General features: G+C 44.1%; 95 protein-coding genes (2 of these 95 cut by a window edge). 64 read left to right on the top strand and 31 right to left on the bottom strand.

Translation table 11 applies throughout. The annotated features are described in order from the left end of the window. From ACQY73_RS00990 to ACQY73_RS00925, 14 genes are all read left to right on the top strand, one after another. A protein-coding gene (locus tag ACQY73_RS00990; protein WP_428660209.1) for an RNA polymerase sigma factor crosses the window boundary here: on the top strand, nt 1-582 show its 3' portion. The gene continues 27 nt to the left of window position 1, outside the view; the window shows 582 of its 609 coding nt (coding positions 28-609); its start codon lies beyond the left edge, outside the window; it ends in the stop codon at nt 580-582. 199 nt (nt 583-781) lie between these two features. Then, nucleotides 782-1,882: a FecR family protein gene (locus ACQY73_RS00985; RefSeq protein WP_428660206.1), complete on the top strand. Its 1,101-nt coding sequence runs from the start codon at nt 782-784 to the stop codon at nt 1,880-1,882. Between the two features lie 244 nt (nt 1,883-2,126). Then, a complete protein-coding gene (locus tag ACQY73_RS00980; RefSeq protein ID WP_428660203.1) occupies nt 2,127-5,681 on the top strand; it encodes a TonB-dependent receptor in 3,555 nt (1,184 codons plus the stop codon). Nucleotides 5,682-5,702: 21 nt separating this feature from the next. After that, nucleotides 5,703-7,424 (top strand): RagB/SusD family nutrient uptake outer membrane protein, encoded by a 1,722-nt coding sequence (locus ACQY73_RS00975; RefSeq protein ID WP_428660201.1) that lies wholly within the window; start codon nt 5,703-5,705, stop codon nt 7,422-7,424. Between the two features lie 75 nt (nt 7,425-7,499). Then, on the top strand, nt 7,500-8,525 hold the full coding sequence (locus ACQY73_RS00970) for a LacI family DNA-binding transcriptional regulator (protein WP_428660198.1): 1,026 nt from the start codon (nt 7,500-7,502) through the stop codon (nt 8,523-8,525). Between the two features lie 40 nt (nt 8,526-8,565). Then, a complete protein-coding gene (locus ACQY73_RS00965) occupies nt 8,566-10,542 on the top strand; it encodes a glycoside hydrolase family 97 catalytic domain-containing protein (RefSeq protein ID WP_428660196.1) in 1,977 nt (658 codons plus the stop codon). A gap of 224 nt (nt 10,543-10,766) precedes the next feature. Beyond that, a complete protein-coding gene (locus tag ACQY73_RS00960; protein WP_428660193.1) occupies nt 10,767-11,654 on the top strand; it encodes an ROK family protein in 888 nt (295 codons plus the stop codon). Beyond that, nucleotides 11,651-14,023, top strand: a complete 2,373-nt coding sequence (locus tag ACQY73_RS00955) for a heparinase II/III domain-containing protein (protein ID WP_428660190.1) — start codon at nt 11,651-11,653, stop codon at nt 14,021-14,023. The genes ACQY73_RS00960 and ACQY73_RS00955 overlap by 4 nt, the downstream gene beginning before the upstream one ends. Before the next feature lie 353 nt (nt 14,024-14,376). After that, nucleotides 14,377-14,841 (top strand): IS200/IS605 family transposase, encoded by a 465-nt coding sequence (gene tnpA / locus ACQY73_RS00950; RefSeq protein WP_428660187.1) that lies wholly within the window; start codon nt 14,377-14,379, stop codon nt 14,839-14,841. 208 nt (nt 14,842-15,049) lie between these two features. Then, nucleotides 15,050-15,286 carry a glycoside hydrolase family 95-like protein gene (locus ACQY73_RS00945; protein ID WP_428660184.1) on the top strand — a complete coding sequence of 79 codons (237 nt, stop codon included), beginning with the start codon at nt 15,050-15,052 and terminating at the stop codon, nt 15,284-15,286. A gap of 183 nt (nt 15,287-15,469) precedes the next feature. Further along, nucleotides 15,470-16,345, top strand: coding sequence for a 5-dehydro-4-deoxy-D-glucuronate isomerase (gene kduI, locus ACQY73_RS00940; RefSeq protein ID WP_428660181.1), 876 nt, complete (start codon nt 15,470-15,472; stop codon nt 16,343-16,345). Between the two features lies 1 nt (nt 16,346). Beyond that, nucleotides 16,347-17,483: a DUF4861 family protein gene (locus ACQY73_RS00935; RefSeq protein ID WP_428660178.1), complete on the top strand. Its 1,137-nt coding sequence runs from the start codon at nt 16,347-16,349 to the stop codon at nt 17,481-17,483. 45 nt (nt 17,484-17,528) lie between these two features. Next, a complete protein-coding gene (locus ACQY73_RS00930) occupies nt 17,529-19,127 on the top strand; it encodes a hypothetical protein (protein ID WP_428660175.1) in 1,599 nt (532 codons plus the stop codon). 70 nt (nt 19,128-19,197) lie between these two features. After that, entirely contained in the window at nt 19,198-20,385 is a 1,188-nt protein-coding gene (locus ACQY73_RS00925; protein WP_428660172.1) for a hypothetical protein, read from the top strand. A gap of 107 nt (nt 20,386-20,492) precedes the next feature. Here the strand turns inward: ACQY73_RS00925 and ACQY73_RS00920 are convergent, their stop codons facing one another. Continuing rightward, complete coding sequence (locus ACQY73_RS00920; protein WP_428660169.1) at nt 20,493-22,937, bottom strand: outer membrane beta-barrel protein; 2,445 nt, start codon at nt 22,935-22,937, stop codon at nt 20,493-20,495. Nucleotides 22,938-23,197: 260 nt separating this feature from the next. Here ACQY73_RS00920 and ACQY73_RS00915 point away from each other — a divergent pair, with 260 nt between their 5' ends. Together ACQY73_RS00915 and ACQY73_RS00910 are read left to right on the top strand one after the other, a co-directional pair. Further along, nucleotides 23,198-24,226, top strand: coding sequence for a sensor histidine kinase (locus ACQY73_RS00915; RefSeq protein WP_428660166.1), 1,029 nt, complete (start codon nt 23,198-23,200; stop codon nt 24,224-24,226). Between the two features lie 87 nt (nt 24,227-24,313). Further along, nucleotides 24,314-25,018 (top strand): LytR/AlgR family response regulator transcription factor, encoded by a 705-nt coding sequence (locus ACQY73_RS00910; RefSeq protein WP_428660163.1) that lies wholly within the window; start codon nt 24,314-24,316, stop codon nt 25,016-25,018. 251 nt (nt 25,019-25,269) lie between these two features. On the opposite strand, the gene ACQY73_RS00905 is transcribed toward ACQY73_RS00910, so the two are convergent. Next, a complete protein-coding gene (locus ACQY73_RS00905; RefSeq protein ID WP_428660160.1) occupies nt 25,270-28,488 on the bottom strand; it encodes a S41 family peptidase in 3,219 nt (1,072 codons plus the stop codon). A gap of 371 nt (nt 28,489-28,859) precedes the next feature. On the opposite strand from ACQY73_RS00905, the gene ACQY73_RS00900 reads away from it, so the two are divergent. The 4 genes from ACQY73_RS00900 (at nt 28,860) to ACQY73_RS00885 (ending at nt 38,522) form a co-directional block, all read left to right on the top strand. After that, a complete protein-coding gene (locus ACQY73_RS00900; RefSeq protein WP_428660157.1) occupies nt 28,860-32,255 on the top strand; it encodes a DUF2126 domain-containing protein in 3,396 nt (1,131 codons plus the stop codon). A 47-nt stretch (nt 32,256-32,302) separates the two neighbouring features. After that, nucleotides 32,303-34,870 carry a circularly permuted type 2 ATP-grasp protein gene (locus tag ACQY73_RS00895; RefSeq protein WP_428660154.1) on the top strand — a complete coding sequence of 856 codons (2,568 nt, stop codon included), beginning with the start codon at nt 32,303-32,305 and terminating at the stop codon, nt 34,868-34,870. Next, nucleotides 34,860-35,738, top strand: a complete 879-nt coding sequence (locus ACQY73_RS00890) for a transglutaminase family protein (protein ID WP_428660152.1) — start codon at nt 34,860-34,862, stop codon at nt 35,736-35,738. The genes ACQY73_RS00895 and ACQY73_RS00890 overlap by 11 nt, the downstream gene beginning before the upstream one ends. A 189-nt stretch (nt 35,739-35,927) precedes the next feature. Next, a complete protein-coding gene (locus ACQY73_RS00885) occupies nt 35,928-38,522 on the top strand; it encodes a penicillin-binding protein 1A (protein WP_428660149.1) in 2,595 nt (864 codons plus the stop codon). 25 nt (nt 38,523-38,547) lie between these two features. Here the strand turns inward: ACQY73_RS00885 and ACQY73_RS00880 are convergent, their stop codons facing one another. Continuing rightward, the gene (locus ACQY73_RS00880) at nt 38,548-38,922 is read right to left on the bottom strand and encodes a helix-turn-helix domain-containing protein (protein WP_428660147.1); all 375 of its coding nucleotides are present in this window, start codon (nt 38,920-38,922) and stop codon (nt 38,548-38,550) included. A gap of 343 nt (nt 38,923-39,265) precedes the next feature. On the opposite strand from ACQY73_RS00880, the gene ACQY73_RS00875 reads away from it, so the two are divergent. The 5 genes from ACQY73_RS00875 (at nt 39,266) to ACQY73_RS00855 (ending at nt 43,319) form a co-directional block, all read left to right on the top strand. Next, nucleotides 39,266-39,487, top strand: a complete 222-nt coding sequence (locus ACQY73_RS00875; protein ID WP_428660144.1) for a hypothetical protein — start codon at nt 39,266-39,268, stop codon at nt 39,485-39,487. 85 nt (nt 39,488-39,572) lie between these two features. Next, nucleotides 39,573-40,433, top strand: a complete 861-nt coding sequence (locus ACQY73_RS00870; RefSeq protein ID WP_428660141.1) for an ABC transporter ATP-binding protein — start codon at nt 39,573-39,575, stop codon at nt 40,431-40,433. Beyond that, nucleotides 40,430-41,131, top strand: coding sequence for a hypothetical protein (locus ACQY73_RS00865; RefSeq protein WP_428660138.1), 702 nt, complete (start codon nt 40,430-40,432; stop codon nt 41,129-41,131). The genes ACQY73_RS00870 and ACQY73_RS00865 overlap by 4 nt, the downstream gene beginning before the upstream one ends. An 899-nt stretch (nt 41,132-42,030) precedes the next feature. Continuing rightward, nucleotides 42,031-42,807: an IS5 family transposase gene (locus tag ACQY73_RS00860; protein WP_428660136.1), complete on the top strand. Its 777-nt coding sequence runs from the start codon at nt 42,031-42,033 to the stop codon at nt 42,805-42,807. Between the two features lie 26 nt (nt 42,808-42,833). Beyond that, nucleotides 42,834-43,319 carry a hypothetical protein gene (locus ACQY73_RS00855; RefSeq protein ID WP_428660134.1) on the top strand — a complete coding sequence of 162 codons (486 nt, stop codon included), beginning with the start codon at nt 42,834-42,836 and terminating at the stop codon, nt 43,317-43,319. 26 nt (nt 43,320-43,345) lie between these two features. Here ACQY73_RS00855 and ACQY73_RS00850 read toward each other — a convergent pair whose 3' ends face one another. Then, nucleotides 43,346-44,194, bottom strand: a complete 849-nt coding sequence (locus ACQY73_RS00850) for a helix-turn-helix domain-containing protein (protein WP_428660131.1) — start codon at nt 44,192-44,194, stop codon at nt 43,346-43,348. Nucleotides 44,195-44,405: 211 nt separating this feature from the next. Between ACQY73_RS00850 and ACQY73_RS00845 the strand changes: the two genes are divergently transcribed. After that, a complete protein-coding gene (locus tag ACQY73_RS00845; RefSeq protein ID WP_428660129.1) occupies nt 44,406-45,395 on the top strand; it encodes a phytanoyl-CoA dioxygenase family protein in 990 nt (329 codons plus the stop codon). Nucleotides 45,396-45,449: 54 nt separating this feature from the next. Here ACQY73_RS00845 and ACQY73_RS00840 read toward each other — a convergent pair whose 3' ends face one another. The 3 genes from ACQY73_RS00840 to ACQY73_RS00830 form a co-directional block, all read right to left on the bottom strand. After that, the gene (locus ACQY73_RS00840) at nt 45,450-47,918 is read right to left on the bottom strand and encodes a TonB-dependent receptor plug domain-containing protein (RefSeq protein WP_428660126.1); all 2,469 of its coding nucleotides are present in this window, start codon (nt 47,916-47,918) and stop codon (nt 45,450-45,452) included. Between the two features lie 181 nt (nt 47,919-48,099). After that, nucleotides 48,100-49,347, bottom strand: a complete 1,248-nt coding sequence (gene pepT, locus ACQY73_RS00835; protein ID WP_428660124.1) for a peptidase T — start codon at nt 49,345-49,347, stop codon at nt 48,100-48,102. A gap of 112 nt (nt 49,348-49,459) precedes the next feature. Continuing rightward, on the bottom strand, nt 49,460-50,320 hold the full coding sequence (locus ACQY73_RS00830; RefSeq protein WP_428660121.1) for an SDR family oxidoreductase: 861 nt from the start codon (nt 50,318-50,320) through the stop codon (nt 49,460-49,462). 176 nt (nt 50,321-50,496) lie between these two features. Between ACQY73_RS00830 and ACQY73_RS00825 the strand changes: the two genes are divergently transcribed. After that, a complete protein-coding gene (locus ACQY73_RS00825) occupies nt 50,497-50,880 on the top strand; it encodes a winged helix-turn-helix transcriptional regulator (RefSeq protein WP_428660118.1) in 384 nt (127 codons plus the stop codon). Between the two features lie 68 nt (nt 50,881-50,948). Here ACQY73_RS00825 and ACQY73_RS00820 read toward each other — a convergent pair whose 3' ends face one another. Further along, nucleotides 50,949-51,485, bottom strand: coding sequence for a hypothetical protein (locus ACQY73_RS00820; RefSeq protein ID WP_428660115.1), 537 nt, complete (start codon nt 51,483-51,485; stop codon nt 50,949-50,951). A 95-nt stretch (nt 51,486-51,580) separates the two neighbouring features. Next, a complete protein-coding gene (locus tag ACQY73_RS00815) occupies nt 51,581-52,252 on the bottom strand; it encodes an NUDIX hydrolase (protein WP_428660112.1) in 672 nt (223 codons plus the stop codon). Nucleotides 52,253-52,365: 113 nt separating this feature from the next. Here ACQY73_RS00815 and ACQY73_RS00810 point away from each other — a divergent pair, with 113 nt between their 5' ends. The 10 genes from ACQY73_RS00810 to ACQY73_RS00765 all read left to right on the top strand — a co-directional run bounded on the left by ACQY73_RS00810 (nt 52,366) and on the right by ACQY73_RS00765 (nt 61,878). Further along, nucleotides 52,366-52,809, top strand: coding sequence for a DUF2721 domain-containing protein (locus ACQY73_RS00810; RefSeq protein ID WP_428660109.1), 444 nt, complete (start codon nt 52,366-52,368; stop codon nt 52,807-52,809). A gap of 31 nt (nt 52,810-52,840) precedes the next feature. After that, complete coding sequence (locus tag ACQY73_RS00805) at nt 52,841-55,324, top strand: prolyl oligopeptidase family serine peptidase (protein WP_428660106.1); 2,484 nt, start codon at nt 52,841-52,843, stop codon at nt 55,322-55,324. A 160-nt stretch (nt 55,325-55,484) separates the two neighbouring features. Beyond that, nucleotides 55,485-55,886 (top strand): nuclear transport factor 2 family protein, encoded by a 402-nt coding sequence (locus tag ACQY73_RS00800; RefSeq protein WP_428660103.1) that lies wholly within the window; start codon nt 55,485-55,487, stop codon nt 55,884-55,886. Nucleotides 55,887-55,993: 107 nt separating this feature from the next. Then, nucleotides 55,994-56,599: a GNAT family N-acetyltransferase gene (locus ACQY73_RS00795; protein ID WP_428660100.1), complete on the top strand. Its 606-nt coding sequence runs from the start codon at nt 55,994-55,996 to the stop codon at nt 56,597-56,599. A gap of 124 nt (nt 56,600-56,723) precedes the next feature. After that, nucleotides 56,724-57,623, top strand: a complete 900-nt coding sequence (locus ACQY73_RS00790) for a carbon-nitrogen hydrolase family protein (RefSeq protein WP_428660097.1) — start codon at nt 56,724-56,726, stop codon at nt 57,621-57,623. Between the two features lie 84 nt (nt 57,624-57,707). Beyond that, nucleotides 57,708-58,298 (top strand): TetR/AcrR family transcriptional regulator, encoded by a 591-nt coding sequence (locus ACQY73_RS00785; protein WP_428660094.1) that lies wholly within the window; start codon nt 57,708-57,710, stop codon nt 58,296-58,298. A gap of 35 nt (nt 58,299-58,333) precedes the next feature. After that, nucleotides 58,334-59,389 (top strand): hypothetical protein, encoded by a 1,056-nt coding sequence (locus ACQY73_RS00780; protein ID WP_428660091.1) that lies wholly within the window; start codon nt 58,334-58,336, stop codon nt 59,387-59,389. Then, entirely contained in the window at nt 59,331-59,558 is a 228-nt protein-coding gene (locus ACQY73_RS00775; RefSeq protein ID WP_428660088.1) for a hypothetical protein, read from the top strand. The genes ACQY73_RS00780 and ACQY73_RS00775 overlap by 59 nt, the downstream gene beginning before the upstream one ends. 11 nt (nt 59,559-59,569) lie before the next feature. Continuing rightward, nucleotides 59,570-60,628 carry a winged helix DNA-binding domain-containing protein gene (locus ACQY73_RS00770; RefSeq protein ID WP_428660085.1) on the top strand — a complete coding sequence of 353 codons (1,059 nt, stop codon included), beginning with the start codon at nt 59,570-59,572 and terminating at the stop codon, nt 60,626-60,628. Continuing rightward, nucleotides 60,625-61,878 (top strand): MFS transporter, encoded by a 1,254-nt coding sequence (locus tag ACQY73_RS00765; protein ID WP_428660082.1) that lies wholly within the window; start codon nt 60,625-60,627, stop codon nt 61,876-61,878. The genes ACQY73_RS00770 and ACQY73_RS00765 overlap by 4 nt, the downstream gene beginning before the upstream one ends. A gap of 90 nt (nt 61,879-61,968) precedes the next feature. Here ACQY73_RS00765 and ACQY73_RS00760 read toward each other — a convergent pair whose 3' ends face one another. Then, entirely contained in the window at nt 61,969-62,688 is a 720-nt protein-coding gene (locus tag ACQY73_RS00760) for a DUF5020 family protein (protein WP_428660079.1), read from the bottom strand. 138 nt (nt 62,689-62,826) lie between these two features. Here ACQY73_RS00760 and ACQY73_RS00755 point away from each other — a divergent pair, with 138 nt between their 5' ends. The 3 genes from ACQY73_RS00755 to ACQY73_RS00745 all read left to right on the top strand — a co-directional run bounded on the left by ACQY73_RS00755 (nt 62,827) and on the right by ACQY73_RS00745 (nt 65,525). Then, nucleotides 62,827-64,002 carry a hypothetical protein gene (locus ACQY73_RS00755; protein WP_428660076.1) on the top strand — a complete coding sequence of 392 codons (1,176 nt, stop codon included), beginning with the start codon at nt 62,827-62,829 and terminating at the stop codon, nt 64,000-64,002. Between the two features lie 532 nt (nt 64,003-64,534). Next, nucleotides 64,535-64,978 carry an OsmC family protein gene (locus ACQY73_RS00750; protein ID WP_428660073.1) on the top strand — a complete coding sequence of 148 codons (444 nt, stop codon included), beginning with the start codon at nt 64,535-64,537 and terminating at the stop codon, nt 64,976-64,978. A 175-nt stretch (nt 64,979-65,153) separates the two neighbouring features. Continuing rightward, on the top strand, nt 65,154-65,525 hold the full coding sequence (locus ACQY73_RS00745) for a nuclear transport factor 2 family protein (RefSeq protein WP_428660070.1): 372 nt from the start codon (nt 65,154-65,156) through the stop codon (nt 65,523-65,525). Between the two features lie 21 nt (nt 65,526-65,546). Here the strand turns inward: ACQY73_RS00745 and ACQY73_RS00740 are convergent, their stop codons facing one another. From ACQY73_RS00740 to ACQY73_RS00725, 4 genes are all read right to left on the bottom strand, one after another. Next, nucleotides 65,547-66,926: an FAD-binding oxidoreductase gene (locus ACQY73_RS00740; RefSeq protein WP_428660067.1), complete on the bottom strand. Its 1,380-nt coding sequence runs from the start codon at nt 66,924-66,926 to the stop codon at nt 65,547-65,549. Between the two features lie 148 nt (nt 66,927-67,074). Next, entirely contained in the window at nt 67,075-67,377 is a 303-nt protein-coding gene (locus ACQY73_RS00735) for a phosphoribosylpyrophosphate synthetase (protein ID WP_428660065.1), read from the bottom strand. Between the two features lie 11 nt (nt 67,378-67,388). Beyond that, a complete protein-coding gene (locus ACQY73_RS00730) occupies nt 67,389-67,661 on the bottom strand; it encodes a GNAT family N-acetyltransferase (RefSeq protein ID WP_428660062.1) in 273 nt (90 codons plus the stop codon). A gap of 6 nt (nt 67,662-67,667) precedes the next feature. Then, nucleotides 67,668-68,936 carry a metallophosphoesterase gene (locus tag ACQY73_RS00725; RefSeq protein ID WP_428660059.1) on the bottom strand — a complete coding sequence of 423 codons (1,269 nt, stop codon included), beginning with the start codon at nt 68,934-68,936 and terminating at the stop codon, nt 67,668-67,670. A gap of 136 nt (nt 68,937-69,072) precedes the next feature. Here ACQY73_RS00725 and ACQY73_RS00720 point away from each other — a divergent pair, with 136 nt between their 5' ends. Then, nucleotides 69,073-69,489 carry a molybdenum cofactor biosynthesis protein MoaE gene (locus ACQY73_RS00720; protein WP_428660056.1) on the top strand — a complete coding sequence of 139 codons (417 nt, stop codon included), beginning with the start codon at nt 69,073-69,075 and terminating at the stop codon, nt 69,487-69,489. A gap of 83 nt (nt 69,490-69,572) precedes the next feature. Then, the gene (gene fdhD, locus ACQY73_RS00715; RefSeq protein WP_428660053.1) at nt 69,573-70,412 is read left to right on the top strand and encodes a formate dehydrogenase accessory sulfurtransferase FdhD; all 840 of its coding nucleotides are present in this window, start codon (nt 69,573-69,575) and stop codon (nt 70,410-70,412) included. Here fdhD and ACQY73_RS00710 read toward each other — a convergent pair. Then, nucleotides 70,404-70,589 carry a hypothetical protein gene (locus tag ACQY73_RS00710; protein WP_428660050.1) on the bottom strand — a complete coding sequence of 62 codons (186 nt, stop codon included), beginning with the start codon at nt 70,587-70,589 and terminating at the stop codon, nt 70,404-70,406. The two genes, fdhD and ACQY73_RS00710, sit on opposite strands and share 9 nt — an antisense overlap. A gap of 181 nt (nt 70,590-70,770) precedes the next feature. Here ACQY73_RS00710 and ACQY73_RS00705 point away from each other — a divergent pair, with 181 nt between their 5' ends. Continuing rightward, on the top strand, nt 70,771-71,937 hold the full coding sequence (locus ACQY73_RS00705; RefSeq protein ID WP_428660047.1) for an ATP-binding protein: 1,167 nt from the start codon (nt 70,771-70,773) through the stop codon (nt 71,935-71,937). A gap of 21 nt (nt 71,938-71,958) precedes the next feature. Here ACQY73_RS00705 and ACQY73_RS00700 read toward each other — a convergent pair whose 3' ends face one another. Then, nucleotides 71,959-72,657 (bottom strand): hypothetical protein, encoded by a 699-nt coding sequence (locus tag ACQY73_RS00700; RefSeq protein WP_428660044.1) that lies wholly within the window; start codon nt 72,655-72,657, stop codon nt 71,959-71,961. Nucleotides 72,658-72,988: 331 nt separating this feature from the next. On the opposite strand from ACQY73_RS00700, the gene ACQY73_RS00695 reads away from it, so the two are divergent. From ACQY73_RS00695 to lon, 3 genes are all read left to right on the top strand, one after another. Further along, nucleotides 72,989-73,279 (top strand): co-chaperone GroES, encoded by a 291-nt coding sequence (locus ACQY73_RS00695; protein ID WP_428660041.1) that lies wholly within the window; start codon nt 72,989-72,991, stop codon nt 73,277-73,279. A 113-nt stretch (nt 73,280-73,392) separates the two neighbouring features. Next, entirely contained in the window at nt 73,393-75,033 is a 1,641-nt protein-coding gene (gene groL, locus ACQY73_RS00690) for a chaperonin GroEL (RefSeq protein ID WP_428660038.1), read from the top strand. Nucleotides 75,034-75,540: 507 nt separating this feature from the next. Beyond that, a complete protein-coding gene (lon, locus tag ACQY73_RS00685) occupies nt 75,541-78,036 on the top strand; it encodes an endopeptidase La (RefSeq protein WP_428660035.1) in 2,496 nt (831 codons plus the stop codon). 316 nt (nt 78,037-78,352) lie between these two features. Here lon and ACQY73_RS00680 read toward each other — a convergent pair whose 3' ends face one another. The 3 genes from ACQY73_RS00680 to ACQY73_RS00670 form a co-directional block, all read right to left on the bottom strand. Further along, entirely contained in the window at nt 78,353-80,506 is a 2,154-nt protein-coding gene (locus ACQY73_RS00680; RefSeq protein ID WP_428660032.1) for an alpha-galactosidase, read from the bottom strand. Nucleotides 80,507-80,659: 153 nt separating this feature from the next. Beyond that, nucleotides 80,660-81,904 (bottom strand): pyridoxal phosphate-dependent aminotransferase, encoded by a 1,245-nt coding sequence (locus ACQY73_RS00675; RefSeq protein ID WP_428660029.1) that lies wholly within the window; start codon nt 81,902-81,904, stop codon nt 80,660-80,662. Nucleotides 81,905-82,026: 122 nt separating this feature from the next. Beyond that, nucleotides 82,027-82,764 carry a DUF4290 domain-containing protein gene (locus tag ACQY73_RS00670; RefSeq protein ID WP_428660026.1) on the bottom strand — a complete coding sequence of 246 codons (738 nt, stop codon included), beginning with the start codon at nt 82,762-82,764 and terminating at the stop codon, nt 82,027-82,029. 153 nt (nt 82,765-82,917) lie between these two features. Between ACQY73_RS00670 and ACQY73_RS00665 the strand changes: the two genes are divergently transcribed. The 4 genes from ACQY73_RS00665 (at nt 82,918) to ACQY73_RS00650 (ending at nt 86,376) form a co-directional block, all read left to right on the top strand. Beyond that, entirely contained in the window at nt 82,918-83,943 is a 1,026-nt protein-coding gene (locus ACQY73_RS00665) for a hypothetical protein (RefSeq protein ID WP_428660023.1), read from the top strand. A gap of 135 nt (nt 83,944-84,078) precedes the next feature. After that, complete coding sequence (locus ACQY73_RS00660; RefSeq protein ID WP_428660020.1) at nt 84,079-84,468, top strand: hypothetical protein; 390 nt, start codon at nt 84,079-84,081, stop codon at nt 84,466-84,468. Nucleotides 84,469-84,531: 63 nt separating this feature from the next. Continuing rightward, nucleotides 84,532-84,981, top strand: coding sequence for a hypothetical protein (locus tag ACQY73_RS00655; protein ID WP_428660017.1), 450 nt, complete (start codon nt 84,532-84,534; stop codon nt 84,979-84,981). A 159-nt stretch (nt 84,982-85,140) separates the two neighbouring features. Next, complete coding sequence (locus ACQY73_RS00650; protein WP_428660014.1) at nt 85,141-86,376, top strand: nucleoside recognition domain-containing protein; 1,236 nt, start codon at nt 85,141-85,143, stop codon at nt 86,374-86,376. Nucleotides 86,377-86,539: 163 nt separating this feature from the next. Here the strand turns inward: ACQY73_RS00650 and rpiB are convergent, their stop codons facing one another. Next, nucleotides 86,540-86,974, bottom strand: a complete 435-nt coding sequence (gene rpiB, locus ACQY73_RS00645; RefSeq protein ID WP_428660012.1) for a ribose 5-phosphate isomerase B — start codon at nt 86,972-86,974, stop codon at nt 86,540-86,542. A gap of 165 nt (nt 86,975-87,139) precedes the next feature. Between rpiB and ACQY73_RS00640 the strand changes: the two genes are divergently transcribed. Further along, nucleotides 87,140-87,865, top strand: coding sequence for a TIGR00730 family Rossman fold protein (locus ACQY73_RS00640; protein ID WP_428660009.1), 726 nt, complete (start codon nt 87,140-87,142; stop codon nt 87,863-87,865). 122 nt (nt 87,866-87,987) lie between these two features. Then, the gene (locus ACQY73_RS00635) at nt 87,988-88,545 is read left to right on the top strand and encodes a pyridoxamine 5'-phosphate oxidase family protein (RefSeq protein WP_428660006.1); all 558 of its coding nucleotides are present in this window, start codon (nt 87,988-87,990) and stop codon (nt 88,543-88,545) included. 108 nt (nt 88,546-88,653) lie between these two features. On the opposite strand, the gene ACQY73_RS00630 is transcribed toward ACQY73_RS00635, so the two are convergent. Continuing rightward, on the bottom strand, nt 88,654-90,312 hold the full coding sequence (locus ACQY73_RS00630) for a carboxylesterase/lipase family protein (protein WP_428660003.1): 1,659 nt from the start codon (nt 90,310-90,312) through the stop codon (nt 88,654-88,656). A gap of 220 nt (nt 90,313-90,532) precedes the next feature. Between ACQY73_RS00630 and ACQY73_RS00625 the strand changes: the two genes are divergently transcribed. Continuing rightward, nucleotides 90,533-91,663, top strand: a complete 1,131-nt coding sequence (locus ACQY73_RS00625) for a YncE family protein (RefSeq protein WP_428660000.1) — start codon at nt 90,533-90,535, stop codon at nt 91,661-91,663. On the opposite strand, the gene ACQY73_RS00620 is transcribed toward ACQY73_RS00625, so the two are convergent. Further along, nucleotides 91,664-91,885, bottom strand: a complete 222-nt coding sequence (locus ACQY73_RS00620; protein ID WP_428659997.1) for a VF530 family DNA-binding protein — start codon at nt 91,883-91,885, stop codon at nt 91,664-91,666. Between the two features lie 154 nt (nt 91,886-92,039). Here ACQY73_RS00620 and ACQY73_RS00615 point away from each other — a divergent pair, with 154 nt between their 5' ends. Next, entirely contained in the window at nt 92,040-92,204 is a 165-nt protein-coding gene (locus ACQY73_RS00615) for a hypothetical protein (RefSeq protein WP_428668607.1), read from the top strand. A gap of 58 nt (nt 92,205-92,262) precedes the next feature. After that, complete coding sequence (locus ACQY73_RS00610; RefSeq protein WP_428668595.1) at nt 92,263-94,098, top strand: alkaline phosphatase; 1,836 nt, start codon at nt 92,263-92,265, stop codon at nt 94,096-94,098. 11 nt (nt 94,099-94,109) lie between these two features. On the opposite strand, the gene ACQY73_RS00605 is transcribed toward ACQY73_RS00610, so the two are convergent. The 4 genes from ACQY73_RS00605 to ACQY73_RS00590 all read right to left on the bottom strand — a co-directional run bounded on the left by ACQY73_RS00605 (nt 94,110) and on the right by ACQY73_RS00590 (nt 100,351). After that, the gene (locus tag ACQY73_RS00605; protein WP_428659994.1) at nt 94,110-94,403 is read right to left on the bottom strand and encodes a DUF3817 domain-containing protein; all 294 of its coding nucleotides are present in this window, start codon (nt 94,401-94,403) and stop codon (nt 94,110-94,112) included. Then, nucleotides 94,387-95,538, bottom strand: coding sequence for a glycerate kinase (locus tag ACQY73_RS00600; RefSeq protein WP_428659992.1), 1,152 nt, complete (start codon nt 95,536-95,538; stop codon nt 94,387-94,389). The genes ACQY73_RS00605 and ACQY73_RS00600 overlap by 17 nt, the downstream gene beginning before the upstream one ends. A gap of 76 nt (nt 95,539-95,614) precedes the next feature. After that, complete coding sequence (locus ACQY73_RS00595; RefSeq protein ID WP_428659989.1) at nt 95,615-97,939, bottom strand: penicillin-binding protein 1A; 2,325 nt, start codon at nt 97,937-97,939, stop codon at nt 95,615-95,617. A gap of 189 nt (nt 97,940-98,128) precedes the next feature. Then, nucleotides 98,129-100,351, bottom strand: a complete 2,223-nt coding sequence (locus tag ACQY73_RS00590; protein ID WP_428659986.1) for a tetratricopeptide repeat protein — start codon at nt 100,349-100,351, stop codon at nt 98,129-98,131. Between the two features lie 142 nt (nt 100,352-100,493). On the opposite strand from ACQY73_RS00590, the gene ACQY73_RS00585 reads away from it, so the two are divergent. The 6 genes from ACQY73_RS00585 (at nt 100,494) to ACQY73_RS00560 (ending at nt 107,010) form a co-directional block, all read left to right on the top strand. After that, nucleotides 100,494-100,748, top strand: coding sequence for a hypothetical protein (locus ACQY73_RS00585; protein WP_428659983.1), 255 nt, complete (start codon nt 100,494-100,496; stop codon nt 100,746-100,748). A 313-nt stretch (nt 100,749-101,061) separates the two neighbouring features. Further along, complete coding sequence (locus tag ACQY73_RS00580; RefSeq protein ID WP_428659980.1) at nt 101,062-101,499, top strand: DUF2452 domain-containing protein; 438 nt, start codon at nt 101,062-101,064, stop codon at nt 101,497-101,499. 250 nt (nt 101,500-101,749) lie between these two features. After that, nucleotides 101,750-104,278 (top strand): DUF5686 family protein, encoded by a 2,529-nt coding sequence (locus ACQY73_RS00575; protein ID WP_428659978.1) that lies wholly within the window; start codon nt 101,750-101,752, stop codon nt 104,276-104,278. 79 nt (nt 104,279-104,357) lie between these two features. Then, entirely contained in the window at nt 104,358-104,999 is a 642-nt protein-coding gene (locus tag ACQY73_RS00570) for a hypothetical protein (protein WP_428659975.1), read from the top strand. Between the two features lie 35 nt (nt 105,000-105,034). Further along, the gene (locus ACQY73_RS00565) at nt 105,035-105,739 is read left to right on the top strand and encodes a hypothetical protein (RefSeq protein ID WP_428659972.1); all 705 of its coding nucleotides are present in this window, start codon (nt 105,035-105,037) and stop codon (nt 105,737-105,739) included. A gap of 89 nt (nt 105,740-105,828) precedes the next feature. Then, nucleotides 105,829-107,010, top strand: coding sequence for an ATP-binding protein (locus ACQY73_RS00560; RefSeq protein WP_428659969.1), 1,182 nt, complete (start codon nt 105,829-105,831; stop codon nt 107,008-107,010). 94 nt (nt 107,011-107,104) lie between these two features. Here the strand turns inward: ACQY73_RS00560 and ACQY73_RS00555 are convergent, their stop codons facing one another. Further along, nucleotides 107,105-108,007, bottom strand: coding sequence for an aldo/keto reductase (locus tag ACQY73_RS00555; protein WP_428659967.1), 903 nt, complete (start codon nt 108,005-108,007; stop codon nt 107,105-107,107). 216 nt (nt 108,008-108,223) lie between these two features. Here ACQY73_RS00555 and ACQY73_RS00550 point away from each other — a divergent pair, with 216 nt between their 5' ends. The 3 genes from ACQY73_RS00550 to ACQY73_RS00540 are packed head-to-tail and all read left to right on the top strand — an operon-like array spanning nt 108,224 to nt 110,897. Next, nucleotides 108,224-109,048, top strand: coding sequence for a hypothetical protein (locus ACQY73_RS00550; RefSeq protein ID WP_428659965.1), 825 nt, complete (start codon nt 108,224-108,226; stop codon nt 109,046-109,048). A gap of 21 nt (nt 109,049-109,069) precedes the next feature. After that, nucleotides 109,070-110,119 (top strand): sensor histidine kinase, encoded by a 1,050-nt coding sequence (locus tag ACQY73_RS00545; RefSeq protein WP_428659962.1) that lies wholly within the window; start codon nt 109,070-109,072, stop codon nt 110,117-110,119. Nucleotide 110,120: 1 nt separating this feature from the next. Beyond that, nucleotides 110,121-110,897, top strand: coding sequence for a LytR/AlgR family response regulator transcription factor (locus ACQY73_RS00540; protein ID WP_428659959.1), 777 nt, complete (start codon nt 110,121-110,123; stop codon nt 110,895-110,897). Nucleotides 110,898-111,133: 236 nt separating this feature from the next. Here the strand turns inward: ACQY73_RS00540 and ACQY73_RS00535 are convergent, their stop codons facing one another. From ACQY73_RS00535 to ACQY73_RS00520, 4 genes are all read right to left on the bottom strand, one after another. Next, nucleotides 111,134-111,601 (bottom strand): hypothetical protein, encoded by a 468-nt coding sequence (locus ACQY73_RS00535; protein WP_428659956.1) that lies wholly within the window; start codon nt 111,599-111,601, stop codon nt 111,134-111,136. Nucleotides 111,602-111,667: 66 nt separating this feature from the next. Further along, on the bottom strand, nt 111,668-112,762 hold the full coding sequence (locus ACQY73_RS00530) for a hypothetical protein (protein ID WP_428659953.1): 1,095 nt from the start codon (nt 112,760-112,762) through the stop codon (nt 111,668-111,670). 96 nt (nt 112,763-112,858) lie between these two features. After that, nucleotides 112,859-114,040, bottom strand: a complete 1,182-nt coding sequence (locus ACQY73_RS00525; protein WP_428659950.1) for a pyridoxal phosphate-dependent aminotransferase — start codon at nt 114,038-114,040, stop codon at nt 112,859-112,861. A gap of 55 nt (nt 114,041-114,095) precedes the next feature. Further along, on the bottom strand, nt 114,096-115,343 hold the 3' portion of the coding sequence (locus ACQY73_RS00520) for a SusD/RagB family nutrient-binding outer membrane lipoprotein (protein ID WP_428659947.1). It continues 213 nt past the right edge of the window; the window shows 1,248 of its 1,461 coding nt (coding positions 214-1,461); its start codon lies beyond the right edge, outside the window; the stop codon is at nt 114,096-114,098.

Genomic DNA, 115,343 nt, shown 5'->3' with positions numbered 1-115,343 from the left:
TTGGCGCAACTTTGGAGCCGCTTTAAAGCCGGAGATGAGAAGGCATTTGACCAATTGGCCGAGTTACGGTATCGAGTACTTTTTAACTATGCTACGCGCTTTACCAAAAACCGAGATTTTATCAAAGATTGCATTCAGGATCTGTTTCTGGAATTGTGGGAGCGACGCGAAAAACTGGTCGATACACCTTACGTAACGATCTATCTTATTAAGTCCCTGCGCAACAACCTGTTCCGGCAATTGCGTCAGGAAAAATCATTGGGAGAAACCGACGATTGGGACAAAGATTCCTTCACGGATGAGATGACCGCCGAGCGTGAACTCATCGCGGCCGAACTGCTCTCCGAACAGGCTCAAACCCTTCGCCGCGCCATTGAGCAACTTCCTTCGCGGCAACAGGAAGTTATTTTCCTGAAATTTTATGAAGGACTTTCCAATGAAGAGATCGCCCAAATCATGGACGTTGAGCGGCAAACCGTTGCCAATTTTTTGTACAGGGCGCTTACGCAAATGAAGCACCTACTTCCTGCTTTTATTATTCTCTTACCGCTGTTTTTATTGATGGCGCTGTTTTTTGCATAAACGTTTAAGTAGCATCCGCAATTTTGCATATTCCCTTTGTTTCTGTCTGTCAACCGGTTAGCCACTTACCGGATAACTAACACCCGCTTTTTTCCGTGTCTGAAAAAATAATTTTAAAATTTTTCTCCAAAAAAGGGTATTCCTTCTTCGGTAAATACTATTTCCTTACAACACACCTGAGAAAGACAAAATTAAATCAATGAAAGATTACACGAACTATACAACCTCTGATCTTATTCTTGACGACTCCTTCCGTCGTTGGGTGCTGAAAAATCCCCCCGACGAAAGTAATTTTTGGAAGGAATGGCTCACTGCCAACCCCGGCCAATCAGAAAATGTGGCCATTGCCCGTCAATTTGTGCAAAATATGCACCAAGCGCATGAATTATTGACCGAAGAGGAAATCCAACACGAATTGAGTCAACTTACCAAGGCGCGCGAGGTCAAAGAAATTGCTTTTACCCCGGTGCTTAATCGAATAAGTTGGCTTAAACAGGCCATGGCGGCGGTGGTGGTTCTTGGTCTTGCCGGGATCCTTTATTATACGATACAAACTAAATTGAATCCACCCGCAGCGTACGAGCTTCGCAAAAGTCAATGGGGCGAAGCATTGGTAGAAATTGAAAATGAGGGAACCGGTCAAAAAACAGTCGATCTGCCCGATGGAAGTCAGGTGACGCTGTTTCCGAAAAGCCGCCTGAGTTATCCAAAAGCGTTTGCGTCGGCCCAACGCGCCGTTAATTTAAGCGGAGGAGCTTTTTTTAACGTGACCAAAAACCCCAAACGGCCATTTTTAGTGTATGCCAATGAATTGGTGACAAAAGTACTCGGAACCAGTTTTACCATTCGGGCTTTCGACAAAGACGCCAAGGTGGAAGTGATCGTTAAAACGGGAAAAGTATCGGTCTTTTCGGCCAAAGAAGCCGGCGCAGAAACAAACGCTCCCGTACTCAGCGGTCTGGTGCTGACGCCCAATCAGCAAGTGGTGTTTGACCGGAAAGAACTCAACATGAAGAAATCACTGGTAAGTCTGCCCGAACCAATAGCCCCCGAAACTCAAAAAGCAGCGTTCACCTTTACCAATACCCCCGTTAATGAAGCCTTTGATAAACTTTCCAACGCCTACGGAGTAACCATTGTTCACGATACCTCCGTGCTGAAAAACTGCGAGATCAGCGCCGAATTTACGGATGAAAGCTTTTATGAACAGCTTGACCTGATCTGCAAAGCCATTGACGCCCGTTACGGGACCGTTGACGCTCAAATTGTTATTTACAGTAAAGGATGTTCCACTAATTGATTATTCTCACTCTAATTCACCAATCCAATATGACCCAAACCTACAAAATACCTACTCCTTAAAAAAACAAAATCGGAAACGCGCCAACGTTCCCGATTTTAGACCCGTCCCCCGCAGTTTCTCAGGCTTGCTTCCATCCGACAAACGTCGGACAGAGGGGACTTTTTTGTAAAAATTGTAAATTGTAAAACGTTTCAAATGTATGAAAAATGGTTCTAAAACGCTAAAGGTTTTCCTAAAAATCATGCGTCTCTCTTTTTATCAACTCTTACTGTCGGCACTGGCCTGTACGTGGGTATTCGCCACCAACGGTAATGCTCAAGAACTCCTTAATCGGCGCATTACGGTTACGATTGAAAATCAGAACATTGAATCCGCTATTCGTAAGATCAGCAAAGTGGCTTCGGTGCGTTTCGTATACAGTCCGCAGTTGATCCATGCCGAGCGAAAAGTAAGCCTAAACGCGCAGGACAAATCCCTTTCCGAAGTATTGGAATCATTCTTAAAACCGCTTCAAATTTCGTACGAAGTAGCCGGAAATCAGATTCTTTTACGCAACGAACAAGGTGCAAATGTCGAAGTATTACCCATAGAAGTCGAAAATGCCATCATTGATATTTCCATCAGCGGCACCGTAACCGACGAGAAAAACGAGCCGATGCCGGGCGTGAGTGTGGCCGTTAAAAATACGACTCGCGGCACAACGACAGACCCCAATGGTAAGTTTATACTGTCTCTTCCTGACGAAAATTCAGCGTTGGTTTTCTCTTTTTTAGGGTATGAAAAACAGGAAGTCATCGTCGGAACCCGTAAAATCATTACTATTCAACTTCGCCCCGACCCAAAAAGTTTGCAGGAAGTGGTGGTAGTCGGGTATGGCACCCAAACGAAAGCGACCCTGACGGGTTCGGTCGCCACCGTTGAGGCCAAGACATTTCAAGACAGAGGTCCCGTAGCCAGCCCATTGGCAGCTTTGCAGGGACAGGTAGCGGGGGTGACTGTAACGCGCAGTTCGTCGCAGCCCGGCCGTGAAGGTTGGAATTTCCAGATTCGCGGAGCGGCATCCATCAACAGCACTGAGCCATTAGTGATCGTGGATGGATTGCCCGTACCCGGCGTGAGTGCCCTGAACTCTTTCAATCCCAACGATATTGAGAATATTTCTTTCTTAAAAGATGCGGCCGCTTCCATTTATGGTTCAAGAGCGGCAGGCGGCGTGGTTTTGATCACGACCAAACGCGCTAAAAACGGCAAGCCGCGCATTGAATACAACGTCGCATTATCACAAAAGAACGTTGGCCTTTTACCAAAATTGGTCGATATCAATGGCTGGGGGCCACTGATCAAGGAAGCCCGCGAAACGGACGGCTTTCCCGCCACCGATATATGGTTGAACTACGCCAATGTGGCCATTGCCGCCAAAAAGCAGGGAATCGACTGGATGTCCAAAGCCCAATACGACGCGGCAAGCTTGGCAGGAGCGGGACTTTTCTCGGATGTAAAAGATTTTCCTTTCTTCAACGGGACTGAACAGGATGTACTCTGGGGTACGGCTCACTCGCAGGAGCACCAATTGAGTATTTCGGGCAGAAATGACAAATCGGGGTATCGGATTTCGTTGGGTTTTCTGGACGACGGCAGCTTGCTTCAACCCGGCAACAATTCCAATAAACGCTACAATCTGCGCTTAGCGCACGACTATCAATTCTCAAAAAAATTGAGTCTTGAAAGTAACCTTTCGTTGGAACGCAATTCAATCGTTCAGCCTACGCGTTTGGGTGATATTTTGAACAACGGAAACCAACCCGGAAAACCGTTATCAGGCCGAGGATTAACGGGGCTGCCTTATGTGTGGGGTTCCGGCATCGGTAATGCCGCCGTGAACGCCATTGCGGATTTTGGCGGAGATAACAAAGAGATCAACACCCGACTGAATGGCAATTTTAAATTGACGTATGACCTCTCTCCCAACTTAAAAGCAGTCGCATCGTCGGGTTATTATTTGCTTACCACCGATTATCGTACGATGGAAAACATCATTCCTTGGTACGACTATTCGGGTACGGTCAAAATCTCCGACCTGCCTGCCCGTACTTCTTACCAACGTGGCACCAAAACCGAGGCAAACTTTACGGCAAGCGGCTACCTGGAATACAACAAAACCCTCGCTAACAATCATAGCCTTAGAGCCGTAACAGGTGCGCAATATGAACGTTTCGAATACAATCGCTTTATTGCCAAGACGTTCGATGTGGTAATGGGCGTACCGCCTTCGTTGAACCTGAGTACCGGTGACCCTACTTCAAAATCCGTTGGTGAAGCTCAATATCATACAGCAATTGCGGGTTACTTCGGACGTTTTAATTACGCTTTTAAAGATAAATACTTATTAGAGGCCAACTTACGCTACGACGGCTCGTCGAAATTCCGTCCCGAAGACCGTTGGAAAATGTTTTATGGAATTTCAGCCGGTTGGGTTTTGTCTGAAGAAAATTTCATCAAAAACACCAACTTGTTTGATATGCTGAAAGTACGTGTATCTTACGGAGCACTCGGCAATCAAAGCGGAATTGGTTCATATGACTACATTCAATTCCTTAATTTGGCTTTTTCTACCAATCAGCAAAGCGCAGGATTTCCTATTCTGGGAACCAGCCCTGCCGTGCGAATTTCGCCAAGCGGCACATTGGTTGCCTTTGACCGTACGTGGGAAAAAGTGGAAAATCAAAACATCGGTCTTGACTTCGGAGTACTTCAGAATCGCCTAACAGGCAGCTTTGATTATTTTGTTAAAAATAACCGTAACATGTTGCTTAACCGCACCTACCCGGCCGTTTTGGGGGCAAGTGCACCACAGGGAAACAACGGTCACTTAAAAACGTGGGGCTGGGATCTGTCTTTGAACTGGCGCGGCAAGATCGGTGCTTTAACGTACCGAATTGGGGGAAATCTCTCCGATAATCAAAACAAACTGATCAATTTCGGCGGCCAAAACATCATCGGCACGGGCGTTCGCGGCTACAATACCGCCGTAGAAGGTTATCCGATCGGTTCCTATTTTGGACTGGAATACGCGGGACGTATTCAGACCAACGAGCAACTGGAAAGTTATCGCAAATACATCACGGGCAACAACATTGGCATGCCGAGTGGTGCCGTAGGTGCCCAAGCCAATTCACGCCTTGCATTGGGCGATAACATGTTCAAAGACCTCAACAACGACGGCAAGATCACTTTCCCCGAAGATGCCAAATTTTTGGGCGTTGACACCCCTCGTTTGACCTATTCTTTCAACGGCGGAGCCGAATACAAAGGCTTTGATTTGAATTTCATTTTTCAGGGAGTTGGTCAACGAACCATCATCCGCGACGGCAACTGGCGTATTCCTGCGGCGGTTATTTTCCAAGCGCAAAATGCCGCTTTTGTAGATCAATGGTGGACTCCAACCAGAACAGAGGCCGCCTTGCCGAGAATCTCAACCACAGGTACGGTCAACAACTACAATTACTTTCCTTCGGATTGGATCGCTGAAAACGGCGCTTATCTGCGATTGAAAAATTTGGTTATCGGATATACTATTCCGGCGGCGCTGACCAAAAAAGCCAAATTGGAACGAGTACGGGTGTATTTCTCAGGAAATGACCTATGGGAAGTGACAAAAATCCGTGACGGCTGGGATCCGGAAGCGCAAAGAACCGTAGCCAATACGGGCGACAGCGAAAACAACAACGTGGTCACATTCAGTCAGCGGTATCCTTTTTATCGCTACACGACGTTCGGGTTGAATGTTACTTTCTAAACTTATTTCAAATCAAAGACAATGAAACGAATTACTATATTTTCAAAGCTCATCGCCCTTTCGCTGCTGTTTGTGAGCGTAAGTTGCAACAAGTTGGTGGACATGAAGCCAATCAACGAAATATCAGACGTAGATTTCTGGCAAACACCTGACCAATTCAAACTGGCGGCCAACGAATTTTACACCTATCTGTGGTCTTTCGGCACCATCTTGGACGACAATCCTCACGCTGATCGCCGTGGCGATTTTCTTTTCACCAGTGGAGGAAATACCTTCAGCAACGGTTCCAATACCATTCCCATCACCGACGGCAACTGGAATTACAGTCGTGTAAGGACAGTCAACTATCTCTTGGACAAAGCCGTGGCCTATCCAAAACCTTCCGACATCAAAACCTACGTAGCCGAAGCGAAGTTTTTCAGAGCCTATCTCTACTTCGATATGTTGCAGCAATATGGTGGCGTACCTATAGTTGATAAATTACTGAGTACGGAATCGCCTGAGCTATACGCTCCCCGCAACACCCGCGACCAAGTAGCCGATTTCGTCATTGCCGACATTGAGGCCGCCATCGCCGATCTGCCCCTTGAAAGTGCCATTGCAGCGGGCGACAAAGGCCGTATCAGCAAAGGTGCCGCGCAGGCATTTTTGGGTCGAGTCACGTTGTATGAAGGAACTTGGCAGAAATTCAGAGGCAATACTGCCCGCGCCAATGCCTTGTTGGACAAATCAATAGCCGCTACAAATTCTGTTATTACCGGCAATGAATACCAACTTTTTGCCCCGGCGGCGTTAGGAGACTCGGCGCAGAAATACCTGTTTATTCTGGAAAATCAGCAGTCAAACCCCGCCAACATTACCAAAGCGGCCAACAAAGAATACATTCTTACGAATCGCTACGACTTCGCGTCTCGCCAGATCCGAGTGAACATTACTCATTCTACCCTGAACAACGTGTATTGGTTGACCAAAAAATTTGTGGATTCGTACCTAAGTCAGGATGGTTTGCCGATTGAAAAATCACCGCTTTTCAAAGGCTATAAAACCACTACATCAGAATTTGAAAACCGTGACAACCGAATGCGGTACAATATGATGATCGACGGACGCTACTATTGGGACAACGAAAATCCGGGTGCCCGCACCACTTGGCGCGGTGATGTCGCCGACATTGCCGGCTCACGCGGTAAACACAATGCAGCTACGGCGAGTGGCTACGGCAATCAAAAATGGGCCACCGAGCGCCGCCTGAATGACAATGAAGAAGGGTACGATTATCCGGTTATTCGCTACGCCGAAGTATTGCTGAACTACGCCGAAGCCGTTTTTGAACGTACCGGAAGTATTTCGGATAGTGATCTGGACAAATCGCTGAATTTGGTGCGTAATCGCGTCAACAAACAAATGCCCAAACTGAGTAACACCTTCGTGAGTGCCAACGCACTGGATATGCGCACCGAAATTCGTCGTGAACGTAACATTGAGCTATACTTTGAAGGATTTAGGGTCGATGATCTGAAGCGTTGGAAAACGGCAGAAACGGAATTGCCTATGCCGGTTGAAGGCATTACGTGGGCAGGAACGGCCTTTGAAACGCGTTGGGCGGGCATCAAAGCGCAGGTGGTGAACGGTATCTATCGTCTGGAAAGCAATCGTAAGTGGGCGGAGAAAAACTACCTTTTGCCAATTCCTTCGCAGCAAATTCAGTTGAACAACAAACTGGAACAAAACCCGGGTTGGTAATCGATCTCTTCTTTTGAACTTCCCGAAAGTCCGAAATTTTCGGGAAGTTCAAAAACGTTCAAAAGCAGGCAATTCATGAAAAAAATGTCCATCAAGTCAATCGCTGACACGTTGCAGATTTCGACCGCTACGGTTTCGTATATCCTGAACGGGAAGTCGAAAGAAAAACGCATCAGCGAAGAATTGACGCAAAAGGTGTTGGAGTATGTCGCGAAAAACAACTTTAAACCAAACCACTTGGCTAAAAGTCTGCGCACCGGCAAAACCAACGTCATTGGCTTGATGGTGGAAGACATTGCCGATACATTTTTTGCGGGAATTGCGGGCAACATCGAAAACATTGCTTACGAAAACGGATACAAGATCATTTACAGCAGTACCAAAAACAACCCACAAAAGGCCAAAGATCTCATCAATACCTTTCGCGAACGCAACGTAGACGGCTACATCATTACGCCCACGGAAGACATTGAAGAAGACATTAAAGCCCTGATGAAAGACAATTTGCCCGTGGTTTTGTTTGACCGAAACTGCCGGGATGTAGAGTCCAGTTACGTAGGGATGGACAATTTTGACAGTGCCTATAAAGCCGTTAAATACCTCATTGCACAAAGCTATAAAAACATTGGTTTTGTAACGCTGGATTCCACCCAAGTCCAAATGATTGACCGTTTATTGGGCTACGAACGCGCCATTCACGAGCACCGTATGGCGTCTTTTATGATAAAATTTGATTACCTGACCGCTAAAACCGGTGACATTACGGAGGACATTGAGCAATTCATGCAGGAAAACCAACAATTAGATGCACTGTTTTTCGCGACCAATTATCTGGCCATCAGCGGCATAGAAGTGCTTGGACGTTTAAAGATCAAAATCGGCAAAGAAATCGGCATCGTCGTTTTTGATGACAATGACCTGTTCCGAATCCACCAACCAACGATTTCGGCCATTGCGCAGCCTGTTCATGAAATGTCTAAGCAACTTATTTTAACCCTCTTAGATCACATGAACGAAAGTAAACAGGAGTATAATACGCAAAAGCATGTCTTACCCGCAACGCTGATCAAACGGGCATCCTCCCAAAAAGATACTTTCTAATCGTTCATCCACCTTTTTTAACCAATAAGCATAATCGTTTATGCAAAAACGTACACTGTTATACACGCTCTTTCTATTGGCAAGCCAATGCGCTTTTGCCCAAAGCAGCATTCTTGAAACAACCCGCACCCGCATTGTCTCTCCCAATAAAAACCTGACTTGCCAAGTCTATCAAAAGCAGGACGCCAACGGCAAAAGAGCTATTTTTTATACGGTCAGTTATAAAGATCAGCCGGTCATTTTTGAGTCAGCTCTTGATATTCAATTGGATAACCATCTTTCTGAATTGGCGATGGCGCTGAAAGTGGATAAGACCCAAAAATGGTGCGAAGACATGGTATATCTCAAAACCGAAATCTCCCAAAAAGATACCATTTGGAAACCCCTTTACGGCGAACGTTCCCTGATAAAAGATAACTACGCGGCGGCAACGATCTCTTTCCAAAAAGCGAGCAATGCCGATTACAAAATGCAGATCCAAGTACGGGCTTACGACGAAGGTATTGCGATCCGTTACTTTTTTCCCGAGAACCCCAAGGGTAGTTATTACCAAATCAAAGCCGAAAATACCGAATTTGCTTTACCTGAAGGCACTACGGCTTTCTACACACAATGGGCGCAGGCCAACTATTTTCCAATGCCTTTAAAAAATTGGGTTGACGACTGCGAACGGCCTTTGACGATGAAGCTGAAAAGCGGCTTGTACGTCAGTTTGGCCGAAGCCGCCATGGTCGATTATTCCCGTGGCAAATTCAAGCTCAGCACCGAAAAGCCCAACACCATCGTTACGTCGCTCGACGACAAAGTAGACGCTATCACCTACTTCGGCACACCGTGGCGCGTCATCATGGTTGCCGAAACTGCCGGCAAACTCATTGAGAACAACGACATAATTCTCAATTTAAACCCCCTTCCCTCAGAGGGCGGTGCGACACCTCGCAAGGGTCTCCACTCTTCCGGATTTGCAATTCGGACGGAAACTGCTTCGGATTTAAAATCCGATCCTTGGTCATGGGTAAAACCCGGCAAGATCATCCGCGAAATGACCCTCACCACCGAAGGCGCCAAAACGGCCATTGATTTTGCCCAAAAGCGCGGTTTGCAATACATTCTTTTCGATTGGAAATGGTACGGCCCCGCCCTCACATGGGACTCTGACGCCACACAGGTAAAAGCACCAATGGATATGCCCGAAATTGTTAACTATGGCAAAGAGAGAGGGATCGGTATTTGGTTATATGTCAATAAACAGGCGCTTGTCAAACAGGCCGACGAGATTTTCCCTTTGTATAAAAAATGGGGCATAAAAGGCGTAAAATTCGGTTTTGTGCAGGTTGGCAGTCACCGTTGGACAGTTTGGGTGGAAGAGATGATTAAAAAATGTGCCGAAAATCAACTCATGGTCAACATTCACGACGATTGGCGACCCACGGGCGAAATGCGCACCTATCCCAATCTGATGACCGCCGAAGGAATCCGTGGCAACGAAGAAATGCCCGACGCCACCCACAACGTAACGCTGCCTTTTACGCGCTACATTGCCGGCGCAGCCGATTATACGATCTGTTATTTTGACAAACGCCTCAAAACCACCCACGCCCACCAATTGGCGATGGCGGCGGTGTATTACAGTCCGTTACAGACATTGTACTGGTACGACAAACCCGCACTGTACGAAGGCGAACCTGAATTGGAGTTTTGGGAACATATTCCCACATCATGGGACGAAACGCGCGTAATACAGGGAGAAATTGGCCAATTCATCACCACCGCCCGCCGCAGCGGCAATGATTGGTTCATCGGTACTATGACCAACAACGACGCCCGAAACCTTGAGATCAGGTTCGATTTTCTGCCCAAAGGCAAAAAGTACCAAGCCAAAATCTACGCAGACGACGACACCGTACCCACCAAAACCAAAGTAGGTATCCAAACCCGCGAAGCAGACAGCAATACACTATTAAAAGTGAATTTGAAAGCTTCCGGCGGGCAGGCGATATGGTTGAAGCAATTATAGACCTATGGGTATTGTCCATGCTTTTTCTACAAATAGGTAGTGGCGGCGGCCGTCCGATCCTACGGCAAAAAATAGGAGATTTACCAATTGCTACCTATTTGCAGAAAGAAAATAAAAAATTGCTCCATATGATCGGACGGCCGCTGCTATCTATTTGTAGAAAATCAAAACATCTAACATGCCAATGCTCCATAGGAGCTACCCCAATAGACTAAAATGAAATCATGAACGCATACATTGGAGTAGACATCGGCGGTACACACATTACTGCCGCACTTGTCGATATTCATTTGGGAAAAGTAGCTGAACATTCATTACATCGTTCTAAAGTCAATCCGCACGCCCAAGCCGGGGAAATCTTAGCCATTTGGGCCGACACTATTCGTAAAGCTATTGATTCTCACGAACTTCAACATTGTCTGATCGGCATTGCCATGCCCGGGCCGTTTGACTATAAAACCGGCATTTGTGTGATGCAAAATGTCAACAAATACGATTGTTTGTACGGCATTAACATCAAAAATGAGTTAGCGAGCCGCTTAGAAATAACTCCTCGACAAATCATTTTCAGGAACGATGCCGAAGCTTTTCTGGAAGGTGAAATGCTCTTTGGCGTGGGCAGAAATTTCGGAAAAGGGTTGGGAATTACGCTCGGTACCGGCCTGGGAACTTCTTTATTTGAAAACGGAAATGCGCGTGATCTGGCCTTGGGTATTAACCATCCATTGCACAACGGTGTAGCCGAAGATTTTATTTCTACGCGGTGGTTTACAGGCCGTTACAAAGAACTTACGCAAAAGCCATTGGCCGGGGTAAAAGAGCTGGCAGCGCACTATGATCAAAACCCTTACGCCCGACAGCTCTTTGCCGAATTTGGTCAAAACATCAGTACCGTAATGGGAGAATTTGCAAAAATCTACGCCCCCGAAATCATTGTTTTTGGGGGAAACATTGCCAAGGCTTCCCATTTATTTTTTCCGGCAATCGAAACCGGCATAGCGTCCTTCATGCCTAAAATCCTCCTCAAAAAATCAACCCTCGACGAATATGCCGCGTTGATGGGGGCGGTTGGATTCGGAATTTCACAATTAGCTAACACTCAACCCCAATGAAAAAAATCTTCTTCCTCTTCATAAGTTGTTTCCTGTTTAAGGTTGCATACGGACAACAAAAAAAGGCACACCCTTACCTGTTTTATACCAACGAGCGTATTAAACAAACCAAAGAACGCATCCAAACCGATACGGCAATGGCACGGGCCTGGAACACCATGCTTCAACGCGCCGATAAATCACTGAACGAAAAGAGCGGAAATTTAGAAACACTTACCCTTGCTTACTGCATGACAAGCGATAAAAAGTACGCCGAAAAAGCAAAAACCTTATTATTGGATTGGGTAAATCGACCGCAATGGGATGGTATGGACGACCGCACACCGCGTTGGAATTCAGGCCTGGGAACCGCTCGAGGCTGTTTTCAATCGGCCATTGCTTTTGATGGAATTTACGATATTCTCTCCCCAACAGAACGCAAAAGCATTGCCGATAAAATCGTAAAATTAGGTATTGAACCTTCTATTAACGATTGGGTGTCGGAAGACAAACGCATTCATTCGCTCAATTCGATGGGGCATAATTGGTGGGCAGCGGTGGTGTTTGAAGCAGGCATTGCGGCGTTGGCCGTTATGAACGAAGAACCAAAAGCCAAAGGCCGGGCCGAAGAAATCATGCGGGCGAGCAAGGAATGGTTTACTTTTGCGGGAAGTGTATTGGAAAACAAACCATCCAATTTTGACCGCGACGGCGGGTTTTATGAAAGTGTCAATTACGCCAATTTTGGGGTATCCGAATATCTTTATTTCCGTTTAGCATGGACCAATGCCTTTGGAAAAGTCAGCATGCCTTACGATAATACGCTGGAAAAAACGGTCGATTGGTTCATAAATACCTCCTACCCTACCTCCAAAGGACGCATGTTTTCGCTCAATTTCGGCGACTCCAACGATCATGCCAATGGCGAACGCCCCGCTAAATTGCTACTGGCATTGGGTTTGGGAAAAGAACATTATCGTTGGTATCTCAATGAAATAGGCAACAGCGAAGGGCGCGAAGACATGAATCTCAATACACCGCTGGGCTTGCTCTATCATCCAACGGAAGTAGGATCCAAGAATAAGAATAATGAATCCAAAATCGTAAATCCAACATCCAAAACCTCCAACCCTTTACCTCTTTCCGCCATTTACAAAGACATGGGTTGGGGAATGCTACGGTCTTCGTGGGCGAAAGACGCTACGCTGTTGGGGGTAAAATCGGGTTTTACCTGGAATCACGCCCACGCCGATGCGGGTTCGTTTGTGCTTTATCATAAAGGAAAATATTTACTGATCGACGGCGGCGATGTCAGCTATGGACAACCCGAATACAGTTCCTATTTTGTGCGCAGCGAAGCCCATAACATCATGCTTTTCAACGGTAAAGCCCAAGATCCGCAAGACCAATACTATGCCGTAAAAAACGTGGGACAACTCCACCATTTGATTGACAGCGGTAATTTGAAATACATCATGGCCGATGCCACCGCGCCTACTTCCCGCTATTTTCTGCGAAATTATCGCCATTTTTTATGGGTCAACAATGTGATCTTGGTGTTGGACGACCTAAAAACCTACGAAGCGGGTAAGTTTGAATTTTTGTTGCATTACCAAAACGAAGCCAAAAAGAAAGGCCCGGACCTCGAAATCACCAATGGCGATGCTTCTGTATTGTTTCGTCCATTATTTCCCGAAACCCTGCCTTTGGGTTATCCGCATGATTTTCCCGATAAAATGAAACTCGAAGAACGGCAGGGCATCAAAGACCGTGATGCCAAAACTAAGATTCCGTATTATGCACTTTCTCCCGCCGAACCGTCGCGGCAAACAAAGTTTCTGAACGCCATTCTCTTATTGGACGAAAATAATAAACCTACCGAAACCTTTGTGGGGTCGTCAGGGGCCAATGGTGCGGTATCCCGCACCAACCTGCCCTTCATCGAAAAGCTGGAAGGTACTAACATGATCGGGGTGAAGCTCACCCAAAACGGAAAAGTGACGATGGTCTACCTCAATCTCCTCGCCGACGGTCGCCTCATGCACCGCAACGCCAATAATACCATTGACGGCTGGGAAACCGATGCGTATTTAACGGCCATTACTTTTCCCGAGCATGCCGATCTTACCAACCCCGACAACGCCACATCCATTTTTGTAAGTAATGGAAGTTATTTAAGGAAAGACGGAAAAACGTTTTTGCATTCATTATCCAAGGTTTTTATGAATGTGTCTTACAACAAAGACAAAATGGAGGTACAACTGGACGGCCAACCGGTAATGCATGTTTCATTGCGTTCGGTGCAAAAACCGCAATCGGTTTCGGTCAATGGAAAGGTCGTAACAGCGGAGCATTTGGGTCAGAAGATGGTATTGGATATCGAAAAATGAGTTTTCAGGGTAGCCCCTACGGGGCATAGCATCAAAATTATCCGGAATTTTTTTCTACAAACAGGTAGCCCCTACGGGGCATTATTGTGCCGTAGGGGCTACCTGTTTGTAGAAAAAGGCATAAAATCAACAAAATCCAAAATGCCCCGTAGGGGCTACCTATTTGTAAAAAAAACATAAATTTTTACAAAATCCAAAATGCCCCGTAGGGGCTACCTATTTGTAGAAAAACATAAATTTTTACAAAATCCAATGCCCCGTATGGGGCTACCCTTTCTTATTTAAACGCTACTAATTTACAAAAACACGTCTAAACCCAAACGAAATGCCCTTAAATAAAAATCTTGATTACCATGCCCAATACCTACACCCAATTATACATTCATTGTGTTTTTGCCGTGAAATACCGAGCCGCGGTCATTAAACCCGAATGGGAAGACCGGCTTCATAAATACATCACAGGTATTGTACAAAATAATGGTCATAAAATGTTGTCCATCAATTCTGCATCAGATCATTTGCACTTGTTAGTCGGTTTACATCCCAAGCAATCCATTTCAGAAATGATGCAGCTTGTTAAAGGCGACAGTTCAGAATTTATCAATAAAGAAGGTTTAACAAAGCGTAAATTTCAATGGCAGGAAGGTTATGGTGCATTCAGTAACAGTCGTTCGCAAATAGACAGTGTTATCAAATACATTTTAAACCAAAAAGAACACCACCGTAAGAAAACTTTCCGGGAGGAATATTTAAACATCCTGAAAGATTATAATATTGATTTTGACGAAAAATATATTTTCCATGAATTATTGGATTGATGTTATTTGCCCTTTGGGTAGCCCCTACGGGGCATAGCACCAAAATTAACCGGAATTATTTTCTACAAACAGGTAGTGCCTAACGGCACAAAATACGGCACTGTTAAAAAATCAACTGATCCAAAATAGCCCATATTGAATATTTATTTACAGAAAAGGCACAGCAATATTCACAATGCCCCATCGAGGTTATATGTTTGTAGAAAAAATGACAGCAAATCGCGACGGGTTTGAAATTGTAAGCTTGGAATGGAAAAACGGGAAAATCTCCAAAGTAGTGATCAAGTCCAACCTTGGAGGTAATTGCCGCCTCAGAGTGTCGAATGAGTTAAAATTAACCCGTAGAGACGTAAAATTGCATATATCTACAACGACCACCGAAAATTTCAATCTATTTTATCAGACCGAGAAAATAGCGCCCCCTATTGTAATCACTAAAGAATAGGAAAGAATAAATCAACAACTCATTGACTTATAATAATTTACCTAACAAAATAGCCTTTTCATATCATTAGAGTCGGGAATTGTCAAGTCCGGTAAAATCGTTAGTGGCAGAAGAAAAATCTATCTGAAACAGTATAAATTCATTTTTGCGCCCATCTATCTATTGGTTAACAAACAAAATCACATGCAAAAGCCACAAAACGAAGACCTATTAAACCGAAATTTTTCTTTTGAGAGCCGTTATGCCAGCTCCCCCAATGAAGTGGAAGGGATGAACACGGCCCAAATCAGGAAGAATTTTCTCATCGACAACCTCTTCACCCCCGACCAATTTCGTTGGGTTTTATCTTTTTTTGACCGCTACCTAACGGGCGGCATCATGCCGGTCAATAGTTCTGTCAGCTTGCAAACACCTGACCAATTGAAAGCCGCTTATTTTTTGGAACGTCGCGAATTGGGCATCATTAACGTTGGCGGCCCCGGTCGGATAACGGCAGACAGCGTTTCCTACGATCTGGAATTCAAAGAAGCACTTTACATCGGGCAGGGTACGCACGATATTTCGTTCATTTCTCTTGATCCCGAAACTCCCGCTAAATTTTACCTTAATTCCACGCCCGCCGTCCAACGCTACCCAACGCGTAAAATCTCACGCACCAACGCGGAAGTGGTCGAACTGGGAAGTATAGAAACCGCCAATCAGCGTACCATCAATAAGTTGATCGTCAATAGTGTATTGCCCACCTGCCAATTGCAAATGGGCATGACCGAGCTCAAAACAGGAAGTGTTTGGAATACCATGCCTGCACATACCCACGACCGACGCATGGAGGTTTATTTCTATTTTGAAGTTCCGCAAGGGCAAAGCGTGTGCCATTTTATGGGCTTACCGCAGGAAACCCGCCATATTTGGATGCAAAATGAACAGGCCGTGATTTCACCCAACTGGTCGATCCATTCGGGAAGTGGCACTTCAAACTATACCTTTATCTGGGGAATGGCCGGAGAGAACCTTGATTATGGCGATATGGATTTTTGTCCAACCCCTGAACTGCGCTAACATGAAGAAACTTTTCATTTCTACCTTATTTCTGAGCATCAGTTACAGCTTATTGGCACAAAAAGGGCTGGTCAGAATTACAAATTCCAACGATGTGCCTTTGACACAGACCGTTGTTGAAATTCCGTGGGCAACCGTATTGGCTGCTTACCCGCAGGCAGACACCGCACAATTGCAGATTTCTCAAGTTGGCAGCGGCCGGGAACTTCCTTACCAATTGGAATATCGTGGACAAAAAACGGTGCAAAATGTATTGGTTCAGGTGACGGTCGGGGCAAACCGGAGCTTGCAATTGTCGTTAAAGCGCGGAAAACCGATCAAGATCGCCCCAAAAACGTATTGCCGCTACGTTCCCGAGCGATATGACGATTTTGCCTGGGAAAACGACCGCATTGCGTTTCGTATCTACGGAACCGCGCTCAACGGTCGCTCCGATAACGCCTATGGTACCGATATTTGGGCCAAACGCACCGACCGGCTCGTACTCAACAAATGGTACAAAAGTGGTGATTATCACAAAGATCACGGCGAAGGATTGGATTATTATCACGTTGGCTTTAAACTCGGTGCGGGCGATGTCGGCGTTTTGTTGAATGATACCATTGGTTTTATTCACAATTACAAAACATGGGAAATTCTGGACAATGGCCCGTTACGGTCTACGTTTCGGGTAAAATACGACCCTTACACGTTCAACGGAGTTACCGTCAACACCACGAAAATCATTTCATTAGATGCCGGTTCACAGTTGAGTCGCATTGAAGTTCAGGTAGAACATACGAGTCCAAAACCGCTTCCAATGGTGGCGGGTATTACGATACGGCCCGAACCGGGAAAACTGCTGCTCAACGAACAGGATGGGATTTTGGGTTATTGGGAGCCTACCCACGGTGCCGACGGAACACTCGGCATTGGCTGTTTATTCCCCAAAAAAGCGCCCTCCATGCTTTATAAATATGGTCACGGCTTGGCTAAATTAAGTGCGCGTTCCGGCGAACCACTGATTTATTACAGCGGCGGCGCTTGGGACAAAGCCAACATAATTACAACGGGCGAGGCGTGGTTTGCTTATCTTCATCAATTTGCAGATCAACAAAAAAACCTTCCAATCGTTTCAGCAGTACAAAGCGGAAAATAAACGTTCTTATTTTAATTGCTTCTCTAAATTTCAGTTCATTTTTATATGCAGGTCAGCTTCAAATCCCTATTACCGGTTCTTTTTTCATGCTTTTGGGGATTTGAAAGCCTTGCCCAAGTCTGGCAATGGTCAGTATCCGTCCACAGCGTTATTTCCAATGAGACCAACGCTCATCCTCAGGCTTTTCTCTGGATTCCGGAGGATTGCAAACGCGTGCGGGGCGTCGTTTTGTGTCAGCACAATATGATCGAAGAAGGAATCTTGGAAAACACTTCTTTTCGTAAAACCATGACTGAACTCAGCTTTGCCGAAGTATGGATCACACCGGGCTTGGATATTACGTTTGATTTCAACAAAGGCGTTGGCCGACATTTTGAGCGCATGATGAATGCATTGGCCGAAGTATCAGGGTATGAGGAGTTAGCCACCGCTCCTATCGTTCCCATGGGTCATTCGGCTTATGCAAGTTACCCTTGGAATTTTGCGGCATGGAGTCCCGAACGAACGCTTGCCGTGGTTTCCATTCACGGGGATTCTCCTTTAACGAAATTGACGGGAAGCGGTCGGCCCAATCCCGATTGGGGCACTCGTACCATTGAAGGTGTACCGGGACTGTTTGTGATGGGAGAATATGAATGGTGGGAAGCGCGCATCCAACCGGGCTTTGAGTATGTCGAAAAATACCACAAAACACCCATTTCATTTTTTGCCGATGCAGGGCATGGACATTTTGATTATTCTGCCGAATTGATTGATTATCTGGCATTATTTATTAAAAAAGCGGCGTATTACCGTTTGTCCAAAAAAGGGAAGCAATTACTTCAACCCATTGACCCGCAAAAAGGTTGGCTGATGGACCGATGGCACAAAGACAGTTTATCGCCTGCTCAAGCCATGCCGTACGCACTTTATAAAGGAAATCGAAAACAGGCTTCGTGGTGTTTTGACAAAGAAATGGTTGACGAAACCGAGCATTTTTACGCCCAAGCACGAGGAAAAACAAATCAACAATTAGGTTTTATTCAACACGGAAATATCATAAAACCCGCAGGCGGTCACGCCAATTACAACCTCAAATTCATGCCGCTGGAAGATGGTATCAGCTTTCATTTAAAAGCGTTTTTTGCCGATACGTCACGGATAAAACCTGCGGCCAAGCATCCGAAAAGCAAAGTGAGTGTAGATCGAATTTGCGGCCCCGTAAAAAAGATCAACGATACAACCTTCCAAATCAGCTTTTATCGAATGGGCTTCAACAATCCCAAACGCTCCAACGATATTTGGCTGTTGGCTTCCAATAGCGGCAATGAGCATTACAAATCTGCTGTGCAACAGTTGGATATGCATTTCCCGTTGGTAAATAAAGAAGGAAAAGCGCAGAAAATCACGTTTGACTTTATCCCGAATCAGAAAGCAAACATTATCTCTCTTTTGTTAAATGCTTCTTCCGATGCAGGTCTGCCCGTGTATTACTACGTCAAAGAAGGGCCGGCGGAAGTTAAAGGTCAAACCTTATTGTTCACTAAAATTCCTCCAAAATCTACGTTTCCAATGAAAGTTACCGTTGTCGCCTGGCAATACGGCATTGCGGGAAAAGTACAATCGGCAGCGCCGGTGGAGAGGATCTTCTATCTTGAGAAATAAGTTTCCGTCCGGTTACGAATTTTGGCGTAATTTTAGTGAAATAATGAAGCCCAAAAAAGATAAACAGCCAATGAGATACGTTCTGCTTCTTTCAACACTTTTATTGATTCAAACCGTTTTTGCACAATCAACATTGACGGTCATTAGAGCAACTTCTAAAAATGTAGCCATCAACGATGGAGGTTTTTTAGACAAAAACGCATGGTCACTTTCACCGAAGATCAAACCGGACATTTTTACGGCCGATAGAACGCGAAAAACAAAATGGGTCATTTTTTATACAGACATTGATTCTATAAAAGTGAAAGTAAAGCCCGGCACAAAATTCAACTTCATTGTTTTATTGAACGGAAAAGATTCCTGCTATACCCAAATTGCCAGCGCAATTCCTCCGGAAAATATCCTTAAAAATAAAATTGCTACGCACGACACCATCCCCTTTACGCTGACCTCTTTTAACGCGATCCATGTAAAATCTGTCATCAACGATACGGATACGTTACATCTGCATTTCGATGTCGGTTCTTTTGATTTTCGATTAATAAAAGACGCCATACTCAAAAAGACAAAATTACTGTCGAACCAACCCGATGCTTTAGCCGGCAAGACCGCTCCCAATTATAATAATCTCAACAAGATCTTTAAATTACAAATGGGAAATTTAGTTTGGAATAACCCTGAAATCGTTCCGACAGGATTGACCTCGCACGATATGGATGGGCGATTTGGGTGGAATTTATTTGAAGGGAAACAGGTTGAGATCGACTATGATAACAATCGTTTGATCATCCACTCAAAGTTGCCGAAAATCCTGAAAGGCTACGTCAAATCAAAACTGGAGTTTATTCATTCTTTTGTCTGCGTGAAAGGAGCTTTTGAAATAGAGAATAAAAAATACGTAGGCCATTTTTTACTCGACACGGGTTCGGATCAGGCCATTATTTTAGATAGTGTATGGGCGAGCAAACAAAACTTTCCTACAAATTTGAAACTTATTAAATCATCGGTGCTTAGAGATCCGAGAGGCGTAACATATGAAACGAGAACCGTACTTTCTCCGCTTCTGAAAATCAATGATTTTGAAGTTATCAATGTTCCGACACTTCTTTTGGGGAGTAAAAACCCGGTAGGTTTTGAAGTCAATTATTTGGGCAATGATCTTCTGAAGCGATTCAATACCATATTGGATTTTAAGAACGACTACATATACCTAAAACCAAATAAATTAATGAGCTTAAAATACAAAGCAAGCTCTTAAAGTCTATAGTTAGCGATTAGTCGGTACGCCGGTCGGGTTGTGAGCAACCCGACCAATTGTTAAAGCAATACTTCAAGTTTCAAAACTTCCAAGTCTTCAACCGGCCGTTAATTCACGCGTCCCTTTTCATCGTCAGCCGCATTGTCGTTGTGGCGGCGCTTACGTGCGAAGGTATCTTTGCCGAAACGATACGTAAAAGCTACGCCAATGCGTTGAGTATCTGATTCATTGGTCTGAAAAAATTGCGCCTGCCTGATACTGACCGAACGGTTATGCCGAATCCACGAATGAAAAATATCATCTGCGGAGATGCGTATACTTGCTTTGTCTTTCCATATTTTCTTTTGCACAGCCCCGCCCACTCGGTACATCATTCCCGTATACGCCTGCCCGTTTAGGTCTGTGCTGGCATAATACCCGCTCAGATCGGCGCTCCAACCTTTGTTGAATCTGAATTGATTGTACATTTCAAAACGAGCCACATACGCGTTTGGGATCAATTTTTCGGTATAACTCATGCCGTTTAACCCCATGTGTGATAAGCGCAAGGTATAGATCAGATTCCACCATTTGGCGGGCGAAACAGACACTGTGGTGTTGAGAAGCAGCATAAAACCCTTGGCTACGTTGTTGGGACGCGTAATAAAGATCGTATCTACAGCTTCGGTGGTTTGAAAGATCACGTTGGTAAAACGGTTGTAGCTCAAGCCCATTTGCAACCATTGTTTATGCTGAAATTTTAACTCGATACGGTTTTGGTATTGCGGTAGCAGCAAAGGATTACCGGCGGTATATGAGTATTGATCTCTAAAGAAAAGAAACGGATTAAGCGATTGATAATCAGGGCGATTTATTCTGCGCGTAAAACTCAAATTCAACGAATTCTTATTCAAACTGTCCAGTTTATAATTGATAAATACACTTGGAAACAGCTTTGTATAATTTTTGGTAAAAGTGCTGCCCTGTACCACTTCATTGCCCAATTGGTTGCCACGAGCTTGGGTAGTTTCTGCGCGCAACCCCAACTGCATTCCCACCCGTTTCCATTCTTTCCGGGTGTTGAAATAGGCCGCATTGATGTTTTCGTGGTACTTGAAATGGTTTGATTTTCCATTGTCAATCTTCTGAACATTCTCTTTTATGTCAAAATAATTAGATGTATTGTCGTTCTCGATCACACTTGACTTAACTCCTGTTTCCCAACTTGCCTTGTTTTTTAAAGGATGCACATAATCGGCCTTGGCCGTATAAATATTGATATTTCCGGGAACCATGTATAAGAATTCATCACTATCGGTCAAGGTGCCTTCGGGCAGGTAACGAAGATTCTGTACGCGCTGATTTCCGTTTGATCGGTAATTGAGATAGTTCACATCCGCTATCAACTCCCGTCCTGCTTTATTGAATTTGTGCTGAAAATTCAGGTTTCCGGCAAAATTTTTCCGTTTACCCTCCCCCAATGTATTGCCTTTACCGATCGCGTCGATTTGGCGAAGTGTATTGTAGTTATTGCTGCTGTAATCTACATTGTCAATTCCTGTGCTTTTGTTCATGTTGACCAACAAACCATAGGTCGTTTTGGGAGAAGCGGCATAATCCAACCCAAAGATCGCATTCAATCCGTTATTTTTGGAAAGGCGGTTATTGAGCAACAAAACCGAAGAAATCTGCCGTCCGTTCGCGTCATAAAAACGGCGGTCAAAAATATCGTTGTTATAGTTTTTCTCATTATTAAGTCCCAGATTACCAAATAGATTGATCTTTTTATGATTATAATTCAGGTTGATACTTCCATTATTTCTGCCGTATACACCTTGACTGGACCCCATTGAAATATTTCCCGTAAACCCTCCCACTCTGTTCTTTTTCAGTCGAATATTAATGACGGCATTACCGGCAGCATCGTACTTGGCCGATGGGTTATCCATCAGTTCGATCTTATCCAACAGTCCACCCGGCAACGACTTCAAATAAGCGGCCAAATCTTGCCCCGACATGTAGGTGGCGCGGCCATCGATCAGCACCAAGATGCCGCTTCGGCCGTTCAGACTGATCTCGCCATTGCTGCCGATGGTCACACCGGGCGTTTTTTCCAACACTTCCAGTGTATTGCTCGTAGCGCTGCTGATCATGGATTCTACATTTACGATGGTTTTGTCAATATCCTGTTCGATCAACGGGCGTTTAGCCTTCACTACCACTTCTTTCAATTCAATGTTCTTGGCCGGTAAAAGAACGATAACGGGCAAAACAAAGCTGCTGCGCGTATCGTCGATCGTAAGTGCCACGCTCATATACGGCTTTTGGCTCATGGCCGTGATCGCCAACAGATAGGTGCCGTTTTGCAGGTTATTGAATTGAAATTTTCCGTTTGCGTTGGTAATTTCTCCCGAAATCATGGTCGAATCCGTTGCTTTCAGTAATTTAACCGTTGCCCCCGGAATGGTTTCATTCTGGGTATCTTTGACTGTCCCCGAAATAGTTTTAGGGGATGTTTGGCCGAAAAGAGTAAACGATAAAAGCGTTAAAAATAAAATGGCTGATGTTTTCATTGACGTGTGTGTTAGTGATGAGAATCGGCTTAATGATTGTTGGACAAAGATCAAAGCCGTTGCTCACGCCCTGAAAAAATCATGTCGAAGCTTACCGAGAGACTGACAGACATTCATTTTTGCATGATAAACAGGTTTATGTGCTTCCAAAAGGTTTCCGGCATGGATTTAGGCGTATTCATCCTGAAAATGGCTGTACATTTACTGAATTCCTCAACTTTGCCCACTGATCTAATAAAATACACGTAAACAACACGCTTATGAGTAGTTCAAACAATCATTGGCTAATCTCTTTCTTTGGGAAGAATCTTTATATTTTTTTATCGCTTCTCTGTAGTATTCCTTTCTTTTTTTTACTTGAAATATACGTAAGAAGTATCGGTATCGGCGAAGATGAGGCCGTTGCCGCTACGGTTACATTCTTATTTGTGATAGGTGTATTTTCAGGAAGATACGTTTCTCAGCTTTGGGTGTCTACTTCCAAGCCGATCAGCAATGACTACATCTTCAGTTTGGCCGTTGTGATCATCGGTCTTGTTATTGCGCTGGCCGCCATTCAGTTCCAACACGCAAGAATCTTCCGTTCTCTGTTCTGGATTCCTGTTGCACTCATTGGATTTATACTGGGAGTTTTGATAAAAATAGTTCGCATCAATGTCAGTTACCAATTGCGCGAAGCTCAAACGACCGCTGCGCAAAGCAAAAGTGAATTGCAGCTTTTACAGTCTCAGTTGAGTCCGCATTTTTTGTTCAATACGCTGAATAATCTCTACGGATTGTCGATCACGCAGCACGAAAAAATCCCGCCTTTACTGCTGAAATTGGCGGATCTGCTGCGCTACTCGGTCTATGACGCCAAAGAAGTGTTTGTTTCTTTGAATGACGAATTAGCGTATATTAACAACTATATTGACTTTGAAAAAATACGCATCGGAGAACGGTTGCTGCTTCGGACAGCCATTGAACCTCTTCCCAAACCCGACATCAAAATTGCGCCGATGCTGTTGATAGTATTTATTGAAAATGCCTTTAAACATTCTAAAAACACGGCTGACGAGACTGTTTTCGTAGAAATAACCTTAAAAACGTGGGCTGATTCTATTCTGTTTTCGGTAAAAAACTCGTATGGCCCTGCGCAGGAAGTTGAAAATACGCGCGAAAAACACAGTGGTTTTGGCCTCACCAGTGTTAAAAAACGATTGGAACTCCTTTATCCTAATGAGCACGATTTGAAGATCGAAGAAAAGGATAGTTTTTATCACGTCATGTTACAGTTGAAAATGAAGTAGTTTTATTACCATATAAGGCATTTAAGGAAATATAAGATTTCTCATATGTCCTTAAATGCCTTATATGGTTTAAAAATTCGCCCAATAATGCCCCAAATCAATTGCCTGATTGTCGATGATGAACCCATAGCCCGGGAAATCATCAAAGCGTATTGCAGTCACTTGCCGATGCTTCACATTGTGGCTTCGGTTGGGAATGCATTGGAAGCCAAAACAATTCTGCAAACTCAAAAAGTAGACATTCTTTTTTTGGACATTAATATGCCCGTACTCAACGGCATAGCGTTTCTGAAAACCCTCAAAAATCAACCGCAGGTCATTTTTACGACTGCCTACAAAGAATACGCCGTCGATGCTTTTGACTTAGCCGCCATTGATTATTTACTGAAACCTTTCTCGCTCGAACGTTTCATTGTGGCCGTTGACAAAGCGTTGGAACGATTGAATGTGGCGGAACAAGGAATAACGGAAAACGAAAAAACGGAAGATTATTTGTTTCTCAAGGCCGATGGCAAGATATACAAAATCATGCACGATGAACTGTTGTTTGCCGAAGCGCAGGGCAATTACATCAAAATTATCACACCCCAAAACACGTTACTTCCGAGCATGACCTTTTCGAGTTTTGAGGAGCTTTTGCCCAAGTCGTTGTTTCTGCGTGTGCATCGCTCTTTTATCATCAATAAGGCCAAAATAACGCACATTGAAGGAAATCGTGTTTTTATTCAAAACCACGAAATTCCCATCGGCAGCAGTTACCGGGATGATTTTTTGAAGAGCTTGGGAATTTAACAGATCACTTTACAATTTGCCGCTAACTTCAACATTAAGTGTAAAAGGGTAGCCACTACGTGGCAAAATGCCCGGTCATTTGTTAGTTTCTACAAATAGGCAGTGCCTAAGGCACAAAAATGCCTCGTAGATTCTACCTTGCGACCAAAAAAAGCATGCTCCGTAAAAGCTATCCTTACAAGGGGTTGGATAATTCTTCTACGGAGCATTTAACTCATGTACAAGTACAACGAAATTTTTAGGAACTCATTTTACTTTTTCGCATTAATTTCCTTTAATAACGCGTCTACGGCCGCTTTTAGTTGGTCATCCGTACCTTTTGCGATCCAATCCGGTTGGTTTTCTACGATAATGTCGGGAACCGCCGGGCCGAGTTCCTGATTTTTATCAGTGGTTTTGGTAAACCAGCCTCGCAAAGGCAAACGCACGAAAGAGCCATCCATCAAACCTTTCCCGCCCGTTGAAATTACCGAGCCGTTGGTCGGCACACCTACTAATTTACCAATTCCAAGCGTTTTATAAGCGTGTGAAAAGATTTCGGCATTGGAATAACTTCCTTCATTACACAGCGCAATCGAAGGCTTCGTCCATGCGGCATACACTAAACGTTCGCCAATCGGGTAATAATCCTTGAACTTCAACTTGTCTTTTTCCAGATCTTCGCTTGCTCCTCTCGGAATGGTGTAGGCGTGCTGTTTGTAATTTAAAATGGTCATTAAATAATCGGCCGTAGAGCCGCCGCCGTTGTAGCGAACGTCAATGATCAAGCCATCTTTTCCGAAGCCGGCCGCCGTAAATTCTCTTTCCACTACTTCAAAACTTGGAAAATCCATGCCTTTGATGTGAATGTAGCCTAAACGACCGTTGGAGAATTTCTCAACCAGTTTCTTTCTGTTTTCAACCCATTCGTCATAGAGTTTATCAGCAATATTGGCCGTCAATCGAATGGTTACTTCGCGCTGTTTTCCATCAACGCCCCGCACGCTCAACAATACTCTTTCATTCACCAAACCATTCATCAGTGCATGAAAATTTTCATTATCGTTGACACTTTCTCCGTTGACCGCCGTAATTACGTCACCTTCATTCAACTTGCTTTTTTCTTTACCGGCAGGTGCATCCGGAACTACGTGCGCTATTTTCACCCCACCACTCACGGGTACCAGTTCTGCTCCCAACAACCCCGTTGCTTCCCGTTGAGTATCGGTTCTGTCGGCTACGGTCAGGCCCATGTGGCTGGAATTGATTTCGCCCAACAGCAAATTAAACATATCTCTGAAATCATTGCCCGTGCTGGCATTGACACAACGTTCTTTGTATTTATCGTGCAGTTTTACCCAATCATGTCCGTGAAATTTAGGGTCATAAAAACCGTCACGAATGGTGCGCCATGCTTCTTCAAATACTTGGGTGCGTTCGGCCGTGTAATCAATTTTCATTTTGGCCACGTAGGGTAACGGTTCGGAGACACTTGTTTTGGCGTCAATCCTGCCCAAAGCGCCCATTCTGGTAAAGTATAAGTACTTGCCTTCTTTATCCATCGTCACGTTGCTCGGGTTATTACCGCCTTTGGTAATCTCTTTGAGCTCTTTTCCGTCCCATTTGATACTGTATAAGTCTCTTCCTTTGGCATTGCTGCTGGCCGTGGTATAGTAAAATGTCTCTCCGTCTTTTGAAATAACCAAGTCGCCTTCATCTCCCGCAAAACCGGTGACCTGTACCAAGCGCTCGTGGATTTTGTCAAAATCAATTTTAATGGGCTTGGGTGCTGCGGGTTTCGCATTTCCTCCTCTTGCCGGTGGCGTTTCGGCAGCCGGGGTATCCCGTTCCTGCCAATCCTGCGTTTCTTTTTCCCAATCTTCTTTTTTGAGCCACACAAACCAAATATCGTTGCTTCGCTCGGCGCTGCGTCCTGAAATAAAGCCCAGTTTAGAACCGTCAGCACTCCAATACGGGCGTCCGTCGGTACGTGGGTGCATCGTCACATTGACCGGTTTTGTCGAATTATCGGCAGCCTGAATGAAGATTTCCTGATTGAAATATAAATCACTGATGGCGTATGCCAACCACTTACTGTCGGGACTCCACGCAATGCCGTTGGGAGCATCCCAACTGTCACTCAGAATTTTTTCGTTGGACAATTTACCGTCCGCGCTGATTTCTGCCACTACAAAAGTGCCCCTTCCGCGCACGTAGGCAATCTTTTTACCATCCGGCGAAACCGTCAGCGCCGTTTCATCACCGGGCGTTTTTGTGACTTGCGTTAATTGATGTTTTAAGCTTTTGAAGATATTCCGTTGCGTGGTATCGGTCGAGCGAGCCATGTAAATATCAAAATTCCCGTTGGCGCGGTCGCTGCTGAAAAGCAATGTTGAATCATTCAGCCACGTAGGTTCTACATCCCGAAACGCATGTTCCGAAGCATTGATACTTCTTGATTTCTCTTTGTCTGCTTCTTTGATAAACACCTCACCACGAATCGTGTATGCTAACAATTTTCCGTTGGGCGAAACTGCATAATCGCTTGCTCCCGTCGTCAACGTTTTTTGCTCGGTTGCATCCAGACGCTCGTCGGCGCTAATCAGCACATTTAATTTCTGAGCCGAACCACGCTCCGTTTTCATGGTGTACAGGTTCATATCTTTCTCGAAAACAATCGAACTGCCATCTCCCGAAAGACTGAAAGAGCGAATGGATTCATCCTTATAGTTGGTCAGTTTTTCGGGCGTATTCGTGGCTTTTCCATTGGCATCCATTTTCAGGCGGTACAAATTGTAGGAACCGTCGTTGCTGCTCAAAAAGTACAGCGAATTGTTTCCACCCCATTGCGGCAACACATCATTGGTTTCAAACCCCGGAAGTTGCTGATAGGTCTTATTTTTTGTGTCATAAATCCACAAATCACGGTCAGAACTTCCTTTGTATTCCTGACGAGCTACGGGATTGATGTCACCACGTACAAAGGCCAGAAAACGACCATCGGGAGACAAAACAGGGTCATGCCCAACGGCATCCAGAAAGCGAGATTCTGTTCCCCCTTTCGGGCTGATAGAATATACTTCATTGGGACGTTCGATCTGCTTAAATTCCCGATTGGTCAAAAACAGAATTTTATCCGCCTGCGTCCAGCTGGAAACCAAATCACCACCCGAGTGATACGTCAAACGTTTCGGCATTCCTCCGTCAGCAGGCATTACAAATACATCATTATTGCCAAAACGGGCGCCGGAAAAAGCAATTTGGCTGCCATCAGGACTAAAAACCGGATTGCCTTCATACGCTTCGTGAATGGTGAGTCGGGAAGCTTTTCCACCCGAACTTGGCACTGTCCAAATATCTCCCTGAAAAGAGAACGCTACCAACGATCCATCCTTATTGATGGCCGGTTGACGCAGCAAGAGTGGATTTTGGGCCTGTAGGTAAAAAACTGATAATAAAGCAATTGTTGAGGTAAAGATGTTTTTTTTCATTCTTAATTAGTGTGTTGATTTTCATTAGGCATTCTAAAAAGGGTATTAACGACTAAAAGTAAAGGTAATCCTGATTTTCTACCAAAAAACGCGATGATTCGCAGTTAAACAGAGATAAAACAACCAACTGCAAGGGAAGAATTGCGTAAAGTGTTCATCGCAACCGGCAACGTATTGTTCCGAAATCGTGTTACCACTTGATAAACGTTGGATTAACTCAACATTGAGTCACCTGAAAAACAGTTCGGGTAAAATATATTTTATTACTCCTCCAAGACAATCTATGATTTTTTAGTGGTTAATTTACTTTTGACCACATTTTTGATTTTTTTTACATAAATCGTCCCACGCTCGTATCAAATTGATTATATATGTCGATAAAAGTTGCAATTTCCCACAAAACCAAATACATCTTTGACAGAAGCGTAAGCCTGTCGCCTCATATTTTTCGATTACGCCCTGCCCCCCACTCGCGGACGCCGATTGAAGGATATTCGTTTAAGATCTCGCCCAAAAATCACTTCATAAACTGGCAGCAGGACCCCTTTGGCAATTATCAGGCCCGGGTAGTTTTTCCCGAAAAAACGACGGAACTCAGCATTGAGGTGGAAGTCATCGCCAAGATGCAGATCATTAATCCGTTTGATTTTTTTGTCGAAGAATATGCCGAAAAGTTTCCTTTCCACTACGACGCTCTCCTTAAAAATGAGCTGACACCCTATTTGGAAGCACGCGAGGCCGGACCTAAATTATTGGAATGGATCGAGAAAAATAAACTGACGACCGACATCAAAACCGTTGATTATCTGGTTTATCTTAATCAAAAGCTGTTTAAAGATCTGTATTACAATGTTCGTATGGAGCCCGGCGTCCAGACCTGTGAGCAGACGCTCACGAGTTTAAGCGGCTCCTGCCGCGATTCGGCTTGGTTGCTGGTGCAGATACTTCGGCATTTGGGGATTGCTTCGCGGTTTGTGTCAGGTTATTTGGTTCAGTTAACGTCCGACATTAAATCACTCGACGGGCCTTCGGGACCGGAAAAGGACTTTACCGATCTGCACGCTTGGGCCGAGGCGTATGTGCCGGGCGCCGGTTGGATCGGATTAGACCCTACATCGGGGCTTTTTGCGAGTGAAGGACACATTCCGTTGTGCTGTACTCCCGACTACGCCAGCGCCGCGCCCGTTACGGGCGCAACCGACATTTGTAACGTAACGTTCGAGTTTGACAACCACGTCTACCGCATCCACGAAGATCCGCGTGTTACTAAGCCGTATACCGAAGAGCAGTGGGAGAACATCATGCAGGTAGGCAATGATGTAGAAAAAGACCTGCAGGACGGCGACGTACGACTCACCATGGGGGGCGAACCAACATTTGTTTCGATTGATGATTTTGAATCGCCGGAATGGAATTCTACCGCCGACGGACCACTGAAACGTAAGTTGGCTTATGATCTGGCGTTACGTCTCAAAAATCGCTTTGCTCACGGAGGATTGCTTCATTTCGGTCAGGGAAAATGGTACCCGGGCGAGTTGTTTCCCCGTTGGCAATACGCGCTTTACTGGCGGAAAGACGGCCAAACATTGTGGAAAAATGATGCGCTCGTGGCCAAAGAAGGTGACAAAAAATTTACGTATAAAGACGCCGAATTATTTTCAACAGAACTGACGAAATACTTGGGAATCAACCCCAATAATTTAACCCCGACCTACGAAGACCCTATTTATTGGGCGTTGGAAGAAGGAAAATTGCCCGTCAATATCGACCCGTTGGCCGTCAATCTGAAAGATTCGGTGGAACGTCAAACATTGGCGAAATTATTGGAAAAAGGGTTAAATAACCCGGCGGGGTTTGTCTTACCGCTTAAATGGAATTGGAATACGCAGGCTTGGACGAGTTGTGTGTGGCAGTTCAGACGTAATCACTGCTATTTGATTCCCGGCAATTCGCCCATTGGGTTGCGGTTACCGTTGGATTCTTTGCCCGAAGTAAGCAAAGACAAACGCGAAGACCCCATCGAACGAAGTCCGTTCGAAAGTTTGCCACCATTGGGTGAATATGGCGATGTTGTAGAAAAAAGATACGGAAGTATTGCCCCGGACTATAAAGCACCGGCTTCTCCTAAAAAAACCGAAAAGAAAGAAGAAGTTGCCTTTGAAGTTGATACCTTCAAAACAGCATTATCCATTGAAGAGCGTGACGGTATTATTTACGCCTTCTTACCTCCTACCGAATATTTAGAGCATTATTTGGACCTGATGGCTTCCATCGAAGCTACTGCCGAAAAATTGCAGATTCCGGTTAGAATTGAAGGATATACACCGCCATCTGATTATCGTTTGCAAAAACTGATCGTTTCTCCCGACCCGGGCGTGATCGAGGTCAATATCCACCCTTCCAAATCGTGGGGAGAATTGGTGGACAACATCAGCGCGTTGTATGAAGAGGCATTTTTTGCCCGTTTGGGCACCGATAAATTCATGGTCGATGGCCGCCATACCGGAACCGGCGGCGGCAACCACGTCACCATTGGCGGCGCTGTTCCGGCCGATAGCCCTGTGCTTCGTCGCCCGGATCTGTTGCGCAGTTTGATCACTTATTGGCAGCATCACCCGGCGTTGAGTTATTTATTTGCCGGCTCTTTTATTGGCCCAACAAGTCAAGCGCCGCGCATCGACGAGGGCCGCGATGAGCGGTTGTACGAAGCCGAAATTGCGTTTGACCAAATTCCGGATAACGGCGAAGTGCCGTTTTGGATGGTTGACCGTATTTTCCGCAATCTTTTGGTGGATGTAACGGGAAACACGCACCGTACAGAATTCTGCATTGACAAACTATATTCTCCCGATTCTTCAACGGGCCGACTGGGGATTTTGGAATTCCGAGCGTTTGATATGCCGCCTCACAAGCACATGAACTTGGTGCAAACGCTGTTGGTACGGGCGCTGATCGCTAAATTCTGGAAAGAGCCTTATAAGAAAAAATTGATCCGTTGGGGGACTGAACTACACGACCGCTTTTTGCTGCCGCACTTTGCCTATTTGGATATGGTCGATGTGGTCAATGATCTCAAAGATGCCGGTTATGCCTTCGATATATCGTGGTTTGATCCTTTCTTTGAATTCCGTTTCCCACATTACGGAACCATTGCGGTAGATAACATGCAACTGGAAATACGCCTTGGCATTGAGCCGTGGCACGTACTGGGCGAAGAACTGTCAAGCTCAGGAACTTCTCGTTTCGTAGATTCTTCGCTGGAACGCTTACAGGTAAAGGTCAGTGGTTTTGTGCAGGATCGTCATATTCTGGTTTGCAACGGTTGCCGCGTTCCGCTCAGAAGTACCGCCGTTAAAAGTGAATTTGTGGCGGGCATTCGTTACAAAGCGTGGAATCCACCGTCTGCCCTGCACCCCACGGTTGGCGTAGATGCGCCGCTTGTTTTTGATGTGGTGGACACATGGAACAACCGTGTGTTGGGTGGTTGTACATATTTCGTATCTCACCCGGGAGGGCGCAGTTTTGATACATACCCCGTTAACAGCTACGAAGCGGAATCACGGATGATCAGTCGTTTCTGGGGTTTTGGCCATACGCCTTCCAACGATAATCAGGAAGCATCGGCACCGGTACAACAGGCAACGTCGACTATTTCACGTTTCGTTGCGGAAAGCAAGAAAGACCTGAAAATTGATACTCCGATTGAACTCATCAATCCGGAATATCCAAATACGTTGGATTTAAGAAGATTTTGGCGTGCAAAATAGTAATTTAAGAGCCCAATTGAGTAATTATTCTTTGTAACAATTTCCTAATGCACACAAGCACCTCTATTGATTTACTCCAATCGTATCAACAGGAAATCAATTCGTATGACGAAACCATCGGTCCGGATGGTCACGTCAAACCGCATTGGAAAACCCTTTTTACTTCACTTGAACGTCTGGGAATCAAAGAGTTGGAGGCACGAAATCAGGAGATCATCAATCGACTGCGGGAAAACGGCGTTACTTATAATATATATGACAGTTCCGATGGGCTGAATCGTCCGTGGCAACTTGATCCTATTCCTTTTCTCATTGAGCAGAAGGAATGGGATCATATTTCAAAAGGGCTTAAACAGCGGGCGTTGGTGCTTGATCTAATGCTAAAAGACATATACGGTCCCCAAAAGCTCGTCAAAGATGATATTTTACCCCCTGAGTTGGTATTTGACAATACAGGTTTTTTCAGGCCTTGTTTTGACATAAAACTTCCTTCTCAAAATCAGCTGATCCTGTACGCTGCCGACATGGCCCGGGGGCCGGACGGCCGGATGTGGCTCGTCGATAACCGCACGCAGGTTCCTTCGGGCGCAGGGTATACGCTTGAGAACCGTCGCATCATGAGCAAGCTGTTGCCCGAACTGACAGAAGGGATGTTTGTAAATCGGCTTTCTCCTTTTTTCAATCATTTCAGTCAAACGGTTTCGGGATTTGCCAATCGGGGAAAAGAAAATCCAAACATTATCTATCTGACCCCCGGCTCCAACAACGAAACCTATTTTGAGCATGCTTATTTAGCTTCGTATTTGGGCTATACGTTGGCACAAGGGGACGATCTGTTAGTGCGGAATGGCTACGTTTGGTTAAAATCCATTGATGGTTTGGAACGCGTGGATGTGATTGTGCGCCGTGTGGACGATGATTGGTGCGATCCGCTCGAGTTGCGTGAAGATTCACGCTTGGGCGTGCCCGGGCTTTTACACGTAATTCGTTCCGGCAATGTTGTTGTGCTTAATCCTCCCGGAGCAAGTGTGCTTGAAAACAGTGCATTATTGGCATTTATGAACATTACCTGTCGCTATTTTTTGGGTGAAGAACTCATTATGCCTTCTATTGCGACCTGGTGGTGCGGACAGCCCAAAGAGCGTAATTTTGTACTTGCAAATCTCCACCGGCTGATCATTAAAAAAGCCAATCGTAAGCAAAGATTTCGGTCAATGTACGGTCGGCTTTTAACCAATGATCAACTTGCCGATCTCAGAAATGCCATTCTTCAACACCCTCATGAATATATTGCGCAGGAAGAAGTAAGTCTTTCCACCACGCCTTCGTTGGTGGATGGCAAAATCGAGCCTCGTCTTGCTTCACTTCGTGCATTTTTGGTATCGGATGGCAATGAATATCAGGTGATGAACGGTGGCTTGACCCGGAGTTCGGCGGAAAAAGACCGTTATATTATTTCAAATCAATACGGCGGTATTTCCAAAGATACGTGGATCGTCTCCGACACCATGCCTGAGGTGAATACCAAAATAGCGGTTCAGAAAACTGCTCCTGTCATTCACCATACCTCGTTGCCCAGCCGTACGGCCGAAAACCTTTTTTGGGTGGGGCGGTATAGCGAGCGGACCATGGCGCTTACCAAATTCATGACCATCGTTATCAATGCGCTCAATGAAAATGTTGCCTTCAGGGGCTCGTACAAATCTGAGTACATTGATATTTTGCTGCAATCCGTCACGCACCTGACGTTTACGTATCCGGGCTTTACAGACGAAGGCAATACTGCCATTCGCGAAAATCCGTACTTAGAACTCATTGAGTTGATTCACAATGCGCAAAAACCGGGCTCGGTGGCATCGCATTTAAGCTCGTTCCTACATTGTGTCATCAGCGTCAGCGACAAGTGGAACAACGACACACGCCGTATCATTAACCTGATCGAAAACAGTCAGAAAAAGGTTAGAAACGCCGATAAACATAACCCCAACAGTTTTCAGAAAGTACTCGACAAACTGCACATTCGGCTATTCTCTTTTTACGGTATCATTTCCGAATCCATGCCTCGTGACAGCGGTTATTTTTTATTGGAAGCCGGCAAATTAGTAGAGCGAGTGCTTTCACGTATCAGTATCATTCGTTCATTCTTTAGTTTCAAAAATGACGAAAACATTGAGAATGAACTCATTGAAGCTTTACTGACCAACCAACACCTGTTGGTTCATTACCGCCAGATCTACAAAACGAGTTTTAATTTGGAAGCTGCGCTCGACATGGTTTTGTTGGACAAAAAGCTTCCTTATTCCCTTGTTTATCAATTGGATCTATTGTCTGAATGCCTTTGTCAGCTCCCCAAAGACGCCCGGTTCGACCGTTTAAATCAGGCCGAGAAAGCCGTCTTGGAAGCCTCCGTTAAGATAAAACTTGCCGCTGTCTCCAAACTTAGCGCCTGTCAGCCCAATACCCAATTCCGGGAAAATTTAGACCGCTTATTGGGCGAAGTCACCGAACTGATCTCTTCGGTTACGTTCAGCCTGACCCAGTTGTATTTTATGCATACTGTTATTCAAAACGTTTTATTGGAGGGTACCAACAACAACGAGACCAATGAAGTATAAGCTAACGCATCGAACAAAGTATAAATATGTGGTCCCGGTGAGCACCTATCACAGTCTGGTTTGTCTGAAACCGCAGACCATGAAGGGGCAATTGTGTCATTCTTTTTCGCTTCTAATTACCCCTACTCCCGTTGAAGTGGTACCGAGAACCGATTTTTTCGGTAATACGCTCCATTATTTTTCTATTGATGTTTCGCACAATGAACTGACCGTAATCGCGGAAAGTACGGTGGAAAGTTTCTCCAAAACTATTCCGTTGGAAAACCTTTCCATGTTGTGCCGAGATGCCCGCAATTATATTTGGAATACTCATTTGCTGAAAGCGGAATTACTGCAATACCTTTTGCCCAGCCCGTTTATTTCGTGGGACAATGAAATCAGGCATTTTGCGCAGGACTGTTTTGCCGACAATCTTCCTCTATACGAATGTGTACGACGGTTGTGTCACAAAATTTACACGGAATTTACCTTCGTTTCCAATTTTACCAACGTTAATACCCCTCTCAAAACCGTCCTGAAAGAGCGCAAAGGCGTATGCCAGGATTTTTCTCATTTGGCCATTGCCGGCTTGAGAAGTCTGGGATTTCCCGCTCGCTATGTAAGCGGGTACATTGAAACTCTACCGCCGCCGGGCAAGAAAAAATTGCAGGGCTCGGATGCGTCTCATGCGTGGTTATCGGTCTATATTCCCAACATGGGTTGGTGCGAATTTGACCCTACCAATGATATGATACCGCAGGAAAGGCACATTATCATTGCGTATGGACGTGATTATGGCGACATCGCTCCGTTGAAAGGAATCATTTTCAGTTCCGGAAAACACACTTTGTCGGTAGCCGTCAATTTGGTGCCACTTGAACTTGTTTAGATGATTCTGTGGTCATTTATGGTCAGGAAACAGTAATGCCGGTGTAGCCAACCATGAATGCCTCACGACCATAAATGACCCTTCTTTGCCCGACAATGCCTTGTTTCTTATTATTCGGTAAATCACTTCGTTTTTTCGTATCTCCCAAAAAAGCTATCTTTGATGCTCAAACCCATTAGGCATTGATTTATGCGTGATTTTTTGGAGAAACTGAACGTGATTTGGCAAAAACTCATCGCTCCCTTCAAGCAGGCTTTTGGCTGGTTACTGACATTGCTTTACAATTTAGTTGGCAAAGTAGTTGGTAAAGAGCGGCTTGCCGGCTGGAGCGCCTCTTACCATGCGTACCGCACTTCGTTAAAAAGAAGATTCCACAACCGTGTTGACGTAAATTCCCCCTATTACCGTCCGGTAATACTCCTCTGGAAAACATTTCTTTATGGCACGTTGGGTTTTGCTTTTTACATTTTTTGCGTCGAAACCAATTTTTTATGGTTATGTGGCAGCATGCCCAGCGTCGAAGACCTGCAAAACCCCAAAGTGGCGCAGGCTTCCGAGATCTATTCGGCCGACGGGCAACTGATCGGAAAATTTTATACCGAAAATCGCACCCCTATTGATTATGACAGTCTTTCGCCCAACTTGGTGAAAGCACTCATTGCTACGGAAGATGCCCGTTTTTATCAACACTCCGGCATTGACTCACGGGCGTTGATGGGCGTGGCCGTAGGAATTCTGAAAGGCGGCGAACGCGGCGGCGGAAGTACCATTACGCAACAGTTGGCCAAAAAACTGTTCAAAACCCGTAAACGCTCCGCTCGCGGGCTATTAGGCTACGTTCCGCTCGTGCGAACGATCGTCTACAAAACTAAAGAATGGTTGACCGCCATTCGGTTAGAACGTAACTTTTCGAAGGAAGAGATCCTGACCATGTATTTCAATACCGTTGATTATGCCAACAATACATACGGTATCAAAACGGCAGCAAGGTATTATTTTAACAAATCACCTTATAATCTTAATTTACAGGAAGCGGCCGTACTTGTAGGGCTTCAAAAAGCAACCAATACGTACAATCCGACCAAGAATTACGACAAATCGCTGACACGTCGCAATACGGTGTTGGCGCAAATGGTCAAGTATAATTATTTGACACAAGGTGCGGCCGACTCGCTCAGCAATCTGCCCATTGAACTTCATCTAACACCCGAGCGCTTTAACGAGGAAGACGATGAATACGCCATTTATCAGTATTTCAACGGAAGTGTAGAAGATTTTGTCAAAAAATGGGGGGAAGAAAACGATTATGACCCCTATACCGACGGATTGAAAATCCGTACCACCATTGATTCCCGAATGCAGAAACACGCCGTTTCCGCCGTAGGAGAACGGATGCGAATGCTTCAACAAACCTTTGAGAATCACTGGTTAAAACAAAATCCGTGGCGCGACGAGCAGGGCAACGAAATTCCTAACTTTTTGCATGACGTTGCCAAACGTACCGACCGCTATAAGGTATTGTCAAAGAAATTTTCCCGACTGGATTCCATTACCCGTCAGGACTCGATTTGGTATTATATGAACAAACGAGACACCATGACCATTTACGACTGGAAAACCGGTCGCGAAAAACGCGTGGTGATGAGCTCTATTGATTCACTCAATTATTACAAACGCATTCTGCGCGCGGGCATGATGGCGATGGACCCTTACACGGGACAGATCAAAGCGTGGGTGGGCGGTCTGAACTATAAATTCTTTAAATACGATGCCGTTGAGCAGGGAAAACGGCAACCGGGTTCTACGTTCAAACCCTTCGTTTATTGCGCCGCTATCGACAGTTCTGCTTTTAACATGGGCCCGTGTGATACGATGGTGGACGAACCTTTTCAGGTCGAAGTTCGGGAGAAAGTAAAAGGCCGTGATACGACCCGTATCTGGCGGCCCAAAAACTCGACCGGGGGCTTTACTTACCAAGAATTGACTTTACGCCGTGCATTGGCGCGCTCTATCAACTCCGTCACCGCCCGTTTAACGGACAAGATCGGAGCACAGTCGGTGGTCAATTATGCACACAAACTGGGGATAACAACAACCCTCAAAGCGGTTCCTTCCATTGGCTTGGGTCCGTTCGACGTTTCGCTGTATGATATGGTCGCGGCTTACTCCGTATTTCCAAACGGTGGTCGCCACACCGATCCGGTAGTGGTAGCCCGCATCGAGAATGCCGACGGAAGCGTGATCGAAGAATTTGCCCCGCAAAGCAAACAGGTCATCAGCGAAGAATCTGCTTTTCTGATGCTTCACATGCTCAAAGGAGGAATCGAAGAACCGGGCGGAACTTCTCAAAACATCTGGACCTTTGGAAGTTTGTTTAAAAATGGCTTTGAGATCGGCGGAAAAACCGGAACAACGTCCAATAACTCAGACGGTTGGTTCATGGGTGTCACCAAAGACCTTGTCGTGGGTGGTTGGGTTGGCGGCGACGACCGCAGTATTCACTTCCGAAGTACCAACTTAGGCGAAGGTGCCAAAACGGCGTTGCCGTTGGTAGGGCGTTTTCTGGAAAAAGTATACGACGACCCAAGCATCGGTTACAAACGCGGGCCATTCCCAAAACCTACCATTACCATTATCAAGCCCTATAAAGGATGCGCGCCGTCCTCGCCTATTGAACAGCAGCCTGACTCGACGCTCACCAATGACACGCTTTTCATGCTTCCACCAACCATGGACCCTGACATGGAGATTCCTGATGTGCCGTTGGATACCATTAAATCGTAGGTCTTCTTTCTTTTTCGATTATAAACTAAAAATCCCGGTTGCCTGAAACTAACCGGGATTTTTCCTGCCAATATGATGCTTCAAGTTCGGCTTTCTCCAGCTTCGCTTCGAGCAGTTGTTTTTCTAACTGTAACTTATCAATTTTATACTGCAGCTCTTCCGGGCTTTTAGGGGGATTCACCTGAATCTTCGCTTTTATTTCACTACTGAACTGTAAAATATCACCAACAGTTACCTGTAGGGCAGTTGCTATCTGCGTTAATCGAGAAAACTTTATGTCTGTTTTACTGCGCTCAATGCCTCCATAGGCCAGTACTTTCATATTAAGCAAATCAGCCATATTTTCTTGCGAAAGCCCTTTCAGGGTTCGAATTGCCCGTATTTTTTCTCCTATTTTCATAGTTATAAGAAGTGGTTCTCTTTTAATAACAGTACGTAAACTATGCTGTTTAGTCACAATTTATAAGAAAAAATATGTTTTAACAATAGAATTTATATAAAAACAGTAAGACGACTTAGTGATGTAATGAGAGAAATTTGTAGTGATAAAATCAGGAAGTAGGCCAACCGTTTTACTGTCGGCTTTTATTTGTCTTGCAACTTTCAATTAACTAAAACAAACATTTACCTAAACCTTCTATTCGCAGCTTAAAGCCATAAAAAACGAGCAGAAAAGTTAAAATTTGAATTGGGAGTGATTCAAAGCTACTATTTAAAAACATTGTTAAGGAACTTCACTTTTTATGAAAAAAATCAAAGCTTTATTAATCATTACTTCGATTGCAATGTGCGGGCTTTTCACAGCAGGTGCTCAAACCTATTCGGGAGGTACGCTACCGGAAGTAACTATTAAGTGCTCAAGACATACTTACGATTTAACCTTTAGTGGTGGATTTTTCAGTGTGCAGATTCACCTTATTGCTATTAGCTGTGACAACGGATTTAGCGAAGTACTTTGGGTATAAATACAACTATTTGGTGTTTCTTATGTAATTGAATATACGAAACACCAAATAAACACTATTCATGCAATACTAAAATTAATCAATTTTGAACATCATTCTTAAAAATGCTTCTTTAATATTATCCGGAAATACGATTTTAGACAATATTAGCCTCGAAATTGAGGAGGGAGAAATTTGTTGTATACTTGGCAAGAATGGCGCAGGAAAGACTTCTCTATTCAAGTGTATTTTAGGAGGTCTACCTTTAAGTTCAGGTGAAGTAATCATTGGAAACAGTATACTTAACGCTAAAAATCGAGAGAACTTATTACATAAGATTGGCGCTCTTTTAAATAAAACAATTTCTTATGACCATTTAAGTGTTTGGCAAAATATCTCCATTATTGCCCAATTATATTCTATTAATGATCCCATTATATATCTGAAAACATTAGAAACGGTTGGGCTCATAAACGAAAAAGATAAGCTAGTTAAGCATTTATCAACCGGAATGAAGCAGCGACTGGGGCTGGCTATCGCGTATGTTCATTCGCCGCAGTTCTTACTGCTAGATGAACCTACTAATACTTTAGACCCTCAGGCAATCATTGAATTTAGAGAAATAATAAAGCTTTTAAATAGCAAAAACAATGTTTCCATTGTGTATAGTACACACAATATTGAAGAGGCGCAAAAATTAAGTAGTAGAATAATTATTTTAAAAGATGGTAAAATTGTATTTGACAGTAAAAAAGACGCTGTTTCTTTATACGAGATAGCTATTGCCCCTCAAAACAATTTCAAAGAAGGAACCAAAAAAATCGACTTTTATACAAATAAAAATGATATATTCATACTATACAATTTCATGGATAGAGATAATATTCACTCATCTTTCAAAATAAACTCAATCAGGAGTGCTACAATTGAGGATATATACTTAGCCAAACATTGCGCTATTTTATGAAAAACATAACATCTTATATATCAACAGAATATATTAAGTTACATAAACAAGCTACAATATTAGCTACTCCATTTATATTCAATATACTGTATTTTTACGCTTTTTATCATTCATTTAACACGACTTATCCAAATTGGAAGTACGAATTTCCAGCTTTAGAAAAATTCACTTACTGGTGTTTAAAAGTAACAGATATTGCATCTGTTACCATCACCATATCTGTTTTAATTGTGGTTTTTTATTTAATAACAGTCGATTTAAATCATTGGAATGTTTTTCAATTTTTACCGGTTAATCTATCAAAGATACATTTATCAAAAGTACTTTTAGGTATCATTTTAGTTATAACGATTCAAACCTGTATATTTTTTTTTGAATATATCGAATTTTTAATTTCCTTAAATACCCTTTTTGAAAAAGGCAGTTGGGATAGGCTTTTTTATAAGTTATCATATGTAGAAGTGGTTACTTTTTTTATTTTTGGATATTCTTCGTGTTTTCTTTTAAAAAGCAACACTTCTTTGTGGATATTATTCATGGTTATTTTAATTTTTATCCGCAATATTCTTCCGATTCTTCCATTATCTTCTTTATACTTTTCATATTCACAGAGAAACGCATTTTGGAGCAACATTTCCTTTCCCATTGTTTCTGTAGGCTTATTTTTTCTCACGATATTTAAACGGCAAAATGGATAATTTTATTAAAACTATAAATTTCAATATACAAACATATATATACAGCAAGAAGATTCTAGCAACTGTTGGCGTTGGTTTATTTTCAATGTTTACAATTTTAATCTTATTCTATTTTTCATTTAATGGTAATACACCGATTAATCAGAGAGGTGTTGGATATTTTAACTCACTCTGTGAGATTTCTACATTGATATTTTATTTTACTTTCAACTTTTCCATTCTCCTATTATGTTATGTAATTCAAAATATAGAACTAGACAACTCTCTTGAATTAAAATTTTTACTGTTACCTGCCCCTGCAATTTATTTTTATTTTTCTCGGCTTTTTATTATTATCACTATAGTACTTATATTCACCTTTTTCTATTTAACAATGTCATATTTTTTGTTACATTATAGAGCTGACTATTTAAAATCTAACAATTCTAACTATTATTTTTTCTTATATATCGGTTATTTAAATCAGCTTTTAATATCTTCATTTGGATATATAGTCATCGTAGTATTATTGAGTTTTTATATAAAGAACTTAATAATAGGCTTTTGCCAAATCTTCATATGCTTCTTATTAAGCTTTAGTCCTGATTTTTTCTTTCTTCCTTCCAGTTTTGGATATAAAAATTTTCGGCATTATGCTACTATAAATCTATATCCTGATTCTATTCTAAAAAACGAATCAAATCATTGGGTTTTTTACAGCACTACTATATTCATTTTAGTATGTTTAAGTATAGGTTATAGAATTATTAGGTTTTACAGTAAATCAAAATAATGAAATTGACAATTTCTGATACTATAAGAGTATCTCTACAGGCATCTATGATAATCCTTAGAACGTGTTTGGGAATTGATAAAGGCTGAGAGTCGTATCATCTTTGTATCGACCAAAATGCAAAGAAATGACCAAACAGTTTTCTAAACTGACCGACTCTCAGTGGGCTGCAATATCGCACTTTTTACCCCTTAAACGCAAACGAAAACTTGATTTATGCCAAGTAATGAATGCGATTTTATGGCTATTGCGTACGGGATGCCAATGGAGAAATTTGCCTGATGAATACCCGCATTGGCAGGCCGTTTATTATTATTTTAACTGCTGGAAAACGGATGGGACACTTGAACGAATCAATCGAGAATTGAACCAACTGGATCGAAAACAGGAAAAACGTGAAGCATATCCATCCGTATTTTGTGTTGATAGTCAAAGTGTTAAGCTAGCTCCTATGATCTGTGAATATCGAGGTCTTGACCCACATAAGAAAGTCAATGGACGCAAGCGCCAGTTATTGGTCGATACAGGTGGTCGCTTATGGGCCGCTCATGTACACGCTGCCAATGACGCAGATGGCCCTGCCGCATTAGCCTTGGTGAGTGATATATTGTGGTATGGTGATCGGGTTGAGAAGGTCTTTGGCGATGGTCCATACGGCGGTGTTTTTGCAAAAGCTCTGGCCAGTTGGGACATTGATTTTGAGCGGGCTTCTCGTCCTGAATCAGCTCAGGGATTTGTACCTGTAGCCAAGCGTTGGGTGGTAGAACGGAGCATTGCTTGGACAAATTTTTTTCGGCGGATCGTCAAAGATTACGAGTATACACTATCTTCTTCGGTTGGATGGCTACTTTTAGCCAACATTCAACTGATGCTGCAACGAATTAAGCCAAAAAACCAAACATAATTTCCCAACACGCTCTTATATTCAAGATGGCTTTAGAAATAATAAAATATTTTACTTTATATGATATATTTTATTATCCGTGGTTTAATATAACTATATTTATAATTCAACTTGCACTGGTTGTATACTATGCTTTTGTTATATTTAATATGAGAAAGCAAAAATTTCGTATTAAATATTTTTATTCATTTTTTACGCTTACTTTTTTTTCAATATTAATGATTGGTTTTCATTTATTTCTTCACGAATATATTGACAAAAATTACAAAGAAGTATTAGCTGACAAAGACATTGAAATTCTACACAAAGCTTTAGATGATTACGCCGTTAAACATCATGTAGAAATGGAAGATAACAGCAAAGAAGATATAGAAGTAAGAACTAAAATTTTGAATCAATATTCGATATCCGGTTTATTTAGCTCGCTATTATTTAATTTAGTTGCCAACTCTTTTCTTTCTTACCTTATTGCGTTATTAATAGTTCGAGTTCCTGAAATAGAAAAAAAATAACGGAAACTCTTGTTTACCTGAAATTTCTATTTATTTCGATAACGTTTTTTAAAAGTAAACGGGTTTTCACCCGTTACTTTTTTGAACGTGCGATTAAAATACGACAGACTTTCAAAACCACATTCAAAGCAACTTTCGGTCACGTTTTTATCCATCAACAAAAGCTTTTTGGCTTGGTTGATGCGGTAGTGATTCAGAAACTCGGTAAAGGTAAGCCGTGTGATTTTTTTGAAATAACGACAAAAAGCGGCATTGCTCAAATGACTCAAATCCGCTACTTCTTCAATTTCAATTTTACGTTGATAATTTTCGTCAATGAACCGGTATAAGCGTTTCAGGCGTTCCTGTTCCTTTTTCGTATATTGATTTTCAACGGGTTTTGAGTGCAGAAGCAAATAATCATCCGTTGTTGCCAACAGTTGAAAAATACTCAACACTTCCAGAAACTGTTCAAAAGGAGGCAATAAATGGAGTTTTTTCATCCGCTTTCCAACTAACTGTTTCGCTCCTTTTCCAAACGCAATGCCATATTGTGCTTTTTCAAATAGCTGATAAATAACCGATAATTCAGGGGTCACGCCAAAGGCATTACCAAGAAAATCTTGACTGATATGAAGAACGATTTCTTCATAGTCTGTTTTGACACCGTAATCAAAATTAAGATGCGGAATATTGGAACCGATAAAGACCAGGTCACTTTCTTCGTATTGGGAGAAATGCTCTCCTACGTGTCGCGGCCCGTTCGGGGCTTCGATGTATACCAGTTCAAACTCGGGATGGAAATGCCAATAAAATACGTCATTCAGCTTCGGGGTCTTAATGACTCGAAACGAACTGTTGGAATCGGGGACGAATTCTTCAAATAATATTTTCATTGCATTTTTTACCATATAAGGCATTTAAGAAAATATAAGAACTTAAATGGCTTTTAAAACAAGAGCTTATTTGCATATAAATCGCATTAACCATCTATTCAAAAGCAAATAAAATCAATATTGTTCAAATAAAGGCAACTGTAAGGGTAGAAATTGGGGGTAATGAGCCGCTATCTTTGTATCATTATTTCAATTAAAAATAAAACTTACAATGGAAGCACAAACAATGGCTCCTACGATGGTTGCGACAATGGCACCCAATCAAAATCATAAAGATATTCCCGGCAATCCTTCCACGGCTACCAGCAGCCATATTAAATTAAGCGACCGTTCCAACGGAAAACCCCTTCGGGTATTGAGCGAAGAAGATTGGCAGTTTTGGATACACAACGGCTACATTGTCATCAAAAATGCCGTACCGAAAGAGCAAGCCGAGCGTACCGCTCGATTTTTGTGGGAGTTTGAAGAAAAAGATGCCAATGATCCTGAAACATGGTACGCACCACCGCGCGCCGAAATGAAAATGAAAGAGCTCACCGGTACAGGAATGGTGGAAGTATATAATAATCAACACCTTTGGAACAACCGCCAAATGCAGCGTGTATATGATGCGTTTGTGGATGTGTGGGGCACCGAAAAACTGTGGGTAACCATCGACCGCGCCAATTTGAACTTCCCGATTCGTCCCGGATTTGAATACAAAGGGTTTATTCACTGGGATTATGACCCCGAAACCAAACCCCAAAATGTACAGGGAGTACTGGCACTGGCCGACCAAACCGACGAAAACATGGGTGGATTTCAGTGCATTCCTGAGCTGTTCCGCACGTATGACACCTGGAAATTGACACAGCCTGCCGACCGCAATCGTTTTAAACCTGACATTTCAGAATTTGAAGATAAGTTGGTGAAAGTAAAACTGGAGGCGGGTGACTTATTGATCTTTAACAGCTCACAGCCCCACGGAATTCGGCCTAATCTGTCGGGAAATAAAGTACGCATTGCTCAGTATATCTCGATGATGCCCGCTGAAGAAGACAACGAAGCCATGCGTGAGTGGCGTGTTAATTCGTGGAAAAATCGCATCGCCCCCGAAGGGTACGCATTTCCCGGCGACCCGCGCAATTGGGAACAAACCAAGTACGATGCCGCTGAATTGAATGAATTAGGTAAAAAACTTTTAGGTCTGGAAAAGTGGTAACTACAGGAAGCCGCCTCAAAGATGCTTTTGAGACGGCTTCTTTTTTGTCAACATTTATTCCGTTTTGATCTGACCGGTCGACGCACCAAACAATCCGTTAGGCGTCATTCCCTCTACCCGAAAATGAACAGTGGTTTGAGCATCCGACGTAAAAAAGCTTACTTTGGCTTTTCCGTCTTTGTCCGTTTGAATCAATGGCGCCCAAAACACCGTGGGGCGATAGTCAGGCCGTACGTGCTCCGGGGCCTGTTTATCGTATTGAGGTGAGTAAAATTCTCGGACAGGACCGTATCCCAACAGTTTAGTTACAAGCGTACCGGGCACCGGCGCTGTATCTTTGGACCAATCATAATTGGTATTGCCTCTTTTGGTCAATATGGCAATCACACCACCGCCGCCTCTGCTCCCATAAATGGCCGCTGACGCCCCTTTCAACACATCAATGGCTTCTACATCTGTTGGCGGAATATTCATAATGGTAGATTTGTCTACGGGCATTCCGTCCAATACAAACAGCGGCTCAACCACACCGCTGAAATTGGCCGCTCCCCGGATCTGAACTGTGCGATTCATGCCTGTGCCTGAAACTGTTACCCCTGCCACGCGCCCCTGTAGAATATCAAAAATACTCTGAGCGCCCGCCGAGTTCATAAAATCCAACTTAATGGAAGCATCCGGCGTACCGTACATGGCTCGGCGGCTGTCTTCTTTTTGCGGATCGCTCTTTTTGGCTTTGATGACCACTTCCTGAAGCATTTTTTCACGGCTTTCGCGAATCTTGCGTTCAATGCGTAAATAGTCGTCGGCCCGTTTTAAGTACTGAGCCAATTCATTGATATCGAACTGAATGCTGTTGAACGGGACTTTCGTCAGCGTTACCGTTGCAGGCTTGAAAGGATCTAAAACAATGGTAAAATTACGATTACCGCGCTCACTGACGGCCTGTATCAACAGGTTTGTAGTATCGCGAAGATTGAGATTGAGGGCAGCAAATTCTCCCGTTTCAGCCGTTTCTCCCATAAAAACCGAACGCAGACTGTCTTTCCCGGCAGATTGCAGCATAAAGGTCAATTTCACTACTCCTGATTGTTTTTTATTGCCACGCACGACTTTACCCGTAAACGAAATTCCCTCTTCAATAAAATGACGGTGCACGGCCAGCGAATCTTCCAGTACATTTTTCCAAACAAACCGCCGCCAACCTTGCGTCATCATCAGCACTTCAAGGTCACGGACATTGTTCGGGTTGTTGACATCAAAGTAATAAGAAGGTTGCTCAACGGCACCTTTTAAGTCGGAAGTCAACAAAGCATACGAAAGAATGTTTACGCCATAAGGGTCTTTTTCAAGCACTTGCCCTGCATCGGTTGCGGCAAGGGAAAAGTTTCCACTGACAGGATTGCCGGCAGCATCTTTTGCCGTCAATTCCAATTCGACCTTTTCACGGATTTTATAAGTGGGTTTATCCGACTGTATCTGCACCGATAAGGGCCGATTTTTATTTGTAAAGATGAGTCGTTCGCACACAGGCCGGCTTTTTTCATCAAACAACGTCAACTGCGTAATTCCTTCGGGAAGAGTATTTTTGGGGATGTTGAAAAGCGACATTCTCCGGTTCATGGAGGTTTTAGCCGCATAAACGACCTCTCCTCTTGTTTGTGCAATCAGCGCCATCTCGCTTGTTGGGGCGACGGTCAGGTTATGTTTAATGATCACCCTCGCGTTCTCTTTGCTCGAAACATTGTCCACCATCATGACTGCGCCCTGCGGCAGAGGTTCGGGAAAGGAATATTTTGCATAACCACCGTTCGGCTTGCGAATCTCAATACGGTAGTTCTGACCCGCCTCCGGCGTAATGGAAAAATAGCCCATACCAAATTTCAGGGTAGAAAAGCCCACCAACGTATCATTGGCCTGATTGAGTACTGCGCCCGTAATGTCGGCCCCTTTCCCCAAAATATTGGTAGCTTTGAAGGCTACTCTGCCTTCCAACCCCATCACCAATTGCCCGCCTTCGGGCATAAATTGAACATCAATATCGTCGGCGTTGGAAGGAAACCCTATTGGCTGCGTATCTGTTCGGAAAATAAGTAAGTCACGATGAAAGAAAAAATCTTCCGAAAAATTACGCATCCAATTTGTATACGCTCTTACCATATAGTCTCCGGCTTTCAGCGAATCTTTTAACGCTAAATCTCCTGCTCCCAAGCCGCCTTTCATTTCTATTTTCTTCAACAAAACCACTTTCCCGGTTGCTTTATCAACCAGATCAACGTATAGTACCTTACTGACCGAGTCGGCGGTGTGGCTTCCGCTATTGATCAAATAGGCCTTAAACCAGATAGTTTCGCCGGCGGAGTAATAAGGGCGGTCTAAGTGCAAATATGCTTTTTCTTGAGGAGCATGTTGTTGATACGCTTCAAACTTTGCCACGATCTTGTCTAACCAACTGTCTTCAAAACGAAAAGCGGTTAAAAAAAGGGCAAACGCGGCAAGAAAGGATAACAGGCTGTTACGGAACATTATTTTTTTAACGGTTTAGGAGTAAGAACGCAAACTTTTGTACAACGAAATACATCCTACTGTTTGTTATAATTTGCATTACAGTTAATACCAAAAAGTTATCAAACGGTTATCCTTTGTCTTTAAACAACATACCCCCCCAAAAGAAAACTTACGTAAACAAATAAGTGCAGTTGTTGACCTACGCTTTTTCTTCCCAAATTCGGCATAGATTCACGATCACTTCCACGGCTTTTTGCATATCCTGCAACGACACCCATTCCAGTTTAGAGTGAAACGCGTGCTCTCCCGCAAAAATGTTTGGACAAGGCAATCCCATAAAAGACAACCGCGATCCGTCCGTACCGCCGCGTATGCTTCGGCGCATGGGCGTAAGTCCACTGCGCTGAATCGCTTCGAGTGCATATTCACTTACCTGCGGATGTTGATCCAACACCTCTTTCATGTTCCGGTATTGCTCCACTACTTCAAAATTCGCGCGGGAATTGGGGTAATTGACCAATATCTTATCCAATAATGCTTTTAGATAGTTTTCTTTTTCGTGCAATCCTGCCTCTGAAAAATCCCGAATAATAAAGCCCAATGTTACTTTTTCCAAAATGCCTTCGATGTTCGTCGGGTGAATGAAGCCTTCCATCTCCTCGGTTGTTTCAGGCGATAACGTATCTTTTGGCAATGCCGCCAACACATCGGCCGCAATTTTAAGGGCATTTTCGAGTTTTCCTTTGGCAAATCCCGGATGCGTGCTTACCCCATAAATGGTGATTTTGACGGCATCGGCGCTGAACGTTTCGTCTTCAAGCGTCCCCAAACTTTCGCCGTCAATGGTGTAGCCAAAAGCGGCTCCCAGTTTTTCCAGATCAACTTTAGCGGTACCGCGTCCGATCTCTTCGTCGGGCGTAAAGAGTATCTTTATTGTTCCGTGTTTAATGTCAGGGTTATTGATCAAAAAATAAACCGCATCCATGATCTCGGCAACGCCCGCTTTATTATCCGCTCCAAGCAGCGTAGTACCGCTCGCCGTGACAATATCATTGCCTATTTGCGCCTGTAGATCAGGGTGCTCACTTTGACGCAAAACCTGTGTGGCATCATCAGGGAGGACAATATCCGAACCATCCCACCGGGTATGAACAATGGGCTTTACGCCCTTACCGGAGCAATCCGGCGACGTATCTACGTGCGAGCAGAAGCAAATAACGGGCACATTTAACTTATTGGTATTGGCAGGAAGCGTTGCATATACGTAGCCATATTCGTCCAAATGAGCATCCAAAACGCCCATTTCAAACAGTTCTGTGGTCAACAAACGACTCAGATCTTTCTGTTTTTCGGTCGAAGGCTGCGTGGTGGAATTGGGATCCGATTGCGTATCTATCTGAACATATTGCAGAAAACGTTCGAGTACCGTCGATGGAGTAGATGACATGAGTGAGTAAATTAGTGAATACAAAAAAACCGTCCGGCAAGATGCTAAACGGTTCTTAATTTACCAAACTCAAAACGTCGGCGAGGTTTTGAACCTCGCCGACGTTATCCGATCAATGGGCGTATGTTTCCTGTAAATAGGTGCTCAATGAGGTTGGTTTGCGCCCCAGAAGTGTTTCCAAATCCTCTTCTGTAGCGTCCATTTCTCCTGCTTTGAATGCTTCGCTGATGCTGACGATGATCGGCACATATTGTTGCGGAACGCCCGCTTTTGTCAAGCCTTCTTTAAAAGCATCTAACGGAATATCGGTATACGTGATCGTTTTTCCGGTAACATCGCTCAGTTGTTCCGCAATCTCAGCAAATGTGTACGATTTGGAGCCGGTTATCTCGTAGGTTTTATTAAGGTGTTTTTCGGGAGAAACAAGCACATTTGCCAATGCTTCCGCCATGTCTTTCCGAGCCGCAAAGTTTGCTTTTGCTGCATCTGCGGGATAAAACCATTGCCCGCTTTCGAGCACATTACCCCACAGCGTCGGCAATACTTCGGCGTAGAATGTGTTTCGGAAGATCGTGTACAAAATGCCTGACTGCTTCAAATATTCTTCCGTTTTGATGTGGTCAGCGCCCGGAATAAACTTCGTTTCGTGCGATGCTTTCACCACACTGGTGTAAATGAGGTGTTTTACGCCCGCCCGAACGGCGGCATTAATAGCATTGATGTGCTGCCCCACTCTGTCTTCGAGCGAAGCCGACGATACCAATAAGAGCGTATCAACGCCTGCAAAGGCTTTTTCCAAAGAATCAATATCGTTATAATCTCCCCGACGAAGTTCTACGCCTTTGGCAGCCAACTCTTCCGCTTTTGCTTCATCACGTACCAAGGCCGCAATTTGATTTGCCGATACTGTATTGAGAAGAAAGTCAATGGTAGCTTTTCCTAAATGCCCTGTTGCTCCTGTTACTAAAATCATGGTCTTGTTATTTTTGGGTGGGAAAAACCGACGTTACTGCTTCTATTGGTATCAATCTGTCGGTTTTAGAAATTAATTATTTTTTGAACAGGGCAAAGGTATGTACCTTTACTATACAATAGTAACCGATATACTAAAGTATACCGATATATCTCAGTATAGCAATTAGAAAGAAGATGGAAAAAATAACTCAAAGTGACTGTACGGCATCGGTGATTCCTATCCGAGATTGTCTGGACATTATCAGCGGCAAGTGGAAGTTACCGATCCTTGGTGCATTGTTGGATGGGAAAAAGCGATTTAAAGAACTGGAACGCTCGATTCCCGCCATTACACCCAAAATGTTGTCAAAAGAATTGCGAGAACTGGAAATCAATCAATTAGTAAAACGAACCGTATATGATACTGTCCCCGTGATGGTTGAGTACGAACTCGCACCTTACGGTCGGTCGCTCGATAAAGTACTTTTTGAAATGAAAGAATGGGGTGCGCAACACCGTAAACGTATCATGACAAGTGATAATCCTGTGCGGAAAGAATTGGAATCAGTCGAAAGTTGATCGACACTAAACAAAAGAAGGATTGACAGAAAACCCGCCAATCCTTCTTTTTTACTTCCTCTTATTTACTACTTCACTTTTTTCAAATCTTTAGCACTTACTGTACCGCCGGGATACGTAAAACTAAGACTGCGCCCACCGTTATCCTGTGACTGTTGAACTCCCGAAAGTGGATAACCTTTTGTGCTGTATTTGGTTACTTTGCCATCTTCTTCAAGTTCCAGAACTTCTTCTGACGCAAAATAGGCGTATCTGTGTCCGTTTTGGCTTCCGTTAAAAGAAGCCAACGTGCGTTTTTCAGCAGGCTTCTTTGACGTTTCGTTTTTCTTTTGGGGCTTTGCTTCCTCTTGCTTTTTTTCTTCTTCCAATACGGTTTGAGAAAGCGGGGAAAGTTCGGCACACAATTCGGCAACTTTTGCTTTTAGGCTGTTATTGAACATATCACCGATCATGACCATTCCGCCCTGCCATTGGCCCATGCCGCCTAATTCGCTGATATTAAATTGAACCTGACGGCCTCCCGACAGTTTTAACCCTTCCAATAATGTACGAACGGTTTCTTCGCTGACATTGTATTTTGAAGCTATTTCCTGAATCTTTTTCATTTCTTCTGTTTTTTTATTGCTATACACCAATCAAAGTCTGATTTTACCTAAATGGCTTATAGACTACAAACTAAACCAAAAAACCGTGCCATTCTTTATAGTTTTTTCAGCAAATCCCAGTCTCCGACGGCTTTTAAGTATAAAAAATTGAGCAAAATACCGTTGGCATTGTTGATCAGACGATGGCCTTCTGCAAAAGGGACCACTACCGTCACAATGCGCTCATGTTCAGAGGCTTCTCCCATAAACAGATCGTTATACGCCATAATTTTATCTTTGGGAAGCGTTAATTCGCAATAAAAAAAGTACATCGTTTCGTCACTGGTCCCCGTTGAAGGATACACAGGATAATCCAAAAGGCGAACCAATTGATTTTTTTCGACCACAATTCCGGTTTCTTCCCACACTTCTTTGGCTGCCACTTTGACCGCATCTGACTCACTGTCAAGCATTCCGGCAGGATGTTCGTAGGTTTGTGATCCGTCGCAAATACGGCGTTGTCGAACCAGTAAAAGGTATTTCTCATTGGTTTGCTCATCAATTAAGCACACCAATACACACAGAACTTCGCCTTTCAAAAAGCAAATGGGGGGGATTTTGTCGCCTTCGGGCGTAGTAGCATCCAACATCACCACCGAAAACAATGCATCTCCATGACTGTTATGACGGGTAAATTTTTCCTCAATGTGATGAATTTCAAGGCCGTTTTTTAACAAATTGGCTTTCCAAAGGTTAAATTTGTGAGAATCAAAGATATTTTCGAGCATATAAATAACAGGAGCTGACAGTGGGCAATTTTTTAGCGCAAAGTACACAAAGAAGACACATTGTCAGCAAAAAAGTCGTTATTATCGTCCTTTATTAAAACCCATTTTCCGGTATGGAACTCGCAATCAGTACGCCTGCTATTTTATTTTCGACCGTTTCGTTAATGATGATCGCCTTTACCAACCGCTATTTGGCCATCGCGAGTTTGATCCGGGAACTGCACGATAAATTCCGCCAAAGCCCTGACGAGAATTACGTTCAGCAAATCAAACACCTTCATCGACGGGTGCATATCATCCGAAATATTCAATTCATCATCGTGTCGAGCCTGCTGTTGAGCGCAATTTCAATGCTGTTCATCTACTTACATTATCAATATGTCGCTCAAGTATTATTTTTCGTTGCGTTATTGTTGCAGATTGCTGCTCTGAGCTTATCTATTTGGGAGATTTCATTGTCAATCCATGCCCTTAAAATTGAACTCAGCGACATGGAAGAGCAACTCGGCAAACAATTTGGCTTTTTCGGTCGTACCAAACCGAAGAGTATTGAGTAAATCTAGTACCACTTCTAAACAACTAAGATCAATGAGAAAACAATTACTGTTTTTCTGTTGCGTATGCGCGTTTACCGCGTTCGCTCAGGAAAAAGGCGGCTATCTGACGCCCCCCAAACCGTTAGCCGATCTGGTAACGGCCCCTCCCACTCCGACCGTCAGCGTGGACAGCAAAGGACAATGGATGCTTATCTCTGAAAGGAACACATCCACTACCACGATTGCCGAGCTTTCACAGCCTGAATTCCGTTTGGCCGGTTTACGCATCAATCCCGCCACCAGCGGTCCGAGCCGTTCTGTATTTACCAACAATCTTAAATTACGTCAAGTGGCTGCCAATGCCGCTGATATTCAGATCACGGGATTGCCTGCGAATCCTCAAATCTCTTTTGTTCAGTGGTCACCGGATGACAGCAAAATCGCTTTCACCAACACGACTGACACTAAAATTGAACTGTACGTAGCCGATGTGGCCACGGCAGTTGCCACAAAAGTAAGCGATGTTGCACTCAACGGAGTGTTGGGTATCCCTTACCAATGGGTTTCTGACAGTAAATCATTCATCGTCAGAGGAGTTCCTGCCGAAAGAGGTGTTGCTCCCGCAGTAACCAGCGTACCGACCGGCCCGGCCGTTCAGCAGAACCTTGGCACAAAAGCACAGGCCGCAACGTACCAAGACTTACTTAAAAACCCGGCCGACGAAAAACAATTCGAATATTACGCTACCTCACAGGCAATGAAGATCGGATTGGACGGCAGCGTTCAGAAAATCGGCAGCATGGGACTTATCGCTACCGCGGCGCCTTCACCTGATGGACGTTTTGTCTTGATCGAAACCATTCACCGCCCGTTCTCTTACTTGGTGACCATCAATCGTTTCCCTTCTAAAATGGACATTTTTGACATCAACGGCACATTGGTCAAAGCGCTGACAGATGTACCTTTGCAGGAAAATGTGCCTTGGGGACAGGATGCTGCTCCTTCGGGACAACGTAATCACAACTGGCGCAACGACGTACCCGCTACATTGTATTGGGTAGAAGCCAAAGACGGCGGTGATCCAAAACGCAAAGTAGCCGTTCGTGATGTTGTTTATACATTGGATGCACCGTTCAGCGGCGAAGCTAAAGAGATTTATTCTGCCGCCAATCGCTTTGGAGGAATCACATGGGGGACTGACCAAATTGCCTTATTTTCAGAGCGTTGGAACGCTACCCGCAAAATCATCACTAAGCTCGTTAATCCAAGCAACCCGGCAAATCCTGTGGTATTGTTTGATCGTTCGTCGGAAGACCGTTACAACAACCCCGGTACACCCGAGTTGAAGAAAAATGCGTACGGTGAATACGTATTGGACATTACTCCTACCAACGAAATCTATCTGACAGGCCAGGGGGCTTCTCCTGAAGGTGATCGTCCGTTTGTAGACCTTTATAGCCTCACCACCAAGCAGGCAAAACGTATGTTTCGGTCGGAAGCGCCTTTCTTTGAGCGCCCTATCACCATCCTGAACGCCGAAAAAGGCCTCATTCTGACTTCGCGCGAATCACAGGAAGACCAGCCTAACTACTTTATCCGTAACCTGAAACCTGCTCCTAAAAAAGGCAAAAAGGCTGCTGAGCCTGCGTTGACTCAGGTAACATTTTTCCCGCATCCTTATCCACAATACAAAGGAATTCAGAAACAACAATTGCGCTACAAACGCCCCGATGGCGTGGACTTAACCGCGATGTTATTGTTGCCTCCGGGTTATAAAAAAGAAGACGGGCCCCTGCCAACGTTCCTTTGGGCGTATCCCGCCGAATTTAAAAATGCGGCGGCAGCAGGTCAGGTAAGCGGATCTCCTTACCAATTCAACCGCATCAGCTATTGGACAGGAGCAGCGTTTGTGACAATGGGCTACGCAGTACTGGAAAACGCCTCTATCCCCATCGTGGGTGAAGGCGATAAAGAGCCTAACGATACGTACGTAGAACAATTGGTAGCCAGTGCCAAAGCCGCTATTGACGAAGGTGTACGCCTTGGCGTAGTGGATGCCGGCCGCGTAGGTGTAGGCGGTCACTCATACGGTGCATTTATGACAGCTAACTTGCTTTCACACAGCAATTTATTCAAAGCAGGTATCGCTCGTTCAGGCGCTTACAACCGTACGTTGACGCCGTTCGGTTTCCAAAACGAACAACGTACCTATTGGCAGGCACCTGATGTCTACAATAAGATGTCGCCGTTTATGAACGTGGAAAAAGTAAAAACGCCACTTCTTTTGACGCACGGCGAAGCCGACAACAACACCGGAACTTTCCCTATTCAGTCGGAGCGTTATTACAACGCACTGAAAGGAATGGGCGCCACAGCCAAGTTGGTATTCTTCCCGCACGAAAGCCACCACTACGACTCCAAAGAATCACTTTTGCACATGTTGTACGAGATGAACGGTTGGTTGGATAAATACGTTAAAAACGCCCCTGCCACTCCACCTGCCACTAAAACAGGTCAAATGTCAGGAGAGAAATAACCTATATTTGTCATTCTGCAAGAATCTAATACCCCTATATGGGCCCCCAAAACAGTCGGTTGGAAACAGCCGACTGTTTTTTTGTCTAAATTTAAATCGTAGACGGAACTGACGTCGCCTTAAATTAAGTTACCTTTTCATTCAACTACATACTTTTCTAATGACTTCACTTGACATCGCAAAACAGTATTACGACAGCTTTAACCGGAAAAACTGGCAGGGAATGCTTGATTTATTGGACTCTACTATACGTCACGAACCCAATCAGGCTGACGAGCCCCGCATCGGCATTGAAAAATTTACGGAGTTTTTGCAAAGCATGGATGACTCCTACGAAGAAACCCTCACCGATATGGTTTTCTTTACCGAGCCAAACGATATGCGCGTGGCGGTGGAATTTGTCGTAAACGGCATTTATAAAAAAGGCGAAGAAGGTTTTCCCGTGGCGCACGGCCAATCGTACGTATTGCCGGCCGCGGCATTTTTGGAAGTGAAAGAAGGAAAGATCACTCGCGTTACGACCTATTATAATTTGACACTTTGGATCAAATTGGTTTCATAAGTAAACTACGATTGGAACGCTGATTGTTAAGATCATTATGATTTGTTATGTTTTACATAATTATATCATAAAAATCATCAAAATCAGCGTTCTAAACTCTTCCAACCATGTACCAAAATCTTACATTTACCACTAAACGCGGCCCTGAGATCGCTTCTGTCATTGAGGACTTAGGAAAGTTGCGGATCGCTGTATTTCGCGATTATCCTTATTTGTATGAAGGCACGCTTGATTACGAAAAAGAGTATTTGCAAACGTACGTTAAATCCCCGCGTTCCTTTCTATTTGCTGTTTACGACGGTGCTGAAATGGTGGGCGCTACAACCTGCCTTCCCTTGATCGATGAAACCCATGACGTGCGCCAACCTTTTGAAGAAGCGGGCTTTGACCTAACTTCCATTTTTTATTTCGGCGAAAGCATCCTGTTGCCCGCCTACCGTGGACTGGGATGGGGCCATCGTTTTTTTGACGAACGCGAAGCACATGCGCGTAGTTTCGGCACTTACAACATCACCTGTTTTTGTGCGGTAGAACGAGAAGAAAACCATCCTGCCAAACCTGAAGCCTATCGACCTAATGATGCCTTTTGGGCAAAAAGAGGATACCATAAAGAGCCTTCGCTGCAAAGCGGTTTCGAATGGCCGGATATTGGGCAAACCCATTCAACGCCAAAGAAAATGGTGTATTGGATGCGGAGCATTAGCCAATATTAACAAAAAGATGTTTTTTAACAGCGTTAGAAATTAATTATAGAATCCTGACTATTAGGGTTTTTATGGTATAAAAAACATAACTGATCATAAAAATCTTACTAATCAGTGTTCCAATCCACAACGTATGAATGTCACAATCGCAGCAGCTCAATATCCCATTACAGAGCACAAAACTTTTACTGATTGGCAAAAGCACGTTGAACAATGGGTAGCGCAAGCCGCTCAGCAAAAAGCGCAACTTCTGCTCTTCCCGGAATATGGTTCAATGGAATTGGTGAGCATTTTTGATGCTGAAATTAGGGCCGATATTCGCCAACAGGTGGTGGAGTTGGATGCGTTGAAACATGATTTTTGTGATGTGTTTGCTGCGTTGGCTCGCAAATATCAAGTTGTTATCGTGGCCCCAAGCCTGCCCGTGGTGGAAGGTGAAAAGAAACACAACCGCGCTTTTGTATTTTCTCCCCAAGGATTGGTCGGCTACCAGGATAAGTTTTTTATGACGCGCTTCGAAGACGAAGAATGGGGTATCCAAACCGCGCCCAAAATCCTTTCTCTTTTCGAAACGTCCTGGGGCAATTTCGGTATTCAGCTCTGCTATGATGTTGAATTTGGTTTGGGTTCGCAATTGTTGAGTTCGGCAGGCGCTTCATTAATTTTAGCACCGAGTTGTACCGAAACCATTCGCGGCGCCACCCGCGTACACGTAGGAACGCGGGCTCGGGCATTGGAAAATCAAGTCTACACTGTTGTTTCTCAAACTGTTGGAAATGCTTCATGGTCGCCTGCGGTCGATATCAATTACGGCTATGCCGCCTTTTACAGTACCCCCGACAAAAACCTGCCCGAAGAAGGAATCATTAAAACCATGACACCGCAAAAAGAAGATTGGTTGGTGGAAACCTTGGATTTTACAAAAATTGAAGCTGTCAGAAACGATGGGCAAGTCTTCAACTTCAAAGACCATCAACGACTTTATACAGGAATTCTTTCTTCCCCTATCGAGGTAGTACGCCGTCCTCTTTAGTCCTTTTCCCCACGAATATTTTTTACAAAAAGTTGTGATTTAATTTATAAATAAACAAACGTTCATTTATATTTGCGTGTAATTATGAGAACACGCGACGAAAATAAAGAGCAACTGGTCCGCCAAAAAGCCTTAGAATTAATTGTAAGTCAGGGATTTGAAGGATTCAGCATGCAAAAACTGGCGAAAGCGGCAGAAGTGTCGCCGGCTACGCTCTACATCTATTATAAGGACAAAGAAGACCTAATCACACGGATTGGCATCGAGATCGGTCGAAAATTCAGCGAGAGCATTTTGCAGGATTTTGACCCTTCGCTTTCTTTTGCCGAAGGGCTGCGCATTCAATGGCGAAACAGAGCCCGGTATGCGTTTGCCAATCATTTGGAAACGGAGTTTTATGAGCAAATACGCAGTTCATCCTTTAAGGAAAAAGTAATAGGCGGATTATTGGACGATTTCAAAACCGCTATGGGGCTGTTTGTGCACAATTCGATTGAACGCGGCGAGCTGAATCCCATGCCGGTAGAAGTATTTTGGACCATGGCTTATGCGCCTTTGTATAATTTGATCCGGTTTCATAACGAAGGCCGCAGTATGGGTGGAAAACCGTTTGTGCTTACAGAAGAAATCATGGAGCAAACCCTGACGTTGGTACTGAAAGCCCTGAAACCTTAAATTTTTTTATCAGAAAGATAAACGAACATTTATTTATGATAGGAAAGACGCTCAATTACCATAAAGCAGACGGGCTAATCTTCGGAATCTATCCCGGTGGTTGGTTGGATTCGTTCGTAGATAAAGCAATTCCGGATACACCACAGGAAATCAATAAAGCACTTAACACGTTACAGTTGCCGGATTATCCTTTTGTGGTGCGAGGCTATGTAGGATTTGAAGACGGAGCACAATCTCTGATTGAAACACCCTCCAACATGATTCAATACACCTGTAATGGTCGAAAATTAGGCTTGACATTATGTTACCGCAGTAAAACGGGCGATCTGGACGGATGGAAGGACTTTATCTGTAAAACAATCCAAGCGTACGGGCATCATCTGGCAAAAATCCAACTCACGGAAGAACCCAACAATCCCGACCCCAACACGGGTGGTGATGGAAGTTCTCCAAATATATACCAAGCCATTGTGGAAGGCGTATGCACGGCAAAGGAAGAAATTGATCGCCTGAATCTTGATTGTATGGTCGGGTTTAACGCGGTCATTTCGTTTAACCCGCTTGATGTTTTTTGGAAAACTTTGGCCGATGCGGGAACTTCTACCTTCCTGCAATCGCTTGATTATGTGGGGCTCGACTTCTTTCCTGATGTTTTTGTACCGCTTCCTCTTACCCCGGACGGTACACCGTTCAGCATGGAAGATGCCGTTACGGTTGTGCTGGAACAATTCAGAAACGGCAACTTGCACGAAGGAAAAATTCCATTTGACGTCCCCATCCACATCACTGAAAACGGGTGGCCCACCAACCCGGCGCGTTCTGAAGAAAGACAAGCAGAGATACTTGAGACCACCGTGGAGACGATCTATCGTAAACGTGCGGAATTGAATATCACCCATTATGAATATTTTGACTTACGGGACGCAAATTCGTCGGAGTCAGGGCTCCAATTCGGATTGCTTCACGATGATTACACACCCAAGCCCGCCTTTGATACTTTTTGTCGTTTGATTCAAAAATTTGGAAACTCGCATGGAACAACTACTTCAAATTTTAGTCTTCAAAACCAATATCAAGACGTCTCAGGATAAAGAGAAAATCACTCCGGTTCTTGAAGCATTGGGGCAAATTAGCCGTTGGACGGTCGATTGTGAGGATTGTGATTGTGTGCTTCGTATCGAAGCCGACGGTGTTTCCGAACAGGAGATCATTGAAGCAATACACGGGAAAGGTTTTGAATGTGCCGCATTAACCGATTAATCTTTTTGCCTATGGCAGCCATGAACATCGCACAATTACGACTTAACAATCAACGAATTACCGATTCATTTTTTACGCAACCCGCCGACGTCGTTGCTCATTTGGGAGCCATGCAGGCGCAGGATTATACCATGTCAAAATGGGCGGTCGGCGCGCGTATTCCGGGAGCAACCGAGGAAAGTATTGAGAATGCTATCAATGAAGGCAAAATCGTACGTACCCATATTCTGCGCCCAACCTGGCATTTGGTGGCGGCACAGGACATCCGCTGGATGCTCGCTCTGACGGCACCGCATGTGCAACAACTGGTCGCTTATATGTACCGCCAACTGGAACTGAACGGAGCGCTGTTGAACCAAACCGCCGACCTGATCGCCAAAGCACTGGAAGGAAATAACCACCTGACCCGGGCCGAATTGATGACCGAATTGAACAAGGCCGGCATTCCGACCAACGATTTACGCGCGTCGCATCTGATGTTTCATGCCGAACTGAACGCCATTGTATGCAATGGTCGCATGAAAGGCAAGCAAATTACGTACGCATTGATGGATGAACGCATCCCTCTAACCGCTCTCATCAGCCGTGAAGAAGCCCTCGGACAACTGGCCAAACGGTATTTTATGAGTCACGGTCCGGCAACATTACCCGATTTTGTGTGGTGGTCGGGGCTAAAAGTCACCGATGCACGAGCCGGTTTAGAAATGGTTAAGTCGCAGTTGGTTTCGGAAAAGATCAACGAACAAGTGTACTGGATGCCCAATGATTTGCCAACTGCCGCACCGGATACGCTCCATTTACTGCCTGCTTTTGACGAATTTATGGTCAGTTATAAAGATCGAACGGCCTCGCTTGCCACCAACCATCACCCGGCAGCCATTACGAGCAACGGAATTTTTAAACCCATTGTAGTCGTGAACGGAAAAGTGGAAGGCCTCTGGAAACGCACGATCAAAAAAGAGACCGTTCAGGTAGAAACAACTTTTTTTGAAACATCACAAACAGAACATCCTTTATTTAAAACAGCCGTCGAAAAGTACACTCAATTTTTAGGCAAACAACCCAAATGAAACAACCCCCCCCCCCCCCTTTTTCATCGTACGAGAAATTGGTCATTGCCTTATTGGCCATCACCCAATTCACCGTCGTTCTGGACTTTATGGTCATGTCACCTTTGGGCGATATGCTTATGAAGTCCTTACTGATCACCCCTTCGCAGTTTGGATTAGTGGTCTCAAGTTACGCCTTCAGCGCAGGAATCTCGGGACTGCTCACGGCAGGTTTTGCCGACAAATTTGACCGCAAACGCTTGCTTTTGTTCTTTTACATCGGCTTCATCCTCGGCACACTTTTCTGCGGATTGGCCCCCACGTATGAAGCGCTCGTAGCGGCACGCATTTTCACCGGTATTTTTGGCGGCGTTATCGGTTCTATCAGCATGGCCATCATCACCGACGTGTTCAGTTTGGAACAACGCGGTCGCGTGATGGGCTTTATCCAAATGGGTTTTGGAGCCAGTCAGGTGTTGGGCATTCCCATCAGTCTGTATTTGGCCAATCTGTGGGGATGGCAGTCGCCTTTTTTGATGATCGTAGGATTCAGTACGGTCGTTGCGCTTGTAGTCATGCAGACATTAAAACCCATTACCAAACACCTCGAAATCAAAACCGAGCGTAATGCCTTTGGTCACTTAATGCATACCCTTAGTCAGAAACATTATCAAACCGCTTTTGTGGGCACAGCACTGCTTTCCATCGGTGGGTTTATGATGATGCCTTTCGGAAGTGCTTTTGCGGTCAATAACCTGAAGGTCAGCCAACATCAATTGCCCATTATCTTCATGGTTTCGGGAATCAGTTCGCTGATCATCATGCCTTTGATCGGACGTATGAGCGATAAAATTGACAAGTTCAAACTCTTTGCCTATGCTTCTGTCTGGATGGTGATCATGGTCGTTATTTATACCAATCTTCCTCCGATTCCGCTTTGGACGATCATTATTTTCAACGTCCTGATGATGATGGGAATTATGAGCCGCATGGTGCCTGCCACTACGCTGACGAGCGCCATTCCAAAGATGCAGGACCGTGGTGCTTTTATGAGCATTAACTCTTCATTGCAGCAAATTGCGGGTGGCTTTGCTTCCTTTATTGCCGGAATGATCGTAGTACAAAAAGACAATTTCAGTCCACTGGAACATTACAACATCTTGGGAATTGTGGTTTCGGCGATTTCGCTGCTCAGTATTTATCTGGTCTACCGTATCAGCCAATTGGCCAAGAAAACGGCCGCTCAAACACCTAAAGGTCAAGCAGTTTAGTTACGTTTCCAACGAAGAACGGCCCTCCCGATTTTGTTCGGGCGAGCCGTTCCTCCAATGTTTGAATAGTACATGTAATAAGCAAAAGGCTTACTCAAATTTGTACTTTACGGCCAATGTCGGATAAGCTTGAATTGTATTCTCCGGCGTCAGAACGTGGTAATAAAGCCAGATTTTAGAGCCCGCCGAAAACCCTTTTCCTACATTGTACCAAATTTGCGGATCGCCAAAAAACGCCAACTTTTTTCCTGACAAATTTTTGGTGTAATCGTCGCCGTGGTTTCGGTTTTCGGTCCAGCAAACCAAACTTGCGGAGGTAATGAATTTATAATTTCTGATGCCTTTTCCTACATAAAAAGTAAACTGAGTATCGTGACTGGGTTTTTCAAAGGCACTGTAACGATAACACAACACTGCACTGTACCAGGAGTTTTTACCCAAAAACGGATACGCGGCTCCCAAAGCGTAGGAATTGTTGATATAAAATCCGCCCTTGATCGATTCGATGATTCCCAATCCGCCGCTGTAACCTACATTTAAGTAGATTTTCGGTTTCCAGAATTTTATGGTTTGTGATAATTGAATGAAACATTGCCCAATGTTCCCTTTATTTCCTTTGAAATCCGTCTGAATTTTCAACAGCGTCGAGCCAATTTCTTTGCTTTTAAAATACTCAAAAAAGAGAGTTGGAAAATTTTTTGATTGCATTTTCGGGTCCACAGTATGCCTGAAATCATAATGTAATTCAAATTGTTGGGCAAAACCGGAAAAGGAAAAAAGGCACAAAAACGCGAATAATAGATTTTTCATGGTCTTATCGTTTAATAAATTAGGTAATTTTGAATCGTTTCCGGTAAGCCGGCCAACGAGTACAAAAATCCCATACAACGATAATGCAGTGCGGAACTGCCGCAGAATTCTTTCGGAATTCTGTTCATTACACAAAAAATGAAGCCTTTAGACCATGAAATCTTTCGCACTTTGTTGAAAGAAGCACACTTCAAGTGCTTTGGTCACGCACTTTCCGAGAATCTTTCCGAAACCGACAGTAAGTTTTTCAGCAATGAAATTTTGGAGGCAACGGGCTTGACCATTGGTTGGAAAAGCCTCAAAAACTACACTTCGTTCGTGCTCAAAAATGTGAACGACAAACAGGAAAACCCTTCCGTTGCTACGTTGGATACGCTTGCCCGTTATGTACTCAATGCGCCCTTTACTTCCGAAACCCAACGCAAAAACGATGAAGGGCATTTTCCTTTTTGGTTTCGCTACAAAGACCAATTTGCTGCGCGAGGTGAAACGATCTCTACTCCTTCCCCAAAATTGTCTTGGAAAAAGCCCACATATATCGGTGGTTTTCTTGTCTTTGTCATAGCTGTTGCGGTGTATTTATTTTACGCTTCCCGGCCTGCTCCGTTTATAGAAGAATTTCGTACTGTTTCCGAAGATTCGTTGTTTAACAGAGGTTGGTTTCTGAAATCCAAAGACTCCTTTTATTGGAACAAAAGAAATGAAAAGTCCGAACACCTTGCCCTTTTTACGCTTCAAGGAGATAATTGGCCCGATTCCGTTGAAAGTCCCGGTATCAAAAACCTGTTGTTACGCAAAATTCCCTATGATTGTTTCACGCTTGAAGCTCAACTGACCAACTTTATTCCCGCCAAAAATTGGCAACAAGCGGGCGTTTTGTTGTTGGAAGACACGACATTCAAAGGAAAAAGCATTCGAATGTCACTGGCGTACAATGATTTTTTCGGCGGCTATTCCAAGCCAAAAGAAATACTGATTCAAACGATCACATCAAACGGCAGCACCACCAATAAACCCGAAGAGATCAGTCATTATCCGCTTTTTGCAGTCGCTACTGCCAATGATAGTCTGTCGGTGATTCAAAATTTGCAATATTCTTCTTTTCGGATCGAAAAAAAGGATCAAAAATGGCGTTTTTTGTTTGCCGGCGGCCAGACCAACAATACCGCATTTAAAGAAATTGTCAGTCACGAGTTTGATTTTCAGCCCAAATATGTGGGTCTATTTGCCTTAAAAGGCTTTGTGCCTGATTCCACCGTTGCACCCGCCTATTTCAAATTGTTCAGTCTAACCGAAAACGGCTGCGACAACTAAAGCTCCGACTATCGTCTGACTCCAAAATAGACAAACGGTCTGACGATAGTCTGACCCGGTCTATCTATCTACAAACCAATTCTGATAAGTCAGCATGATAATGACCTTGAGGATTGGTGTATCCCTAAAAATCGGTAAAAGGGTTGATTATTTTTTTGTAAATTCTTCAGCGGTGGAAAGAAAACCGGAACCTCATTTCAGTTTTTATTTTTCGGTATTGGCTATTTACGATGACAATAAATTCGGTAGAATTTCTGCGTCTTACTTCTACTCCGAATAGTTAAAGCATTGATTAACAACTATTATTACTTTATTCAGCGTATTGCAAAAGAAGGTTAATAAGAAAGTACAAAAAAGACAAGACGGTTAAAATCCCTATTTTAAGCGAATAGAAACAGCATTTTTAGGGATAGAACTCACGCACGCATTTGATTTTTTAATGGCAGAAGGGAAATAATTTTGTAGAATTGCGGTTACGAATTTGGTCGAGTAGTATTTACAAAACCCATTAATCACCATTCTCATCAAAACAATGGCAGCAATCAAAAGAATCTCCAACGCCGTTTGGAACGGAACAGGCCTGGAAGGTAGTGGTACCCTCAGTACAACAAGCGGTGTATTGAAAGATACGCCTTATTCATTTGCCGCACGTTTTCAGAGCGAAGACGGCAAAGCAGGCACCAATCCTGAAGAACTCATCGCCGCCGCTCACGCGGGTTGCTTTTCAATGGCTCTCAGTTTTCAATTGACCGGCGCAGGCTTCCCTCCTACTCAATTGGCAACCAAAGCCACCGTTGAAATGGAAAAAGGAGACGCAGGTTTTAAGGTATCGGCCATTAAATTGTCGGTAGAAGGCACCGTTCCGAACATTACGGAAGAAAAATTCCTTGAATTGGCAGGCGTTGCCAAAGCCAATTGCCCTATTTCACAGGCATTGTCGGCGGTGCCGATCAGCTTAGACGCGAAGTTGGTGTAACTCTGTTATTCAAACCAAAAGCCGTCTCAAAAGTGATTTTGGGACGGCTTTTGGTTTTATCCCGGTCGGTTTTCAATATCTGATTTCCCGACAAAATATCAGTTTTTTCGACTAGCTCTCCTTATTGCTTTGCACTATTTTTGCCGGTTGTTTTTCATCCAACGAGACAATTACCATGAATCCGGTAGAGGAAATTTACCAAGCGGAACAAACACTTTATAAAGCTCAGTTAGCCGGCGATGTTGCTATACTTGATACGTTGTTAGCCGACGACCTGCTTTTTGTCGGCCCTGATGGTCAATTGTACACCAAAGAAATGGATCTGGAAGCGCACCGCTCCCGTACAATGTCTATCACTACACTGATTTCTCACGAGCCAATCATACAATTGATGCCGCACACCGCCATAGTGACGGTAATGATTGAACTTCAGGGAGTTTTTGCGGGACAACCCGCCGGGGGAAAATTTCGCTATTTACGCGTCTGGACAAAGCAACAAGATACGTGGAAAATTACAGCAGGAAGCTGCACACCCGTGCAGGAATGAAAAATGTTTTCGTTTATGAACTCAACTTTTCTTTTCAGGCAATAACTTCCCCGGGTTCATCAAATTATGGGGATCAATGGCCTGTTTGATAGCGCGCATTACTTCCAACGATTCGCCGTGTTCCAAGACCATGTACTGTAATTTTCCAACACCGATGCCGTGCTCTCCCGTACACGTTCCGCCCATCGCCAAGGCGCGGCGCACCAATCGCTCATTAAGGGCTTTGGCACGCGCAAATTCCGCTTTGTCTTCTGAATCAATGAGAATGGTGAGGTGAAAATTACCGTCGCCGACGTGTCCAAGAATGGGCGCAATGATCTTCGTTTCTTCAATGTCGTGCTGCGTATCTACAATACACTTTGCCAATTGTGAAATGGGTACGCACACATCAGTAGACATCAATTTTGCGCCGGGACGCATTGCCAACGCCGCAGGAGCCGCGTCGGTTCGGGCGCGCCACAATCGCTTGCGACTTGCTTCGTCTTTTTCCCATAAAAAGGCCGATGCGCCAAAGGAATACGCATATTCTTCTACTTTTTGAACCTGCCTTTCCACTTCGGCCACCGAGCCGTGAAATTCTAAGAAAAGCGTAGGAACTTCTTCATAATTAAGCGATGAATAACGATTGATGGCGTGCATCATGACATTATCCAACAATTCGATCTTGGCAATAGGCACTCCTTTTTGAATCGTTTTGATCGCTGTCGAAACGGCGGCTTCCACCGTAGGAAAGGAACAAACTGCCGCATAGATAGTTTCAGGTTCGCTGTGCAGTTTCAGCGTAAGTTCCGTGATAACGCCCAATGTTCCTTCGGCTCCCACAAAAAGGCGCGTCAGGTCATAGCCCGCCGATGATTTCTTGGCTTTACTTCCCGTTTTGATGATTTTACCATCAACAGTCACCACCGTAAGCGCCAACACATTGTCTTTCATGGTTCCGTATCGCACGGCGTTCGTACCCGACGCTCTGGTGCTTGCCATGCCTCCCAACGTAGCATTCACGCCCGGCCCGATGGGGAAAAAGAAACCACTGCCTTCCAATAATTCATCCAATTGGTTACGCGTTACGCCCGCCTGAACCGTTACGTACATATCCGCAGGGTTTACTTCCAAGACCTGATTCATACCTCGTAAATCAATGCAAACGCCTCCTTTCAAGGCCAGTACGTGTCCTTCAATCGAGGTTCCGGCACCGAAAGGAACGATAGGAATAGAATAAGCGGCACAAATGGTTACTGTTTTAACAACCTCCTCCGTAGTTTGCGGGAATACCACAACATCGGGCGGCTGACAATCGTGGTAGCTAAAACCCACGCCATGCGCCTCTCGCACAGGCAAATCACTACTCATCCGATCACCGAGGAGTGTTTGTAGTTCCTGAAAAAAAGCGGAAGGGCTCAATTTGTAAACTGAAAAATTTTAAACCGCAAAATAATAAACCGCAAAATAATAAACCGCAAAATAATAAACCGAGAACTGTAAAAGTCAGAACCGATCAATGCGCCATTTCCACTTAACCGATTCCATCTTACTACTCTATACCAATTAATTAATCAAACTTAAGTTTTTCCAACAATTCGTTGGTGATCTCTTCGGTATATACACCATAACCACTCACTAACAATCCTTTGATCTGATGATTTTCGGACGAAATGGCGTACAAAACCGCCTCGTCGGCGGGATCGGTTTGGCCTTCGAAGCGAAAAAACTCATCGATCTTAAATTCATTGGCAAAGACCTTGAATTCTCCTTCGCGGCACTCCAGGCAGTCCTGTCTCAAATTAAAGTCTTCTACATATCCCTCTTTGCGAAGGGCTGACATGGTTTCGGAAAGGGTATCGTACGCTTGCATTTTGATGTTAGTTAAGGGTGTGTTAAGTCTTGGTATTCAGGATGTTCTTCAACATATTTCTTAAAAAAAGGGCAATATATCTTTACCGGCCAATTTTCTTTACGAATGGTACCCAGCACAAATTCAGCCAGTTGTCCGGCCACGCCTCTTCCCCGCAACGCGTTCGGAACAAACGTGTGGAGAATGTAAATGACTCCTTCCTTCCATTGATATTCCACAAAAGCAATTTCACCGTCAATTTCGGTTTCAAAACGGTGAAGGTCTACATTATTGATAATATTCATGCGTAATTAAGCCTTTACTAATTCTACGATCGTAATTTCGGGCAATATACCGATACGGCCGGGATAACCAATGTATCCAAATCCACGGTTCACGTACAAATGCTGGTCGCCTTCGGTATAAAGACCGCCCCATTGTTTGTAGCGATACTGAACCGGGCTCCATTGAAAGCTGCCGATCTCGACGCCAAACTGCATTCCGTGCGTATGTCCTGCAAAGGAAACATCAATGTCTTTATACTTTTCAGTTACCTGCGCATTCCAGTGGCTTGGATCGTGTGAAAGCAGCAATTTTACGGGAAATTCATCCGTTTTATCGTACGCATTTTCAAGGTGACCATATTTGGCAAAACCGCCCATTCCCCAGTTCTGAATCCCCAAAAGGCCGATTTTCTCATTTTCGACTTTGAGCGTACGGTGTTCGTCCAACAGCAGATCCCAGCCCAACAAACGGTGCGCTTCTTTTAGATCCTGCAGGTTTTTACGCTTCGCTTCCACACTTGGCCATTGATAATAATCGCCATAATCGTGGTTTCCCAACACGGAAAATGTACCCAATGGCGCTTTTATCTTTTTGAAAATATCAATGTAATCCTTCACCTCATCGGCGGTATTATTGACCAGATCACCCGTAAAGAAAAATACATCCGGTTTTTCGGCCAGCAGCATTTCTACACCACCTTTTACCGCCGTTTTATTGAAAAAACTTCCCGAGTGAATGTCTGAAAGTTGGCCAATTTTGATTCCTTCAAAAGCTTTAGGAAGGTTTTTGACGGGAATACGCACGCGACGAATGCGATAATCGTGCGCTCCTGAAATGATGCCGTACGTAAATCCGGCCACCGTTGTTCCGGCCACAGCCAAAGCCGTTTTCATCAGAAATTCAGAACGGGGAATGGCGTCACTTGAAGGAGCAGAGGTGGGTGTTTGGGCAGTCGACGGAGTGCCGGTGAAAAAACTTGTCACCCATTTTCCAAAACGTACCACGTCGTCGATTAAAAGAATAAAAAGGGCAAAGAATTTGGCAAAATAAGGAATCAATAGCCCCGTCCAAATGAACTGACGCGTAACGCGGCTGAGCGAATCGGGCGGAATGATAAATTGTGTTACGATCCAAACGACCATGCTAACGATCGGAATCGCCCAGTAAATACCGTTAATGAGGCGACGAGCTTCCGATGAAATATCTCGGGTCAAAACTCTTACGGCTTGAAAAACGTATAAATCCAACAAAAAGAGGATGCCAATGGTTATAAGGATGGCAGGAAGACGATTCATAATTTGGTTTGAATGAGTTTCAGTACGTAACAAAATACGCTGCTAAAAAGTGTACGATTGCAGTAGATTTTTGGGAAACGGCAGATTTTTAGGGTGAAGTCGCTATTTTTGGCCATTATCCATTTCATTACCCGACATGATCAACATTCAATTATCAGATACAACCCTTACTACGCAAACGTGTTTTGACTACGTACTCTCCGACGAAGCCGGCGGCATCGTAACGTTTGTGGGAACAGTGCGCAATCATACCAAAGGCAAGCGCGTGTTACGGCTCGAATTTGAAGCCTATGCCCCGATGGCGGTCAAAGAAATGCAAAAGATCGCCGAAGAAGCTGCTCGTCGCTGGCCCGTTTTAAAAATTTCCATTCACCATCGCGTCGGGGTATTGGACATTGGCGAAATTCCGGTCATCATTGCCGTTGCCTGTGCCCACCGAAAAGCCGCCTTTGAAGCCTGTCAGTTTGCCATTGACACCCTCAAAGAAACAGTCCCCATTTGGAAAAAAGAGTTTTTTGAAGACGGAGAAGTGTGGGTAGCCGCGCATCCGTAGTGTATACGGGATTGTTGGGAACTGAAAAATAATAAACTGATAAACTGAAAAATGTAAAAGTTTAAATCTGTGTTAGTCTATATATGAGTACTAAAGACGTAATGATATGGCGGTCAAACCGCGCGGGTATCCACTATGTGGCGGATACCGTTGTGGTAGAAGAGCCACTGGAAATTCGCATCCGATATTGTGACACCAACGAAAAATGGACTGAACGTTCTCTTTCCATCACCATGCGAACACCGGGCGAAGATGAAGCCCTAGCCGTCGGTTTCATGTTTACGGAAGGAATGTTGCGGGAAGATCAATTGGACAAAGTAGCGATTGGGCTTGAAAATACCGTTACCGTACACTTTAAACCTGACGCACGACCTGCTTTAGAAAAGCTTCAGCGCAATTTTTATGCTACGTCAAGTTGCGGCGTTTGCGGTAAATCTTCGTTGGATGCTTTGGGATATACGTACGAGAATCTGCATTTGGCCAATGGCCTTACGCCCCTGTCTCCTGAATTAATTGCTTCACTACCCCAAATGCTCACAGCCCATCAGGAGCTTTTTGACGAAACCGGCGGCATTCACGCTGCGGGATTGTTTGATTGGGAGGGAAATCTTGTGCTCTCGGCAGAGGATGTAGGCCGACACAATGCCGTAGATAAAATAGCGGGGAAAGCATTGATGAATCAACTATTGCCTTTTAATCAACACATTCTGGTATTAAGTGGACGCGCATGCTTTGAATTATTACACAAGGCTTTGGCGTTAAATATTCCTGTAGTGGTTGCGGTAGGTGCGCCCTCCAGTTTAGCCATCGAAACGGCCGAACGCTTTGGACAAACGCTTATTGGCTTTACGCGTGAAGGACGTTTTAATGTGTATTCGGGTTTCGAACGACTTGAATCGGTTAAAAAGACCCGATCACTTTAATTCTTTTCTAACCTGTTCAACACACGCTGTCTGGACGCCGGCCAAATCTGCAATTTGCTCATTCGAGAAATCCGTTTTTTGGAGCAGTTTTTTTACAAAACTTAAGTTTTTTTTGAGCATACCTTTTTTCTCTCCATTTCTTTCGGCGCGTGCTAAGACAAATTCTTCAATTCCCATAGTTGATTTTGGCCAGTCTGCAATAATAACTAACGAACCTAGGCAGAAAATCCTCATCAGTCGCGAAAAAACCCCTGCTTTTAAAGATTGGATGGAAGGTTAAGGAAGGGTATTTTTTAGGATTAACCTTGAAAATTTAAAATAAAATTTAAATCTTCAAGGTTAATCCTTATTTTTGGTAATGATTCAGCGACAAATTACCCAACAAATTATAACCGACCTCAGCTATTTTCCGGCAGTCGGTATCATTGGCCCTCGTCAGGTTGGCAAAACCACATTGGCACGTTGGTTAGAAGATCAGCTGTCCAAAACCTGTATCTATTTGGACATGGAAGACGAAAGTGATCATGCCAAACTCCAATCAGCAGGCTTTTATTTAGAATCTCACGCTGATAAATGTGTTATCATTGATGAAATCCAACTCATGCCCCAACTCTTCGGGCAACTTCGTTCATTGATTGACCGCCAACGCGAGCCTGCCCGATTTATTCTGCTTGGTTCTGCTTCGCCAAGTATCATTAAAAATTCGTCCGAAACATTGGCCGGGCGAATTGCTTATTCCGAATTAACCCCATTTTCCATTGAAGAAGTATTTGAACAGACTTCCATACAAACCCATTGGCTTCGAGGAGGATTTCCTAATGCGCTTTTCGCTCCTACTGACCAGCTTATGCGTCGATGGACAGATAATTTTATTGAAACCTTTCTTCAGCGTGATTTGCAATCTTTAGGGTACGAGATTCCGCAAGCCCTCATGCGCAATCTCCTGACAATGCTTACCCAAGTCAATGGCAATATTCTGAACGTATCTGACTTATCACGTTCCATCGGTATTTCCCAACCCACGGTCAGTAAATACCTCGACATTTTGGAAGGCAGTTTTTTGATAACGCGTTTGCAACCTTACTTTGCCAATATCAGCAAGCGATTGGTCAAGTCACCTAAACTTTATATACGTGATTCCGGGATTTTGCATCGTTTGGCCAAAATCAATTCGTACGAAGAGCTATTAGGAAACCTTGCCGTAGGCGGGTCTTGGGAAGGATACGCCATTGAACAGATTCGCCGTACCGCAGGGCCAGATTGGCAATTTTTCTATTATCGCACTCAAGTGGGTGCTGAAATAGATTTATTGCTCATTACGCCTTCGGGAAAGAAAGTCGGAGTAGAAATTAAACTTACCAATGCCCCGACGCTTTCTCGTGGATTTTATGAAAGCAGACAGGACCTATCACTTTCACAAAGTTACGTTGTTGTACCTGAAAGCGAGTTTTACCAAAAAGATGAAAATGTTTGGGTAACGGGTCTGATGTATTTTCTAAAAGAGATTATGTCAACGTTCAAATGATTGTTTTTTACTTCTACTTTATCACGCCACATGTTTCACAATCAATCGCTTCGCAATTGGTAATAGCGTTTCCTGAACGGGATAATCGGCAGGGGATTCTACAAGGTATGTCGCAGGGTTAGGCAGTTCGCGTCGTTTTTTGATGAGTGTCAACTTGAGGTTTTCAAACGTAGTCGAAATTCCTTTGCGTACTGTTTCAAGGTACGTGGTCTGTACACCTCTTTGGTCATGATGCTCAAAAAGGCGAACCTGGTAGTGGTAAATATCGGTTTCACTCCGCCGGGTACGGTATAGAAACAAATAGCCTTCTTTCAAATGCAAAGGCACGATGCCTACGGGTGCAAACGTCAATTGGGCTTCAATGTCGGCATATTGCGTTTGACCCTGTGTCAGCGTTTGCTGAAAAAGTGGCAGGGAATAATCTAAAATGCTGTCAATTTCGGTCAGTTTCTCGCTTTCCTGAAATTTTTCGTACACAAATCGTTTTTTTTTAAAGTCTACTCCGGTCACTTTTTTAGGAAACGAAGCAACAATTTCATTTTTAGAATTTTTAAGCTGAGTCGCCAATTCATAGTGCGTTTGTACATTAAGCAAGTCAGGAAAGAGTTTAGCTTGATCAAAATTACCATTAACTTCCTGTAAATAAGCCATTAACATGTACTTTTTGTACTCAAAATCAATCCATCCTTCGGTAAGCCAGTCAGTTCTCAAGGTTGCCATATTCAATCATTTAAATAGTGTGCAGCGAATAAAGAGTCATGAGCATACGTTCTTTTCAACCTCTTTACCCTTTTCTTTCTCCTTACATTTTAATCAAAAGTCAATTTAGTAAAAAAACGAATACTGCCAAATAAAACACAATAAATAGTTACATACTGCCAATGATTATTTTGAACATGACAGCTTTTACACCAAAACAACCTTAAAAACTGCAAAAATGGCAGAGAATTGTACTAATTAGGTGCTGGCATAGAAAATGTTACCTTTGCCCTCGAAAAACTTATTAATTAAGTTCTATACATTATAAAAACAATTAAAACCCCTGATAACTATGTCAGCAGTTGCAGAAAAAGTAAATGTTAAGCCGTTGGCAGATCGCGTGCTGGTACAAGCAGCCCCTGCCGAAGAAAAAACCGCTTTTGGAATCATTATCCCCGACACTGCAAAGGAGAAGCCTCAACGTGGTACGGTTGTAGCAGTTGGTCCCGGTAAAAAAGATGAACCCCTCACTGTAAAAGTAGGCGATACAATTCTTTACGGTAAATACGCAGGTACTGAAATCACCGTAGAAGGTCAAGAATACCTTATTATGCGCGAATCTGACATTTTTGCGATCATCTAAATGGAGTAACGGTTATCCGGTAACGATTCATTGCCACTCTGCAATCATTGGTTAACGCATAGCCTATTTTCCTTTTAACTATTAACCATTAACAAATAACTTATTTATAAGACATGGCTAAGAAAATATTTTTCGATATCGAAGCACGCGATAAAATCAAAAAAGGTGTAGATACGCTTGCTAACGCGGTAAAGGTAACCCTCGGACCTAAAGGCCGTAACGTTATCATTGATAAAAAATTCGGTTCACCGGCCATCACCAAAGACGGCGTAACGGTAGCGAAAGAGATCGAATTGAAAGATCCAATGGAAAACATGGGTGCTCAACTCGTGAAAGAAGTTGCTTCTAAAACTGCAGATGCTGCCGGTGACGGTACCACTACTGCGACTGTATTAGCACAGGCTATTTATACAATCGGTTCTAAAAACGTTGCAGCCGGCGCAAATCCAATGGATCTGAAACGCGGTATCGACAAAGCGGTATTGGCCGTAACTGCCAATCTTGCAGCACAGGCTGAAAGCGTAGGCGATGATTTCAACAAAATTGCCCAAGTAGCTACCATCTCTGCCAACCATGACGAAGAAATCGGTAACATGATCGCCGATGCCATGAAAAAAGTAGGTACAGAAGGTGTTATTACGGTAGAAGAAGCTCGCGGTACTGAAACCGAAGTAAAAACGGTAGAAGGTATGCAGTTTGACCGTGGTTATTTGTCTCCTTACTTCGTGACCAACGCGGAGAAAATGGAAGCCGAATTGGAAAAACCTTTCATCCTGATCTCTGAAAAGAAAGTTTCTTCGATGAAAGAATTGCTTCCTGTATTGGAAGGCGTAGCTCAGACAGGTCGTCCGTTGTTGATCATTGCGGAAGACGTTGACGGCGAAGCATTGGCTACATTGGTAGTAAACAAAATTCGTGGTGCGCTGAAAGTATGTGCCGTTAAAGCTCCGGGCTTCGGTGACCGTCGTAAAGCTATGTTGGAAGACATTGCTATTTTGACCGGTGGTACTGTGATCGCTGAAGAACGCGGTTTCAAATTGGAAAATGCCGATCTTCAATACCTGGGTCACTGCGAAAAAATCATCATTGACAAAGACAACACAACGATCGTGAACGGTTCAGGCGATGCTGAGCAAATCAAAGCCCGCGTTAACCAGATCAAATCACAGATCGAAAATACAACTTCAGATTACGACCGTGAGAAATTGCAGGAACGTTTGGCCAAATTGTCAGGCGGGGTAGCGATTCTTTACATCGGCGCTGCTACTGAAGTTGAAATGAAAGAGAAAAAAGACCGTGTTGATGACGCCCTTCACGCAACCCGCGCTGCCATCGAAGAAGGTATCGTAACCGGTGGTGGTGTGGCGCTTATCCGTGCTATTGATGCATTGGATAACCTGCAAGGCATCAATGAAGACGAAACTACGGGTATCAACATCATCCGTCAGGCGTTGGAATCACCACTTCGTACCATCGTAGCAAACGCAGGTGGCGAGGCTTCAGTGGTTATCAACAAAGTGAAAGAAATCAAAGGTGGATTTGGCTACAACGCCAAAAATGACACTTACGAAGATCTTTTCGCAGCAGGTATCATCGACCCTAAAAAAGTAACTCGTTTGGCGTTGGAAAACGCAGCCTCTATTGCAGGTCTGTTGTTGACTACCGAGTGTGTTATTGCTGACGAGCCGGAAGAAAATGCCGGTGCAGGCGCAGGTGGTCACGGACACGGCGGCGGCATGGGCGGCATGATGTAATCAGCCATTCCCTGATACTGTTTATGCAAAAGCCCTCACTCAGTTTGAGGGCTTTTGTTTTTTCAGAATAGCTTTATTTTAGCATTATCAAACGTTTTGAAGTCTGCTTACAGGCTTTTTTTGACTGCCGGGCAAGCCACTATTTGTCATGATATCAGTTATAAATTTGTTATCCGCCCGTGGCATGGTTTTTTCAGAAGTATAAAGCAAAGGTTTCACAAAAGTTGTCCCTTTGGTCATTTTTGAGAGAAACACCCTTTTTAAAAAAGTAATGCGTACCTTTGTAAACTTTCGTTTATATAGTTTAAAACCAATACGGCACACTAAATTGAGCGTTATCCCATTCTATTCTGACCCTCCTAACCTCCACCTGAACTATTTCAATTTCTTCGTAAGCAGAGATATTCACCTATTTTAATGTATCACGGGAAGCTTCTCATTCCTTTACAAGAAATTTTAATTATATTTAATTTTCCAAACTTTACTGTCAAATTGACAGCCTGCCCTATGAATCTCGACCCAAACGAACTATATACCCGATTAATGTTAGCCGAGTCTGATCTAGACAGTCTTGAGATATTGCCGCTTGGCAGCCCGGACAATGATGATGAACCCATCGAAATGCCTGAAGAGTTGCCTATTTTACCCCTGCGTAATACCGTTTTATTTCCGGGGATGGTCATTCCTGTAACCGTAGGCCGTCAGAAATCCATCCGATTAGTAAAAAAAGCGTATAAAGGTGACCGAATCATTGGAGTTATAGCGCAACAAAATCAAGATAAAGCCGAGCCAACCAGCACTGATCTGTTTGGAATCGGCACCATGGGCTACATTATTAAAATGATCACGCTCCCGGATGGCAACACAACCATTATTTTGCAGGGACGCCAGCGTTTTCGTGTCAAAGATTATGTCCGCGAAGACCCTTACATGATCGCCAAAGTAAGCGCTATTGAAGATTATTTCCCCAATCAAAATAAAAAAGAATCAAAAGCACTCATCCAATCGCTCCGCGATTCAGCTCATAAGATTTTAAGACTCAATCCTGATATTCCGCAGGAAGCGCGCATTGCACTGGACAATATTGAAAGCCCCACGTTTTTGACGCACTTTTTATCCTCCAATCTCAACGCAGAGGTTTCGGATAAACAGGAATTACTCGAAAAACCAACGATCCCGGAACAGGCTACCAAGCTGTTGGAATTGATGATGCGGGAAATTCAAATGCTTGAACTTAAACGTGATATTCAGTCAAAAGCAAGTTCAGACATTGACCAACAACAACGTGATTACTTCTTACGGCAACAAATAAAAGTATTGCAGGACGAGCTTGGCATGGAAACACCCGAGCGGGAATTGGAAGATATTCGCCTCCGTGCCTCTAAGAAAAAATGGCCGGAAAATGTCAAAAAACATTTTGAGAAAGAGTCTCAGAAATTGCAGCGCATCAACCCCATGGCACCGGATTATCCGGTTACGCTCAATTACCTGGAGCTGATGGTCGATCTGCCTTGGGGAGAATTTACCAAAGATAATTTTGATCTCAAACGTGCGCAGAAAGTGCTTGATACTGACCACTTTGGACTTGAAAAAGTAAAAGAACGTATCATTGAATACCTCGCCGTTTTGAAGTTGAAGAATAGCTTGAAAGCGCCAATTCTATGCCTTTACGGCCCTCCCGGCGTCGGAAAAACGTCATTGGGAAAATCAGTGGCCAAAGCACTTGGACGCAAATACATTCGTATGGCCTTGGGTGGTTTGCACGATGAAGCCGAGATTCGCGGACACCGTAAAACGTACATCGGCGCTATGCCCGGCAAGGTCATTCAAAATATCAAAAAATCGGGTTCTTCCAATCCCGTTTTTATTCTGGACGAAATTGATAAAGTTGGCTCTGATTTCAGAGGTGATCCGGCTTCAGCCTTGCTTGAAGTACTTGATCCTGAGCAAAATAACGCTTTCTCTGATAACTACTTAGAGGTTGAATATGACCTTTCAAAAGTGTTATTCATTGCCACAGCCAACTCGCTCGAAACCATTCATCCCGCCCTGCGCGACCGTATGGAGATCATTGAGTTGACAGGTTACACGGTAGAAGAGAAATTACAGATCGCCAAGAAGTACCTTGTCCCAAAACAACGCAAGGACCACGGTCTGGAAACAAAAGCCTTTACTGTAGACGATAAAGCCGTTCTCAAGATCATTGAGCATTATACCCGTGAATCAGGCGTTCGGAATCTGGAGCAAAAAATCGGGGCTTTGGTGCGTAAGGTGGCAAAATCCATTGCGTTAGAAGAAGAGTATGCCAAACCGATCAAAGCGGAACACATCGAAAAACTGCTTGGAGCGGAAATATTTGACAAGGATCTGTATCAGGACAATGATACCGCAGGGGTTGTGACAGGTTTAGCGTGGACATCCGTAGGCGGAGAAATTCTGTTTATCGAATCCAGCTTAAGTCGTGGCAAAGGAGGATTGACTCTTTCGGGACAATTAGGCGATGTAATGAAAGAGTCAGCCGTTACGGCTCTCTCTTACCTCAAGGCGCATTCCGACGCTTTGGACATTGATTATCGCGTATTTAACCACTACGATCTGCATATTCACATTCCGGCAGGTGCTGTTCCAAAAGACGGCCCTTCGGCGGGGATTACGATGCTCACTTCCATTGCTTCCATTTTTACCCAACGCCGGGTCAAACCTCAACTTGCCATGACGGGAGAGATCACATTACGCGGCAAAGTACTGCCCGTCGGTGGAATCAAAGAGAAAATTTTGGCAGCGGCTCGTGCAGGGGTGACAGAGATCATCATGTGCAGCAAAAACCGCAAGGATGTAGAAGAGATCAATGGCAGCTACGTAAAAGCTTTAAAATTTCATTACGTAGAAAATGTAGACGAAGTACTGGCCATTGCTTTATTGCCCGAAAAAGTAAAGAAATCTACGCCTTTTATCTTTCCCGAAGACACAAAAAAGCAGTCGATTTTGGAAATCGTTAATTAAGTGGTCGAGCAGAAGTTTTCGGGTTTTACAAAAAAAGAACGGTTGGATGGTACGCCGGTCGGGTTGTGAGCAACCCTCCGCACGAAGGAGCAGAAGTTTTCGGGTTTTACAAAAAAAGAACGGTTGGATGATACGCCGGTCGGGTTGTGAGCAACCCTCCGCACGAAGGAGCAGAAGTTTTCGAGTTTACAAAAAAACGGTCGGCCGGTCGGGTTGTGAGCAACCCTTCGCACGAAGTTAATTTTCAGTATATACAAAATCAAAAAGGGTCGTTTCAACCGGAGACGACCCTTTTTGATTTATAATGGAAACATCTTTATTGTACCGCCGTGATCTCCAACACAACACTTTTGCGATTGGAAGTCAGAATAGGGTTAAAACCGATATTCATCAGATAATCGCCTGAATACGTGAGGTTTTCATTCACCGGTGTGCGGGTATCGGGGTAGAGGTTTATTTCTTTTATCTTGTATTTTTTAGTCGAATCCAACCCTTTGAGCCGAATGGGTGAGGTGGTAAAACCTTGATCGTAACGATTGGTCACCAAATAATTGAACTGTACGGCATGGTCTTTGGCTTCATTGACAAACATCAGCGCAGCAAACGGGTGATCGAAAGGGTTCACTAAGCGAAACAGATCACCGTGCCAAATCACATCCTTTACATTGTTATAGGCTGCGATGGAGTTTTGCGCCGATTTCAGTTCTTTTTCTTCCAATTTGCTCACCACAATATCAAATCCCATTTTGCCCATCATGGCCACGTCGGTGCGGTATTTCATCGAAACTTTACTCCAATCCGTTACGTGGTTGCAATGCGCAATGGCCGGATAAAAATAGGAGTTTTCCCACTGAATAAACACTCGTTCCAAAGGGTCGGTATTATCACTGAGCCAAAACTCGGTAAAATAGTTCAATGCACCATAATCAACACGTCCGCCGCCACCGGAGCACAACATCATGGGAACCGTAGGATATTTGGCGCGAATTCGTTCAAGGACCTTATACAATCCTTTTACATAATCGACATACAATTGTGACTGTTTCTGCCCTGTTTTTTCTAAATAGGCCGAGTGTGCGTTGTAAATCACGGCATTGCAATCCCATTTGATGAATCCGATCTCAGGGTTTTTGGTGAACATATTATCCAAGATACCAAAGACAAAGTTCTGCACCTCCGGATTGGCCAGATCTAAAACCAGCTGGTTTCTGAAATAATGTTCAGGGCGTTTGGGTTCTTTAATGACCCAATCAGGGTGTTTTTCGTAGAGTTCACTTTTGGGATTCACCATTTCAGGCTCAAGCCATATTCCAAATTTTACACCGGCATTTTTAGTCTCTTTGACCAAATAGCCCAGTCCGTTCGGCAATTTTTTAACATTTTCCTGCCAATCGCCTAATCCTGCGCGGTCGTTATTGCGGGGATATTTATTGCCAAACCAACCATCATCCAACAAAAACAGATCTACGCCCAGCTTTTTGGCATCGGCAAAAAGAGCAGTAAGTTTGGTTTCATCAAAATCAAAATAAGTGGCTTCCCAGTTGTTCAATAACGTCAGTCGTGAGCCGTTTCCGTCCAAAATACGGTACTTGCGCGCCCAACGATGCAGATTGCGACTGGCGTCGCCTTTGCCTTTGTCCGAAAAAGTAAAAATGAACGACGGAGTGACAAACGATTTTGCGGGAGCCAGCGAATACGCCGAGGCATAAGGGTTGATACCCGCGATCAGGCGTAAATTATGGATCGCGTCCAGCTCAAAGTCTATTTTAAAATTGCCGGACCAAGCCAATTGCCCCAACAATACATTTCCTTCGTCTTCGGTAGAGGCGCGGTCAAAAGAAACCATGAATGTGGGCGGCTCAAACAAATTGGCACGCGTACCCAATTTTGAATCAATGGATTTGATACCCGCCGTAAGTAAAGTGTGCTCGGGCTTCATCTCACGCGCCCAATTGCCGTGATAATGAGTGAGGTAATAATTATCGGCTTTGAAATACAAATTGGCGGAGGCGTATTTTTCCAACGTAATTGCCTTGCCTTCATTGTTCTTAATGACCGACCATTGCTCCACTACGTTCTCTTTGGCATACGTTTTATAAAAAAGTGTAACCTCAACAGGATACACATCATCCTTTAACACAATGCTTGTCACGGTTACATTTGCATCCTGCTTCGTCACGGTGTGACTGACATACTTTAATTCAGTCGACATATTGCCATCGGCGTGCGTTACCGCGAAGGCCGGCTCAAACAAATTGGTTGAACCGCTTGAAGTATAGGCACTGTTTGACATTCCGTTTTGGTCATCATCTCTTGCCGAGTAATCAGGAATTGATTCATAATCAACGGCCTGCTGCAATCGCTTGCCAAAATGACCGATACGAAGTCGGTTGGCTCGATCTGTTGACAGCACTAACGAATTTTGGTCGGTTTCAATGGGAATTACTACCTTTTTTTGAGCGAATGTCATTGAAATCAGAAGATAGAATGGCAGGAACAAATACGTTTTTGGGAATCGGATCATTTTAGTTTTATCGTTGAACAGCTTACTACCGTTAAAAAAAGAAGCCGCCCTAAAATTACTTTCAGGGCAGCTTCTTTTTTTAATTTTTATTCGGAATTATTATACCAGATATTCTTCTACAGCAGTCTCCGCATGTATCCAGGCATTGTTGAGGAATTGCTCAATCCGATTCATCGCAATCGTCAATTCATCAACGGTTGGTAAAGTTACGATTCGGAAGTGGTCAGGTTTGACGTAGTTGAAGCCTGTTCCCGAAACAACCAGCACTTTCTGCTCCGAAAGCAATTGGAAAACAAAATCTTCGTCATTTTTAAAATCAAACTTACGGAAGTCAACTTTGGGAAAAACGTACAATGCGCCTTTCGGCTTTACGCAGGTAACTCCCGGAATAGCCGTAAGTCGATCGTAGATCAGATTCATCTGTTTGTGCAGACGTCCCGAAGGCAATACTAGGTCATTAATACTTTGGTAACCGCCCAACGCCGTTTGAATGGCATATTGGGTCGGAACGTTGGCACATAAACGCATACTGGCCAAAAATGTCAATCCTTCTATGTATGATTTTGCCTTGTGTTTTGCGCCGCTTAGAATCAACCAGCCACCGCGAAAGCCCGCCGAGCGGTAATTTTTGGAAAGCCCGCCGAACGTAACGCACAACGTATCATGCACCATAGTAGCCACGGGATAATGAACGGCTCCGTCGTACAAGATTTTATCATAGATCTCGTCTGAAAAAATAATCAAACGATGTCTTTCCGCAATTTCAGCGATACGGCGCACCACGTCTTTTTCATACACTGCCCCCGTTGGGTTGTTTGGATTGATCATCACGATCCCTTTGGTGCGTGGCGTGATCTTGCTTTCCAGGTCTTCCAGATCAGGATTCCAGTCACTTTCTTCATCACATAAATAATGAACCGGTTTACCACCGCTCAACGCCACCGAAGTAGTCCACAGCGGGTAGTCGGGCGAAGGCACCAAAATTTCATCTCCTTCGTTCAACAACGCCTGCATCGACATCACGATCAACTCACTTACTCCGTTGCCGATGTACACATCATTGATCTCAACGCCCTTAATTCCCTGCGTTTGTGTATAATGCATTACCGCTTTCCGCGCCGCAAACAGCCCCCGAGAATCTACATACCCCTGCGCATTACGAATGTTGAGGATAATGTCATGAATGATCTCATCGGGTGCGTCAAAACCAAAAGGAGCCGGATTGCCGATATTAAGATTAATGATCTTATATCCTTGGCTTTCAAGTTCCAGGGCTTTTTCGTACACGGGGCCTCGGATATCATACCGCAGATGTTCAAGGCGTTTACTTTTCAGGATTTGCATAATCAATAGTAGTGAGAAATCAGTAGTGAGCAGTGAGTAGAGAGGGTTAATAACGTAACAGCCTTCGCTCTAACGTATCATTTTTCCAAACTCAATACGCTGTACTCAATACTTTGACAATTTTATCGTTTCCGATTGTTCTTATTACTTCTGAACTTATCGCGGTCACGGTCGCGATCACGGTTACGATTATTATTGTTGTTATTGCTGTTCGAATTGTTATTGCGATTGTTGTTGGTGTTATTGCTTCGTTCGCGGTTATTGTTATTGCTGTTAAAACTACCGCGATTGTTTTGCAAATTACGCTGATAACGCTCTACGTTCGTTCCTTTATCCCGTGGAGTTGACTCAACCAAACCGTTCTGCCGTAAATACGCCAACTCTTCTTTCAAGCGCCCTCCCGATACTTCGTCCAATTGCGTAAACACAATATTATCGTCGGGATTGTCTTTGTTCCACGTATTATAAAATGTACGCATTTGGCGTATCAGATAGGAAATAAAAGCCAATTTTTCTTCTTTGTCTTGACAATCAATGGCTTTCTGTACCAACAATAGCAAGTTTTTTCCGTATTGTTTATACCGAATATGTGATTGATTATAAGGAACCCGCAAAGGTTTTTTTCCCACAGCTTCCGGCGAAGGAGGAGGAAAAGGGCTGTCTACATCTAATGCAAAGTCAGCCATTATGTACAGATCATCCCACAGCTTTTGGGAATAATCCTGACCATCACGCATGTTAGGGTGTATTTGCCGCATCAATTCGACCAAAATGTGCGCGTAAAGTGTTCGCTTCTCACGATCCTGAAGGGCGACAAGGTAGTCAGCTAATTTTTGGACGTTGCTTCCGTATTCTTTCAAGGGAGTTCATTTTTAATAACAAAGCAAAGTTACGAAAAATCAAGATACTTTGGCAAAATGAGTCGCTCGTCGTAATTTTGAAACTTCGTTTTTTTATCAACGTGATAAAATCAACGATCAAACACAAATGAATAACCAATAGAATTTTCCCCAATGAGTAAAAAAGTAGATGTTAGTATAGCGTTTTATGGTAAGCCTTATCAGGCCATCGTAACCATCGAAACCTTAATGAAGTACAGCGGCCAACACATTGATAAGATCTACATCTCCCGCGAACGCCTCCAACCGCACAACGACTATATAGGCATCTTCAAAATCATTGATTACTTCCGTAATAACTCCGACGTAAACCTGGTCATTCAAAATTCTCATCATTTTTTAGGATTAGGCGTTTCTGATTATGAGCGCGCCAAAACTGATACACGGTATCGTCAGAGCATTATGTATCAATATCCATTGGAGATGACCGACAAAAAATACCTCTGCATCATGCACAACGACATGTTGTTTTATGGCGATATGATCGGCGATATGTTGAAGGAATTTGAAAAGGGGCCGGCCAATCTAACGGGTGTAGGTTCCATCGGACAATGTTGGAGTTGCCCTGCCGGTCCGGATTGGGGTAACAAATGCAATTCCAAAAAATTTGAAGAGTATGTGCCAACGCAGGAAGAGGCTATTGCGCTTACCGAGAAATATCCAACCCCACGCCGCGATATTCAGTTACGGGTACTCAAGGGCGGACGCGTGCATATTTTGCCCGAATGTCGCCTTAATGAGTATTGCGCGATGATCGACGTGGAAAAATACCGTAAAGAAACGCTCCCCAACGGCGACATCGGTTGTTATGGCGGGGGATGGAAAGGCGTGGATACCGCCACGGTTTGGTCGCACGATATGTACAAACGAGGTTATACCTTTCGTCACCTGACCCTTGAAGACTACACTCGGCACGCGGCTTTTGATACGACCGGCAGCGGCACAAAAGCCAATTCGAGTTCTGCTACGTATTGGAATGCCGAGCAAAATGCTGAAAAATACATCGTCGAAAATTTCGGCCCAATTAAATTTACTTCCTATGTCTCTTTAGCTAATTCGTACGACACTTTCAAGCGTAAGGCTTGGTTGGGGATAATCCATACGTTTGGTCTGGTCAAAAAAGTGATCGGGAAAGGATAAATTTTAAGTAATATTCTTTATTATTGAGAGGATAAATCATTCATTATCAATTCTTCTCAATGAGTAAAAAAAATAGACGTCAGCATTGTTTTTTATGGAAAACCTTATCAAACGATAGTTACCATAAAAACATTTATGCAGTTTAACAGCCAATACGTTGATACAATTTATCTTTCCCGTCAGGCATTTCAACCACACAATGATTATGTCGGACTATTCAAAGTAATCGATTATTTCCGCAATACCGGTATTAAGATTTCTGTATGGCGCCCCCATTATTTTGTATCGGTAGATGTACGCGATTACGAACGGGCAAAAACAGATACTCGATTCAGACACAGCATTTTGCACCAATACCCGCTGGAAACAACCAACAAAAAGTATCTGTGCATGATGCATAATGACATGCTTTTTCATAAAGACATCATTGGAGACATGCTGAAGGCTTTTGAGGAAGGTGCCTCGAATCTGATAGGAACCGGTTCGATAGGTCAATGCTGGAGTTGTCCGGCGGGTCCGGATTAGGGCAAAAAATGCAATTCCGATACCTACGAGCATTTTGTACCAACCTTTGACGAACTCATCCGGTTGACTCAGGCGCAGGCTACGCCACGTCGAGATATTCAACTGCGTGTTATTCGTGCAGGGCGTGTGCATCCGTTGCCGGAATGTCGGCTCAATGAATACTGTGCCCTGCTTGATGTCGAAAAATACCGTAAAGAAACCCTTTCGCAAGGTAACATTGGCTGTTTTGGCGGTGGATGGAACGGCGTAGATACGGCTACTGCCTGGTCGCATGACATATACCAACGTGGTTATGTTTTCAAGAATTTCAGGTTAGAAGATTTCGCAACGCATGCACCTTTTGACGTTACAGGCAGCGGGACTCAATCCTATACAAGTGCAGAAACGTATTGGGGTGCTGAGAAGAATGCCGAGAATTACCTTATCGAAAATTTCGGTTCCCTCAACTTCAGTCCATATGTGTCCTTAGCCAATGCATATGATGTTTTAAACGTAAGGCATGGTTGGGCCTGATTCATCTCATTGGGTTGGTGAAAAAAATAGCAGGGAAATACTAAATTGTTCCATTTTTTACGCACGCAAAGATGCAGAGCGAACAAGCTTTTTTGGCCCTTCTTCTCGTCTTTGCCTGATTTTTTATATTTTTAGGTTTCCTAACCTTTTCCCTGCCCCATGGCCCTTAATTACATCTGGATCGGATTTTTTCTTATTTCTTTTGTTGTTGCTTTGATCAAATTCATTTTTTCGGGCGATACTGAAATTTTCAAATTAATTGTCGAAGGAATGTTCGATTCTGCGAAAGTCGCCGTGATGGATATCGCGTTGCCTTTGGCGGGGGTGATGACTTTCTTCTTAGGATTACTGAACATTGGGGAAAAAGCGGGTGCTATCAACTTTCTTGCCCGGATCATTGGTCCATTCTTCAATCAACTTTTTCCGGAAGTACCTAAAAGTCATCCCGCTAACGGCCAGATGATCATGAATTTTTCGGCCAACATGCTGGGACTTGACAATGCCGCAACGCCTTTTGGTTTGCGCGCCATGCAAAGTCTGCAAGACCTGAACCCTACGAAGGATACCGCCAGTAATGCCCAAATCATGTTTTTGGTGCTTCATACATCGGGCTTGACCATTATTCCGCTTGGTGTGATGGCACAACGCTCTATTTTGGGAGCACAGGACCCTTCCGATATTCTGATTCCCTGCCTGATCGCTACCTACATAGCCACCGTCGCCAGTATTATCATTACGGGATTTTGGCAACGTATCAATTTATTCAACCGAACCTTTATCGGTTGGATAGGCACCATTACTGCCATTCTGGGACTGCTTTTGTGGTATTTATCCACGCAAACCAAAGAACAGCTCGAGATCATTTCGAAAGTTGGCGGCAACTTGATTTTACTGATAATTGTGGTGGCTTTCCTGCTCGGAGGGTTGCGCAAAAAAATAGACCTGTTCGGCACTTTCGTCGATGGCGCCAAAGCCGGATTTGAAACATCCGTCAAGATCATTCCTTATCTGGTCGGCATGTTGGTAGCCATCAGCACTTTTCGAAATGCAGGCGTGATGAACTATTTGGTAGAAGGGTTAAAATACCTGATTGCTCTAACAGGTATGAATACTGATTTTTCGGATTCACTGCCGGTAGCGTTGATGCGTCCCATCAGTGGCAGTGCTTCAAGGGCATTGATGATCGATAGCATGAAACAGTTCGGTGCAGACTCATTTGTGGGGCGATTATCATGTATGTTTCAAAGTTCTGCCGATACCACATTCTACATTGTTGCGCTTTATTTTGGCTCCGTGGGCATCAAAAAAACCCGCTATGCCATTGTAGCGGGTCTTATTGCCGATCTGATCGGCGTAACGGCAGCTATTTTCTTAGCTTATTTTTTCTTTCATTGATAGTTATTTAGGTTTTGAGAAACCTAAACGCCGGATTTGAGAATCCGGCTTCACGCACAAAGGTGCTTTCGTGAAAGTGCTTTCGGGTTCTCAAACCCGAAAGAATGGTTTCTCAAAACCATACGTAAACAATTTATCCTACATTCGCCTTCCGCGAGTATACTCAGCAAGCGATCTTATTGACCCGAACGGCATGACGGCCGCCTTCAAATTCAGTATTTAAAAATATATTAACGCATTCAAAGGCTGTTTCCTGCGCAATGAACCGCGCGGGCAAACAAATGATATTGGCATCATTGTGCTGTCGCGACAGCGCCGCCAACGGCGTATCCCATACCAACGCGGCCCGAATGCCCTGATGTTTATTGGCCGTAATGGCTACTCCCTGACCGCTGCCGCAGACCAAAATACCCATGTCAAAGTCACCTTTTTCAACAGCTAACGCGACCGGATGCGCAAAATCGGCGTAATCAGCCGATGCGTCACTGTAGGTTCCGAAGTCTGTTACATCATATCCTTGCTCTTTAAGCCACTCGACCAAGGGCTGTTTCAACGAGAATCCGGCGTGGTCGCCACCAATTGCAATTTTTTTAGCCATACCTTGAACTATAATTAGAATTATTTTCGTTATTGATTGCCGTTCTCGCAAAGGTACAAAACCTTACGAAACGGACTTGAATAATTTAACAACCCGTCTCCGTGTTTTTGAGTTTCTTTTTTAGAAACCACAAAAATGAATGAGCCTTGAAAACAAAGTCAAAACATGTCAGAATTTGAATTATTGAATGACGAAGAGCAAATTCGTCAAGCCTTTGAGGACAAAAATTGGAATGAAATAAAAACAGCAGATTCGTGGGTAATATTTAAAGTGTTGGCAGAATTTGTAGAAGGATTTGATAAGTTGGCTAAAATCGGCCCTTGTGTTTCCATTTTCGGTTCTGCCCGTACCAAACCCGATCATCCTTATTACAAAATAACGGAAGAAATAGCTGCTAAACTCGTCCGTCACGGTTACGGAGTGATCACGGGCGGTGGCCCCGGAATCATGGAAGCAGGGAGCAAAGGAGCTTTTGAGCAGGGCGGAAAATCGGTGGGATTGAACATCAAACTTCCCTTCGAACAACACAGTAATCTATACATTGACCCCGACAAGAACATTAACTTCGATTTTTTCTTTGTACGCAAAGTAATGTTTGTCAAATACTCGCAGGGATTTGTGGTCATGCCGGGTGGATTTGGAACACTGGACGAGCTTTTTGAAGCGTTGACCCTCATCCAAACCAAAAAGATCGGGCGTTTTCCCATTGTTATGGTAGGAAAAGATTATTGGTCAGGCCTTATGGACTGGATCAAGTCCACCATGCTCGACACCGAACGCAATATCAACCCTGAAGACCTTAAACTGTTTAGTTTGGTCGATACCGCCGAAGAAGCCGTTCACGTCATTGACGAGTTCTACGCGAAGTACCTGCTGAAACCAAACTTCTAAGAATTCCGGTTTTAGGTCATAAAACCCTTGAATCGCCTTTTTTTAAGGTGGATTTCAAGGGTTTATTTTTTTTCCGGCGGAGGCATAGTTAATTTTGTAAAACGAATTAAACTCAACCTGCCATGGGAAATTTTTTCACTTCTATTAAGACCAACCACCGCAGTTTCATCGAAAAACAGCACTTATTTTTTGTCAGTACTGCCCCCCTCACCTCCGAAGGGCATATCAATCTGTCGCCCAAAGGGTTAGATTGTTTCAGGGTTTTGTCGGATAATAAAGTGGCGTACATGGATCTGATCGGCAGTGGCAATGAAACATCCGCTCATCTGCTCGCCAATGGAAAAGTCACCTTCATGTTTTGCTCTTTTGATGCCGCTCCCCTCATTCTCAGATTATACGGAAAAGGCTCTGTTATACTGCCGACTTCCGAAGAATGGGCTTCCTATGCTTCTCATTTTACCATTTACCCCAGTACGCGTCAGATCATTGTCGCCGATATCGACTTGGTACAAACTTCCTGCGGATTTGGTATTCCCCAATTTGAATACAAAGGCGAGCGCGACATTCATTTTGAATGGGCCGATAAAAAAGGCGAAGATGGCTTAGCCGAATACATTAAGGAAAAAAATTTGGTCAGCCTCGATGGGCTTCCGACAAACCTGGGATTACTTCAGGAATAAATAAATTACTCCAATACTCTCGTTTTCAGGTTCACAACCCACGGATTTTAAAGCAAAAACCCGTTAAACCATTGATGCCTAACGGGTTTTACAGTAAGCCAAAACCTATTAAGGTAACGCCTTTCTTGCTTCGCGGTCGGGATCATTTCTGACCAAGCAAACGTCGTCCAAAATCATTGTTTCGCCGTTTTCGGAGGTATAGCGCGGCCAAGTTGGCAATCCGCCACCGTTTGGATTTCCCGTACGGGCAAAATTTACAAATGTTTTAGCCATCTTTTCCGACAAACGACGCGGTCTTGCGCCTCCGCCCGTGTGCGTAAGCATGAGGTCGGTGTTGTTGAACCAAAAACAAATATCATTGCAATGGAACGCCCGCATTCTACCATCGAAAAGCGGAGGTTGCCAACCAAACCAAGCCAAATATACCGGCGCTTTTTGTTTGGATTTCGCATCGGCAGCCGCAATGGCATTCTTACGATTGCTCATCACCATCGACCAGATCTCAATGGGTTTTTTATCGGGAAAAACCTTGGCATACGCATCGGCTACTTCACTTGATTTATCACCGAAGCGCGTTTTTATCTTTTCTTTGACATCCGCTAACGATACTTTTTCCAACGATGAATCTACGCGGCTGGGCGAAGATTCATTGAAGGTAGAGCAAATGATCATCGGAATTTCTGACGAAAAATGTGAGTTGTCAGCATAAAAAGGCTTATCCATCATAAAACGCCCATCCGCTACGGGGCTGAATCCTGCACGGGTCAATCCAAGGCGACGCGCTTCATCAGCGGCTTTGGTTGCGGCGCGGTTGGCTATGTCAATGTATTCTCGCCACGGAATTTGTTGCAACTTTCCGATCTCATTTGGCGCAAGGCCTGCTTCTTTGAGCACTAACTCGCCCAATTTTTCCGAATATTCTTTGGAAACGCCACCAAGCATGGAGCCGCTCAAGGCCACGGCTTTATGAAACAATCCTTTGGCAGAAGGCATAGCCGTGAGGGCACATACCTTGGCGCCCCCGCCCGATTGGCCGATGATCGTTACGCTGCCGGGGTCGCCGCCGAAATTGGCAATATTGTCCCGCACCCATTCCAGGGCTGCCACGATGTCGAGCATTCCAACATTGCCCGAAGCGGCGAACTTTTCACCGCCTACGCCGGCCAAATTAGTGTAACCCAAAGTTCCGAGACGGTGGTTCAACGAGCAAAAAACCACATCACCCATTCGGCTGAGGTTTTCTCCGTTGTAGCCATCCTGCTCAATTCCGTTTCCATTCACAAATCCGCCGCCGTGCAGCCAAACAATAACGGGGCGTTTTTTGGCATCCAACGCGGGTGTCCACACGTTAAGTTTCAGGCAATCTTCGCTTACATCGTCATAGTTCCAGTGATCTACAAACGACGAATAGGCATCCGCGTAGCGTTTTTCCATGATCTGAGGGGCTGTATTACCCCACCAAACCGCCGGTTTTACGTCGCTCCAGGCTTTAGGTTTTTGGGGAGGCATAAAACGATTCTCGCCCGACGTATCGGCTCCGTAAGGAATCCCCAAATAGGTATGAATACCTCGCAAAATATAGCCTCTTACTTTGCCGTACTTTGTATTTGCCACGGCAATATTGTCCCCGACAAATAAGACCTGCTCATCGCCTTTGTCTTTGAGAGGAGTTTTTGCCTCAGAAGAAAGCGGTAACGCTCCCGCGAGTCCCATGCCTGCGGTACCCACGCCCAGCTTTTGAATAAAATTTCGACGGTTGGATTTCATGATACAGATATAGTTTTGGGTTATCTAAGCTTATTTTTAAGCAGTAAATTCCTACTTTGTATTAAAATCATACAATGGGGTACTTTCTACTACTCTATCATCAAAATTGCTGCTCTCTAAATAGTTAGCGCCTTTATAATCTTAGCCGTAGGTTATATAAACAGTAAACAATCCTTTTCTTTAAAATGGGTGCCGCTGTCATTTAACTCAAACCTCTCCGATGAAAAACGTACTGTCAAATCTCCTGAAATCAGCTTTGCTTTTGTCTATCGCTGTGCTTCTGTTTACAAATACGACTCCTAAGAACAAGCACAAACCAACGGCCGTAAAACGGTATTTGTACGTAGCGACTCCCGGCATTCGAAATTATTTGGAATATGGCGGACACGGTTTGTTGGTCTTTGATATTGACAATAATTACCGGTTTGTAAAACGCATTCCCACCGCAGGTTTGGATACCGATGGAAAACCCATAAACGTAAAAGGCATCTGTGCAAGCATAAGCACTAACAGCATCTATATCAGCACAATACAAACATTGCAATGCATTGACTTAACCACCGAAAAAGTAAAGTGGGAACGCAAATACGACGAAGGATGCGACCGCATGGCGATCTCTCCCGACGGAAAAACCATTTACTTACCCACCTTCGAGAAAGACCATTGGTCAATACTTGATGCGACTACGGGTGACATAAAACAAAAGATCGTTCTGAATTCGGGAGCGCACAATACATTGTTTGGATTGAATGGAAAAGAAGTGTATTTGGAAGGACTGCGTTCGCCGTATCTAACGGTTGTAAATGCCCAAAGACCAACAGAAACGCGTCAGGTCGGGCCGTTCAGTGCGTCGATTCGCCCTTTTACGGTCAATGGCAAACAGACATTGTGCTACGTAAACGTGAATGAATTGCTTGGATTTGAGATCGGCGACCTAAAAACCGGCAAAATGCTGCACCGCGTAGAAGTCAGCGGTTTTCAGAAAGGCCCGGTCAAACGTCATGCGTGTCCAAGTCACGGCGTAGGGCTTACGCCCGACGAAAAAGAAGTTTGGGTAGTGGACGGTGCCAATCAGCAAGTGCATTTCTTTGATGCTACGGCCTTGCCACCGCGCCAAATCGGCAGTCTGCCGTTACGGGATCAACCCGGCTGGATCACGTTCAGTCTGGACGGAAAACATGGTTACCCATCAACGGGTGAAATCATTGATGTGGCTACGCACAAAATCATTACTACCTTAAAAGACGAGAACGGTCAGGGCGTACACAGTGAAAAAATGATGGAAATTCACTTCAACGGTCCAAAACCTATAACATTAGGAGACCAGTTCGGGTTGGGACGAGTGCGTTAGTTAATCATTCAGGCTCATCAGATACAGTTGCTCCACTTTTGTCCGCGCCCAAGGCGTTTTACGCAGAAATGCCAAACTGGATTTAATGCTCGGGTCGTATTGAAAACAACGAATATTGACGTACTCACTCATGGTTTCCCACCCATAATGAGCCACCAGATGGTTCAGCATCATTTCAAGGGTGATGCCGTGAAGAGGATTATTGGCTTGCGGATTTTGCATGAAGCAAAGATACAACACCGGAGGTAATTTTGGCAACCTCTCTTTCGGAAAGACAACTTTTTGAGCTACCCAAAACCATATTTCACAAAAAGTTAATGAGAACATCATGCTGAAGAAATAGTAAAAGTGTTGTTTTGCTTCCAAAAACAGCACCATGAAATCACCGATAAAACGCAAAATACCTATTCCTCATGCGCACTGGAAACTCAAATGGGGATGGCGTCAACACTGCACCACAGGTCGCTCCAAAATCCAAAACGATGCATTTGACACGCAGGAATTTCGCAACACTTCTTTTCCCGATGTCATTACTTTTTAAGAATACGGCAATAAAAAATTACTTTTGCTGTATGCTATACTCGATTCTATCCATTTCCATGAGACATTTTCTCCTAACTGTTCTTGTTGCTTATCTTACAGCACTGCAAGGTCATTGCCAGATTACGTACACTGCCGCCAACGTTCATTCTCACAATGACTATGCTCAGGCCAATCCTTTTTTTGGGGCATACAACCTTCAGTGCGGTGCCATAGAAGCGGATGTTTACCTCAAAGACGGTGAGCTTATGGTGGCACACAATCCCGATGAAATAAAGCCGGAACGTACGCTGCATGCCTTGTACCTGCAACCGCTCGCCGCGCAACACCGAGAAGGGAAAATGTATCCTATGCAATTACTGATCGATCTTAAAACGCCCGCTGCTCCTGCTTTGGCAACATTGGTCGATCTACTGAACCGTTTGCCGTACGTATTCGGTGATAACAAACCCGTCAAAGTGGTTATCAGCGGCAATATGCCTTCGCCCAATGATTTCGGTAAATATCCTTCCTGGATCTCGTTTGATGGACGCTTTGAGGAAACATACTCTGAAGCAGCGTTGGCTCGCGTGCCGCTGTTCAGCGCTCCGTTCAGCGCCGTATCGCGCTGGAATGGCTTGGGAATATTTCCCAAAGAAGATCGTGAAAAATTGGTTGATTTGGTCAATCGTGCGCATCAAAAAGGCAAAAAAGTTCGCTTTTGGGGCGCCCCTGACAACGAGGCTGTTTGGAAAGAATTGATGGCCGTGGGAGTGGATTGGATCGGCAGCGATAATCCTCAGGCATTGATGAACTACTTCAAAAGCAGCAAATCAGCCGATAGTCAATACACCAATAGTGCGCCTGCTTACATTCCTTATCAGCCCACTTACAAAAGTGATGGCCAAAACAAGACGCCTAAAAATATCATTCTGCTGATCGGCGACGGTATGGGCCTTGCCCAAATGCACACCGGATTGATCGCGAATCACGGACAATTGCACATGGCATTGTTTAAATACTTAGGATTGATGCAAACCCAACCGGCCGAAACGTTTATCACCGATTCAGCCGCTGCCGGCACTGCCATTGCCACGGGTTACAAAACCAAAAACGGCATCATTGGCATGGATGCTACGTTGGTTTCCCGCCCTTCCATCGCCTTTGCTGCCAAACAAAAAGGTAAGAAATGTGCCATTATTTCGTCGGGGCCAATCACAGATGCCACTCCTGCGGTGTTTTATGCGCATCAGCCCAAGCGCAGTATGCAGGAAGAAATTGCCATGGATTTCCTCAAAGAACCCATGGACATTTTGGCCGGTGGCGGTACGAAATACTTTTTTGACCGCAAAGACAAAGCCAATTTGGGCGACTCTCTCAAGGCACGGCAATTCGGAGTAATTCGAACATACGCAGAAATATCCAATCCGAATAAAGCCGAACGATTCGTTGTTTTAGACGATCAGGCAGGGATTTCATTTGAAAAAGGGCGCGGCAATTTCTTACCGTTAACGGTGAAAGAAAGTATGAATCATTTTCAAAAAACCGCCGCAAAAGGATTTTTCATTATGGCCGAAGGCGCACAGATCGACTATGCCGGTCACGCAAATAATACCGAATATGTAGTCAATGAAGTATTGGATTTTGACCGGGCGGTAGGTGAAGCCCTGCGTTTTGCCGATCAGGATGGGCAAACCCTCGTCATTGTCACTGCCGACCACGAAACCGGTGGCATGAGCGTTACGGGCGGTAACGAGGCTACCGGAATGGCCAATGGAAATTTTGCCTCAAAAGGCCATTCAGCCATCATGGTGCCGGTCTATGCGTATGGGCCTCAATCACAGCAATTTGGCGGTATCTACCAAAACACAGAACTGTCCAATCGAATCCGTCGATTGATCGAAGCCTCAAAATAAACAGTAGTGGTTTAGCGAAATAATTTCACATCCGCCCAAAATGTGCCAAAAGGAACAAGCGAAGCGACAAAAGCCAACAGTGATTTTTTGATTGACCAGTTGTATTCTATCTTAGCCATTACTACGTATAACACATACAATACGAAAAGTAAGCCATGCGCCATTCCCGTGAATTTCACGGCCAACGGCTGACCTGCCATGTATTTTAGGGGCATGGCAATGAAGAGAAGTACCAGAAAAGAAACGCCTTCCAAAAAGCCGATAATGCGAAGGCGGCCAAGGGTATTTTTAAGTAAATTGATCATTTCGGTGGGTTATTTTAACTTGATTGAGAAGATTTACAAGGTAGTGAGTAGTGTTTTTAACGCCTTCATATGCCACCGGAATGGCTTCATGGAGGGTCATAGGGCGGGGTAAAATAGACGTAGCGTAGGTAATTCCCAACTGATTCAGGTCGGAAGGAGAAACCATTAAGGCACCGCATAAAGCCACCACCGGAATATTCTGCTTTTGAGCGGCCCCCGCTATTCCGGCAATGAGTTTGCCTTGCAGGGTTTGTTCATCTATTTTTCCTTCACCCGTGAATACAAAATCGGTATCGATCAACTGTTCTTCAAAATGAGTTTGCTCCATGACGATCTTAACGCCTTCTTTCAGAATAGCTTTTAGAAAAAACAGCGCCCCAAAGCCCAATCCGCCGGCAGCACCGGTCCCCGGCACTTGGGCAATGTCAACGCCAAAATCACGCTTGACGACTAACGCCAGATGTTGAAGCCCTTCTTCCAATTGCGTCACCATCATTGCGTCAGCTCCTTTTTGCGGGCCATATATATAAGCTGCCCCCTCTTGTCCAAAAAGTGGTGCCGTTACATCACAGGCCACTTCAACGGTCAATGAGAGAGATTCATTTGGCGGTAGAATCTGATCTATTTTGATCATATTTTCGCCATTAGGCGACAATGTATTTTCGTCCGAATCCAAAAATTGCCACCCCAATGCGGCAGCCATTCCAATACCGCCATCCGTAGTGGCACTGCCGCCAATTCCTAAAATAATATGACGTGCACCTTTTTGATAAGCCTCTTCAATAAGTTGGCCCGTACCAAAAGTGGTCGTTTTGAGGGGGTTTCGTTCTTCGGATTGAAGCAACCGCAAACCGGAAGCAGTTGCCATTTCGATAAATGCGGTTTTCCCATCGGAAGAAAGTCCGTATTCGGCCTCAATGTTTCTTCCCAACGGATCGGAAACGATAGCAGTGTGCATCTTACCACCCGCGTTAAGCGTCAGGATTTCAGCAGTACCCTCTCCCCCATCCGCCATTGGAAGTACCACAATAGCTGCATCAGGAATTACTTCACGTATTCCTTCGCTCATGGCCTGACATACTTCATACGCCGTGAGTGAACCTCGGAATTTATCGGGAGCGAGCAGGAATTTCATAGTTAGAAGGGAGGAATCAGAAATCAGAAGTGAGGCACGAAAATATTTCTGACTCCTCACTTCTGACTCCCGACTTCTAAAATAATATACTTTCGTCGTCGGTTACTTTCGGACGTAAATAGGTATTCAGCGTATCAATTTTCACCCCGCCACAACCGATATTCACATCCATACCATCAGGCTTTATAAATCGGTCACGCCGATACGGTGAGCGGTCATTCCCTGCCAAATCGGGATCTGCGTACACTTTTTGCATATAAAGTCCCCACGCAGGCATGGCTATTCGTGCCCCCTGTCCAAGTGCCATTGAGGTAAAGTGAACGTGGTTGTCTTCACCGCCAACCCAAACTCCCGTTACGAGATTAGGCGTGATTCCCATGAACCAACCATCGGTATAATCGGAAGTTGTTCCGGTTTTAGCCGCAATTTCGTTATTATCAGACAGTTTGTATTGGGTGCGTAAACGTTGAGCAGTTCCCCATGGATCTTCTACCGCACCACGCATAATAAATAACATTTGGTAGGCCACACTTGGACTTATTACTTCTTTTTCGTTTGGTGGAAATTCGGCCAAAACAAGCCCGTCTTTTGTTTCTATGCGTGTGACAAAACGTGGGTCAACGTGTTTACCACTGTTAGCAAACGTGCAATAGGCATTCACCATTTCAAACACAGAAACGTTAGGTGTTCCCAAACAAATGGTCACTTCTTCAGGAATAGGGCTTGTAATACCTAATTTATGGGCATATTCTACCACCTTTTTAGGTCTGACCATCTTCATTAAATGAACACTGATTGAGTTAACAGATTTTGCCAATGCCTGTCGCAATGTGAGTGGTTGCCCTGAGTAGGAACCCGTTGAGTTTTTAGGGCACCAATCGCCTATGCATACCTGACGGTCAATAATAGGGTCACAGGGGGTTACATAATTCCCATCAATGGCTGTGCAATATACAAAGGGTTTGAAGGTAGAGCCCGGTTGGCGCTTGCCCTGATATACCTGATCGTACTTGAAGTGCTTGTAATTGATTCCCCCAACCCACGCTTTAACGTCGCCGTTGCGAGGGTCCATTGACACCATCCCAATGCGTAAAAACTTGTTATAATACTTGATAGAATCCAACGGACTCATGATGGTATCACGGTCACCGCGCCACGAAAACACCTTCATTTTGATGGGTTTGCGCAGTTCGGCCCATATTTTTTCTTCATCTTCACCCAAAATCCGCTTCAATTCCTTATATCGCCAACTGCGTTTTACAGCTCTTTTCTCAAAATTCGGGTCCGGTGCATAACCTCCTCCGGTACCTTTTACCACCCAAGGATTCATTTTCAACTCTTTGAAGTGATTAAAGAACTTCACCTGCTGGTCTTTCATGTGTTGCTCGGCAGCTTGCTCGGCATAATCCTGCATTCGCGAATCAATTGTTGTATGGATGCGCAATCCATCAGTGTACAGATCATAATCGGTGCCGTTTTCCTGATTGTACTGCGCCAACCACGTTTTCATCCAGTCCCGCAATACTTCCCGAAAATATGGGGCAGGTCCGGTATTATGGTTTTCAATATTGAAATTCAACCCCAATGGCTTGACTTTATTGGCAAAAAATGTCTCCTGTGACAAAAAACCGTATTTCACCATTTGGCCCAACACCACATTTCGCCGTTCCAACGCCCGTTCTTTAAAGATACGGGGATTATAACGCGAAGGATTTTGCAACATTCCGACCAACAGCGCCGCTTCGGTCAACTCCAGGTTCCAGGGTTCTTTCCGGAAGTAGGTTTTGGAAGCTGTTTTGATACCATCGGCATTATTTCCGAACGAAACCGTGTTCAGGTACATCGTCATGATCTCCTGCTTGGTGTAATTACGCTCCAATCTCACCGACAATATCCATTCTTTTGTTTTGGAAATCACCGTCTTAATTAAGGGTAAATCACCTAACCAACCCTTGAATTTATCACTTCGGGTTTGGAACAGGTTTTTGGCCAATTGTTGGGTCAGGGTACTTCCTCCTCCCGTGGTTCCCGCTTCGCTGGAAGCCACGCCTTTCAATACCCGAAACATGGAGCGCGGATCGATACCGGAATGTTTTACAAAGCGGGCATCTTCCGTAGCAATAAGGGCTTTGACAATATTAGGTGAAAGTTGGTCAAACTCCACCGGCGTACGATTTTCTATAAAATACTTAGAAAGCGTTTGGCCGTCAGCGGAGAGAATTTCCGATGCCACCTGACTTTCAGGGTTTTCGATCGCTTTCAAATCAGGCATTCCGCCAAACAACCAAAAAAAATTGAAGTAAACCGCAGTAATATACAAAACGGCTCCTCCAATAACAACTGCGGCTAATTGCCAGAATACAATAATAGATTTGCGGTACTTTCCTTTCAAAAATGCCATATTGAAGTAAATCGTTAATCGTTATCGGTCAAGTATTGTCCTGCTTTTCAAAAAATGAAGTATTGATTTCAGCAAATGGAATAAGGTTCAGGTTGTAGTATCAACTTCAAAATGGACATACGGATAACTTCTACTCTAAGCGCAATAATAAGGATTTTTTCAAGAACATCGGGCAACACAATAGACTTATTAGCCATTTTTCTTGATGGATGTAGATTGCTGTGCTTCCAAAACCTCCCTGACGCGCGGAAGTAAAGGACTGGTAGGAAAATCTTTAATAAAGCTGTTCAGTGCTTTTAGGTAGGCTTCCCGGCCTTGAAGTTTGCCAAGAAGATAGATCCGAAGCAACGCATATTTATCTTCTACCTTGCTTCCCGAATAGGTTACGATGGCCATTTCCAATTGCGCAAATGCCTCTGAATAATTGGCATTTTGGTAGAGATTCAATATTTTCTCATAATCTTTGATCGCTTCCAATTCCGGATTTCCCGTTGCGGCAATGGAACCGTTGGTTTTGGTCAACAGGCGTGTGTAGGAAGAATTGGGAAATTCAGCCAGAAGCTTTGCTTTCCAGTCTTCGGGTTTGCCTTTTTGGTCTGTCAGAAAGAGTAAGTAATAGAGCTCAGGTTTATAATTCGTGGCAGGAAAACGCTCCAACGTGGTCAGAAACGTTTTTACGGCATTTTCAGGTTCCACCAAACTGAATTTGTATATTTTCCCTAATTTGTAGTAGGCATCTTCCATGCGTTGGTTAGAAGCATCCAACTCTGTTTTTTTCAAAGGAATATTTCGATAGAGTGCATCTTTTTTGGCTTTCCATTCGGGAGAATCCTTGGTCATGGCAACAGCATCACCATTGGAATTAGCATTTGCCGGCTTTTGACCGGAAGCTACCGGCGTAATATTGTCCGTTTGGGTCAACAACGCGGCCACCTTTGAACTTCGTCGCCAGTCATCCTCCAACGGTCGGTTTCCCCAACGCTGCCGAAACTCCGTTTTGCCCAGCGCCATAGCAGTCGGGTCAGACAATACGAACCGATCAGCCGGATCACCGTTAAAATTCAAGACATTGGCATTGAGTGTTCTGGCCTGTTCCACCAGCTTTTGGGCTTCTTTTACTTTACGTGCCTGTTCTTCCAATTCTTTTTCGATGACACCATCCAAAAATTTATCAAGCGTGCCCGGATTCATTTGCGAAAGACGTTGCAGACTGTCTTCGGTACGAATCGTAGTCAATTGCTTTACAAATTCGTCCAATACATCCTTACGTTCTGTGATCTTTTGAAATTGCGGAGACGTTTTGGGTAAAAGTGCCAACGAACTGTCAAAATACGCTTTGGCTAACTCATAATTTTGAAGCTTATCATAATACACTTTCGCCATTTCAAGGTAAGTGTACGGCACCTGCGTAGTATTGGTTGTAGTCTGGCGTACAGATTCTTCAAAAAAGCGAATGGCTGCGGGATAGTTTTTCTTCCGTGTTTCGATCACTCCCATTGAATAATAAAGGCGGTCGCGCAGGTCGCTGTTCTTACGGTCGCTAAGCATCCGTTTAAACCCACCTTCGGTCGATACGTTGGTGTTGGTCAGGGCATCGTTCTGCAATGAATTCATATTCGCAAAAAATCCCAGATCGTACGAAGGGTTGTTACGAAACACTTCTTTATAGTGAACATTGGCTGCCTGCGGTTTTTCCAACAGATCGTACATTTGAGCCGCTGAGAAATGTATACGGGCCGTTTCTTCACCTTTTGGAAGTAAATCAAATGTTTCCTCCAAAATCGCCAATGACAAAGTATATTCCTGTTTTTGTTGGTGCAGATACGCCTTGACCAAATAATAATCCCGGGTGTTTTTATCATTCAATGGCTGACTGCGCAGGTATTCCGCCACGCTCAGGGCGCTGTTATAATCCTTGGTTTCGACATACGCGCGCATCAGCCATATCAGCCCTTCGTGTTTGTCTTCTTCATCACGGCCTTTGGCATTTACGTAGCGAAGCGTTTCGATACCATCTGTAAATTGTCCTTTATACAGGCGCGCTTTTCCGATCAACACGTAGGCATTGTCAACCCATTTACTGTTTTGGTGGCGATCCGGTACCAAAGAGGCTTTTTTGATCACATCCTGCAACAGATCATTGACGGGTTGTGCTTCCGTAGAATCAAGAATGGGTAGGATCGGAAGAATCTGATTGTAGTCTTCTTTGCGGTTTTTGCGCATCGCCATTTCGGCTTCGCGCATTTTGTCACGCGCTATGATGTACGCATTAAATTTCGCGTTGAGGTTGTGATACCCCACGCTTAAGCCGCCTGTGCTGTATTGAGAGCAACCCGAAAAAAATGACGCAACCCCCAGCAGCAGAAGCAGTTGGAGACCGGTGGAAGTGGCAAGGTGTTGGTTGATTCGCATTAAACGACTCGCTTTCAGGCTTTTGCTTTCAAATAATGTGGAAAAGTCCCGTAAAAATAACGTTTTAGTTCCATGAAAAGTATGCAAGCATGGTGCCAAACGTAATTTTGTTGGGTACATTTACACTCAAAAAACAACATTAATGAGCACAATAGCAAAGGCAAAAGACTTTTTTAATCGTAAAATACTTCGTCGCGACAAAGACCGTTGGAATCATCAATACGAATCAGGTCGTTGGAACGGGCTCGGAGATATAAGCGAATTAGTCGTTTCAGCATCATTGTCGGTTATGCTCAACACCTCAAACCCAACGGAAAACCCCATTGATAAAACCACCATTACAACTGCCCGTAACACCTTTCACCTTTTTGGGCAAAGGCGAGAATTAATTGCCTGAGCATAGTAAGGGGTCGGACGGGACGGTCGGGTTGTGAGCAACCCTTCTCACAAGACATCATTACTTCTACATTGATCAGGCGCATTGGCGCTTCGATCTTCATTTCACCATTTTTCGGTTCAATTTCACAAACGCATCATCATATATATTATCTTAAATTATTTATTTTTATAGATGTATTATCTAATATTATTATTTTCATTAGACTATTATTTATTATTTACACCCTTATAGGCATTCATTTTATCAATTCGACCAAACAATATTTAATTTTGTGCGTTGAACTTATTTACCAACAAACAACGGTTATATAATGGTAGAAAATCCGATCAATCCCGACAAAGTAGCTGAAAATCCCGGACTTATGGCGTATGCCCACTCGGTCGGCGGGGCAGTCATCAAGCCCGAAGACATGGGCAGAGCGAAAGGCAAAGCGGTACTGGCCATGCGTCAGCAAACCGAAAGGCAACTGAACCAAATCTACCAACAAATGGCCACACTGGCCCAACAAGCCAAAGAATTGCGGCAGCGGGTAGATGTTTCGGAACGGATATATTCGGCCCAAATGAACTTTGAGCCGGTACTGAATGAAGTCTATCATGTGTACGAAAAAGAAGATGGCAACGATGTGCTTTCGATGATCGCACCCCACGAATGGGGACGTTCGTATAAGTATAGTCGCTATATTGCCAAAGTCACGATGCTTGCCGATCACACATGGCATGTGGAATACAATGAAAATCAATCATAATCGAAAATGTGCCGTCGGATACTCCTATCCGACGACAAAGACTTGAGAATCTTTATGCACAATAATCCCCTCCTGAGTTTCTTCAGTGAGGGGATTATTTTTGGAATAACTTTAAATATTGCAACGATATGGCCTTAAAATTGCGTATATTCAATAAAAAAGCATAAAATAATTGTCAGACTGCCTAAACTTTTCTATTTTCAACAGGCGTTTGTTATTACTGACAGACCATGAACCAACTTTCCCACCTGTGATTAGACGATTACTCTTACTGTATATTCCTCGTACGTTTCTCGTTTTCGTACTGTTATTGTCATTCAAAGGCTTTAGTCAAACCACTTATACCCTTTCAGGACGTGTTACGGATGCTCAAACGGGTGATCCGATTCCTTTTGCGGGCATTGCCATTAAGGGAACAACACTGGGTGTAACGACCAATTTCGAAGGATTTTACGCGCTCAAAACTACACAGACCGGCGATTCTCTGATGGCTTCTTCCATGAGTTATCGCACCCGAACAAAAGCCATTCGTAAGGATTCAACCAATCAAGTCATTGATTTTCAACTGGAATCGGCAGGAATAAAATTACAGGAAGTAAAGATATATGCGGGTGAAAATCCCGCCTACAATATTCTGCGGAAAGTGATCAAAGAAAAACCGGCGCACAATCCCAATCGACTCAATGCCTACGAATACGAAAGTTATAACAAGATCGAAGTAGATGTCGATAATCTTTCCGAACGTTTCAAAAAGCGTAAGGCCATTCGGAAGATCACGGACGCAGTTAATAAATTCGAGAAAATTGCAGGTGAGGACGGTCGTCCGGTGATTCCCATTTATTTATCAGAATCGATTTCCAACTATTACTTTCGGGAAGATCCGCGCAAAAAGAAAGAACAGATCCTTAAAACCAAGATTTCGGGAATTGCCGTCACGGATGGCAGCCTTATTTCACAGTTGATCGGGTCCTCGTTTCAGCAGTATAATTTTTACCAAAATTGGTTGAGCATTGTCGAAAAAGACTTTCACTCTCCGATTGCCGACGGTTGGAAAAGCACGTACGAATACTATTTGATCGACACGACTTTTGTGGGCGGCTATTGGTGCTATCAGATTGATTATGAACCAAAACGCGAGCAAGACCTCGCTTTCAACGGTTCCATCTGGATAGATACCCTAACGCATGCACTCGTACAGGTAGACGCCACTGTGGGCAAACGTGCCAACATTAATTTCATTGAACGCATAAAGATCCAGCAGGAATACGAACAGATCGGCGACAGTACCTGGATGCCGGTCAAATCACGCGTATTGCTTGATGTAGCCGAATTGACCGATTCTACGGCCGGAATGTTGGTTAAGTTTTATACTTCCAACCGCAATGTGACCGTTAATAAACCCCGCCCTCCAAAGTTCTACGATTATCCGCTTGAGCTTTCGGAAGATTATCGCGACTATCCGGACGACTATTGGGACAAAACCCGGCATGAACCGCTTACGGCAGGCGAACAAGTTGCTTACCGACTCATTGATTCCGTCAAACAGGTTCCCGTAGTACGTACGTATGTGGAAGTGTTGAACATGGTTGTCAATGGTTATAAACGGCTTCCCAAAATAAACATTGACGCCGGGCCTTTTTTATATCTGTATTCCAACAACATCATAGAAGGAAATCGCATTCGCATTGGCGGCAAGACCAACCCCGATTTCAGCCGTAAATGGGTACTGAGCGGTTATGCCGCTTACGGCACGCTGGACCAAAAATGGAAGTACAATTTCAGCATTGATTACATTTTCAGTCGTAAGCCCTGGACAATTGGCGGTATCAGTCACAGCTACGATCTGGAGCGGATCGGGCTTTCGTCGGAAGCCATCGGCAACAACGTTCTTTTTGGGGCTATGACCCGTTGGGGTGCTTATCGGCGCGGGTATTTTGAAGGGGTCAGTTCGGCGTATATCAAGCGTGAACTTTTCAGAGGATTTACGCAGACGGTGGGCATACGTCATCGTTCGTTTGAGCCAATGTATGCGTTTGCTTACCGAACCACGCCAACCTTGGGCGACCGCTCTCCCATTCAGAGCATGTATCAAAATTCCGAGTTATTTTTTGAGACACGTTGGGGCAAAGACGAGGTTTTTATTTACAATGAAAATGAACGCCTTACCCTCGGCACTCAGCGGTGGCCGCTCGTGATCTTTCGTTATCAAATGGGAATGCGAAATCTCATGAACAGTGATTTCAGCTACCATCGTTTGTCTTTAAATGTAAAACAAAATTTCCGCGTAGGCATTTGGGGTCGTTCTTATTACAACATCACGTTGGGGTATATTCCTTCCACCCTGCCCTACCCCATGCTCTATACGCCGCTGGGAAATGAATCCCTTTTTTACGTGGAAAATGCCTTTAACCTAATGAACTACTTTGAATTTGTGAGCGACCGCTACGTACAACTTCGGTACGAACACAATTTTGAAGGCCTGTTTTTCAACCGCATTCCTGCCATTAAACGCCTGAAATGGCGTTTTTTAGCCAATGCCAAAGTACTTTATGGCAGCGTACGACCTGCCAACACGAACCTTCTGGCCACTACCGATTCGCAGGGGCGAACAGTGTTAGGTTTTAGCACGCTGAACAAAGAGCCTTATGTGGAAGTTGGCTACGCCATTGATAATATCTTTAAGGTATTACGCGTTGATGCCATTCACCGCCTTACGTATCGCCAAAATCCCGGCATTACCCCTTTCGCTATTAAATTCTCTTTCTGGTTCAGTATTTAGGTTTCAGGCATTGATTTTTGTGGCTGTATCCAACCCTTTGCGGCTTTTCAGCGTCTTTCGGAAATACTGTAAACAAATCATGAAAGGGTTATTTTTGCTCATACTTATACTGTTTTTTAGTGGTCTGGATGAGGTACAGGCGCAATGGCGAAAGAGTGTCGGCGTCAATATTGTTTTTCCATTGACGGCTCCTGCGCTCGAACTCGCGTCTGAACTCACTGCACACCCGGCGTACGCGTTGACCCTCAATGTCGGGTATACGCACCGTGCTTCATTTCAGGGATTCAGTAAAGTATACGATGGAATATACGATCGGAAAAGTTCAGGGGCATTCGTTAAACTCGGCATCAGAAGTTATTTATTCAGTTTTGCGAACAACCGGCCGGCGTTCAATCTATTTATCGGAGCGCAGGTGATCGGCTCGCATTACTCCCAAACAGGTACGTTAGAGATCATTGACCCGGGCTTTTCCCCGTTCCCCCAAAATCCTTACCTGAAAGCCAAAGGAGTGATTTGGGGCGGCGCTTTTACCGGCGGATTAACCATTCGCCTTGCCAAGCGAATAGCATTTGACGGAGGCATCCAGTATGGCCTTCAGCCCACCAGAGACGATTATATTGGGAAACGCGTCTTTAATTATCAACCCGGATTTGGCCTCAGTCGCTCCGGAAAACAGGTCACAAGTATTCAGGGAATAGTTACGGTTAAATACCAATTATAAAATTTCTTTACACCATCTCTAATCAGCTCATTTCTATGAAAAATACAGTTACTGCTTTGCTGATCGTTCTTGCCGTTGGCCAACAGGCCTGTCGAACATCAAGCGATATGGATGTGACCAAGCCCGCGATCAAATCTATTTCATTTGCCGGTATCCCCGATAAAGATGTCACATTGGATGCATTGAATCATACCATCACCGTTCGGCTTCCGTCGGTTTTGGAAGAAGGGTTAAAACCAACCCTTCGTTTGACCGATGATGCGCAGATACTGAGAGGGTTAACCTCAACAAATACGGTCGACTTAACGTCTTTTTGCAGTTGTACTAAAAATAATTACACCGAAGAACCTGGGCTGGCCATTGGTAATACGACAACAACGGTCAACTACCGACTTGTTATTCTGCCTCCCAAAGGAGCCCTAAAGGCACTGGCGAGTACTGCTCCACTCCGTTTTTCACGACAAACCAAATTGTTGTCCATGAATTTACCCGTTGAAAATCTATACACCAATCCACACATCAGCACCATAGAATTCACCAATAGTGCAACCGGTACGTCAACCCGAATTCAGGCAGACGGCGCTTGCCTGAACGCCTGCAAAAGTGACGCGCCCAATCAGCTCATTATCAATTTATCAACGCCTATTGAACGCGATCTGCTCCCGGGCACTTATTCGATTGCCATAAGCACGGCCAATGGAGTTGTTACTTTTCCGCAACGATTGATTGTTACGGAGTAGCGTCAAATCAACCTTATTTAACTAATTTTCACTTATTTAGGCATATAGTCTAACTTTTTGCATTATTTTCGTGCAAAAAGTTAGACTATATGCTACAAAGAACAATTTTCGGCGAGTTATTAACCCATTTGTCAAGACCTCAGGCCACTGTTATTACAGGTATGAGGCGAGTGGGAAAAACAACCGCATTGAAATTTCTATTGGGAAAGATTGATCACACGAATAAGCTATATTTAGATTTCGAGAAAATTGAAAACCGTATTTTATTCGGTCAAAACAGTTACCAAACAATTGAAGTGGGTTTAGAAGCAATGGGATTAAAACTAAACCAATTGGCGGTCCTGGCCTTAGACGAGATTCAACTTGTACCCAATTCTCCAAGTGTTATCAAATATCTCTATGATACCTATGCCGTCAAGTTTATACTGACAGGTTCCAGTTCTTATTATCTTAAAAATCATTTTACGGAAAGTCTTGCGGGACGAAAACGGATTTTTGAAATGTTTCCACTCGGATTTGATGAATTTCTGCTGTTCCGGGGATTTGCCCGTTCGCAATTTGAAGGCACTGCTCAAAAACTCTTTTCGGAGCCTATTTACCAACTATTTAGGCAGGAATATGAATTATTTTTACGGTTTGGGGGATTCCCCGAAGTGATATTGGCAGAAACAGCTGACGATAAAACGGCTTTTCTAAAAGATATTATTAATGCTTATATAGAACTGGATATCAAACTTTTAGCCGATTTTCGGGTCAGCAATGACCTATACAAACTCTGTCAATTGCTGGCTTCACGCACAGGCAGCCGACTGGATGTGAGTAAATTGAGCAGCATTTCAGGCATCAGTCGCAACAAGTTAACCGAATACATGGCATTATTTGAATATACTTATTTTATTCATCTAATTCCTTCTTTCACCAAAAACAAAGACAAGGAAATCGCGGGGCAACGCAAAGTATACATTGCAGATACGGGAATGTTGCAAATACTGGCACAAGTCAGCAGTGGGCAGATTTTTGAAAACGCTGTTGCACTGCAACTGCTGCGTTTGGGTGAGGTAGCTTATTATCAAAAAAAATCGGGACAGGAAATAGATTTTATTCTTAACAAAGATACGGCGATTGAAGTAAAAGAAACTCCATCTTATCCGGATCTTAAAACATTGAATTATCGCTCCGCTGACCTCGAATTATCTCAAAGCAGACTCGTAGGACGACATTTTACAAATATTGATTTTCAGGATTGGTATTGGGGTGGTGGGCTTTTTTGAAAAGCCCTTCCTTCTCCCGCATGGGTTTCAAAATTCCCGCCCTGCGCTCTATTTCTTTGAGCATCAACCTGAAAACCATTAATCAATGAATCACTTAACCGGCAGTTAAATAATCGATCATTTTTAAGCGTAATTTCTCGTCGGGCAATCGGCCTAAGCCGGCGCTTATGTTGTCGACAACGTGTTTGGGATTGGACGTACCGGGAATAACGCAATTGACAGCTTCATGGGCCAGAATATATTTCAGAAAATATTGACCCCAACTATTGATGTCATTTTCGGCCGCCCAGTCAGGAAGTTTTTTCCCTTTGACCGCGCTAAACAGCGTTCCGGACTCAAACGGTTCGTTGATAATGACCGCCACGCCTTTCTCTTTGGCGGCATTCAACAATCGTTTTTCGGCATTCCTTATCCGAATGGAATAGTTAAATTGTACAAAATCAATCGTTTCTGCCTTGATAATGCGCTCCAATTCTTCGTGCGCCGAAGCCGTGTAGTGCGTAATGCCGATGTAACGAATTTTCCCTTCCTCTTTCCATTTATACAGCGTTTGCAGGTGGGTTTTATAATCAACCAAATTATGTATCTGCATCAGATCAAGGGTTTTGCGACGCATTTTGGTCATTGATTCCTGCATTTGACGAATGCCCGCTTCTTTGCCGTTGGTCCACACTTTGGTCGCATAAAAGAGCTTTGAATTGATGGCCGGAAGTGTGGAAAGTTCCCCGATCACCTGTTCGGAACGACCATACATGGGCGATGAATCAATCAATTTACCGCCTTGTTCAATCATCTGCGTCAGGACTTCGGTGAGTTGTTGGCGTTCACTTTCCGACAACCCTACATCAAATTGCTGCCAGGTTCCCAAGCCCACAATGGGCAAAAGTTCTCCCGTTGAAGGTATTTTTCGTTGGATCATTGTTTGTGCGTTGCTTGAAAATAAAGAAGAAGGATGCAACCAAACGGCGGCGCAGGAAGCCCCCGTTAGTCTGAGCATGTTTCGCCTCGAAGTTTTTGCGGAATTCATTGCGTTCTCCTCATGATTAATTGTTACCGTATTTTTTCTGCTCTAAATTATCATTTTACCTTCACTATTTCCAATCTCAAAATTTCTTCGGCACTTCGGCCTTAAAAATCACCGGTTCAGCACGCCTTCCGTTTCAGGTTTCAATTGTATTTAAGAATTTTGGAAAGAAATTATAACTAAAAGGTCATGAAACAATTATGCCACCTTCTTATTGCAGGGCTTTTGCCGGGAATATTTGCGCTTACTGCCGTTGCCCAAAAACCCATTCAGGCGCTGATAAATGTTGAAAATCAATTTGCAACGTTTACCTCAACGCATTCCATCAAAGAAGGTTTTTTAAAGTATCTGGACAGTTCCGGTGTGGTATTCAATCAGGGAAAAACCATCAATGGCATTGAGTATTACCGCAAAGCACCCGACAAGTCTCCTGTCTTATTTTGGCAACCTTCCTTTTCGGTCATCAGCGCTTCCGGCGACTTGGGAATGAACACAGGCCCCTACACAGTAAAATCTCCTCAGAAAGATTCCGTCGTGGCGCGAGGCAACTTTTCGTCCATTTGGAAGAAAAACAGCGCCGGCGAATTTAAACTTTTAATAGATCTGGGAAACGCTTACAAAGAACCCCATTCACCGGTTACAGCGGTAAAAGAAATTTCACTCCAACATTCGTTCTCAAATTCCAATTACAAGGATGCACTTTCATTGGAAGAGTCTATTAATCAATCCATTACCTCTAATGGATGGAATGCACTTTTACCCCATTTACACTCTACGGCTCATTTCAATTTGCCGGGAAAGCAGCCTATCAATGACCAAAAAATATTAAAAGAAACGTTGCAAAAACTTCCTCTTCCGGGAACCTTAAAGGTATTGGATGGCGGAATTTCGAAAGCCGGTGATTTGGCGTATGTGTATGGCAGTGTGGCTTCCGGTACTAAAACAGGCAATTATCTACGGCTCTGGATAAAGGAGAATAACAACTGGAAATTGATCCTGCAAACCTTGGATTAATCTCTTCTTTTAACTTTATAAATGACAAAACTTAACGATAAGTGGCTTAGAATCATCGGCGTACCCATTATTACGCTTGTCGCGCTGGTGATCTACCACGAAGGAAATGCTTTTGGCCGTCTTGATATACATTCCGAGATCATTCATTCGGTATTTGCCATTGTGGTGCTTTGGGAAATCAATCGGCTGGTGATCATAAAGTCGCGCGATAAGTACCCGGGTATTAAACTCACCGGCAAAAGAGTTTCGTTCTTATTGTTCCGGACGTTCATTCTTACCATCGGCATTCGTTTTACTTTCTCTTTTTTTTACAGTTTTACTCAGTTTTGGGGGTATAGTTTTACGGCGCAGCGCTACCTCTTCAATATTATTTTCGGCTTGGTCATGTTATTACCTATTTTGGCCATTTACGAAGGAATTTATTTGTACAAACAATGGTGGAAAACACATTATGAAGCCGAAAGGTTGAAGAAAGAGAACCTGCAAACCCAACTGGATTCGTTGAAGTCGCAGATTCAGCCCCATTTTTTGTTTAACAGCTTGAGTACTTTATCATCGTTGGTCACTGAAGACCCTAAAAAAGCCGAGCGATTTATTGAAGAATTATCGTCAGTTTATAGGTATCTTTTACAAAACAACGAACAGCCGTTGACCACACTTGACAATGAATTGCAGTTTATCGACGCTTATTTTCATTTGCTCCAAACCCGTTTTGGCAATGGCATTGTGCTCGAAAAAGATATTCCCGCCGACAAATTATCGTATTTGATCCCGCCGCTCACTTTACAGTTATTGGTCGAAAATGCGGTAAAACACAACGTAATTCTTGCATCTCAACCTCTGAAAATCAGCATTTTCACCGATAAATCAAACAATTTATTTGTGGTCAATAATTTACAAAAGAAAACCAAAAGCATTCCGTCCGATAAAACGGGTTTGGCCAATATTTCTTCCAAATATCGACTCTTGGGACAATCGCACGTTGTTGTTCGCCAAACAGAAACTATTTTTCAGGTAATGATTCCACTCATCAACCCCTCAATCATATCCGCTACAAACGGAGAACTTTAACATGAATATCCTGATCGTAGAAGACGAAGAATTGACCGCCCGCAAATTGCAACGCCTGACGCCGGAAATCGAACCCAATGCCATCATTTTAGGCATTTTGACAAGCATTGAAGAGTCAGTTACGTGGCTTCGGGCAAATCCCGCGCCCGATCTGATCCTGCTTGACATTGAATTGGCCGACGGACAAAGCTTTGAAATTTTTAAACAAGTACCCGTGCAAAGTCCCGTCATTTTTACAACGGCGTACGATGATTTTGCCATTAAAGCCTTCAAAGTCAACAGCATTGATTATTTGCTGAAACCCATAAAAGCCGAAGAACTGCGTCGCGCCTTACACAAACTGAATAAGTTCAAAGAAACGTTTTCGAACAATTCCAACGATCTTCAGCATTCGATCAGAAAATTACTTTCACAATTGGCTCCTGCACCGGTGCCGGTCTATCGGGAGCGATTTTTGATCAGGCAAGGGCAAAAAATGTTTTCTCTTCCCACCAAAGACATTGCCTATTTCTACACCCGAAATAAATTGAGTTTTGCCAAATCATGGGAAGGTCGGGATTATTTGGTTGATTATACGTTGGACGAGATTTTCGCAGAATTGGACCCGCGCCTTTTCTTTCGGTTAAATCGACAGGTCATTGCTTCCGTAAATTCCATTGAAAAAGTAAATCTTTATTTCAACAGCAAACTTAAGCTTCAACTACTACCGGCCTTTGACGAAGAGGTCATTGTGGGTCGGGAAAAAGCGAGTGATTTTAAGACGTGGTTGGGGGAATAACTTTTTAATCTCACCATAAAAAACACAGCCGAAGCGAATGCCTCGGCTGTGTCCACTCAATCATTGATTATTCAAACCCACCAATAATATTACTCTAAAATGAGTTGGGTTGGCATCACGCATTAAGTATAAGATCGAATAGTTTGTTGATATTGACCACTTTCTCCAACCAAGCGACACCAATTACTCAGATTATTCTTCTTTAAAGACTGCGCTTTCGCACAGTTGTTGATACACTAATTGGCCTGTAAACGAGCCAATTTAGAAAACGATTGCTCTTTGTATTTACCCGTTAAGGTAAGCGAAACAATCGACCCGGCTTTGGGCGCAGCTACGCCAAATTCAGCCCAGGTTTTGGTAATAACAGCGCGGCCTTTCGCGTCGGTTGTTACGTCAGCGATCTTTACTCCGGCACGCGTTGTGAGCGATAAAGCCAATCCTGTAACAGGAATCGAATCAATTCCTTTTTTATAATCAAGAATATTGGTTTTGTCCAGTTCCAAAATGCGCACACTTACGGTAGCCGAAGTGGTTGCTTTTGAAAGAACAGTAGGTTCTGTTGTAAAACCGCCTCCGTCTCCTACGGCATTGTCAAATACCAAAAGTACAGGTGCTACCACACGGTCTACAAAAGGATCTTCTACTTTACACGAGGCGGCTGCAAAAGCCATGGCAACGAAAAGGAGTATTTTTGCAGTCTTCATAAGTTCATTTGGTTTTAGTGTTAGTTGATTAAGTGCAAAAGCGGATTACCGTTTACTATTACATAATCAGGCTTTTGAAACCTTCATTATTGATTTTTCAATCAGGCTGGGAATAACGCCGATTCCCATAAAGAGGAAACCCGTAATAATAAGCGTTGGCAGATCAGCAAAAAATGTTCCTGCCGATAAGATCCCAAGAATGAGTAACGTCGAAAAGGGTAACGAAAAAGCTAAAACTAATACAGCCAATTCTACATCAAATGTGCGGCGTTCTTTGGGCAATCCGGCGGCTTCTTCCCGCAGGTTGAACGCTGAAATGTGTGCAAAAGGCCAAAAACTGGCAGAACTCAAAGGAATGGCCACCGCTAACAGCACCATTGTGGGTTCTTTGATTCCGAGCACTGCAATCACTGCCGCGCTGAAAAGCATCGTGATACCCGCTCTGAACATCAGCATTGAGCTGATCAATCGTTTTTTGCGTTGCTTCAACTGAACCGCTAACCCAATGAATATCAACACCAAAGGGGTCATCATCGCACTGGTTTTGTCAAACATATCAGCAACTATGACCGGTAACGATTTAAAGCTAACACCGAAACTCAACAGAATAAGCGCTGAGGCAATAATGATGTTGATGGGTTCTTTTGCCAAATTGAGCAAAAGGCCCTTGATCTTATCGCCGAGATTGGCTTCTTCGCTTTTGGCATTTTTAAGAAACATATTCAAGGCAATGACGTACAAAAAGATCAAGACAAAGAATTTGTTTCCTACATCACCCAAAGCGGCCATTGCTACACTTTCTTCGCCCAAAAACTCAGCTATGAAAGGAAAGCAGGATAAGCCCGGTGCCAATGAAGGCAACAACATGATAAGCGTACGTCCTGTAGAACTGTTTTTTTCTACCCCAAAGAAGGTTAAAGCAAGGGGCGTAATAAAGTACATGAAAAAGTTAAAAACCAACGTCAATGCAGGAACGATGATCAATTTTGAATCAACGTTTACCTTCATTAAAGCGATGAAAATGGTGGAAGGAAGTGCTACGGAAAGCACCATTTCCTTGATTCCGTCGGTTTGCTGTTTGTTTTTGAATTTTGAACGCAAGATCAAACCCAATACAATCAGTAACAGCAAAGTAAATGCTTTTTGCAGAGCGTCACTCATAATAAGTTCTGATGAAGTGAATGAAGCAGCCGGAAGTGTTTATTATTGGCGTTGATTCACATCTACGCCTTACCTCCGGCTACTTTATACTAAAAATTAACTAATTGCTTCTAAGGCACTTACAAACTGTTTGATCTCATCCATTGTGCCCATACTTACGCGGCACCAAGGTTTGCCCTGGATCTCATATCCACGCACCATGATTCCTTTTGCCATCATTTTCTGGAGCATATCTTTGCTCGGCATATTGATAGGGAAGATCACGAAGTTGGTGTAAGAAGTTACGTATTTGTAACCCATACGATCCAGGTTTTTGCAAAGATACGTTTTCACTTCATGATTGAGCTTGCGCGTCATATCCTGAAACTCGTTATCGTCCATGCTGGCAACACCTGCGGCAATAGAAGTTTGGGTGATACCCATTCCGCCGCGCGTGATCTTCTGAATTTGATCAAGGGTTGAAGGCAAAGCAGCGATGTATCCTACGCGCAATCCGGCCATACCCATGATCTTAGAGAATGTACGGGCAATGATGACGTTTTTCTTTTGAGTCAACAATGACACCATGCTCTGAGTATCAGCACCTACGGCCAATTCAAGATACGCTTCGTCTACAAAAATGGGCACTTTTTCCGATACGCGTGAGCAGAAATCAAGCAATTCTTTGCCTGAAGTAATGCTTCCCATCGGGTTGTTAGGATTACAGATGTAAACCAATTTAGTGTCTTTATCAATTGCCGCTTCCATTGCTTTCAGATCGTGCGACCAGTCGCCTTTACACGGAACGGCTTTCCAAGAAGCACCTGTTGCTTCCGCTACTTTCACCAATGACATATAAGTTGGGTCAGCCGAAACGACATTTCCTCCTTTTTGGAACAATACGATGGCTACTTTTTCCAACAAATCAGACGAACCGGGCCCCATCATGATATGATCAGGAGTTACACCTTCTTTTTTAGCGATTTTGCCTACAAGGTTTTCCAATTCTTTCCACGAATAACGGCTTCCCGTTGCCACTGATTCCGTTACGGCTTTACGAGCGCTCATTGGCGGGCCATAAGGGTTCTCGTTGGCATTGATACGAATCACGGTTGGAGAGGTTTTTGGAGGATTTTCCAAGAATGACTCCCGTAGTAAAGGACTGTGAAAAATATTACCATTTGCATCTACGCGAGAAGGAACGTTGGCAAAAGCACCGATGGCCGGCATGGCAGCGATCCCTCCAAGGGTCATAAAACCTGATTTTAATAGACTGCGGCGGTCAATTTTCTGATTCATTGAATTAAGTGTTTGTTGAAATATTTATAAATTAGATATCCGTGTGAAATTACAATTATTTTTCTGCCCACCAAAGCTTTGTCTTCATATTATCTGCGCCTCCGTTGAGCGCAATCCCCTTATCCAGAGCGGCTTTGTTAAGCGAGTACTCCGTACTTGGGTAAGGCAAGCGGGTTGGCAGGATGCCATCATTCTCAAACACGGCACGCGGGTCTTTGGCCGGAAGCACAGGGTAGCCTGTGCGACGGTATTCGGTCCAGGCCTCTACTCCCACTCCGTACAAAGCGATCCATTTTTGGTCAAGTACTTTTTCGCGGGTTACAGTTCCCACTTTGGTGAAATAATCGGCAGGAACTTTCAATCCATATTGTTCAAAAGAAGCGGTAATTCCTTTTTCGAAATACGTTTTTGCGTCCCCTGTGATATCGCCATCTAACACTGCTTCGGCCAGAATGAGGTTCAGTTCCGACAATGTCATGATCACACTTGGAGTTTCGGCACGAACAAAGTAATTACCAATCGTTGAACTGCTTGACAAATACGTTGTGGCAATGGCATCCGGCAACCCGTTGGGGTGACCTACATATTTACCTCCAACCGGGTTGGCATAAATGGTAATACGGGTATCGCCGAGTCCGTTGAGTTTGTCAGCCAATGTGCTGCTGATGTTCCAGTCAGTACGGCTGTCACGGATCATCACTTGGTGCCACTCGTTATTGCTTGGAAGTGTTGCCGTGTTTTTTACGATGGCGTTGTCTTCATTACCGACAAAGATCGGATACTTAGTGGCATCGCTCAAGATTTCCTTCATGATCGCCCGTGATTCAGCCGACTTTTTAGCGGCCTGACGGTTTGCCAACCGCAAACGCAGTGAGTTAGCGAACTTCTTCCATTTCAGGATGTTACCTGCATAAATAATATCCCCCTGAACACCCGGGCCACCTACGACCAATTTCTCGTTCGCTAATTTGAGGTCATTCAATATTCCTTCGTATACTTTGTCCTGTGAATCGTACGCAGGAGTATAGATGGGCGTTTCAACGGTTCCTTTCAAGGCTTCCGAATACGGAATGGCACCCCACAGATCAGTAGTTACCGAGAATAACCACGAGCGCATCACCAATGCAACACCTTCATAGTTTGTGTTCGGCGATTTGCCGCCTGTTCCGCTTTCAGTGATAATGCGCTGAAAGTTCAGCATGCCGTCATTGTAAAAAGAGGCCCAGTTATTGTTATAAAAGGCGGGCGAAATTCCGTAGTTATCCCCTTCGTTCGAATAAATATTGCGGGTAAAGTATTGCAT

The sequence above is a fragment of the Runella sp. genome, assembly GCF_965279615.1.
GTDB lineage: Bacteria > Bacteroidota > Bacteroidia > Cytophagales > Spirosomataceae > Runella.
The sequence above is the reverse complement of the archived record's forward strand: the minus strand, read 5'-3'. Positions and strand labels throughout refer to the sequence as shown.

Bases quoted from the DNA above. Each gene is read 5' to 3' on its own strand.
- ACQY73_RS00535 (WP_428659956.1), bottom strand. From the start codon at position 111,601: ATGAAGACTGCAAAAATACTCCTTTTCGTTGCCATGGCTTTTGCAGCC.
- ACQY73_RS00875 (WP_428660144.1), top strand. From the start codon at position 39,266: ATGAAAAAAATCAAAGCTTTATTAATCATTACTTCGATTGCAATGTGC.
- ACQY73_RS00640 (WP_428660009.1), top strand. From the start codon at position 87,140: ATGTCAGAATTTGAATTATTGAATGACGAAGAGCAAATTCGTCAAGCC.
- ACQY73_RS00720 (WP_428660056.1), top strand. From the start codon at position 69,073: ATGATCAACATTCAATTATCAGATACAACCCTTACTACGCAAACGTGT.
- ACQY73_RS00785 (WP_428660094.1), top strand. From the start codon at position 57,708: ATGAGAACACGCGACGAAAATAAAGAGCAACTGGTCCGCCAAAAAGCC.
- ACQY73_RS00695 (WP_428660041.1), top strand. From the start codon at position 72,989: ATGTCAGCAGTTGCAGAAAAAGTAAATGTTAAGCCGTTGGCAGATCGC.
- ACQY73_RS00840 (WP_428660126.1), bottom strand. From the start codon at position 47,918: ATGTTCCGTAACAGCCTGTTATCCTTTCTTGCCGCGTTTGCCCTTTTT.
- ACQY73_RS00585 (WP_428659983.1), top strand. From the start codon at position 100,494: ATGAGCACAATAGCAAAGGCAAAAGACTTTTTTAATCGTAAAATACTT.
- ACQY73_RS00850 (WP_428660131.1), bottom strand. From the start codon at position 44,194: ATGAAAATATTATTTGAAGAATTCGTCCCCGATTCCAACAGTTCGTTT.
- ACQY73_RS00550 (WP_428659965.1), top strand. From the start codon at position 108,224: ATGAAACAATTATGCCACCTTCTTATTGCAGGGCTTTTGCCGGGAATA.
- ACQY73_RS00815 (WP_428660112.1), bottom strand. From the start codon at position 52,252: ATGCTCGAAAATATCTTTGATTCTCACAAATTTAACCTTTGGAAAGCC.
- ACQY73_RS00845 (WP_428660129.1), top strand. From the start codon at position 44,406: ATGGAAGCACAAACAATGGCTCCTACGATGGTTGCGACAATGGCACCC.
- pepT (WP_428660124.1), bottom strand. From the start codon at position 49,347: ATGTCATCTACTCCATCGACGGTACTCGAACGTTTTCTGCAATATGTT.
- ACQY73_RS00620 (WP_428659997.1), bottom strand. From the start codon at position 91,885: ATGCAAAATCCGCAAGCCAATAATCCTCTTCACGGCATCACCCTTGAA.
- ACQY73_RS00750 (WP_428660073.1), top strand. From the start codon at position 64,535: ATGGCAGCAATCAAAAGAATCTCCAACGCCGTTTGGAACGGAACAGGC.
- ACQY73_RS00700 (WP_428660044.1), bottom strand. From the start codon at position 72,657: ATGGCAACCTTGAGAACTGACTGGCTTACCGAAGGATGGATTGATTTT.
- ACQY73_RS00790 (WP_428660097.1), top strand. From the start codon at position 56,724: ATGAATGTCACAATCGCAGCAGCTCAATATCCCATTACAGAGCACAAA.
- lon (WP_428660035.1), top strand. From the start codon at position 75,541: ATGAATCTCGACCCAAACGAACTATATACCCGATTAATGTTAGCCGAG.
- ACQY73_RS00975 (WP_428660201.1), top strand. From the start codon at position 5,703: ATGAAACGAATTACTATATTTTCAAAGCTCATCGCCCTTTCGCTGCTG.
- ACQY73_RS00780 (WP_428660091.1), top strand. From the start codon at position 58,334: ATGATAGGAAAGACGCTCAATTACCATAAAGCAGACGGGCTAATCTTC.
- kduI (WP_428660181.1), top strand. From the start codon at position 15,470: ATGCAAAAGCCACAAAACGAAGACCTATTAAACCGAAATTTTTCTTTT.
- ACQY73_RS00555 (WP_428659967.1), bottom strand. From the start codon at position 108,007: ATGCTCAGACTAACGGGGGCTTCCTGCGCCGCCGTTTGGTTGCATCCT.
- ACQY73_RS00725 (WP_428660059.1), bottom strand. From the start codon at position 68,936: ATGAATCGTCTTCCTGCCATCCTTATAACCATTGGCATCCTCTTTTTG.
- ACQY73_RS00760 (WP_428660079.1), bottom strand. From the start codon at position 62,688: ATGAAAAATCTATTATTCGCGTTTTTGTGCCTTTTTTCCTTTTCCGGT.
- ACQY73_RS00925 (WP_428660172.1), top strand. From the start codon at position 19,198: ATGAGATACGTTCTGCTTCTTTCAACACTTTTATTGATTCAAACCGTT.
- ACQY73_RS00955 (WP_428660190.1), top strand. From the start codon at position 11,651: ATGAAAAAAATCTTCTTCCTCTTCATAAGTTGTTTCCTGTTTAAGGTT.
- ACQY73_RS00615 (WP_428668607.1), top strand. From the start codon at position 92,040: ATGAAATCACCGATAAAACGCAAAATACCTATTCCTCATGCGCACTGG.
- ACQY73_RS00680 (WP_428660032.1), bottom strand. From the start codon at position 80,506: ATGACATTCGCTCAAAAAAAGGTAGTAATTCCCATTGAAACCGACCAA.
- groL (WP_428660038.1), top strand. From the start codon at position 73,393: ATGGCTAAGAAAATATTTTTCGATATCGAAGCACGCGATAAAATCAAA.
- ACQY73_RS00710 (WP_428660050.1), bottom strand. From the start codon at position 70,589: ATGGGAATTGAAGAATTTGTCTTAGCACGCGCCGAAAGAAATGGAGAG.
- ACQY73_RS00665 (WP_428660023.1), top strand. From the start codon at position 82,918: ATGAGTAAAAAAGTAGATGTTAGTATAGCGTTTTATGGTAAGCCTTAT.
- ACQY73_RS00825 (WP_428660118.1), top strand. From the start codon at position 50,497: ATGGAAAAAATAACTCAAAGTGACTGTACGGCATCGGTGATTCCTATC.
- ACQY73_RS00970 (WP_428660198.1), top strand. From the start codon at position 7,500: ATGAAAAAAATGTCCATCAAGTCAATCGCTGACACGTTGCAGATTTCG.
- ACQY73_RS00675 (WP_428660029.1), bottom strand. From the start codon at position 81,904: ATGCAAATCCTGAAAAGTAAACGCCTTGAACATCTGCGGTATGATATC.
- ACQY73_RS00630 (WP_428660003.1), bottom strand. From the start codon at position 90,312: ATGAAATCCAACCGTCGAAATTTTATTCAAAAGCTGGGCGTGGGTACC.
- ACQY73_RS00580 (WP_428659980.1), top strand. From the start codon at position 101,062: ATGGTAGAAAATCCGATCAATCCCGACAAAGTAGCTGAAAATCCCGGA.
- ACQY73_RS00570 (WP_428659975.1), top strand. From the start codon at position 104,358: ATGAAAGGGTTATTTTTGCTCATACTTATACTGTTTTTTAGTGGTCTG.
- ACQY73_RS00660 (WP_428660020.1), top strand. From the start codon at position 84,079: ATGCAGTTTAACAGCCAATACGTTGATACAATTTATCTTTCCCGTCAG.
- ACQY73_RS00540 (WP_428659959.1), top strand. From the start codon at position 110,121: ATGAATATCCTGATCGTAGAAGACGAAGAATTGACCGCCCGCAAATTG.
- ACQY73_RS00915 (WP_428660166.1), top strand. From the start codon at position 23,198: ATGAGTAGTTCAAACAATCATTGGCTAATCTCTTTCTTTGGGAAGAAT.
- ACQY73_RS00560 (WP_428659969.1), top strand. From the start codon at position 105,829: ATGCTACAAAGAACAATTTTCGGCGAGTTATTAACCCATTTGTCAAGA.
- ACQY73_RS00650 (WP_428660014.1), top strand. From the start codon at position 85,141: ATGGCCCTTAATTACATCTGGATCGGATTTTTTCTTATTTCTTTTGTT.
- tnpA (WP_428660187.1), top strand. From the start codon at position 14,377: ATGCCCAATACCTACACCCAATTATACATTCATTGTGTTTTTGCCGTG.
- ACQY73_RS00960 (WP_428660193.1), top strand. From the start codon at position 10,767: ATGAACGCATACATTGGAGTAGACATCGGCGGTACACACATTACTGCC.
- ACQY73_RS00935 (WP_428660178.1), top strand. From the start codon at position 16,347: ATGAAGAAACTTTTCATTTCTACCTTATTTCTGAGCATCAGTTACAGC.
- ACQY73_RS00745 (WP_428660070.1), top strand. From the start codon at position 65,154: ATGAATCCGGTAGAGGAAATTTACCAAGCGGAACAAACACTTTATAAA.
- ACQY73_RS00595 (WP_428659989.1), bottom strand. From the start codon at position 97,939: ATGGCATTTTTGAAAGGAAAGTACCGCAAATCTATTATTGTATTCTGG.
- ACQY73_RS00880 (WP_428660147.1), bottom strand. From the start codon at position 38,922: ATGAAAATAGGAGAAAAAATACGGGCAATTCGAACCCTGAAAGGGCTT.
- ACQY73_RS00945 (WP_428660184.1), top strand. From the start codon at position 15,050: ATGACAGCAAATCGCGACGGGTTTGAAATTGTAAGCTTGGAATGGAAA.
- ACQY73_RS00905 (WP_428660160.1), bottom strand. From the start codon at position 28,488: ATGAAAAAAAACATCTTTACCTCAACAATTGCTTTATTATCAGTTTTT.
- ACQY73_RS00855 (WP_428660134.1), top strand. From the start codon at position 42,834: ATGGCTTTAGAAATAATAAAATATTTTACTTTATATGATATATTTTAT.
- ACQY73_RS00920 (WP_428660169.1), bottom strand. From the start codon at position 22,937: ATGAAAACATCAGCCATTTTATTTTTAACGCTTTTATCGTTTACTCTT.
- fdhD (WP_428660053.1), top strand. From the start codon at position 69,573: ATGAGTACTAAAGACGTAATGATATGGCGGTCAAACCGCGCGGGTATC.
- ACQY73_RS00730 (WP_428660062.1), bottom strand. From the start codon at position 67,661: ATGAATATTATCAATAATGTAGACCTTCACCGTTTTGAAACCGAAATT.
- ACQY73_RS00545 (WP_428659962.1), top strand. From the start codon at position 109,070: ATGACAAAACTTAACGATAAGTGGCTTAGAATCATCGGCGTACCCATT.
- ACQY73_RS00930 (WP_428660175.1), top strand. From the start codon at position 17,529: ATGCAGGTCAGCTTCAAATCCCTATTACCGGTTCTTTTTTCATGCTTT.
- ACQY73_RS00735 (WP_428660065.1), bottom strand. From the start codon at position 67,377: ATGCAAGCGTACGATACCCTTTCCGAAACCATGTCAGCCCTTCGCAAA.
- ACQY73_RS00795 (WP_428660100.1), top strand. From the start codon at position 55,994: ATGTACCAAAATCTTACATTTACCACTAAACGCGGCCCTGAGATCGCT.
- ACQY73_RS00885 (WP_428660149.1), top strand. From the start codon at position 35,928: ATGCGTGATTTTTTGGAGAAACTGAACGTGATTTGGCAAAAACTCATC.
- ACQY73_RS00890 (WP_428660152.1), top strand. From the start codon at position 34,860: ATGAAGTATAAGCTAACGCATCGAACAAAGTATAAATATGTGGTCCCG.
- ACQY73_RS00805 (WP_428660106.1), top strand. From the start codon at position 52,841: ATGAGAAAACAATTACTGTTTTTCTGTTGCGTATGCGCGTTTACCGCG.
- ACQY73_RS00860 (WP_428660136.1), top strand. From the start codon at position 42,031: ATGACCAAACAGTTTTCTAAACTGACCGACTCTCAGTGGGCTGCAATA.
- ACQY73_RS00980 (WP_428660203.1), top strand. From the start codon at position 2,127: ATGCGTCTCTCTTTTTATCAACTCTTACTGTCGGCACTGGCCTGTACG.
- ACQY73_RS00810 (WP_428660109.1), top strand. From the start codon at position 52,366: ATGGAACTCGCAATCAGTACGCCTGCTATTTTATTTTCGACCGTTTCG.
- ACQY73_RS00775 (WP_428660088.1), top strand. From the start codon at position 59,331: ATGGAACAACTACTTCAAATTTTAGTCTTCAAAACCAATATCAAGACG.
- ACQY73_RS00965 (WP_428660196.1), top strand. From the start codon at position 8,566: ATGCAAAAACGTACACTGTTATACACGCTCTTTCTATTGGCAAGCCAA.
- ACQY73_RS00705 (WP_428660047.1), top strand. From the start codon at position 70,771: ATGATTCAGCGACAAATTACCCAACAAATTATAACCGACCTCAGCTAT.
- ACQY73_RS00565 (WP_428659972.1), top strand. From the start codon at position 105,035: ATGAAAAATACAGTTACTGCTTTGCTGATCGTTCTTGCCGTTGGCCAA.
- ACQY73_RS00770 (WP_428660085.1), top strand. From the start codon at position 59,570: ATGGCAGCCATGAACATCGCACAATTACGACTTAACAATCAACGAATT.
- ACQY73_RS00635 (WP_428660006.1), top strand. From the start codon at position 87,988: ATGGGAAATTTTTTCACTTCTATTAAGACCAACCACCGCAGTTTCATC.
- ACQY73_RS00985 (WP_428660206.1), top strand. From the start codon at position 782: ATGAAAGATTACACGAACTATACAACCTCTGATCTTATTCTTGACGAC.
- ACQY73_RS00900 (WP_428660157.1), top strand. From the start codon at position 28,860: ATGTCGATAAAAGTTGCAATTTCCCACAAAACCAAATACATCTTTGAC.
- ACQY73_RS00800 (WP_428660103.1), top strand. From the start codon at position 55,485: ATGACTTCACTTGACATCGCAAAACAGTATTACGACAGCTTTAACCGG.
- rpiB (WP_428660012.1), bottom strand. From the start codon at position 86,974: ATGGCTAAAAAAATTGCAATTGGTGGCGACCACGCCGGATTCTCGTTG.
- ACQY73_RS00910 (WP_428660163.1), top strand. From the start codon at position 24,314: ATGCCCCAAATCAATTGCCTGATTGTCGATGATGAACCCATAGCCCGG.
- ACQY73_RS00610 (WP_428668595.1), top strand. From the start codon at position 92,263: ATGAGACATTTTCTCCTAACTGTTCTTGTTGCTTATCTTACAGCACTG.
- ACQY73_RS00625 (WP_428660000.1), top strand. From the start codon at position 90,533: ATGAAAAACGTACTGTCAAATCTCCTGAAATCAGCTTTGCTTTTGTCT.
- ACQY73_RS00830 (WP_428660121.1), bottom strand. From the start codon at position 50,320: ATGATTTTAGTAACAGGAGCAACAGGGCATTTAGGAAAAGCTACCATT.
- ACQY73_RS00895 (WP_428660154.1), top strand. From the start codon at position 32,303: ATGCACACAAGCACCTCTATTGATTTACTCCAATCGTATCAACAGGAA.
- ACQY73_RS00600 (WP_428659992.1), bottom strand. From the start codon at position 95,538: ATGAAATTCCTGCTCGCTCCCGATAAATTCCGAGGTTCACTCACGGCG.
- ACQY73_RS00525 (WP_428659950.1), bottom strand. From the start codon at position 114,040: ATGAATCAGAAAATTGACCGCCGCAGTCTATTAAAATCAGGTTTTATG.
- ACQY73_RS00755 (WP_428660076.1), top strand. From the start codon at position 62,827: ATGAAGCCTTTAGACCATGAAATCTTTCGCACTTTGTTGAAAGAAGCA.
- ACQY73_RS00865 (WP_428660138.1), top strand. From the start codon at position 40,430: ATGAAAAACATAACATCTTATATATCAACAGAATATATTAAGTTACAT.
- ACQY73_RS00530 (WP_428659953.1), bottom strand. From the start codon at position 112,762: ATGAGTGACGCTCTGCAAAAAGCATTTACTTTGCTGTTACTGATTGTA.
- ACQY73_RS00765 (WP_428660082.1), top strand. From the start codon at position 60,625: ATGAAACAACCCCCCCCCCCCCCTTTTTCATCGTACGAGAAATTGGTC.
- ACQY73_RS00820 (WP_428660115.1), bottom strand. From the start codon at position 51,485: ATGAAAAAGATTCAGGAAATAGCTTCAAAATACAATGTCAGCGAAGAA.
- ACQY73_RS00590 (WP_428659986.1), bottom strand. From the start codon at position 100,351: ATGCGAATCAACCAACACCTTGCCACTTCCACCGGTCTCCAACTGCTT.
- ACQY73_RS00605 (WP_428659994.1), bottom strand. From the start codon at position 94,403: ATGATCAATTTACTTAAAAATACCCTTGGCCGCCTTCGCATTATCGGC.